This is a genomic window from Sphingobium sp. (assembly GCF_035511395.1).
Classification (GTDB): Bacteria; Pseudomonadota; Alphaproteobacteria; order Sphingomonadales; family Sphingomonadaceae; genus Sphingobium.
On record NZ_DATKFP010000155.1, the window covers coordinates 1 to 85,505 of the forward strand.

Annotated in this window: 83 protein-coding genes and 1 other RNA gene; 55 read left to right on the forward strand and 29 right to left on the reverse strand. The window is 63.9% G+C overall.

Going from position 1 to position 85,505, the window contains the following annotated elements:
• The first annotated feature begins 149 nt into the window (after positions 1-149).
• Together VMR39_RS09990 and VMR39_RS09995 are read left to right on the forward strand one after the other, a co-directional pair.
• Positions 150-458 carry a DUF1778 domain-containing protein gene (locus tag VMR39_RS09990; RefSeq protein ID WP_325415801.1) on the forward strand — a complete coding sequence of 103 codons (309 nt, stop codon included), beginning with the start codon at positions 150-152 and terminating at the stop codon, positions 456-458.
• On the forward strand, positions 455-1,003 hold the full coding sequence (locus VMR39_RS09995) for a GNAT family N-acetyltransferase (protein ID WP_325415803.1): 549 nt from the start codon (positions 455-457) through the stop codon (positions 1,001-1,003). The genes VMR39_RS09990 and VMR39_RS09995 overlap by 4 nt, the downstream gene beginning before the upstream one ends.
• Before the next feature lie 332 nt (positions 1,004-1,335).
• Here VMR39_RS09995 and VMR39_RS10000 read toward each other — a convergent pair whose 3' ends face one another.
• A complete protein-coding gene (locus VMR39_RS10000) occupies positions 1,336-2,895 on the reverse strand; it encodes a winged helix-turn-helix domain-containing protein (RefSeq protein WP_325415804.1) in 1,560 nt (519 codons plus the stop codon).
• Positions 2,896-3,028: 133 nt separating this feature from the next.
• On the opposite strand from VMR39_RS10000, the gene VMR39_RS10005 reads away from it, so the two are divergent.
• Together VMR39_RS10005 and VMR39_RS10010 are read left to right on the forward strand one after the other, a co-directional pair.
• Complete coding sequence (locus tag VMR39_RS10005) at positions 3,029-3,253, forward strand: tautomerase family protein (RefSeq protein ID WP_325415805.1); 225 nt, start codon at positions 3,029-3,031, stop codon at positions 3,251-3,253.
• Positions 3,254-3,322: 69 nt separating this feature from the next.
• Positions 3,323-3,595: a UrcA family protein gene (locus tag VMR39_RS10010; protein ID WP_325415806.1), complete on the forward strand. Its 273-nt coding sequence runs from the start codon at positions 3,323-3,325 to the stop codon at positions 3,593-3,595.
• A 50-nt stretch (positions 3,596-3,645) separates the two neighbouring features.
• Here VMR39_RS10010 and VMR39_RS10015 read toward each other — a convergent pair whose 3' ends face one another.
• Positions 3,646-3,909 (reverse strand): hypothetical protein, encoded by a 264-nt coding sequence (locus tag VMR39_RS10015; RefSeq protein WP_325415807.1) that lies wholly within the window; start codon positions 3,907-3,909, stop codon positions 3,646-3,648.
• A 21-nt stretch (positions 3,910-3,930) separates the two neighbouring features.
• Complete coding sequence (locus VMR39_RS10020) at positions 3,931-4,206, reverse strand: HU family DNA-binding protein (protein ID WP_325415808.1); 276 nt, start codon at positions 4,204-4,206, stop codon at positions 3,931-3,933.
• Positions 4,207-4,451: 245 nt separating this feature from the next.
• Between VMR39_RS10020 and VMR39_RS10025 the strand changes: the two genes are divergently transcribed.
• The 20 genes from VMR39_RS10025 to VMR39_RS10120 all read left to right on the forward strand — a co-directional run bounded on the left by VMR39_RS10025 (position 4,452) and on the right by VMR39_RS10120 (position 29,937).
• Positions 4,452-5,486 carry a LacI family DNA-binding transcriptional regulator gene (locus tag VMR39_RS10025; protein ID WP_325415809.1) on the forward strand — a complete coding sequence of 345 codons (1,035 nt, stop codon included), beginning with the start codon at positions 4,452-4,454 and terminating at the stop codon, positions 5,484-5,486.
• Positions 5,487-5,540: 54 nt separating this feature from the next.
• Positions 5,541-6,143, forward strand: coding sequence for a TetR/AcrR family transcriptional regulator (locus VMR39_RS10030; RefSeq protein ID WP_414712487.1), 603 nt, complete (start codon positions 5,541-5,543; stop codon positions 6,141-6,143).
• A 414-nt stretch (positions 6,144-6,557) separates the two neighbouring features.
• The gene (locus tag VMR39_RS10035; RefSeq protein ID WP_325415812.1) at positions 6,558-6,965 is read left to right on the forward strand and encodes a hypothetical protein; all 408 of its coding nucleotides are present in this window, start codon (positions 6,558-6,560) and stop codon (positions 6,963-6,965) included.
• A complete protein-coding gene (locus VMR39_RS10040; RefSeq protein WP_325415813.1) occupies positions 6,962-8,224 on the forward strand; it encodes an efflux RND transporter periplasmic adaptor subunit in 1,263 nt (420 codons plus the stop codon). Before VMR39_RS10035 ends, VMR39_RS10040 begins: the two co-directional genes overlap by 4 nt.
• A gap of 110 nt (positions 8,225-8,334) precedes the next feature.
• A complete protein-coding gene (locus VMR39_RS10045) occupies positions 8,335-11,520 on the forward strand; it encodes a multidrug efflux RND transporter permease subunit (protein ID WP_325415814.1) in 3,186 nt (1,061 codons plus the stop codon).
• Between the two features lie 11 nt (positions 11,521-11,531).
• The gene (locus VMR39_RS10050) at positions 11,532-12,938 is read left to right on the forward strand and encodes an efflux transporter outer membrane subunit (protein ID WP_325415815.1); all 1,407 of its coding nucleotides are present in this window, start codon (positions 11,532-11,534) and stop codon (positions 12,936-12,938) included.
• 335 nt (positions 12,939-13,273) lie between these two features.
• Positions 13,274-14,041, forward strand: coding sequence for a glucose-1-phosphate cytidylyltransferase (rfbF, locus tag VMR39_RS10055; protein WP_349255096.1), 768 nt, complete (start codon positions 13,274-13,276; stop codon positions 14,039-14,041).
• Positions 14,038-15,111 (forward strand): CDP-glucose 4,6-dehydratase, encoded by a 1,074-nt coding sequence (gene rfbG, locus VMR39_RS10060; protein WP_325415817.1) that lies wholly within the window; start codon positions 14,038-14,040, stop codon positions 15,109-15,111. The genes rfbF and rfbG overlap by 4 nt, the downstream gene beginning before the upstream one ends.
• Positions 15,112-16,473 carry a lipopolysaccharide biosynthesis protein RfbH gene (gene rfbH / locus VMR39_RS10065; RefSeq protein ID WP_325415818.1) on the forward strand — a complete coding sequence of 454 codons (1,362 nt, stop codon included), beginning with the start codon at positions 15,112-15,114 and terminating at the stop codon, positions 16,471-16,473.
• A 35-nt stretch (positions 16,474-16,508) separates the two neighbouring features.
• Positions 16,509-17,309, forward strand: a complete 801-nt coding sequence (locus VMR39_RS10070; protein WP_325415819.1) for an aldolase — start codon at positions 16,509-16,511, stop codon at positions 17,307-17,309.
• Positions 17,310-17,314: 5 nt separating this feature from the next.
• A complete protein-coding gene (locus VMR39_RS10075; RefSeq protein ID WP_325415820.1) occupies positions 17,315-19,171 on the forward strand; it encodes a thiamine pyrophosphate-binding protein in 1,857 nt (618 codons plus the stop codon).
• Positions 19,168-19,827: an HAD-IA family hydrolase gene (locus VMR39_RS10080; RefSeq protein WP_325415821.1), complete on the forward strand. Its 660-nt coding sequence runs from the start codon at positions 19,168-19,170 to the stop codon at positions 19,825-19,827. Before VMR39_RS10075 ends, VMR39_RS10080 begins: the two co-directional genes overlap by 4 nt.
• Complete coding sequence (locus tag VMR39_RS10085) at positions 19,820-20,764, forward strand: NAD(P)-dependent oxidoreductase (protein WP_325415822.1); 945 nt, start codon at positions 19,820-19,822, stop codon at positions 20,762-20,764. Before VMR39_RS10080 ends, VMR39_RS10085 begins: the two co-directional genes overlap by 8 nt.
• Before the next feature lie 90 nt (positions 20,765-20,854).
• Complete coding sequence (locus VMR39_RS10090; RefSeq protein ID WP_325415823.1) at positions 20,855-22,846, forward strand: SLBB domain-containing protein; 1,992 nt, start codon at positions 20,855-20,857, stop codon at positions 22,844-22,846.
• Positions 22,846-23,934, forward strand: coding sequence for a hypothetical protein (locus VMR39_RS10095; protein ID WP_325415825.1), 1,089 nt, complete (start codon positions 22,846-22,848; stop codon positions 23,932-23,934). Before VMR39_RS10090 ends, VMR39_RS10095 begins: the two co-directional genes overlap by 1 nt.
• Positions 23,931-24,887 carry a glycosyltransferase family 2 protein gene (locus VMR39_RS10100; RefSeq protein ID WP_325415826.1) on the forward strand — a complete coding sequence of 319 codons (957 nt, stop codon included), beginning with the start codon at positions 23,931-23,933 and terminating at the stop codon, positions 24,885-24,887. Before VMR39_RS10095 ends, VMR39_RS10100 begins: the two co-directional genes overlap by 4 nt.
• A gap of 1 nt (position 24,888) precedes the next feature.
• On the forward strand, positions 24,889-25,278 hold the full coding sequence (locus tag VMR39_RS10105; RefSeq protein WP_325415827.1) for a GtrA family protein: 390 nt from the start codon (positions 24,889-24,891) through the stop codon (positions 25,276-25,278).
• The gene (locus tag VMR39_RS10110; protein ID WP_325415828.1) at positions 25,275-26,654 is read left to right on the forward strand and encodes a hypothetical protein; all 1,380 of its coding nucleotides are present in this window, start codon (positions 25,275-25,277) and stop codon (positions 26,652-26,654) included. Before VMR39_RS10105 ends, VMR39_RS10110 begins: the two co-directional genes overlap by 4 nt.
• The gene (locus tag VMR39_RS10115) at positions 26,651-28,315 is read left to right on the forward strand and encodes a hypothetical protein (protein ID WP_325415829.1); all 1,665 of its coding nucleotides are present in this window, start codon (positions 26,651-26,653) and stop codon (positions 28,313-28,315) included. Before VMR39_RS10110 ends, VMR39_RS10115 begins: the two co-directional genes overlap by 4 nt.
• Complete coding sequence (locus tag VMR39_RS10120; protein WP_325415830.1) at positions 28,315-29,937, forward strand: ArnT family glycosyltransferase; 1,623 nt, start codon at positions 28,315-28,317, stop codon at positions 29,935-29,937. The genes VMR39_RS10115 and VMR39_RS10120 overlap by 1 nt, the downstream gene beginning before the upstream one ends.
• Positions 29,938-29,987: 50 nt before the next feature.
• Here the strand turns inward: VMR39_RS10120 and VMR39_RS10125 are convergent, their stop codons facing one another.
• The 3 genes from VMR39_RS10125 to VMR39_RS10135 form a co-directional block, all read right to left on the reverse strand.
• On the reverse strand, positions 29,988-30,581 hold the full coding sequence (locus VMR39_RS10125) for a nitroreductase family protein (protein WP_325415831.1): 594 nt from the start codon (positions 30,579-30,581) through the stop codon (positions 29,988-29,990).
• 636 nt (positions 30,582-31,217) lie between these two features.
• Entirely contained in the window at positions 31,218-32,075 is an 858-nt protein-coding gene (locus tag VMR39_RS10130) for an SMP-30/gluconolactonase/LRE family protein (protein ID WP_325415832.1), read from the reverse strand.
• A complete protein-coding gene (locus VMR39_RS10135; RefSeq protein ID WP_325415833.1) occupies positions 32,075-33,220 on the reverse strand; it encodes an aldose epimerase family protein in 1,146 nt (381 codons plus the stop codon). The genes VMR39_RS10130 and VMR39_RS10135 overlap by 1 nt, the downstream gene beginning before the upstream one ends.
• 123 nt (positions 33,221-33,343) lie before the next feature.
• Here VMR39_RS10135 and VMR39_RS10140 point away from each other — a divergent pair, with 123 nt between their 5' ends.
• The 3 genes from VMR39_RS10140 (at position 33,344) to VMR39_RS10150 (ending at position 36,011) form a co-directional block, all read left to right on the forward strand.
• A complete protein-coding gene (locus tag VMR39_RS10140) occupies positions 33,344-34,651 on the forward strand; it encodes a sugar MFS transporter (protein ID WP_325415834.1) in 1,308 nt (435 codons plus the stop codon).
• Positions 34,652-34,764: 113 nt separating this feature from the next.
• Entirely contained in the window at positions 34,765-35,118 is a 354-nt protein-coding gene (locus tag VMR39_RS10145) for a gamma-glutamylcyclotransferase family protein (protein WP_325415835.1), read from the forward strand.
• A complete protein-coding gene (locus tag VMR39_RS10150) occupies positions 35,115-36,011 on the forward strand; it encodes a bestrophin family protein (protein WP_325415836.1) in 897 nt (298 codons plus the stop codon). Before VMR39_RS10145 ends, VMR39_RS10150 begins: the two co-directional genes overlap by 4 nt.
• Before the next feature lie 2 nt (positions 36,012-36,013).
• Here VMR39_RS10150 and VMR39_RS10155 read toward each other — a convergent pair whose 3' ends face one another.
• Positions 36,014-36,778, reverse strand: coding sequence for a FadR/GntR family transcriptional regulator (locus VMR39_RS10155; RefSeq protein ID WP_325415837.1), 765 nt, complete (start codon positions 36,776-36,778; stop codon positions 36,014-36,016).
• A gap of 190 nt (positions 36,779-36,968) precedes the next feature.
• Here VMR39_RS10155 and araD1 point away from each other — a divergent pair, with 190 nt between their 5' ends.
• The 13 genes from araD1 (at position 36,969) to VMR39_RS10220 (ending at position 52,659) form a co-directional block, all read left to right on the forward strand.
• Positions 36,969-37,961 (forward strand): AraD1 family protein, encoded by a 993-nt coding sequence (araD1, locus tag VMR39_RS10160; RefSeq protein WP_325415838.1) that lies wholly within the window; start codon positions 36,969-36,971, stop codon positions 37,959-37,961.
• Between the two features lie 5 nt (positions 37,962-37,966).
• Positions 37,967-38,893, forward strand: coding sequence for a Gfo/Idh/MocA family oxidoreductase (locus VMR39_RS10165; RefSeq protein ID WP_325415839.1), 927 nt, complete (start codon positions 37,967-37,969; stop codon positions 38,891-38,893).
• A gap of 36 nt (positions 38,894-38,929) precedes the next feature.
• Positions 38,930-40,498, forward strand: a complete 1,569-nt coding sequence (locus tag VMR39_RS10170; RefSeq protein WP_325415840.1) for an alpha-N-arabinofuranosidase — start codon at positions 38,930-38,932, stop codon at positions 40,496-40,498.
• A 76-nt stretch (positions 40,499-40,574) separates the two neighbouring features.
• Complete coding sequence (locus VMR39_RS10175) at positions 40,575-41,609, forward strand: arabinan endo-1,5-alpha-L-arabinosidase (protein WP_325415841.1); 1,035 nt, start codon at positions 40,575-40,577, stop codon at positions 41,607-41,609.
• Positions 41,610-41,646: 37 nt separating this feature from the next.
• Positions 41,647-43,074 (forward strand): glycoside hydrolase family 43 protein, encoded by a 1,428-nt coding sequence (locus tag VMR39_RS10180; protein WP_325415842.1) that lies wholly within the window; start codon positions 41,647-41,649, stop codon positions 43,072-43,074.
• A 256-nt stretch (positions 43,075-43,330) separates the two neighbouring features.
• On the forward strand, positions 43,331-46,168 hold the full coding sequence (locus tag VMR39_RS10185) for a TonB-dependent receptor (protein ID WP_325415843.1): 2,838 nt from the start codon (positions 43,331-43,333) through the stop codon (positions 46,166-46,168).
• Between the two features lie 131 nt (positions 46,169-46,299).
• Positions 46,300-48,321, forward strand: a complete 2,022-nt coding sequence (locus VMR39_RS10190) for a discoidin domain-containing protein (RefSeq protein ID WP_325415844.1) — start codon at positions 46,300-46,302, stop codon at positions 48,319-48,321.
• 90 nt (positions 48,322-48,411) lie between these two features.
• Positions 48,412-49,083 (forward strand): TetR/AcrR family transcriptional regulator, encoded by a 672-nt coding sequence (locus VMR39_RS10195; protein ID WP_325415845.1) that lies wholly within the window; start codon positions 48,412-48,414, stop codon positions 49,081-49,083.
• 113 nt (positions 49,084-49,196) lie between these two features.
• Complete coding sequence (locus VMR39_RS10200) at positions 49,197-50,372, forward strand: amine dehydrogenase large subunit (RefSeq protein WP_325415847.1); 1,176 nt, start codon at positions 49,197-49,199, stop codon at positions 50,370-50,372.
• Between the two features lie 2 nt (positions 50,373-50,374).
• Positions 50,375-50,905 (forward strand): MauE/DoxX family redox-associated membrane protein, encoded by a 531-nt coding sequence (locus tag VMR39_RS10205; protein ID WP_325415848.1) that lies wholly within the window; start codon positions 50,375-50,377, stop codon positions 50,903-50,905.
• Between the two features lie 2 nt (positions 50,906-50,907).
• Entirely contained in the window at positions 50,908-51,510 is a 603-nt protein-coding gene (locus VMR39_RS10210) for a methylamine utilization protein MauD (RefSeq protein WP_325415850.1), read from the forward strand.
• Positions 51,511-51,532: 22 nt separating this feature from the next.
• Positions 51,533-52,078: a methylamine dehydrogenase light chain gene (locus VMR39_RS10215; RefSeq protein WP_325415851.1), complete on the forward strand. Its 546-nt coding sequence runs from the start codon at positions 51,533-51,535 to the stop codon at positions 52,076-52,078.
• An 11-nt stretch (positions 52,079-52,089) separates the two neighbouring features.
• The gene (locus VMR39_RS10220) at positions 52,090-52,659 is read left to right on the forward strand and encodes a cytochrome C (protein ID WP_325415853.1); all 570 of its coding nucleotides are present in this window, start codon (positions 52,090-52,092) and stop codon (positions 52,657-52,659) included.
• 164 nt (positions 52,660-52,823) lie between these two features.
• Here the strand turns inward: VMR39_RS10220 and VMR39_RS10225 are convergent, their stop codons facing one another.
• The 7 genes from VMR39_RS10225 to VMR39_RS10255 form a co-directional block, all read right to left on the reverse strand.
• Positions 52,824-54,107 carry a capsular biosynthesis protein gene (locus tag VMR39_RS10225; protein WP_325415854.1) on the reverse strand — a complete coding sequence of 428 codons (1,284 nt, stop codon included), beginning with the start codon at positions 54,105-54,107 and terminating at the stop codon, positions 52,824-52,826.
• On the reverse strand, positions 54,100-55,773 hold the full coding sequence (locus tag VMR39_RS10230; RefSeq protein WP_414712490.1) for a beta-3-deoxy-D-manno-oct-2-ulosonic acid transferase: 1,674 nt from the start codon (positions 55,771-55,773) through the stop codon (positions 54,100-54,102). Before VMR39_RS10230 ends, VMR39_RS10225 begins: the two co-directional genes overlap by 8 nt.
• 76 nt (positions 55,774-55,849) lie before the next feature.
• Positions 55,850-57,145, reverse strand: a complete 1,296-nt coding sequence (locus VMR39_RS10235) for a glycosyltransferase family 1 protein (protein ID WP_325415855.1) — start codon at positions 57,143-57,145, stop codon at positions 55,850-55,852.
• 42 nt (positions 57,146-57,187) lie between these two features.
• Complete coding sequence (locus VMR39_RS10240; protein ID WP_325415857.1) at positions 57,188-57,628, reverse strand: HIT family protein; 441 nt, start codon at positions 57,626-57,628, stop codon at positions 57,188-57,190.
• Positions 57,629-57,637: 9 nt separating this feature from the next.
• Positions 57,638-58,273, reverse strand: a complete 636-nt coding sequence (locus VMR39_RS10245; RefSeq protein WP_325415858.1) for a CoA transferase subunit B — start codon at positions 58,271-58,273, stop codon at positions 57,638-57,640.
• A gap of 1 nt (position 58,274) precedes the next feature.
• On the reverse strand, positions 58,275-59,156 hold the full coding sequence (locus tag VMR39_RS10250; protein ID WP_325415859.1) for an HAD family acid phosphatase: 882 nt from the start codon (positions 59,154-59,156) through the stop codon (positions 58,275-58,277).
• Positions 59,156-59,866 carry a CoA transferase subunit A gene (locus VMR39_RS10255; protein WP_325415892.1) on the reverse strand — a complete coding sequence of 237 codons (711 nt, stop codon included), beginning with the start codon at positions 59,864-59,866 and terminating at the stop codon, positions 59,156-59,158. Before VMR39_RS10255 ends, VMR39_RS10250 begins: the two co-directional genes overlap by 1 nt.
• 88 nt (positions 59,867-59,954) lie before the next feature.
• On the opposite strand from VMR39_RS10255, the gene VMR39_RS10260 reads away from it, so the two are divergent.
• Positions 59,955-60,818 (forward strand): LysR family transcriptional regulator, encoded by an 864-nt coding sequence (locus VMR39_RS10260; protein WP_325415860.1) that lies wholly within the window; start codon positions 59,955-59,957, stop codon positions 60,816-60,818.
• Here the strand turns inward: VMR39_RS10260 and thiS are convergent.
• Entirely contained in the window at positions 60,815-61,816 is a 1,002-nt protein-coding gene (gene thiS / locus VMR39_RS10265; protein WP_325415861.1) for a sulfur carrier protein ThiS, read from the reverse strand. The two genes, VMR39_RS10260 and thiS, sit on opposite strands and share 4 nt — an antisense overlap.
• A 114-nt stretch (positions 61,817-61,930) precedes the next feature.
• Between thiS and aroQ the strand changes: the two genes are divergently transcribed.
• The 6 genes from aroQ (at position 61,931) to VMR39_RS10295 (ending at position 67,882) form a co-directional block, all read left to right on the forward strand.
• Positions 61,931-62,371: a type II 3-dehydroquinate dehydratase gene (gene aroQ / locus VMR39_RS10270; protein WP_325415862.1), complete on the forward strand. Its 441-nt coding sequence runs from the start codon at positions 61,931-61,933 to the stop codon at positions 62,369-62,371.
• Between the two features lie 83 nt (positions 62,372-62,454).
• A complete protein-coding gene (gene accB / locus VMR39_RS10275) occupies positions 62,455-62,940 on the forward strand; it encodes an acetyl-CoA carboxylase biotin carboxyl carrier protein (RefSeq protein ID WP_325415863.1) in 486 nt (161 codons plus the stop codon).
• A gap of 14 nt (positions 62,941-62,954) precedes the next feature.
• Positions 62,955-64,307 (forward strand): acetyl-CoA carboxylase biotin carboxylase subunit, encoded by a 1,353-nt coding sequence (gene accC / locus VMR39_RS10280; protein ID WP_325415864.1) that lies wholly within the window; start codon positions 62,955-62,957, stop codon positions 64,305-64,307.
• Positions 64,304-64,648 (forward strand): arsenate reductase (glutaredoxin), encoded by a 345-nt coding sequence (gene arsC / locus VMR39_RS10285; RefSeq protein ID WP_325415865.1) that lies wholly within the window; start codon positions 64,304-64,306, stop codon positions 64,646-64,648. Before accC ends, arsC begins: the two co-directional genes overlap by 4 nt.
• Positions 64,649-64,747: 99 nt before the next feature.
• Positions 64,748-67,054, forward strand: a complete 2,307-nt coding sequence (locus VMR39_RS10290; protein ID WP_325415866.1) for an FdhF/YdeP family oxidoreductase — start codon at positions 64,748-64,750, stop codon at positions 67,052-67,054.
• A gap of 81 nt (positions 67,055-67,135) precedes the next feature.
• Positions 67,136-67,882 carry a ParA family protein gene (locus tag VMR39_RS10295; RefSeq protein ID WP_325415867.1) on the forward strand — a complete coding sequence of 249 codons (747 nt, stop codon included), beginning with the start codon at positions 67,136-67,138 and terminating at the stop codon, positions 67,880-67,882.
• A gap of 48 nt (positions 67,883-67,930) precedes the next feature.
• On the opposite strand, the gene VMR39_RS10300 is transcribed toward VMR39_RS10295, so the two are convergent.
• The gene (locus VMR39_RS10300; RefSeq protein ID WP_325415894.1) at positions 67,931-69,652 is read right to left on the reverse strand and encodes a fatty acyl-AMP ligase; all 1,722 of its coding nucleotides are present in this window, start codon (positions 69,650-69,652) and stop codon (positions 67,931-67,933) included.
• A 187-nt stretch (positions 69,653-69,839) separates the two neighbouring features.
• Here VMR39_RS10300 and VMR39_RS10305 point away from each other — a divergent pair, with 187 nt between their 5' ends.
• Positions 69,840-70,361, forward strand: a complete 522-nt coding sequence (locus VMR39_RS10305) for a regulatory protein RecX (protein WP_325415868.1) — start codon at positions 69,840-69,842, stop codon at positions 70,359-70,361.
• A 467-nt stretch (positions 70,362-70,828) separates the two neighbouring features.
• Positions 70,829-72,226, forward strand: a complete 1,398-nt coding sequence (locus VMR39_RS10310) for an amino acid permease (protein WP_325415869.1) — start codon at positions 70,829-70,831, stop codon at positions 72,224-72,226.
• Here the strand turns inward: VMR39_RS10310 and VMR39_RS10315 are convergent, their stop codons facing one another.
• Both VMR39_RS10315 and VMR39_RS10320 read right to left on the reverse strand, forming a co-directional pair.
• Positions 72,227-72,523: a HigA family addiction module antitoxin gene (locus tag VMR39_RS10315; RefSeq protein ID WP_325415870.1), complete on the reverse strand. Its 297-nt coding sequence runs from the start codon at positions 72,521-72,523 to the stop codon at positions 72,227-72,229.
• Positions 72,513-72,803, reverse strand: coding sequence for a type II toxin-antitoxin system RelE/ParE family toxin (locus VMR39_RS10320; protein WP_325415871.1), 291 nt, complete (start codon positions 72,801-72,803; stop codon positions 72,513-72,515). The genes VMR39_RS10315 and VMR39_RS10320 overlap by 11 nt, the downstream gene beginning before the upstream one ends.
• A gap of 95 nt (positions 72,804-72,898) precedes the next feature.
• On the opposite strand from VMR39_RS10320, the gene dapF reads away from it, so the two are divergent.
• Genes dapF through ispZ form a run of 4 tightly spaced genes read left to right on the forward strand, consistent with a single transcriptional unit; the run spans position 72,899 to position 76,536 of the window.
• The gene (dapF, locus tag VMR39_RS10325) at positions 72,899-73,699 is read left to right on the forward strand and encodes a diaminopimelate epimerase (RefSeq protein ID WP_325415872.1); all 801 of its coding nucleotides are present in this window, start codon (positions 72,899-72,901) and stop codon (positions 73,697-73,699) included.
• Between the two features lie 5 nt (positions 73,700-73,704).
• Positions 73,705-74,946 (forward strand): tRNA (N(6)-L-threonylcarbamoyladenosine(37)-C(2))-methylthiotransferase MtaB, encoded by a 1,242-nt coding sequence (gene mtaB, locus VMR39_RS10330; protein WP_325415873.1) that lies wholly within the window; start codon positions 73,705-73,707, stop codon positions 74,944-74,946.
• On the forward strand, positions 74,946-75,884 hold the full coding sequence (gene ftsY / locus VMR39_RS10335; protein WP_325415874.1) for a signal recognition particle-docking protein FtsY: 939 nt from the start codon (positions 74,946-74,948) through the stop codon (positions 75,882-75,884). The genes mtaB and ftsY overlap by 1 nt, the downstream gene beginning before the upstream one ends.
• Positions 75,874-76,536 carry a septation protein IspZ gene (gene ispZ, locus VMR39_RS10340; RefSeq protein ID WP_325415875.1) on the forward strand — a complete coding sequence of 221 codons (663 nt, stop codon included), beginning with the start codon at positions 75,874-75,876 and terminating at the stop codon, positions 76,534-76,536. Before ftsY ends, ispZ begins: the two co-directional genes overlap by 11 nt.
• Before the next feature lie 64 nt (positions 76,537-76,600).
• Here ispZ and rnk read toward each other — a convergent pair whose 3' ends face one another.
• On the reverse strand, positions 76,601-77,008 hold the full coding sequence (gene rnk / locus VMR39_RS10345; RefSeq protein WP_325415876.1) for a nucleoside diphosphate kinase regulator: 408 nt from the start codon (positions 77,006-77,008) through the stop codon (positions 76,601-76,603).
• 398 nt (positions 77,009-77,406) lie between these two features.
• Between rnk and VMR39_RS10350 the strand changes: the two genes are divergently transcribed.
• Both VMR39_RS10350 and VMR39_RS10355 read left to right on the forward strand, forming a co-directional pair.
• Positions 77,407-78,021 carry a superoxide dismutase gene (locus VMR39_RS10350; RefSeq protein WP_325415877.1) on the forward strand — a complete coding sequence of 205 codons (615 nt, stop codon included), beginning with the start codon at positions 77,407-77,409 and terminating at the stop codon, positions 78,019-78,021.
• Between the two features lie 151 nt (positions 78,022-78,172).
• Positions 78,173-78,601 (forward strand): hemerythrin domain-containing protein, encoded by a 429-nt coding sequence (locus tag VMR39_RS10355; protein WP_325415878.1) that lies wholly within the window; start codon positions 78,173-78,175, stop codon positions 78,599-78,601.
• Positions 78,602-78,606: 5 nt separating this feature from the next.
• Here VMR39_RS10355 and VMR39_RS10360 read toward each other — a convergent pair whose 3' ends face one another.
• From VMR39_RS10360 to VMR39_RS10405, 10 genes are all read right to left on the reverse strand, one after another.
• Positions 78,607-80,139 carry a methyl-accepting chemotaxis protein gene (locus VMR39_RS10360; RefSeq protein WP_325415879.1) on the reverse strand — a complete coding sequence of 511 codons (1,533 nt, stop codon included), beginning with the start codon at positions 80,137-80,139 and terminating at the stop codon, positions 78,607-78,609.
• On the reverse strand, positions 80,139-80,390 hold the full coding sequence (locus VMR39_RS10365) for a hypothetical protein (RefSeq protein ID WP_325415881.1): 252 nt from the start codon (positions 80,388-80,390) through the stop codon (positions 80,139-80,141). The genes VMR39_RS10360 and VMR39_RS10365 overlap by 1 nt, the downstream gene beginning before the upstream one ends.
• A gap of 95 nt (positions 80,391-80,485) precedes the next feature.
• Complete coding sequence (locus VMR39_RS10370; protein ID WP_414712491.1) at positions 80,486-80,854, reverse strand: (2Fe-2S) ferredoxin domain-containing protein; 369 nt, start codon at positions 80,852-80,854, stop codon at positions 80,486-80,488.
• A complete protein-coding gene (locus tag VMR39_RS10375; RefSeq protein ID WP_325415883.1) occupies positions 80,793-81,341 on the reverse strand; it encodes a J domain-containing protein in 549 nt (182 codons plus the stop codon). The genes VMR39_RS10370 and VMR39_RS10375 overlap by 62 nt, the downstream gene beginning before the upstream one ends.
• Positions 81,342-81,404: 63 nt before the next feature.
• Positions 81,405-81,806, reverse strand: an RNA gene (rnpB, locus tag VMR39_RS10380) — RNase P RNA component class A.
• A 52-nt stretch (positions 81,807-81,858) separates the two neighbouring features.
• Positions 81,859-82,557 carry an N-acetylmuramoyl-L-alanine amidase gene (locus tag VMR39_RS10385; RefSeq protein WP_325415885.1) on the reverse strand — a complete coding sequence of 233 codons (699 nt, stop codon included), beginning with the start codon at positions 82,555-82,557 and terminating at the stop codon, positions 81,859-81,861.
• A 137-nt stretch (positions 82,558-82,694) separates the two neighbouring features.
• Positions 82,695-83,579, reverse strand: a complete 885-nt coding sequence (locus VMR39_RS10390; RefSeq protein ID WP_325415887.1) for a protein-glutamate O-methyltransferase CheR — start codon at positions 83,577-83,579, stop codon at positions 82,695-82,697.
• The gene (locus VMR39_RS10395) at positions 83,576-84,655 is read right to left on the reverse strand and encodes a chemotaxis protein CheB (protein WP_325415898.1); all 1,080 of its coding nucleotides are present in this window, start codon (positions 84,653-84,655) and stop codon (positions 83,576-83,578) included. The genes VMR39_RS10390 and VMR39_RS10395 overlap by 4 nt, the downstream gene beginning before the upstream one ends.
• A 66-nt stretch (positions 84,656-84,721) precedes the next feature.
• Positions 84,722-85,087 (reverse strand): response regulator, encoded by a 366-nt coding sequence (locus VMR39_RS10400; RefSeq protein ID WP_325415888.1) that lies wholly within the window; start codon positions 85,085-85,087, stop codon positions 84,722-84,724.
• An 80-nt stretch (positions 85,088-85,167) separates the two neighbouring features.
• The coding region (locus tag VMR39_RS10405) for a chemotaxis protein CheW (protein ID WP_325415889.1) at positions 85,168-85,505 on the reverse strand (338 nt) is incomplete at its 5' end.

The following is an 85,505-nucleotide window of genomic DNA, read 5'->3' on the forward strand; positions in this document are numbered from 1 at the left end:
TCATGACTGCCTGGGCGGAATATTGTGGGCAGCGCAAGCCGTCACCTATGCCGAGAATGCCGGATGAGACTAATCCCGGTGCGGAGCAGCCGGAGTTGTTGACATGTACGCCCATATGACGTACATAATACCCAACGAGGAGCAGAGCCATGTTGGGCTTTCAGGACAAGATCGGTGACATCGAAGAGCGCAGCAGCGAACGGATGAATTTCCGGACGAAGCCGCGCATCAAGCGTGCCATCCAGCGCGCCGCGGCATTGGCGGGTGTCGATGATTCGGTGTTCGCGATCAACGCCGCCTATAAATCGGCGATGGAGACGATCGCAGCGCATGAGCGCACGACGCTCCAACCGGTGGACCATGAGGTGTTTTTCGCAGCGCTCGACAATCCGCCGGCTCCGACGGACAAATTGCGCGCAGCCTTTAAGCGTCACGGCGAAACGATCGCCAGCAAGTGACGGATACCGCCGCACCGCGTTTCACCATTGAGCCGCTTGATCCCGCCCGACATGATCGGGCGGGATTTTCCTGTGGGATCGAGCAGGTCGACAATTTCTTCAAGAAAACCGCGAACAAGCTGGCCAAGGCGGACAACCTGCGCGTGTTTGTCATGAGCGATCCCGAAGGAACCGTCGTCGGTTTCCACGCCCTCAATGCTCATGCGGTCGACTATACGGATCTTCCGGCCCCATATGCTCGTGCCAGGCCCGGGCATGGTCAGATACCGGCCGCCTATATATCGATGATCGGGGTCGATAAGCACCATCAGGGCCAAGGCTATGGCGGCGATTTGCTGGTCGACAGCCTCACGCGGATCGCCCGCGCCGCAGATGCAATCGGCATCGCCGTGGCAATACTCGACGTTCTCGATTGCGGTGACCCCGACCAGGTGGAGCGCCGCAAGCGCCTCTATCAGGGATATGGGTTCATCCCGCTGCCATCTAATCCGCTGCGGCTGTTCATCCCGGTAGCGACGATCCGCCAGCTGCTAGCGGGCACGTGATGGCCAAGCCGTGCGGAAAGAGGACTGGCCTGAGCCATATGCGTGCGGTATTATGGTGATACAAGTCCTTGGTCACCTTGCATAAATACCGAGGAATTATATCGGTACGTATGGAGGCTTTTGATCAGAATTGGCCGCAGTGGTTCGCCGGAAACCGCCGCTGAAATTGGGTATAGATTTGGGAATAGAGCTGGACGACAGGAAAATGGCAATGATTTCAACTATGAAATTCGGACTCCCGCTCCGCCAAAAACCTTCCCGGATATCGGTTTTCCCGCCCGATCCTTGCCCCGCTTCGAAGTGACGGCCACACCCGAGTGGCACCGGTGCGATCAGAATCCGAGATCCCGCAAGCCCCGCTCGATCATTTCCCGCACCATCGTCGGCGCGAACGGGAAGGAGCGAAGAAAGTCCCGACCGCTGAAGTCGGGAGCGATCTGCCGAACAAAGCCACGCCATCGCTGCGCGCTTTCGGCCTGACCGGCCATGTGGGTCGACAGGGCGGCGATGACGGCTATATGCTTGTGAGCGCCCGGCGATCGCGCCGCACGCTCGGCGAGGAGCGCGGCGTTTTCATGGTCGCCCAGCATCAGCCGGCTGAGTGCGCAGGTCGCGATCATCGCATAGCGGAGCGGATCCAGCGGACTGAGCGCAAGTGCAAGCGAGGCATTCTCCTCGCCGGCGACGGCATCGCCCGCCAGCGTCCTGGCCCATGCCTTGCTGTAGACGCCCTGAGCATAACTGGGGCTGATCGTCGTGGCCTGCTCCAGCCAGTCGATGCTGCCGGTCAGATCGCCCTCCAGCCATAACGACCGACCCATGTTGAAATGGCAGAAAGGATCGAGGCGATCTAGCTGCACTGCCCTTTCCGCCAGCCTATACGCGGCGGCGGCTTCCGCGGAATGATCGGCGCGATAGCCGAGAAAGGCGTTCTGGAAATGAGTGAAGGACTTGCCGGCACAGGCCCGCGCAAAATCGGGCGCCGTCTCTACCGCACGGTCGAACAGGCGGCCAGCCACCTCATTATCTGCCCGGTTGAAGCGGAACATATGATCTAGACCAATATGATAGGCCGACCATGCACTCATCTGCCCGATATCCTGGCAGCGGACTCGCTGGGCCTCGTTCTGGGCGATGCTGATTTCCAGCGTGGCGACCATGTTGGCGACGATGTCGCGCCGGATAGCATGGATATTGGCCATATCCTCTTCGTGGCGGCCTGCCCAGACGATGCCTCCGCTCTCGGTTTCGACCAGATCGGTAACGCATGAGATGCGATTGCCCGAAAATGTGATGGCGCCAGTCAGGCAATAGCGCACGCCCAGCGTTCGCCCCAGTTGCGGAAAGTCCAACTGATCGTGGCGGAAGCGGAAGGATGATCCGCGCGCGATGACGAACAGCCAGCGGAGCCTGGCGAGGTCAGCGATGAGTTCATCGGCAAGGGCGTCGGCCACGAAAGCCGCATCGTCCGACGCGCCGACCAGACGGAACGGCAGGACCGCGATGGAGGGGCGATCCCGCAGCCCATCGGTTGGGGCCGCCGCGCGCTCGGTCAGGATCGGTGCGATCGCGGCCGGGGCATCCGCGAAACCGATCTGTCCGGCAAATCGGAACCCCTTGCCATGGATGGTGCGGATCAGATGCTGTCGCTGGCCGTCGTCGCCGATCGCCTTGCGCGCGGACTTGATGCGGGCGGCGATGGCGGCTTCGGAGACGATGCGGTTGTTCCATATCTTCTCCACGATCTCGTCCTTGCTCACCATCCGGTCGGCATTGGCGACCAGCAGCGAAAGCAGAGACAGAACCTGTGGCTCCAGATGGATGGTGGCACCGCCCCTCCGAAGCTCGAAGCGCGCCGTATCTAGTTCGAAGCAGTCGAACCGGAAGATCATGATGCTTCAGCCGAGGAAATCCGAGGAATCTTCATGATTTCTCCATGCGCCCTTCAAGCATCGCTGCGCCACGCGGCCTATCGTGCCTGCATCGGGCCGACATGGCCCTTTTCATAGCATGAAGGAGAGAGAAATGCCCCTGGTTACCATCGATATCATCCGCGATGTCTTCACCCCCGAGGAAAAGCGCCAGCTGATTTCGGGCGTCACCGAAGCGGTGGTCGCGGTGGAAGGCGAAGCGATGCGCCAAGTCACCTGGGTGCGCATCCATGAAGTCGAGCAGGGAGACTGGGGCATTGGCGGCCAGTTGCTCCATGCTGCGGACGTCCATGCGCTGTCTGGAAAGATAGCGGCCTGAGCAAGTCGTTGACGGGGCCTTCGCGCCTGCCTGTGCCGCGCGGAGCCCCTCATAGAGAAGGAGAGAGAGATGAACGCAGCGAAACTGTTTCTGTCGCTGGCGATCGGTATGGCGACGCCAGCGGTCGGCAGCGCGGAAGCCATTCCCGGCGTGGTCGTGCCGTCGAGCGACCTCGACCTGTCGCGTACGGAGGATATCCGACGGTTGAAGGCGCGCATCAGCGTGACGATCCGCAAGATTTGCGCGCAACCGGACAATTCTGCGCTCGCGCTCCATTCGGAACGTCTGTGCCGTCGATCCGCCACAGTCGGCATGACGCCGCCCTCCTATCCGAGAATGTAACTCTCGAAACGGACGATAATATTGGGGTACGGGAAACGGGCGAGGCGGGATCAGTCGCCCGCGGTCCCCTTCTCCATCATCTCCATGAAGTCGCGCGCAGCATTGCGATCGGCGGCTTCTTCGAACGTCGTGTCGATATCCGGCGCCGCGTCGAGGAGAAAGAGGAAGGACCAGAGCGCGAAGCGTCGACCTTGGCCCGTTTCCAGGCCAAGGTCGACGCGCATCCGCTCAATGCCAGCGGCCATCGCTTCGGGCATCACCGCATCAAGGTCGGTGGTGCCGAAATAGCGATGCATCTGATCATCGAAATTCATGGAAGCGATAGCTCCCCAGGATCAGCCGTTCAGCCGATCCTTGACCGCCTTGGCAGGCGTGAAGGTCAGCTTCTTCGACGCGGCGATCTCGATCACGGCGCCGGTGGCGGGGTTGCGACCCTGACGCGCCGGGCTGTCCTTGACCTTAAACTTGCCAAAGCCGTTGAGCGACACTTCGTCACCCTTGGCGGCAGCGTCGGCGATGGCGCCGATCACGCTGTCGACCAGCTTGCGCGCGTCGGCCTTGCTGATGTCGTGGGATGCGGCAACCGCTTCGGCAAGATCGGTGTTGTTCATGAGGATATAAGCTCCTGATTATGGAACGGCTGGAAATAGCGGCCAGTTGGCGGCTCGTCCACGGTCTAATGATATGGAGGCCGTCGAATGAAATCAGCCGGGTCGCGAACCGGTGACCGGATTAAAATGGGGATTCGTCGGATCGAGCGGCCATAACCACGGCACTGTCATGAGGTTGACTCGCATTTGTATTGCCGGGCGAGCCTGCCTAAGAAGAGCGTCCACAGCAGGAATGACGACGCCGCATGGACGATCCACAGAGTGATTTTGGCGGGAGCGAACCAACGATCGCCGATGTCGCGACCGTCGCGGGCGTCTCCATTCGCACCGTCTCGCGCGTCCTCAACAAGAGTCCGAAGGTCAACAAGGATACGCGCGAGCGCATCCAGGCCGCGATCGACAAGCTGAATTTCAAGCCCAGCCTGCGAGCGCGCGCACTCGCCATGGGGCGTTCGCTGCTGATCGGGATGGTGCATCATGACCGCAACGCGCTGGTACTCGACACAGTCCAGCGCGGCGTCGGGCAGGAAGCGACGGGGCGCGGCTATGAAGTGATCAGCCATGCCGTGCCGCTGACCGAGGAAAGCGGCATCGACCATATACTCGATTTCGCGCGCCGCTCGCGGGTCGATGGCCTGATCGTCCTGCCCCCCGTGTCCGGCATCGCCGGCCTGCCCGAAGCGCTGAAGGCCGAACGCGTGCATGCCGTTGCGCTCTCCTCCGTGCCGATCGCGGGCTATGGCGCCGTCCTTCTCTCTCCGGAGCGCGAGGCAGCAGGTGATGTCGCCCGTTATCTCCTGTCGCTTGGCCATCGCCACATCGCGATGATCACCGGCCCGCAGGCGATGATGTCCGCCTGCGAACGCCGGCAGGGCTTCATTGCGGCGCTGGAGGAAGCGGACACGCCGCTGCTGGGCGAGATCGAGGGCGACTATAGCCTGGCCGCCGGGATCGCGGCCGCCCGTGCGCTGCTGTCGCTGCCCACCCCGCCGACCGCCATCTTCGCCGCCAATGACATCATGGCCGCCGGCGTGCTGAAGGTCGCGGCGGAACGCGGTATCGCCGTGCCAGCTACCCTGTCGGTGGTCGGCTTCGACGGTAGCCTGCTAGCGGAGATGCTGACCCCCTCGCTCACCACCGTCGTGCGTCCTTTCGGCGAGATGGCGCATATCGCGACCCGCCACCTGATCGACCTGATCGAAGGCGAACCACCGGTTGAACTGGCGGTCCCGCCGCTCGCCTTGCGGGAATCCCAATCCAGCGCGCCGCCGCCCGCCTGATATGCCGCCACTGGACTCTGCATCCACCTTCACTATATACCGCTCGGTATGGAAATGGCTACACATAGCGGACGCGGGCGTCCTCGGGAGTTCGATCCCGAAGAAGCGCTCACGGCTGCGCTCGAGGTTTTCTGGCGCCGTGGCTACGAAGCTGCGTCGCTGGCCGAACTCACCGAAGCGATGGGCATCACCAAGCCCAGCCTTTACGCCTGCTTCGGCAACAAGGAAGCCCTGTTCCGCAAAGCGCTCGACCTCTATGAGCGCGACAAGCTCTGCTATGTGAAATCCGCGCTCGAAGCGCCTACGTCCAAAGCGGTGGCGGAACGGTTGCTACGGGGGGGCCTGGCGATCCAGACCAACAGCACCGACCCCAAGGGCTGCATGGGCGTCATCAGTTCGGTGGGCGGTACTGCCCATTCGGAATGTATCCGCGACGAGGTGATCGCCCGCCGCGCTTCGTCTGACCGCGCGCTCCTCGAACGGTTCGAGCGCGCGCGTGAGGAAGGCGACCTGCCCGACCATGTCGAACCGCAGGCGCTGGCCTGCTATTTGTCGACCGTCATGCAGGGCATGGCCGTGCAGGCCAGCGCGGGCGTGCCGGCCGAACGGCTGGAAACGCTGATCGAAACCACGCTTTCCATGTGGCCCGGCCGCTGACGCGGCCCGACTTCTTTCGTTTCAAGCCTGCCTGAAATTATTTTCGCCCTCGTAGCATCCACCCCCTTGAAAATGCTGCACCGCGAATAAAATACCTGCCGGTACAAAATAAAGGTTGACCAGCAAGGTCACGTTAATATATACCGATCAGTATAGAACTGGCTGGGTACAGGCCCAGGGAGGTCATCATGCGGTACAATCTCAAACACAGGCGCTGTTGCTGACGGCGGCGTAAGGGGCAGCTTCCCGGCGACGGGAGCATCCTGATCCACATCTCTCGATCTTTCCACTGACGCGCCAACCGGCGCGCGCAGACAGGATCGTTCGCGCAAATTTCGGGCGCAAGGCACGGGACGCGACGGCGCGGTTCCGGTCGTAGACACGCGTCCTCATCCTATCGGGAAGGAAATCGCCATGGCATTTCTGGATTTCGCACAGCCGCTCGCCGGCCCGCAGATGGCCATGGGCGCCAGCATCGCCCAGACCGTCGTTCGGGCGACGGAACCGGCCGGATTTTCGACGGAGGAATGGCAGATCGTTTCGCTCGCTCGCTCGGACGGGCTGCGCTCGCTCCAGGGACCGGGCCGGTTCGCGCGCCTGCGCCGCTGGATTTTTGGCGAGGAAATCAATCTGACCCTTGCCAGCGAACGGCTGGAAGCGCTGCGTCGCCTGGCCGTCGAGGCCTGGCACAAGGGCTATGCCGTTTCGCTGTCCGGCCTTGCCGCCTTCCGCGCAGCCGGCTTCTCCACCGCACAATTAGAGCTTCTGCTCGCCACCATCAGCGCGGGCCGTTCGGCTCGCGGACGCCGGAGTTTTGCATGAACCAGCACACGAAAATCACTGCCGACGCCGAATATTCGGACGCCGGCGCGCAGCCCAAACGCCGATGGTCCCGTCGTCATGGCGGGATCGCCGCCATCGCTGCAATTGCCATCCTGGGCGCCGGCTGGAAGCTGCTCGACCAGCCGCAGGCACAGGCATCGGCCGCCCCGCTGGCGGCGGTCGGCGTTTCCGCGCCGCTCGCCCGCAGCGTGACGCAATGGGATGATTATGTCGGCCGCTTCGCCCCCAGCCAGACGGTGGAAATCCGCCCGCGCGTATCGGGCGCAGTGACCGCCATCCATTTCCGCGACGGCGATGTCGTCCGGCAGGGGCAATTGCTCTTCACTATCGACCAGCGCCCCTTCCTCGCCGCTCTCGCAGAAGCGCGGGCCAGCAGCGCATCGGCCCGCAGCGCCCTGCTGCTGGCGCAGAATGACTTTGCCCGCGTCCAGCGCCTCAGCGGCGACGAAGCGGTGTCGGCCAGCGAAGTCGACTCGCTCCGCTCACGGCTTCAGGCCGCGCAGGCCGCCCTCGCCGGGGCACAGGCGCGCGAACGCAGCCGCGCGCTCGACGTCGAATTCACGCAGGTGCGCGCGCCCATTTCCGGCCGCGTCTCCGATCGCCGCGTCGACATCGGCAATCTGGTGGCCGGGGCGGAAGGTACCGGCGCGACCCTGCTGACTACGGTCAACAAGCTCGACCCCATCTATTTCAACTTCGATGCCTCCGAAGCGCTCTACCTCAAGTCGCAGCGCGACAAAGGCGTGGAAGGCGCGGTCGAGGTGCGTTTGCAGGATGAAGCCGAATATCGCCACAAGGGCCGGCTCGACTTCACCGATAATGGCCTCGATCCGCGTTCTGGCACGATCCGCATCCGCGCCGTGTTCGACAATCCGGGCAATTTCCTGACCCCCGGCCTCTTCGGCAACATGCGCCTTGCCAATGGGGGCAGGGCCAATGCCCTGTTGGTCCCGGACGAGGCGATCCAGTCCGATCAGGCGCGCAAGACCGTGCTGGTCGTGGGCAAGGATGACAGCGTCACGGCAAAGCCGGTGGAGCTTGGTCCGATCGTCGACGGGCTGCGGATCATCCGTTCGGGCCTTGATCCCAAGGACCGCGTGATCGTCTCCAACATCCAGGCCGCCATGCCCGGCGCGAAGGTGGCGGCGAAGGCGGCCGCGATCCGGCCGACCCCCGCCCCGGTCACGCCGGTCGACAGCATCGCGCCGGTGGCGGCGCAGGCGACCTTCGCACGGTAACTAGAACCCTCCCTTCACACGGGAGGGGCCAGCTCAAATTTCTCTGCCCGTGATCCGGCACCCGCCGGATCGCGCGGCATCCCTTTCGCTCGTTCGCAAAGGATGATCCGATGCGCTTCTCCCGTTTCTTCATCGACCGGCCGATCTTCGCCGCCGTCATAGCGGTGGTCATCACCGTGGTCGGCGCGCTCGCCTTCATCGGCCTGCCGGTGTCCCAATATCCCGACATCGTGCCCCCCACGGTCACGGTTTCCGCTCAATATCCCGGCGCATCGGCGGAAACGGTCGCATCGACCGTCGCCGCGCCGATCGAGCAGGAAATCAACGGCGTCGACGACATGCTCTACCAGAGCAGCCAGTCGACCGGCGACGGCAAGGTCGTCGTCACCGTCACCTTCAAGATCGGCACCGACCTCGATGCCGCGCAGGTGCTGGTGCAGAACCGCGTCGCCGTCGCCATCCCGCGCCTGCCCGAAGAAGTGCAGCGCCTTGGCGTCGTGACCCGCAAGACCACGCCCGAATTCCTGATGGTCGTGAACCTGCAATCGCCCGACGGCACGTTCGACCGCAATTACCTGTCCAACTATGCGCTGACGCAGGTGCGCGACCGCCTCGCCCGTCTCGACGGCGTGGGCGACGTGCAACTGTTCGGCTCGCGCGATTATGCGATGCGCATCTGGATCGATCCCGACCGCGCCGCCGCGCTGGACCTGACGGCGGGCGAGATCGTCTCGGCGCTGCGCGCCCAGAACGTGCAGGTATCGGCCGGCTCGATCGGCCAGCCCCCCTATGATCGCGGCGAAGCCTTCCAGCTTGGCGTCGAGATGCAGGGCCGCCTGACCGAACCGCAGCAATTCTCCAACATCGTCATCCGCACCGACGCCACCGGGCATCAGGTGCGCGTCAGCGATGTCGCGCGCGTGGAACTGGGCGCGCAGGATTATGGCATCAACACCTATCTGTCGAACAAGCCCACCGTCGTCATCGCGGTGATGCAGCGCCCCGGCTCCAACGCGCTCGACGCAGCGGAAAAGGTGAAGGCGGAAATGGACGGCCTGTCCAAGCGCTTCCCCAAGGGGCTTGAATATAGCGTCATCTACAACCCCACCGAATTCATCAGCCAGTCGATCGACGCCGTCTATCACACGCTGATCGAAGCCGTGCTGCTGGTGGTTCTGGTCATCCTCGTCTTCCTCCAGAACTGGCGCGCGGCGATCATCCCGATCATCGCCATCCCCGTGTCGCTGATCGGCACGGCCACGATCCTTGCGGGTCTAGGCTACAGCCTCAACAACCTGTCGCTCTTCGGCCTTGTCCTCGCCATCGGCATCGTCGTCGACGACGCCATCGTCGTGGTCGAGAATGTCGAGCGCAACATAGAAAACGGCATGTCCCCGCTGGAGGCTGCCCGCACCTCCATGGACGAAGTGTCGACCGCGCTCGTCGCGATCGTGCTGGTGCTCTGCGCGGTGTTCGTGCCGACGCTCTTCATCACCGGCATTTCCGGCGCCTTCTACCAGCAGTTCGCCGTCACCATCTCGACCGCGACGATCATCTCGCTGATCCTCTCGCTCACCCTGTCGCCCGCTGCCGCCGCCCTCCTGCTAAAGGAAAAGCACGGCCCGCGCGACCGCAGCGGCGATCCGGTCTGGCGGCAGAAGCTGGGCGTGGCCGTCGATGCATTCAACACCGGTTTCGACCGGATGAGCGCGGGCTATGGTCGCCTCACCCGCTTCCTCGTCGCCCGTCCCAAGAAGATGCTGCTGACCTATTCCGGCCTGATTGCCGCTACCATCGCCCTGTTCTGGGTGACGCCCGGCGGCTTCATCCCGGCGCAGGACCAGGGCTATTTCCTGGCGGTCGTGCAGTTGCCCTCCGGCGCCTCGCTCGAACGCACCGACAAGGTGACGCGCGAAGTGGCGGAGAAGATCCTGCCGGTGAAGGGCCTGCGCGGCGCGGTCATGTTCGCCGGTTTCCATGGCCCCTCGCAGACGCAGGCGCCCAACAGCGCGGCGATCTACTTTCCCTTCAAGAGCTTTGCCGAGCGCAAGGCGGAAGGCGTCACCTATGCCGGCATCATGGAACAGGCGAACAAGGCCGTCGCCGGCTATGACAAGGCGCGCATCCTGCTCGTTCCCCCGCCGCTCATTCAGGGCATCGGTTCGGCCGGTGGCTATCGGATGATGCTGGAGGATCGCGAGGATCGCGGCTACGCCGAACTCAACAAGGTCGCGCAGGACATGATCGCCAAGGCGAACCAGTCCCCCAGCCTCGCCATGGTCTACACCCTGTTCGACGTCGGCACGCCGCGCGTCTACGCAGACGTCGACCGGCGTAAGGCAGACCTGCTGGGCGTGCCCCCCGAACGCATCTTCGAAGCGATGCAGGTCTATCTGGGGTCGGCGTTCGTCAACGACTTCAACCTGCTGGGCCGCACCTATCGCGTGACCGCGCAGGCCGATGCCGATCATCGCGGCACCGTGGCCGACATCGCCAACCTCAAGACCCGGTCGAACAGCGGCCAGATGGTGCCGATCGGTTCCGTCTCGACCTTCAAGGACAAAACCGGCCCCTATCGCGTGGTCCGCTACAACCTGCTGCCAGCGGTGGAAATCGACGGCGACACGGCGCCGGGCTATTCGTCGGGCCAGTCGCTGACCACCATGGAGAAGCTCGCAGAAGCCGCGCCTGCTGGTTATGGCAGCGAATGGACGGGCGTCGCCTATCAGCAGGTCATCGCGGGCAATACCGCAGGGCTGGTGTTCGGCATGGCGGTCTTCTTCGTCTTCCTCGTGCTGGCGGCGCAATATGAAAGCCTGACGCTGCCGCTGTCGATCATCCTGATCGTGCCGATGTGTCTGTTCGCGGCCATGCTGGGCGTGAACCTGCGGGGAATGGACAACAACATCCTGACGCAGATCGGTCTGGTCGTGCTGATCGCCCTTGCCGCGAAGAACGCCATCCTGGTGGTCGAATTCGCCAAGCAGGCTGAGGACGAACAGGGCTTGTCGCCGGTCGAAGCCGCGGTTCAGGCGGCCCAGACCCGCCTGCGCCCGATCCTGATGACCAGCTTCGCCTTCATCCTCGGCGCTGTGCCGCTGGTGATCGCGAGCGGGGCCGGTGCGGAGCTACGGCAGGCGCTGGGCACTGCGGTCTTCTTCGGCATGGCCGGTGTCACCGCCTTCGGCCTGCTCTTCACCCCCACCTTCTATGTCGTGTGCCGCGCGCTGGGCGATCGCTTCGCCCGCCGCCGGCGCGGGCAAGCTGATGCTGCGGCATTGCAGCCGGCCGAATAAGGACAAAAGCCATGACAAGGAACTTCATCGCCTTGCTGCTCGGCGCCAGCGCCCTCACGGCCTGCGCCGCCGGGCCGGACTATAAGGCACCCGCCACCCCGACCACGGCCGCCGCCCCCTTCATCGGGGCAGCGAACCCGGCGGTCGCCCAGGCACCCGCCGACGATCATTGGTGGCGGCTCTACAACGACCCGCTGCTCGACGGGCTGGTCAAGGATGCACTGTCGGCCAATACCGACATCCGCGTCGCCGTCGCCCGCCTGGAACGCGCCCGCGCCCAGTTGCGCGGTGCCCGCTCCGACCGGCTGCCCAGCACCACGCTCAGCGGATCGCCGACCTACGGCCGCGCCTCGCAGGCCCAGACCCTGCCCGGCATGGACCGGGAAAACTGGACCGTCGATATGGGGCTGGACGTCGCTTATGAGGTCGACCTGTTCGGCCGGGTGAAGCGCAGCATAGAGGCCGCGCGCGGCGACGCCGGTGCGGCGCAGGCCGACGCTGACGCAGTCAAGGTCGCGGTCGTCGCCGACACAGTCCGCGCCTATGTCGACGCCACCGCCTCGGCCCAGCGCATCGCGGTCGCGCAACGGACGGTCGACCTGCTCGACCAGTCGCTCCGCATCGCGCAGGCCCGCTTCGATGTCGGCCGGTCCGACCGGCTCGACGTGATCCGTATCACCTCGCTGCGCGACCAGCAAAGGGCGCTTATCCCCTCGCTGGTGGCGGATCGCAATGCGGCGCTCTTCCGCCTCGCGACGCTGACCGGCCGCACCCCGCAGGATCTGCCCGCGACCGTCCGCGACGCCAAGGTCACGCCCGACCTCAGCCAACCCATCCCGGTGGGTGACGGTCAGGCGCTGCTCGCCCGTCGCCCCGACGTGCGCGCAGCCGAACAACGGCTGGCGGGAGACACGGCGCGGATCGGCGTGGCGACCGCCGCCCTATACCCCCGCATCACGCTGGGCGGATCGATCAGCACCACGGCGATCGGGGGCGGCGACATCTTCGGCGGCGGCCCGCTCAACTGGCTGCTGGGACCGCTCATCAGCTGGGCTTTCCCCAATCAGGAGGCCAACCGCGCCCGCATCGCGGCGGCGCGGGCCGATGGCGACGCGGCGCTCGCGACCTTCGACGGCACGGTGCTGCGTGCGCTGGAGGAAACGGAAACCGCCCTCTCCACCTACGCCAACGCCCTGCAACGCCGCGCCGCGCTCCAGACCGCACGCGATGAAGCCGCCCGCGCCGCCCGCATCAGCACCGCCCGCCAGCGGGAGGGGCAGATCGACTTCCTGACCGTCCTCGACGCGCTGCGCACCCAGGCAGCCGCCGACGCCGATCTCGCCGCCGCCAACCGTGCGGTCGCCTTCGCGCAGGTCGACCTGTTCCGCGCGCTCGGCGGCGGCTGGACCATAATCTAGATCAAGTCATGGCGGGGACGTTTCTTGCGCCCCCGCCATGAGATGGTCACCTGTTCTTACTGTTATTTGCGCCGGTCCGATTAGGCGTGAATGGGGCAACTGGCAGAAAGGGACAACATGTGGTGGCCTAGCCATGTCAAATTGCAGCAAAATTTCAGCCGACGACGCTAACCGCAAAATTCCGTATTCACCGTATCGAATTGTCTAAGGTACTGATTTTGGGCCAGTTAATTTTTCGCTATTGATTTTCACCGCCGTTGACACCGGCCCGCCGACCCGCCAAAGGAAATATTCGCGCTACAAAGGGGCGCCCAGAGAAACGGGGCAAAGTGTCTATCAAAGCTGTAATCCTTGCAGGCGGACTTGGAACGCGCCTGGGGGAAGAGACCTCCGTCCGGCCCAAGCCGATGGTAGAGGTCGGGGGAATGCCCATCCTGTGGCATATCATGAAAATCTATTCGAGCCATGGCGTCAATGATTTCGTGATCTGCCTTGGCTACAAAGGCTATATGATCAAGGAGTATTTCGCGAATTACTTCTTGCACATGGCCGACGTTACCATCGACCTCTCCAAGAACAACATGGAAGTCCATGAAAATTGGAGCGAGCCATGGCGGATCACCCTTGTGGAAACCGGGATGGATGCGATGACCGGTGGCCGCCTGAAGGCCGTGCGCCGTTATCTCGATCCCGACCAGCCTTTCTGCTTCACCTATGGCGACGGCGTGGCCGATGTCGACGTGTCGGCGCAACTGGCATTCCACAAGGAGCATGGACGGAAGGCGACGATCACCGCCGTCTCTCCTCCGGGGCGCTTCGGTGCGTTGGAGTTCGAGGGCAATCTCGTCCGCAGCTTCAAGGAAAAGCCTGCCGGTGACGGAGGCCTGATCAATGGCGGCTTCTTCGTGCTCGATCCGTCCGTCGTGGATCTGATTGACGCGCATGATACGATCTGGGAGCGTGAGCCGCTGGAAAAGCTCGCGACCTCGGGTGAATTGGTCGCCTACCATCATGAAGGCTTTTGGCAGCCGATGGACACGCTGCGCGACAAGCAGCACCTGGAGGAATTGTGGCAGAAGGGAGCGCCCTGGAAATCATGGTGAGCGAGACTTTCTGGCGGGGGCGCAGGGTCTTTCTCACAGGGCATACCGGCTTCAAGGGAAGCTGGCTTGCCATGTGGCTGGCGCAGATGGGTGCGGAAGTTACCGGCTTCTCCCTTCCCGCGGACGAGATCAGCCTGTTCCGTCAGGCGCGCGTCCAGGACGGGCTGACCCATATCGAAGGCGACATCCGCGACATGGCCGCGGTGGACAACGCAGTGGCGCGGGCGCGCCCGGAAGTCCTGTTCCACCTCGCGGCACAGCCGCTGGTGCGCCTGTCCTACGACTGTCCCACCGAAACCTTCGCGACCAATGTGCAGGGGACTGCGCATGTGCTCGATGCGTGCCGCCGTGTCGCCGATCTGAAAGCGATCGTCTGCGTCACCAGCGACAAATGCTATGAGAACCGCGAATGGGTCTGGCCCTATCGCGAAAGCGATCCGATGGGCGGTCATGACCCCTACAGCGCCAGCAAGGGCGCGGCAGAACTGGTGATCGCCTCCTATCGCCGCAGCTTCTTCAGCCAGGGGCCGCTGCTTGCATCGGTGCGCGCAGGCAATGTGATCGGCGGCGGTGACTGGGCGGCCGACCGGCTGATCCCGGACATCGTCCGCGCGCTGATCGACGGCAAGGCGCCCTTCATCCGCTCGCCCGGTTCCATTCGCCCATGGCAGCATGTGCTGGAGGCGCTGGGGGGGTATCTGATGATCGCGCAGCATCTCGCGCAAGACGGGGCTTGGGCGGCAACCGGCTGGAATTTCGGCCCGGCCGACGACGACACCCAGCCGGTGAGTTGGATCGCCGACCGCATGTGTACGGCCTGGGGCGGGCCGTCCTGGTACACCGAGGAACAGGCGCAGCCGCATGAGGCGAAGATCCTGAAGCTCGACTGTTCCAAGGCGCGCACCGAATTGGGATGGCGCCCCGCGCTCCGATTGCAGGAAGCGCTGGACTATATCGTTGCGTGGCATCGCTCCGTCGCAGAAGGCGGTGATGCGGCGCAAGTTTCCTTTGCACAACTTGATGCTTATCGTAAGCAACTCGACCGTGCCCTGTCCGGGGAGAATAGGTAAATGACTGTTGAACAGCTGGCGGCCAATCCGGCTGCGCTGGCCGAAGATTGTGACGAGGCGCAGCTTCGCGCCCTCATACTCGACCTTACGGGCGAATATGCACGTCGCTTCCACGCCACCAAACCCTTCGTACCGGGCGAAAGCGCCGTTCCTGTGTCGGGCAAGGTCTATGACGAGACCGACATGCGGAACCTCGTGGACTCCTCGCTCGACTTCTGGCTGACGACCGGCCGGTTCAACGATGCGTTCGAGGCGAAGCTGGCGCAGCGCCTCGGCGTCGCCCATGCGCTGACGACCAATTCCGGCTCGTCGGCCAATCTGCTGGCGCTTTCGACGCTGACGTCGCATTATTTCCGCAGCGAGGCGCTCAAGCCGGGCGACGAAGTCATCACCGTCGCCACCGGCTTCCCGACCACGGTCAATCCGTCGCTGCAATATGGGCTGGTGCCTGTGTTCGTCGACGTCGACATTCCGACCTACAACGTCAAGCCCGACATGATCGAGGCGGCGGTCAGCGACAAGACGCGCGCGATCATGATCGCGCACACGCTGGGCAACCCGTTTGACCTGGCCGAAGTGATGCGCGTGGCCGAGAAATATAATCTCTGGGTCGTCGAGGATTGCTGCGACGCGTTGGGCGCCACCTATAATGGCCAGGGCGTCGGTACGTTCGGCCATATCGGCACGCTGAGCTTCTACCCCGCCCACCATATCACCATGGGTGAAGGCGGTGCGGTGTTCACCGACAAGCCGCGCCTGAAGCGCGTGATCGAATCCATGCGCGACTGGGGCCGCGACTGCTGGTGTGCGCCAGGCATGGACGACACCTGCGGCAAGCGCTTCGCTCGCAAGCTCGGCAGCCTGCCGATGGGCTATGATCATAAATATACTTATGGTCACGCCGGCTACAATCTCAAGATCACCGACATGCAGGCAGCCGTGGGCCTGTCGCAGCTCGGCCATCTGGACGGCTTCATCGCTGCCCGCGCGCACAATTTCGCTGGCCTGACCGAGCGCCTGCGCCAGTTCGAGGATGTGCTGATCCTGCCGGAAGCCACGCCCAACAGCGAGCCGTCCTGGTTCGGCTTCCCGATCACCATCCGTCCGGAAAGCGGCATCAACCGCGAAGCGCTGGTCCAGTATCTCAACACCCGCAAGATCGGCACCCGTCTGCTGTTCGGCGGCAACCTGCTGCGCCAGCCTTATATGAAGGGCCGCAACTACCGCGTCGTCGGAGAGTTGAGCAATGCAGACCTGGTAACAACCAACACTTTCTGGATCGGGTTGTTCCCGGGCCTGACCGACAGCCATCTGGATTATATGGCCGAAGAACTTGGCAATTTTCTGCGCAAAGGTGCCTGACAAGGCAGCGCAAAAGGGTTTTCAGGAGAAAATACGTGAACAAGCATGAAAAGCGGATGCTGGCCATCCTGGAGGAAGCCAAGGCCAATTATGGCGTCGTGGCGATCAAGGCTGAATTCGAAGCGGAAGGGACGCGCGTCGACGAACTGCTGCGCCTGCTCGAAATCACGCGCCGCGCTGGCCTGAAGGTCGCGATCAAGATCGGCGGCTGCGAAGCGATCCGCGACCTGCTGGAATGCCGCCTCTACGGTGTCGACTATATCATCGCGCCGATGGTCGAGACCCCCTACGCGCTCAAGAAGTTCATCGACGCCAAGAACAAGGTGTTCCCGGTCGATGAGCAGCAGGACATCAGCTTCCTGTTCAACGTCGAAACCCGCCAGACCTATGACCAGCTCGCCGAGATGGGCGAAGTGGCCGAAAAGGGCGGCGTGGGCATGGTCTTCGGCCGCGTCGACTTTGCCGGCTCGATGGGCCACACCCGCGATTTCGTGAACACCGATGAAATGGCTGGCTATGTGAACACCGTGGCCGACCTGTGCCGCGAACGCGGTCTGGAACTGGTGATCGGCGGCGGCGTCAGCCCCGCATCGGTCCCGCTGCTGAGCGACGCACGCGCCCGTCGCCTGGACCGCTTCGAAACCCGCAAGGTCATCTTCGACGGCTCGGTTCTGGAAAATGGCGACGCGGCCGCCGGCATGGAACTGGCGATCGAGTTCGAACTGCTGTGGCTCAAGAACAAGCGTGACTATTACAAGAGCATTTCGGCCGAAGACGAAGCGCGCATCGGAATGATGGAAGCCCGTCAGGTCGCAGCGGTCAAGGAACCGGCCTGATCCCCATGGCAAAGATTCGCGTAGCAGACCTGATCGCCCGCCTTCTGGTCGAGCATGGCATCACTGATTGCTTCATGCTCACCGGCGGCGGCGCCATGCATCTCAACGATGCATTCGGTCGTGAAAAGGGCCTGAACAAGGTCTTCACCCATCACGAACAGGCTGCCGCGATCGCCGCCGAAAGCTATTGTCGTCTGTCCGGCAACCCGGCGGTGGTGAACGTCACCACCGGGCCGGGCGGCGTTAACGCCCTGAACGGTGTCTATGGCGCCTATGTCGATTCCATCGGCATGGTCGTCGTGTCGGGCCAGGTGAAGCGCGAAACCTGCGCGCCCAACTACCCCCTGCCCCTGCGCCAGCTCGGCGACCAGGAAGTCGACATCGTGTCGATGGTCCGTGGCATCACCAAATATGCGGTCGTGCTGAACGACCCGCTCGAAGCGCGCAAGGTAGTCGAAAAGGCCATATATCTCTGCCGCCGTGGCCGCCCCGGCCCGGTCTGGATCGACGTGCCGATCGACGTGCAGGCCGCCCCGGTCGATTTCGACACGCTGGAGCCGTTCGATCCCGCCAGCCTCGATCGCACCGACGAAGCCGCCAATAACGAGGCGGAACTGAACCTGCTCGAAGGCGACGCGCTCAAGGCCGAAACCGAAACGCTGCTTGCCGAGCTGTGCGCCGCCGAGCGCCCGGTCATACTCGCCGGTGCCGGCGTCCGCATTTCAGGCCAGCATGCCGAGTTCCTGAATTTCGCCGAGCGTTTCGGCATTCCGGTCGTCACCGGCTGGAACGCGCATGACGCCATTCCCAATAGCCACCCACTCTATGTCGGTCGCCCCGGCACGGTCGGCGATCGTGGCGGTAATTTCGCGGTGCAGACTGCGGATTATGTGCTGGTGCTGGGTTCGCGCCTCAACATCCGCCAGGTCAGCTACAACTGGAAGAGCTTCGCCCGCAACGCGAAGGTCGCCATGGTCGAGATCGACAAGACCGAACTCGACAAGCCGACGCTGAGCCTGCATCGCCCGGTCCACGCCGACCTGCGCGCCTTCTTCGCGACGGCCGCCGCTTTGCCCACGCCCGCCGGCGACCAAGCCGAAGCGCGCGCTGCCTTCCTGGCGCGCAGCCGCGACCGGGCCGCGCGTTATCCGGTGGTGCTGCCCGAATATTGGACCAATGAAGGGCTTATCAACCCTTATGTCTTCGGCGAACTGCTGTTCCAGGAACTGGAGGAAGGCGACATCGTCGTGTCCGGCGACGGCACGGCCTGCGTCACCATGTTCCAGGCCGCGAACCTGAAGCCGGGCCAGCGCCTCTTCACCAATTCGGGCTGCGCCTCGATGGGTTATGATCTGCCCGCCGCGATCGGTGCCTATCATGCCGCCGGCGGCCGACGCATCATCTGCCTCGCCGGCGACGGCAGCATCATGATGAACCTGCAGGAGTTGCAGACCATCGCCGGCCAGAAGCTGCCGGTGAAGATCTTCGTGCTGAACAATGACGGCTATCATTCGATCCGCCAGTCGCAACAGAACCATTTCCCCGACAATATCGTGGGCTGCGGTCCCGACAGCGGCCTCAGCTTCCCCGATTTCGCGAAGCTGGCAGCCGGTTTCGGCCTGCCCTCCTCTAATGTCGCGACGCATGGCGAACTGTCCGCTGCGATCCGCGCGACGCTGGACGGCGATGGTCCGCAGCTGTGCGAAGTGATGATCGACAAGCGCCAGGAATTCGCGCCCAAGCTCAGTTCGCGCCGCCTGGAAGACGGCACCATGGTGTCGCCGACGCTGGAAGACCTTTCGCCCTTCCTGCCGCGTGAGGAACTGGCCGAAGCGATGGAACCCTGCGGGATCGACGCTTGATCCGCTATGTGATCTTCGACCTGGACGGGACGCTTGTCGACAGTTGCGGCATCTGCGTCTCGATCCTCTCCGCGATGATCACGGACCGCGGGGTCGATCATGTGATCGACCCTGTCGGCGCGCGCCAATATATGAGCCGCGGCGGGCGCGACATGGTTGCCGCCCTGCTGGGGCCGGCCTGCATCGACCCGGACGAGGATCTGGTCGACTTCCGCGCGCGCTATTCCAGCCATGTAACGCCCATCGACAGCCTGTTTCCCGGGGTCGCGGAAAGCCTGAAGCAGCTTCATGGAATGGGCCTGGAACTGGCGATCTGCTCCAACAAGCCGCAGGGCCTGTGCGACAGGGTGCTGGAAGATACGGGTCTGGCCCCCTATTTCCGCGTGGTCGTGGGCGGCCAGCCCGGCCTCCAGCCCAAGCCCGCGCCCGATCTGCTGATCGCCGTGTCCGAGGCGCTCGGCTGCGCACCGCATGAATGCGTCTATGTCGGCGACAGCGAACTGGATCATGATGTCGCCAAGACGGCGGGCATGGCATTCTGCTTCCTGACCTATGGTTATGCCGAACCGCTGTGGGTACCGGAAGTCGGGGACAGCTTCGATTGTTTCCCTTCACTGACCACGGCCATCGCCGCACGAGCACTGCAAGATGCTTGAACCCGCCATTGCCGCCGCATTGGCGGCGGACGACCAGCATATCGCGGTCGCGGGGGCCGGCGGCTGGATCGGCCTCGCCACGCTCGACCTGTTGGAACAGGCGCTGGGTGACCGGATCGCCGATCGTGTCTCCTGCTATGGCAGCGCGACACGGACACTGACGCTGCGCAGCGGACGAGAATTGCAGCAGGCGCCGCTCGGCGCGCTGAAGATGCTCGACGCCAGGCGCATCTGGCTGCTCCACTTCGCCTTCCAGACGAAGGATCGCGCCGAGGCGATGAGCGAACAGGCTTATCGCGCCGTCAACGACGCGATCAGCGCGACGGTGCTGGAGGCGGCAACCACGCTGCCCGTCGAGGCGATGTTCGTTGCCTCGTCCGGTGCCGCGACCAAGGCAAACGATCCGCTCGCCAGTCCCGCGATGCGCCTGTACGGCCAGATGAAGCTGGATGATGAAGATCGGTTTGCCGATTGGGCGCGAGTTCATGGCCGCAGGACGGTCATCGGGCGCATCTTCAACATCACCGGGCCATACATCAATAAGCATCAGGCCTATGCCATCGCCAATTTCATCATGGATGCGCTGGCCGATCGGCCGATCGCCGTCCGCGCCCCGCGCGAGGTATATCGCGCCTATGTCGCGATCCGCGAACTCATGTCGCTGATCTTCGCCCTGATGGCGGGTCGCAGCACGCCGGTGGCCCGCTTCGATTCAGGTGGCGAGGCAATGGAATTGGGGGGCGTCGCGCAAGTCGTGGCACGGACTCTGGATGGTGGCTCTGTCGAACGGGCGCCGATCACCGATCCAGTGCCGGATCGCTATATCGGCGACGACACGGTCTATGCCGCTCTGCGACGTTCTCATGGCATCAAAGCAGTGACGCTCGACCGGCAGATCATAGAGACAGCCGACTATATGCGGGGATTGGCCGCCTGAACAGCCAGGGGCTGGCCTCACCGCAGGCTGCATGATAGGTGCGCGCCGTTCGCTGGCGCGAGACAGAATGACGAAGGAAAGCGGGATTTCATGATTTTGACGACCCATACCGGCCGCCATCGCCTGAGCGCCGGTCTGCGCCAAAGTGCCGCTTCCCTGGCCGTTACGGCAATGATCCTGGCCGGAGCGCCCGTTTCAGCGCAGCTATCGAACGATAACAGCAATGTCCCGAGCGGTTCGCCCATCGACCCTTATGCTGCGGCGCGCGCCTCGGCCGGGCAGAACAACGGCAACAACAGCGATAACAGCTCGAATTCGTCGCAGACCACGACCTCAACACCCTATGAGCCGGTGGCGATCGGCGGCAATGGTTCGGCGGATCGCGACGGCACCGGCCTTACTGCGACCGGTTATGGTCCGCGCCAGAATGACAATGGCCTGCTCGACGTCGAGAGCCTCCGTCTCAAGAAGCCTGCGGCTCCTGGCGAATTCGAAACCTGGGTCCAGGATGTCACCGGCCGTAAGCTCAAGCGCTATGGGTCCGACCTGCTCGTCGCGAGCGCGCGCGATTTCGCCGTGCCCGCGCAGACGACCATCCCGCCGGATTATGCGCTGAACGTCGGTGATACCGTCTCCATCTCGCTCACGGGTTCGGTCGAAGGCAGCGTCGACATCGAAATCGATCGCGACGGCCGCATCTTCATGCCCAATGTCGGCTCGGTCAGCCTGGTCGGTGTGCGTTATCGCGACCTCAAGGATCGCATCGCCGCCGCCATTGGCCGCCAGTATCGCGGCTATGACGTGTCGGTCAGCATCAAGAAGCTGCGCGGCGTTCGCGTCTATGTGACCGGCTTCGCCAATAATCCGGGCGCCTATTCGGTGACCAGTCTGTCTACCCTGGTCAATGCCGTGCTCGCAGCTGGCGGACCGTCGGCGGGCGGCAGCTTCCGTTCGGTCAAGCTGTATCGCAACGGCGCGGAAGTCGCCGACTTCGATCTCTATCAGTTGCTGCGCAAGGGCGACCGGTCGCTCGATCCGCTGATCCAGAATGAGGATGTGCTCTTCATCCCGCCGGTCGGCAAGCAGGTCGCGGTGATCGGCAGCGTCAATGAGGAAGCGATCTACGAAACCCGTTCGGGCGAGAGTCTCGCGGACCTGTTGGCGCTGGCGGGCGGCCCGACAAGCCTTGCCGATCCCTCGCGGCTCATCCTCTATCGCCTGAGCGACCAGGATACGGTCGGCAGCCGCCAGATCGATCGCGCCATGGCGACCGGCGAGCAGGCCCAGTCCGGCGACATCGTCCAGATCCTGCCCCAGGGGTCGCTGACCCGGCCGCTGGAACGGCAGCAGGCCGTCGTCCGGATCGAAGGCGAGGTCAATCGCCCCGGCAACTATTATGTCCCGCCCAACACGCCGCTGGAGCAGGTGATCGAGATGGCCGGCGGCCTGACGCCGCGCGCCTATGTCTATGGTACCCGCTTCTTCCGGGAATCGGTCCGCGCGCAGCAGCGCCGCAGCTTCCTGGAGGCGGTCGACCAGATGGAGGTTTCGCTGGCGGCGGCTCCGCTTAACGGCGACCGGCTGATGGATGCCGGCGAACGGCAGACGCAGATCACGGCCGCCCGCGCCTTTGTAACGAAATTGCGCGAAAAAGAACCGGACGGCCGACTGGTCATGGACATGGCGCCCGGCGCAAGCAGCCTGCCCGTCAATCTGCCGCTGGAAAATAACGATCGGATCGTTATTCCGCCCCGCATCGAGACGGTAGGCGTGTTCGGCGCAGTCTATCGCCCAGCCTCCTTCCTGCTGGGCAACAGCAAGCCGTTGCGGGTCAAGGATTATGTCCAGCAGGCCGGCGGCCCCATTCGCGGCGCGGACAAGGGCAATATCTTCCTGGTGCGCGCCAATGGTGCGGTGGTGACGCGCGCGCGTGGCGCGCTCAATGCGCAGGTGATGCCGGGCGATACGGTGTTCGTGCCGATCAAGACCCAGTCGTCCTCGACCTGGGCGAAGATCCGCGACATTTCGACCATCCTGTTCCAGTTCGGCCTGACCGCGGCCGCCATCGCGGCGATCAACTGATGACGCCCCGCCGATCCATCATAGGCAGCATCGCCAACGCGCCCGTGCTGCGCAAGCCCGGCTTGCGCCGCGCCATCCTGCTCGGGCTGATCGTGGTTTTCGCGCTGCTGGCCTTCTTCCCGGAAAAATATCGAGCCGCGTCCAGCCTGACGCCGACCGATCCCGCCAGCCTTGGCCTCAGCGGTACGCTGGGGCAATTGGGCGCCGTCGGCAGCGTGTTCGGCAACCAGGCCGCAGTCGAGGTCAGCCTGAAAGTCGCGCGCGGCGAATATGTCCGCTCGATCGTCGCCAAGCGGCTCAATCTTGCCAGGACGCTGGGCAAGTCGCAAACCGATACCCATCGCTGGCTCGATCGCAAGATCGACGTCCGCGCCTTGCGCGGCGGCATCATCCAGTTCGAGGTGAAGGATCGCGATCCCGAATTCGCGCGGAATCTCGTATCCGCCTATGGCGACGCGGTGCGCGAGCAGCTTTCGATCATTGCTCGCAACCAGACCGCGCTCAAGCGCAAGATCCTTGTCGAACTGGTCGAGAAGGCCAGCGACCAATTGGCCAAGGCCCAGAGCAATTACGACAGCTTCCGCTTGCAGACCCGCTACAGCAGCCCGCAGGCGGCCATCTATGCCGCAGGCGATCGCATTCCAGAACTGGAAGCGATCATTCGTTCAAAGCAGGTGCAACTGGCCCAGATGCGTCAGTTCGCCACCGACGACAATATGCGCGTGCGCCAGGTGATCGCCGAGATCGATGCGCTTCAGGCCCAGTTGGCGGCTGCCCGCTCGACCTCCCCAGGCGAGAAGAGCTCGGTCGGTGACGTGGTTCGCCAGTCGACCCGCGTCGACAAGCTGCGCCGCGAACTCGATCTCGCCCAGGGCCTCTACGACAATTACAAACGCTTCCTCCAGGGCACCTCGGTCGAGGATCTGACGTCGAGCGCCAATATCCGTATGCTGGAGCCCGCCTATGTCGACACCAGCCGCCAGGTGAATGTCCTGCCCGCAGCGATGGCGGTCATGCTGCTGCTGATCGGGCTGGCGATCGAATTCTACAGCGCCCGGCCGCCGGTCGGCGAGAGGAGCCTTGCATGACCGCGCTTGCCGCCACCGGCGACCGGCCCGACATATCGGTGGTCATCCCCTGCTATAATGAGGAAGACAATGCCGCCGCCATATGCGCGGCGACCATCAAGGAACTGGAGCCGCTTGGCGTCAGCTTCGATCTGATCTTCATCGACAATGATTCGACCGATCGCACCGTCGAGATCATCCGTGATATCTGCGACCGCGATCCCCGCGTGAAGCTGATCGTCAACAGCCGCAACTATGGCCAGATGCGCTCGCCCACCTACGGCATCTATCAGGCGCGCGGTCGCGCGGTGATCGGCATGTGCGCCGATTTCCAGGATCCGCCAACGCTCATCCCGTATTTCGTCGAACGCTGGCGCGCTGGCGTCGACATCATTCTGGGCGTCCGGGAAACCGAAAAGACCGGGCCGGTTCTGACCGTCATGCGGCGGCTGTCCTATTGGCTGGCGCGCAATTTCGGTGACTATCCCGTCGTGCCCAATGCGACCGGCTTTGGTCTTTATGCCGCGCGCGTTGTCGATGCGACCCGCCGGCTGGAGGAACCGGAACCCTTCTTCCGCGCGATGCTGGTCGAAACCGGCTATCGCCTCGAAACCATCAGCTATCCACGCGCGCCCCGTGCGGCCGGCAAGTCGAAGAATAATTTTTTCGCCCTGTTCGACTTCGCCATGTCGGCGCTCGCAGGCTCGTCAAAGAAGCTGCTGCGCATGCCCCTCTATCTGGGCGCCATCGGCGCGCTGCTGACGCTCGTCATGCTGATCGGCGGCACGATCGCCTTCTTCCTTGGCAAGCCGATCGCCGGCTGGCTCATCGCATCGGTCGTTCAGGCGGAGTTTGCCTTGCTGTTCGGCTTCATAGGCCTGCTGGGCGACAATGTGCGCATTATTTCCGAACGCACCCGGCGCACGCCGCTGGTGCTGGAGCGCGAGCGCGTCAACTTTCCGGCGGATTATTGACATGCCCCTGCCCGTCTCGCGCGCACGCCTGATCGAACTGTGGCGCTATTACCAGATGGGCGTGCTCAACACTGCTTTCGGCCTCGGCGCCTATGCGCTGCTGGTGTGGCTAGGCCTCAACATGTTCGTGGCCCAGCTTGTCGCGCATCTCATGGGCATGGCGTTCAACTATGTCAGCTATAGCCGCCATGTGTTCCGCGGCGCAGCGCCAGCAAAGCTGCGCTTCATCCTGTCCTATGGCGTCAACTATCTGCTCGGCCTGGGCGCGCTGGCGGCAATATCGCGTGTGATCGAATCCCCCTATATGGCCGGATTCCTGGCGGCCTTCCTCGTGTCGATCGTCAATTATTTCGCGCTCAAATATCTCGTCTTCCGTACCAAGGCGGCATGACCGGTCCGGCACCATCCCGCCGCCGCTGGCTGTGGCTGGAATATCTGTTCGCGGCCGGGGTTCTGGCGCTGATCGCGAAGGCCATGTGGAGCGTGTGGTTCGACGGCTATCTGCCCCAGCCATTTTTCTATGAACCCAGCGACACCTTCATGGACTGGTTCAACACCGCCTATTGGGCGCGTGACGATGGCGTCTATGACAGCTGGCGCACCATTTATCCGCCGCTGTCCTTCGTCGTGCTGCGCCTGCTGGGCAAAGGAAGCTGCTACGCCGGCGCGGAAGGCCTGATGGTGCGCGATTGCGACTGGGTCGGGCTGGTCGTCATCCATGCGATCTTCGTCCTGAACATCGTGCTGGTCGCGATGACCTTCTTCAAGCTCGACCGGCGAACCGCCCTCCCCCGCGCGGTCGCCCTCTCCACCGGCCTGCCGATGCTCTATGCACTGGAGCGTGGCAACATCCTGCTGCTGTGCTTTACAGCGATGCTGCTCGCCTTCGGCCCCCTGCTCAAGTCCGCGCGGCTACGCTGGCTGTTCGCGGGCATCGCCGTCAATTTCAAAATCTATCTTATCGCCACTGTTGCCGCGCAACTGCTGCGCCGCCGCTGGCTCTGGTGCGAAGGTGCGCTCATCGCCACGCTGCTCGTCTATCTGCTGAGCTATGGGGTGCTGGGCGTGGGGACGCCCAAGGAAATCGTTACCAACATCACCGACTATTCGTCCGGCTTTATTGCCGCCCAGGTGCTCGATATCTGGTATTCGGTCACATATCAGCCGCTCATCTCCCTGCTGGAGGGGCAGAGCTTTCCAGTCACCAATATCGTCGGATCGCAAGTTTCCGAAATCGGCCTGATCGTCCTGCCGATCCTGACGCGTCTGGGTCAGGCGTCGATCCTCGCGGCGGCGGCCGCGACCTGGATGCGACCCGAGGTCGTCCCGCCCCATCGCGTCGCCTTCTTCGGCACGGCGCTCGCCCTGATCAGTTCGGAGGCGGGCGGCTACACCCAGATGATGGTGATGTTGTTCGTCTTCATGGAATCCTGGCGCGGCGTTGCGCGGCCATCAGCGATCATCATCTGCTATATCCTCTGTCTCCCCGGCGAGATCGTGATCGGCTATATCCCGCCCATCATCCGCGAAAGCTATTTCGCCGGCCGTCAGGTCGAGGTGGAGTTCGGCGTGGGCCTCGGGATGTTCCTGCGCCCCGGTCTGCTGATCACGGTCGCGCTCTGCCTTTCGGCCGCCACCATCCGCGACGTGTGGGTGGACATACGCCATCAGGGCTGGAAAGATCGCTGGCGCTACCGCCGCGACTGGCCGCTGCTGCCCGGCATTCTTCATCCGCGTCCTCATCGGCTTCAGGGGCGGGCGCAATGACCGCGCCGTTCAGTCGCCGGGCGATCTTCCCGATAGCAGCAGCGATGACTGGCGCCGGCTTCCTGTCGGCCGGGAAAGCCGCCACAGCCGATGACCGGGTATTGACGACGGTTTTGGAAGCGGGCGCATATCGCATCACCGCCAATGTCACGATCAAGACCGATCTGGTCGTGCATCCCGGCGCGACGATCGAGGTAACGCCAGGCGCCACCCTCACAGTTCTTGGCTGCCTCCATGCGCCGGTCGCGCCTGTCTTTACCGGCGGCGGCACGATCGATCTCAATCGCAGCCGGACACCGCATGCCCATCCCGAATGGTGGGGCGCCGCGCCGGGTGACGGCAACCGGGACAGCCTGCCCGCCTTTAAGGCCTGCCTTGCCGCCCATCCGGTGATGCAACTGCTGCCGGCGGACTATTATCTGTCCGACACTTTTGTCGTGGAGCGTCCCTTCTGCCGGATAGCCGGCGCTGGGTTCCGCGGGACCGAGGGGTGGCGCGGTACACGCCTGATCCTGACCAATGGGGCGGGCGACGTCCTGCGGGTCGGCCCCGCCAGCCGCCCTGCGACGGTCAACGACTATCCGCAGAATATCGACATACGCAGTCTCGCCCTATGCCGCTTGGCCCCGGTAGATGGACGCGGCGGTCGCCTGCCCGCAGGCATGACCGCGCAGTTCCTGCTCTACGCCAATTTCGAACAGATCAGCGCTGCCGAACATGGCGTCGGCTTCGTCGCGCGCGGCCTGGTGCGCACACGCATGATCGATTGCATTGCGTTCCGGTCGCTACCGGGTGCGGGCGCGGGCCAGCCATGGCGCGGCTTCCTGTTGGACGGCATGGGCGATATCGGTCTTGCCGGCGGCAATGCATCCCTGTTCCTGATCGATTGCAATGCGACGATCGGCGGCAATCCACAGATAATCGACGGCGTCGGTCTGCTGTTTGAAGGGGCATTTGCCGACAGCTTCATCATCAATTTCGAAGCGACGGCCATCGCCACCGGCATTCGCATCGATGGCAAGGCTGGCCAGATTGGCGGTCGCGCCCGCAACGGCCATGTCAACCTGCACCTGCGCATGCCGATCGTCGACCAGTGCGGTGAAACCGGTATCATGATCCGTGATACCGGACCGCATATGATGATCGACATCAGCGAAGCCTATGTCGCTGTCGGCCCGCGCGCCACGGCCGCGATCCACTGCGCAGCGATGCGCGGCTCCGTCAGCATCACTGGCGGACAGCTTGTCGGCATGACCAACAGCGACGCAAACGGCCAGGCGGCTGGATTGCTGGCGCGGGACAGCGAGGGGCTCCAGATGCAAGGCCTCAAGATACTGGACCACCCGCGCCCGGTGGAACTGTCGGGCTGCCGCGGCTTCGCGTTGCAAGGCTGGATCGCCAATCCCGGCCACGCCACGGGCCGCGCGGCCGCGCAGTTGCGGGATTGCGCGCTGGGACAGGTGTCTCTGCTGATCGGCGGGCGCGACCGGGCTTTCGCCAGCGGCGTCCGGCTCGACGGCAATTGCCAGCGCCTGCGTATCGATGTCACCGGGCATGACGACGGGGCGCTTCAAGACGGCGCGAATGGGCGCGCACATATCGGCGATAAGCCAGCGACGCTGCCCTGGCGGCGTGACGGTATCCTCATCGACGGGGCGTGATGCAGGCGACACGCTCCCCCTGGTTCTGGACATTTACCGCGATACTGGCTGCAGCGCTGTATCTGCGCCTCGCCTCGATTCACTTCGGTCTGCCGGCCCTCAACGATCCCGACGAACTGATGTTTGAACTGGGCGCGGTAAAGATGCTGCGCGGCCCGACGCTCAATCCGGGCTGGTTCGGCCACCCGGCGACGACCACCATGTATGTGCTGGCGCTGGTCGACATCTTGGTATTCGGCACCGGCTATCTGGCGGGCTGGTGGCCTTCGGTCGGGCAGTTTGGCGAGGTCATCTATGCCGATCCGACATGGGTGATCCTGCCAGGACGCATTGCGATGACGCTGTTCGCGATCGCGACGATCGTCCTGGCCTGGCGTCTTGCTATCCGGCTGTTCGATCGCCGTGCAGCGCTGATCGCGGCTGCCATTCTTGCCGCGAGCCCGGTGCATATCACCTGGTCGCAGATCATCCGATCCGACATGATGGCCTGCGTTTTTCTGCTGCTGTGCCTTCATGCTGCGCTTGACATAGCCGAACGCAACAGGTGGCGGGACCATGTTCTCGCCAGCCTCTGGATCGGTGCGGCGATCGCCACCAAATGGCCTTTCGCTCTGTCTGCGCTGGCAGTCGGAGGCGCGACCGCGATGTTGCTGATCGAAAGGCGAACGACGCTGCGCCAAGCGCTTTTGCGGCTCGTTGCGGTAGGTGCGATGAGCCTTGCCTTTCTCTTTTTGATCTCCCCCTATCTGCTGCTCGACTATCCGACCGTGGTGCGCAATCTGACCGGGGAGGGTCAGGCCCAGCATCTTGGTTCCACGGGCGGTACGGCATGGCAAAATGCAGGCTGGTATATCTGCGGTCCATTGTCGAGCGGATTGGGCATCGTCGGGCTCGCCTTGCTTCCGGTCGGCTTCATCGCCCTCTTCAGGCATCGGCGCGCACTGCTGCTGATCGCACCGATCGCCGTCAGCTTCTTCCTGCTCTTGTGTCTTCAATCGATGGTATGGGAACGCTGGGCCTTGCCGCTGCTGTTGCTTTGCGCGATTATCGCTGGCGCCGGGGTCTGCTGGCTGGTCGACCGGACACCTCCGCGCCAGAGGTTCATCGCTCTCCTGCTTTCGCTGGCAGTCCTGTTGCCCCCACTCCTGCTGCGGACGCAAGCCGATGCCAGGGAGCGGATGAACGACACCCGCCAGATCGCGGCGCAATGGGCACGCCGCCACATCCCTGCCGGCAGTACGGTGCTGGTCGAACATTTCGCCTTCGATCTGCTGCCCCAACCCTGGCATTTCATCTTCCCGATCGGCGATGCGGGCTGCATTGATGCGGTGGGCCTCCTGCACGGCAAGACCAGTTATGCGCCAATCGATCAGGCACGCGGCACGCGCGCGAATGTGGATTATGGCACGATGGCGCCGGCACGTCGCGCCAATTGCCGGCCAGACTATGCGATACTGACCCAATATGACCGTTATCGGCGTGAGGCCCGCGCTTTCCCCGCCGAATATGCCGCCTATCGCGAATTGATCGCGCGTGGCCGGATCGTCGCGAGCATTGCGCCGCAGCGGGGGGCAGTCGGCGGACGTATGGTCACGATCGTTGCCTTCCCCAAGACAAAATAGCGAAGCAAAAAGAGAAGCGCCCCGACCAACCGGCAGGGGCGCTTTTTCCGTCAGTCCGCGAAATTTCCGGCGAAGGCGAATTCCTCGACCGGCTTGCGGCCGCTGGGGGCTTCGCGCGCCTGAAGCATTTCGGGCAGGATCGCCTTGTCCGCCTGTCGACCGATGGCGATGGCCGCCTCGATCCGGAAACGATCGGGCACGCCCAGTTCCTTGCGCGCAGCATCGAAATCGACGCCGGTCATGCCGTGGGTGTGATAACCGAGCCGCGTCGCCTGCAACGCCAGCAGCGCCCATGCCGCGCCTGCGTCGAAACTATGGCTGTGCGATGGCTTGAAATCGTCGGAGCCGGGCGCAGCCATCAGCGTATCCGACAGAATATAGACGATCACCGATGCATTTTGCACCCAGCCCTGATTGAATGGCAGCAGCGTGCCGAGGAAGCGATCCCAGTCGGCCGTATCGCGATGCGCGTAGAGGAAGCGCCAGGGCTGATAGTTGAAGGCCGAGGGCGCCCAGCGCGCGGCATCGAAGATGGTGTCGAGATCGGACTGCGGCAACGCCGAGGAATCGAAGGCGCGGGGCGACCAGCGCTCCAGGAACAGGGGATCGACGGCACGTTCGACGGTGCGGGGATCGGTAGCCATGATGTCTCCTTGTGGATGATCCGTTCGAGCGGCTTATGCAGGACGGACAGGCCCGCAGCGAAGACCAAAGATAGCAACGCTCCGTTTAGCGGACAGCCTCACACGAGCGAGCAGATGCCTCGCGCTCGGACGAAGGACGCGACAAATCCGCCTCCTTCTCTAGCAGAACCACGGTCGGTTCGCGCAGGATGGCTTGCGTCAGGCGGCTCCACCAGCTCCCGGCGGGCGCCTCATCCAGATGAGACTCTATCATGGCTCTCCTTCTCGCCGACTCACGCAGCTTTCTATCAATATGATAGACAATCGGCTGCCAAGCAATGCTGGAGCGACTGACAGAAAAGCTTTCGCGCTGATGGAGGAGCCGGACGCCACCAACGCCGCTTCGGGCGCGGCAACGGGTGATTGGTCCAAGGAGATGTTCGAAGAAAAATCGACCCGGACAGCCAATGACGCGTGCAGTTCGCCACCACACTGTCCGGGATCGCAACATTGCCGAGCTTGGAGAGGCATGACAACGTTGTCCCGACTTATTAGGAGATTCTGCCGATCGACGCAACAGCCTTTATGCTTTGTGCAAACAGAAAGGGCGCGGCCATCACGCGATGGCCACGCCCCTTTACTTGTCCTGCGAGGGGATCAGCCAGCGTAAAGGTTCGTCGGCAAGCCGCGCACGCCACACTCCACCTCGAAAAAGCCGCCATCATATTCGGTCGCATCCTCCAGCCCCACCGTCGCGGAGCTGACGAACATGCGGTCGAAATCCGGGCCGGCGAAGCTGATATTGGTCACCTGCCGCGCTGGCATTTCGATGGCGCGATCCAGCTTGCCTTCGGGCGTGAAGCGGCTGATCCGGCTACCGCCCCAATGCGCAACCCAGATATGGCCTTCGGCATCCACGGTCATGCCGTCGGGATAGCCATCGCCTTCGCCGAAGCGGATGAACGGCTCCCGCTCGGTCGCGCCCGTCTCCGTACGGCGGAAGCGATACATCTGCTTCTTCGCGGTATCGCTATGATAGAGCCACTGGCCGCAGGGCGAAAAAGCGGGGCCGTTGGGCACGCGATAGTCGCTGTCGATCACGCTCCAGCTGCGATCCGGCGCCAGACGATAGAGGACGCCGCGATCATGCTCCTCGGCCATGTCCATCGTGCCGCACCAGATATGGCCCTGCGCGTCCGCCTTGCCGTCATTCATGCGGCTGCCGGGAAAATGCGGCTCCGGATCGCCGAAGGGCGTGATGGTCAGCGGATCGAGGCTGATCTCGGCAAAGCCGCTCTGAAAGCCGCCGATGAAGCCACCAGCCTCCCGCTCCGCCACCCAGCCGAGCGGTTCGGGCATCGCCCAGCGATCGACCGTGCCGCTCTCCAGCGACAGCCGGTTGAGCGCAGGCGCGAGGATGTCGACCCAATAGACCGCATTGTCGCGCACGGACCAGAGCGTGCCCTCGCCCAGCGTATCCGCGACCTCGCGGTCGATCTTGCGCCATGCGACCATCAGCGCTTCACCGACAGGCGATAGACCATGGCATGGTGGTAAGGCTTGCCCGGATCGACGCGCGCCGACAGGAAATTGGGCTTGTTGGGCGAATCCGGGAATTTCTGCGGCTCCAGCGCGATGCCGTCGCCCATGCGATAGACATGGCTGCTCTTGCCGATGAAGGTGCCGTCGAGGAAATTGCCGGTATAGAATTGCACGCCCGGCTCGGTCGTCAGCACTTCGAGCACGCGGCCCGACGCGGGATCTTCCAGACGCGCGGCCAATTCGGGCTGCTTCGTCAGCCCTTTGTCCAGCGCCCAATTATGATCGTAGCCGCGACCGGCGATGATCTGCGGGTCGCGACCGTCGCGAATGCCGTCCGCCACGCGGCGAGCGCTGCGGAAATCGAACACGCTGCCATCGACGGGCTTCAGTTCGCCCGTGGGGATGAGATTGGCGTCCACCGGCGTATAGGCCTTGGCCGGCATGGTCAGCAGATGCCCCAGCGCGCCATCGGGTGATCCTTCGCCAGACAAGTTGAAGATCGCGTGGTTCGTCATGTTGACGATGGTCGGCTTGTCGGTCTTCGCGTCGAAGGCGATGCCCAGATTACCCTGCTCGTCCAGCGTATAGGTGACGGTCACGTCCAACTTGCCGGGATAGCCCGACTCACCGTCGGGGCTGGTCAGCGACAATATGGCTGTCGCGGTCGGGCCGCTCTTGATCGACACGACTTTCCACACCTGCTTGTCGAAGCCCTTGCCGCCGCCATGCAGCGAATTGACCTTGTCGTTCAGGGGAAGCTGATAGGCCTGGCCGTCGATGCTGAACTTGCCGCCCGCGATGCGGTTCGCATAGCGTCCCACGGTAACGCCGAAGAAATTGGGATGGTCGACATAATCCTTGAGGTCGTCATAGCCGAGCAGCACGTCGGCGACCTGACCGTCCTTGCCGGGGCCGGACAGCGACTGGAGCGTCGCGCCGTAGGTCAGGATTTTCGCAGACACGCCTGCGCCATTCTTCAGCGTGATCGTCTCGATCGCCGCGCCATCGGCGGTGCCGGCGGGCGCGCGGCTGGCTTCGGCCGCATGGGTGGTTCCGCTTGCCATGGCGAGAGCCAGAGCGCATGACAGCGCTGTTTTCAAATCGACGACCTTTCGCATGGACTTCCTCCCGAAAACGCACGCCCATTGACGGGCGGTTGAGGGGGATATACTCCGACAAAATAAGCAGGCGCAACCCTTGATCGGGCGGCCTGCTACTGGAACTGCACTGGAGAAGGATGAATGGCAGGACCGATTTCGTCAGGCGCTGCGCCCGTCGCAACGCATAATCCCGGCACGCGCTACGGCCCTGCGCTCGCGTTGCTTGCCAGCCTCTTCTTCATGTGGGGCTTCATCACCGTCATCAACAATACGCTGCTGCCCCATCTACGCAGCGTGTTCGACCTCAGCTACACCCAGACGACACTGATCGAATCGGTCTGGTTCATCGCCTATTTCTTCGCCTCCATCCCTTCGGCCAAGCTGATCGAGCGGGTCGGCTACCAGAAGTCGATGGTGATCGGCCTGCTGGTCATGGCGGCTGGTGCGCTGGGCATGACGATCGCGGCGTCGATCCCCTCCTATGGCGTGACGCTGGTCATGCTGTTCGTGATCGCCAGCGGCATCACCCTGCTCCAGGTCGCCGCCAACCCCTATGTCGCGGTCGTCGGCAAGCCCGAAACCGCTTCTTCGCGCCTCAACCTCGTTCAGGCGATGAACTCGGCCGGTACCATGCTGGCGCCGATGTTCGGCGCCTATCTGATACTCGGCCGGTCGAAGGGCGGCACGGCGCAGGGCGAAGTCGTCCTGACCCAGGCCGAACGGCTTGCCGACGCCCAGTCGGTGGTCCTGCCCTATGTGCTGGTCGCCGTCGTGCTGGTCGTGCTGGCGGTGGTCATCGCCCGCTTCCCGCTGCCTGCCATGGGCAATGCGACCCAGCGTCACAACAAGGAAGAGCGCAAGAAATATTCGCTCTGGGCGCACCGCAACCTGGTGTTCGGCATCCCGGCGATCTTCATCTACCTGATCGCGGAAATCGGCGTCGCCAACCTGTTCATCAACTTTGTCAGCCAGCCGCAGATTGCCAACCTGACCCATGAACAGGCGGGCAATTACCTGACCCTGTTGTGGGGCGGCATGATGGTCGGCCGCTTCGCGGGTTCGGCGATCATGCAGAAGTTCGATGCAGGGCATGTCCTCGCCGCCTTCTCGATCGGCGCCTTCCTGGTGATGCTGGTCACGGTCTTCACCACCGGCCCGGTTGCCATGTGGTCGCTGATCCTGGTCGGCCTGTTCCACTCGATCATGTTCCCGACCATCTTCACCCTCGGCATCAAGGGCCTCGGCCCGCTGACCGAGGAAGGTTCGGGCCTGCTGATAATGGCGATCGCCGGCGGTGCGCTGGTGGTGGTGCAGGGCTGGCTGGCGGACCATTATGGCCTCCAGACCAGCTTCCTGCTGACCGCGGCCTGCGAACTCTATGTCCTCTTCTATGCGCTCTGGGGGTCGAAGCCGACCCACGCGCTGCCCGATCAGCAGATCGGGGAATAAGGGACCGGAAGCGTCAACGAAAAGGCCGGAGCGGGCATAGCGCTCCGGCCTTTTTGCTTTGCGGCGTCCGCGCATTGGCTTATCCGGCATCCATCTTCGCTTGAGGAGTGCTAATGGCCGACATCCTGCTTTTCTCCTATGGCACGTTGCGCCAGCCCGAGGTGCAGAAGGCGTTGTTCGGCCGCCATGTCGAAGGCACACCGGACGCGTTGCCCGGCTTCCGTCAGCGGATGATCGAGATCAGCGATCCCGACGTCATCGCCAAGAGCGGCACGCGCTGGCACCCGATGGTGGAGCCGAGCGACGATCCCGCCGATGCGGTCGGCGGCCTCGTCTTCCGCCTCACGTCGCAGGATATTGCCAGCGCGGACGCCTATGAGGTCGATTATGTCCGGCGAGAAGTGCGGCTGCGGTCTGGCCTTGTCGCCCATATCTATAGCGACGCCAATGAGACGGGCGACGCATGATCGTCCGTCCGCGCCCCGGACTGGTCGATGTCGCCTTCGCCCTGCGCGGATCGATCCTGCCCCGGATCAAGGGCCGGTTGCTGCTGATCGCGTTGCTGAGCGTCGCCGCCGTCCTCGTCGCGCAGCGCCATCCGGGCATCTTCGCGCAGATCAGCGCCATCCCTTTCACGCTGATCGGCATCGCCCTGTCGGTGTTCATGAGCTTCCGCAACAATGCCTGCTATGACCGCTGGTGGGAGGGGCGCAAGCTCTGGGGATCGCTGATCATCGCCTGCCGCTCTTTCGCCCGCCGCGCCGCGATCCTCGAAGACACCGACCGGCGACTGCTGCTCACGGGATTGTCCGCTTTCACCGCCGGCCTTGCCGCCCGCCTGCGGCGCGGCGACGAGCGAGGCGTATTGGCAGGCCATGCCGGCGAAGGACCTTGGCTCGATGCTGTCAATCCGACCGACGCGCTACTCCAGCATTTGGGGCATCATTGCCTGCTATTGATGCAGAAGGAGCGTGTCGGCGCGATCCACCACGGCCTGCTGGAGGAACAGTTGCACCTGTTGGCGCAGGTTCAGGCCGGGTGCGAACGCATCCTGCTCACCCCCCTGCCCTTCAGCTATTCGCTGCTGCTGCATCGCACGGCGACGATCTTCTGCCTCGCCTTACCCTTCGCCCTCGCCGGGATGCTCGGCTGGTGGACGCTGCTGCCGGTGCTGCTGGTCAGTTATACCTTCTTCGGACTGGATGCATTGGGCGACCAGCTGGAAGATCCGTTCGGCCTTGAGCCCAACGACCTGCCGATCGACGCCATGGCTCGCACGGTGGAACGAGAGATGCTGTCAGCACTGGGCGAAACCACGCTGCCCCCGCCGATCGAGCCGCAGCGTCATATCTTGACCTGATTTCAGCGCTCCATCGCGCTCGCCGTATCCTCCAGCGCCAGGTCGACCAGCACGCCCATCGCTTCGGCCGCCGCCGCCGGATCGCCCGCCGCGATCGCGTCATAGACGCGGACATGATCGGGGATCGGGTTGCGCGGCAGAGCACGGGCGCGCTGCTTGAACTGGGTGGTCCAGTTCACCGCCGCGCCAATGCTGGCGGTGAGGGTCAGCAGCGCGTCGTTGCGCGTCGCGTTCAGGATCGCATTGTGGAAATCGCGGTCCGCCGCCCGCCCCGCCTCGGTCGCCAGCGTATGGCGGCGCATCGCGGCCAGCGCATCCTTCATGATCCGCAGGTCATCCTTGTCGCGCCGCTGCGCTGCAAGCCGCGCCGCCGCCGGCTCGACGATGGCGCGCAGCTCGAACAGGTCGCGCACGAACTGGATGTCCGGCTCCCCGGCAAAGGCCCAGGCCAGCACATCGGGATCGAGCAGGTTCCAGCGATTGCGCGGCAACACCCGCGTCCCCGCCTTGGGCCGGCTTTCCACCAGCCCCTTGGCGGTCAGCACCTGGATCGCCTCGCGATAGGCGCTGCGCGACACTTCCAGTTCCTCGGCAAAGGCCACTTCGCCCGACAGCGTATCGCCAGGCTGATATTGCCCCGACAAGATGGCTGTGCCCAGCTTATGCGCGATCGCGCCGTGCAGCCGTCGTCCCGGCCCCCGCGCGGCCCGGCCATTCCCGCCCTTTTCCGTCTCATCCCTGTGCAAAGACGGATTTTCCTTCACCATTCGGATCCCTCCCACCTCGATCCACTGAGGCACAGTTTAGCCTAGAATACAATCATTGCCTTTACCATCGCCGTGTAATATGTCGGAGTAATTGAGAGATTCACCGCTGCATCGGCCCTGCGTCGATGCAGCGTTTTGCCTATCATCAATGAACCAGCGCCACAGGTCGGCGTGCGGGAGGAGAGTTTTCATGACATTGCGTCTGTTGCAGCACCGTTCGGACTCTGGCGAACGGACGGTCATCGCCGCGCAGGGCGATGCCGCCCATTTCGTGCCGGGCTTTGCCACCATCCGCGCGCTGGCGCTGCACGCAATCGCACAGGGCGTCAGCCTTGCTGCCGCCGTCGAGTCCGCCGGCAAGGGCGATGCCGTGGATATCGCCGCGGAATATGAAGCGAACCGCCTGCTCGCCCCGATCGACCATGAAGATGGCGCGCATGTCCAACTGACCGGCACTGGCCTGACCCATCTCGGTTCCGCCGAGGGCCGCGACAAGATGCACCGCGAAGCCGCTGCCGCCGAAAAGCAGACCGATTCGATGCGCATGTTCCTGGAAGGCCTGGAGGGCGGCAAGCCCGCCGCGGGCGAAGTCGGCCAGCAACCCGAATGGTTCTACAAGGGCGACGGCTCGCAGCTGGTCGGTCCAACCGATCCGCTCGTGATGCCCGCCTTCGCCAAGGATGGCGGCGAAGAACCCGAACTGGCCGGCATCTACCTGATCGGCGAGGACGGCACCCCCTATCGCCTCGGCCTCGCGCTCGCCAACGAGTTCAGCGACCATGTGACCGAACGCCACAACTATCTGTGGCTCGCCCACTCCAAGCTGCGTCAGGCCTCGCTCGGCCCGGAACTGCTGGTCGGCACCCCGCCCGAACATATCGAAGGTGCCAGCCGCATCATCCGCGATGGCGAAACCATCTGGGAAAAGCCGTTCCTGTCGGGCGAAGGCAATATGTCGCACAGCTTCGCGAACCTGGAACATCATCATTTCAAATATGATCTGTTCCGTCGCCCCGGCGACGTTCATGTCCACTTCTTCGGCACCGCCACCCTGTCGTTCAGCGACGGCGTGCAGACGCAGGAAGGCGACGTGTTCGAAATCATCGCCGCGCCCTTCACCCTGCCGGTGCGCAATCCGCTCAAGCGCGCCGCAGCTGTCCAGGTCGCCGTCAAGCAGCTCTGACCTCCATGGATCCGATCCGTATCGCGATCGTCGGCATCGGCAAGATCGCGCGTGACCAGCATGTCCCGGCCATCCGGGGCAATGCGGCGTTCAGCCTGGCAGCCACCGTCAGCCCGCATGATGCGGGCCTTGACGGTGTGCCCCACCATGCCAGCCTGGACGATCTGCTCGCGCAGGGACCGGCGGTGGACGCCATCGCGCTCTGCACCCCGCCGCAGGTCCGCTACGATCTCGCGTCGCAGGCGCTGGCCAGGGGCATTCACCTCTTCCTGGAAAAGCCGCCCGGCGCGACTTTGGCTGAGGTAGAAGCGCTGAAGGCGCAGGCCGACAAGGTCGGCGTCAGCCTGTTCGCCGCCTGGCACAGCCGCTTCGCCGCTGGCGTCGCGCCGGCGCGCGCCTGGCTGGCCGAGCGCAGGATCGAGAAGGTCTCGATCGTCTGGCGGGAGGATGTCCGCGTCTGGCATCCGGGCCAGGCCTGGATCTGGCAACCAGGCGGCCTTGGCGTATTCGATCCGGGTATCAACGCCCTGTCGATCGTCACCCATATCCTGCCGCGCCCCTTCTTCCTGAAGGACGCGACGCTGGTGCTGCCGGAAAACCGCGCTGCGCCGATCGCCGCCGACCTCGCTTTCCGCGACACGACTGGTGCGCCGATCCACATGGATCTCGACTGGCGCCAGACCGGCCCGCAAAGCTGGGACATCATGGTCGAAACCGATGCCGGCACGCTGAAGCTCAGCCATGGCGGCGCGGTGCTGACCCTGCCCAGCGGCACCGAGCATGGCGAGGATATCGAATATGCCGGTCTCTACGCCCGTTTCGCCACCTTGATCCGGGGCGGCCGGTCGGATGTCGATACCAGCCCGCTGCGACTGGTCGCCGACGCCTTCCTGCGCGGCACGCGCGAAAGCACCGACGCCTTTCACGACTGACTTATCCACAATTTCATCCACAGGGAGAGGACGGACATGACGAAAACCTTGCGCCGCACCGCTATTGCGCTGCTGCTCTGCGCCAGCGCACTGGCCTGGCAGCCGGCCAGTGCCGACACCGACGGCAAGCCGACCACCGCCACCATCCACGCCGACAAGCCCGGTGCGGTCTATGACAAGGCGATCTTCACCCAGTTCGCCGAGCATCTGGGCAACGGCATCTATGGCGGCCTGTGGGTCGGCAATGACAAGTCAATCCCCAACACCAACGGCTTCCGCAACGATGTGATTTCGGCGCTGCGCAACCTGTCGGTGCCGATCATCCGCTGGCCCGGCGGCTGCTTCGCCGACGAATATCACTGGCGCGAAGGCATCGGCCCCAAGAAGGACCGCCCAGTCAAGATCAACACTCATTGGGGTGGCGTGACCGAGCCGAATACCGTCGGCACGCATGAATTTTTCGAACTGATCCGTCAGGTCGGGGCGCAAGCCTATGTCGCGGGCAATGTCGGCAACGGCACGCCGCAGGAAATGGCGGAGTGGGTCGAATATATGACCTCGCCCGCCGGTACGCTGGCCGATCAGCGCGCAAAAAACGGCCACAAGGAACCCTGGTCGGTGCCCTATTTCGGCGTCGGTAACGAGCTGTGGGGCTGCGGCGGCAATATGCGTCCGGAATTTGCGGCCGATGAAACCCGTCGCTACGCCACCTTCGTCAAGGCGCCCGCCGGCACCAAGATCATGAAGATCGCAGCTGGCGCCAACGTCGACGATTACAACTGGACCGAAACCATGATGCGGGTGGCGGGCGACAAGCTCGACGGCCTGTCGCTGCATTACTACGTCCACCCCGCCGGCGGCTGGCCGCCGCGTGCGCCCGCCGTGAATTTCGATGAAAATGGCTGGGCCGATGCACTGAACGGCGCGCTCCACATGGACGAGCTGATCACCAAGCACAGCGCCATCATGGACAAGTACGATCCCAAGAAGCGCGTCTTTCTGGCGGTCGACGAATGGGGCAGCTGGTATGCGCAGGACGAAGGCACCCATCCGGGCTTCCTGCGCCAGCAGAACACGCTGCGCGACGCGCTGATCGCGTCGATCCACCTCGACATCTTCGCCAAACATGCCGACCGCGTCCGCATGACCGCGATCGCGCAGATGGTGAACGTGTTGCAGGCGATGATCCTGACCGAAGGCAAGAAGATGGTGCTGACGCCCACCTATCATGTCTTCGAAATGTACAAGCCCTGGCAGGATGCGACGGTGCTGCCGATCGACATCCAGACCCCTTGGTATGCCAAGGATCAATATACCATGCCGGCCGTCAGCGGATCGGCGGTGAAGGGCAAGGATGGCAAGGTCCATGTCGGCCTGTCCAACCTCGACCCGAACCAGTCGAACACCGTGACCGTGAAGCTGGACGGCCTCAACGCCGCCACTGTCACCGGCCGCGTCCTGACCGCTTCGGCGATCAATTCGCACAACAATTTCGACGCGCCCGAAACCGTCAAGCCCGTCGCCTTCACCGGCGCGCAGGTCAGCGGCGGCACGCTGACCGTGACGCTGCCGGCCAAGTCGGTGGTCGTGCTCGAACTGCAATAACGGCTTTCGCCACCTGGGCGGGCGGCCTTCCGGGTCGCCCGCCCTTTTTCATATATTTCCCGCAGGAGAGGACCGCATGGCGCGGCATTGTATCGCAACAATATTGGGCCTTGCCCTGCTTGCAGCCACCGGCCCGGCCTGCGCCCAGCAACCGGCAGCGCCTGCTCCCGCGACGCTCAACAGTCGCCTCAGCGGCGACCTCGTCCCGACCCATGATCCCGTCATCGCCCGCGAAGGCGACACCTATCATGTGTTCAGCACCGGCCATGGCAAGCGGCTGATCGAGACGCGTACGTCAAAGGATCTGATGCACTGGACGGCGGGCGATCCGGTCTTCACCGCGCTGCCCGAATGGGCGAAGCAGGCGATCCCCGGCAGCGACGGCATGTGGGCGCCCGACATCAGCTATGTAAACGGCCGCTACCGCCTCTATTATTCCGTCTCGACCTTCGGCTCGAACCGCTCCGCCATCGGCCTTGCCACCAGCCCGACGCTGGACCCCAAGGCGAAAAATTATGGCTGGCGCGACGAGGGCCTCGTCGTCATGTCCACGAAAGACGACGACTATAACGCCATCGACCCCAACTTCATCACCGACCGTGCCGGCCGTCACTGGCTGTCGCTCGGCAGCTTCTGGACCGGCATCAAGCTGTTCGAGCTCGACCCGAAAACCGGCAAGCCCAAGAATGCGAAGACACCCGTCTCCATCGCCCGCCGTCCCGCCCCGACCGGCGGCCCGGCTCCGGTGGAAGCGCCGTTCATCGTCGACCATGGCGACTATTATTGGCTGATGGTCAGCTATGACTATTGCTGCAAGGGCGTGAACAGCACCTATTATACCGTCATGGGCCGATCGAAGGCGATCACCGGTCCCTATCTCGGCAAGGACGGCAGCCCGCTGATGGAAGGAGGCGGCACCATCTTCCTGCGCGCCGACCTTCAGGAGCAGCAGCGCTTCCGCGGCCCCGGCCATGCCGGCTGGCTCCACGACAAGGACGGCAAAGATTATGTCGTCTACCACGCCTATGACAAGCAGGCGAACGGCGCCCCCACCCTGCGCATCGCTCCGGTGCGCTGGGGGGCTGACGGCTGGCCCGTCGCTGAGTATTGACCCTTTTTAGTCCGACTATCTCCTGGAGAGACTCCTGATGCCTTTCAACCTGTCCCGACGCGGTTTTATCGGCAGCGCCGCCGCGCTTTCCGCCGTGCCCGCCCTGGCTCGCGCCGCCTCGGACAAAGCCGCCGCCCCCGTCCCCGTCAACCCGCTGGTCAAGCAGCGCGCGGATGCGCAGGTCTTCCGTCATGACGATGGCTATTATTATCTGACCGGCTCCGTCCCCGAATATGACCGGCTGGTGCTGCGCCGCTCAAAGACGATCGCAGGCCTTTCGACCGCGAAGGAAGCCGTGCTGTGGCGGCATGAGGCCAGCGGTCCGCGTTCGGGCTATATCTGGGCGCCTGAACTGCATCAGATCGACGGTAAATGGTATATGTATTTCGCGGCCGGTCCCGCCGGTGGTGGCGACGACGTGTTCCGCATCCGCACCTATGCGATCGTCTGCGAGGGTCCCGATCCGATGAGCGGCAAGTGGAGCGTGGCCGGTGAACTGCAAACGCCCTGGGACAGTTTCAACCTCGATTCGACCAGCTTCGTCCACAAGGGCGTCCGTTATTTCGCCTGGGCGCAGCGTGAACCGGGCATCGAAACCAACAGCAACCTCTACATAGCCAGGCTGGAATCGCCGCTGAAGCCGGGCGAGAAGGTCACGCGCCTGACCGTTCCCACGCTCGACTGGGAAGTGCGCGGCTACAAGGTCGCCGAAGCCCCCGCCGTCCTGCACCGCAACGGCCGCCTGTTCATGAGCTATTCGGCCAGCGCCACCGACGCGCGCTACTGCCTGGGCCTGCTGACCGCGGACGAGAATGCCGACCTGCTGGACGCCAAGAGCTGGACCAAGTCGCCCCGGCCCGTGTTCGTCAGCAACGAACAGACCAGCGTCTATGGCCCCGGCCACAACAGCTTCACCGTGGACGAACAGGGCCGCGACATCCTCGTCTATCATGGCCGCGACTATAAGGAGATTCAGGGCGATCCGCTCCTGAACCCCGATCGCCACACCCGCGTCCAGCGCCTCTATTATGCCGCAGACGGCACCCCCGATTTCGGCGTGCCGGTCGGCAATGGCCCAATGCCCGAGCGCTTCATTTCGGCCGCCAGCCCGCAGTCGCTGCTGGCCCATGACGGGATCCGGTTGCTCGGCGGCAATCCGACGCTGGCCCAGACCCAGTTCCGCCAGACGCCCGGCCGCGCCGGCAAGCAGAGCGTCATGCTCTCCCCCATCCTGATGCCCGAATATTATCTGGTCGCGAAGAAGGACGGATCGATCACGCTGGAAAAGGACAGCAAGAGCGCCGACTTCGCGCTGCGCAGCCAGTTCGTGCGGTTGCAGGACAAGGGCAGCGACCTGGTGCGCTTCGCCGCCATCTCGGCCGCCGGCAAGGCGCTCGGCCTGGCCGATGGCGAGATTCGTCTGGTCGGCAGCCGCGACACGACCGCCTATTGGCGCGCGGACTGACGCGTCCAAGTCTGACAATATGATAGGACGGGAGGGGGCCGTTCGCCAGCGCGCGGATGGCCCCTTTTCAATAGTGCGAGAAGATTCCCCTTACGGAAATCCTCATTTTCCCGACATGCAGCATAAATGTCACAAGCATCCCATTTCGTGGGATCGGACCCCAACTTTCCGCTTGCGATTCATTTGTCGGAGCAATAATTAGTCCGAGTAATTCACGCATGGCGTAACCGCGCCAGCTTTAGGGGAGGATATCCAAATGGCTTTCAAGCCGGTCGCACTCGCTTCCGCTTCCATGTTCGCACTGATGCTGTCGGGCGCTGCCCACGCGCAGGACGCGACCACCGCCACGCCACAGGGCGCACAGGGTGAGGAAGAAGCCGCAGACATCGTCGTCACCGGCGTCCGCGCGTCGATCGTCGGCGCGCTCAACGTCCGCAAAAATTCCACCCAGATCGTCGATTCGATCGTGTCGGAAGACGTCGGCAAGCTGCCCGACAACAATGTCGTCGAAGCGCTCCAGCGCGTCACCGGCATCCAGGTCACCGACCGTGCTGGCGGCGAAGCCGCGACGATCACCATCCGTGGCCTGACCGACCCGCTGACCACGCTCAACGGCCGCAACATCTTCACCGCGGCCGGCACCTCCTTCGCATTGCAGGATATCTCGGCGAACCTCGTCAGCCGCGTCGATGTCTACAAGACGCGCTCGGCCGACCAGCTCGAAACCGGCCTCGCTGGCCAGATCGACGTGCAGACCCGTCGCCCGCTCGATTTCGACGGCTTCACCATTTCGGGCCTGGCGCGCGGCGTCTATTCGGAACTGGCGGACAAGTTCAATCCGAACGTCGCCCTGCTGGTCAGCGACCGCTGGGAAACCGGCATCGGCGACATCGGCTTCCTGGTGAACGCCAGCTACACCAAGGCACAATATCGCAACCAGAATCTCCAGGCCGGCGCCATGGTGCCATTCGCCACGGAAAATCCAACTGCCGGTTCGGGCCTGACCCCTTTGCAGCGCATCTTTCCTGGTGCCCAGAATGAAAACTGGACGCCTGGCCTCGACGCCGGTCTGCCGACCGCACCGGGATCGACGTTGAATATCAACGGTGTCGAAACCCCCTATTATTTGTCGCGGGACGCCGTCATAGCCTCCGATCTCTATGGCAAACGCGAGCGTCCTTCGATCAACGCGGCGCTCCAGTGGGCGCCAAATGACAGCTCGGTCTACACCGCCGAAGTCTTCTACACCGGTTTCCGTGGCCAAACCTTCAACAGCCTGCATTTCAGCTTCGCCGACTGGTGGGGCGATCTGCCTGCCGATGTGGCCAACAGCTTCGAACTGTATGAAGGCACGAACATCATCAAGTCGCGCCAGCTGGGTTCGGTCGCGGGCTTCAACAGCGGCGACATGGCGACCAACAAGACCGACAGCTACGTTTACGCGTTGAACGCCAAATGGGACGTAGGTGAAAACGGCAAGATCGTCGCCGATGTGGCCTATCAGGACAGCAAGAACGAAACCTCCTTCTTCGCCATCCGTACCGATCGCGGCCCGCTCGACCTGAATGTCGATTTCAACGGTGGCGGCGGCCTGCCTTCCTACAGCTTCGCCAATCAGGAAGTCCTGACCGACGCCAGCAAGTGGACGGTCGGCAACCTGTTCGACAGCGGCACGAAGAATACCGGCAACGCGCTGACCATGATGCTGGACGGCGAATATAAGTGGGACGAAGGTTTCCTGCGCCGGATCAAGGCCGGCTTCCGCTATGACAACCGCAATGCGGATAGCTATGTGCGCGATCAGGGCGCTGGTGGTCTTGGCATCACGCTCGACGCGCTCAACCAGGGCAAGCCCTTCACCAACAGCGGCTTCTTCGACGGTCGCGCCGACATTCCGACCAGCTGGGTGCTGGCAGACCCGCGCAGCATGGACAAGGATGCCGTCCGCGCCCTGTATCGCGCGGCAAATCCGAATGCCAATTTGCTGCTGTCGGATGAAATGAGCTTCGGCCATGTGTTCGGCATCAACGAAAGCAACCTCGCTGCCTATATCATGGCCGATGGTGAGCTCGAAATCTTCGGCCGTCCGCTACAGCTGCAAGGCGGCGTGCGCTTCGTCGCGATCGACACCCTTTACGACTATTTCGACCGCGGCAACAATTTCGCCCGGACCACCGTGTCCACCGGGTCGGAAAAGTTCCTGCCGTCCTTCACCGCCCGTTACAACATCACCGACAATCTGCGTATCCGTTTCAACTATGGTGAAACGCTGCGTCGTCCGGCCTTCGGCGATCTCAATCCCAATCTGTCGCTGACGGGCGACCTGTCGCGCATCGGTTTCGGTTCGGGTTCAGCCGGTAATGCCAATCTGGGCGCGACCCATTCGAAAAATATGGACCTTGCGCTGGAATGGTATTTCGAACGCAACAGCGCCGTCTACGTGACGGCATTCCAGCGCAAGATCAACGGCTTGGTCGTCCCACTGGTCGCGCGTGAATTTGTTCCGAACAATTATCTGCCGCGCAACGAAACCTATACCGAATATTTCAACATCACCCGCCCGGAAAATGCCTCCAACGGCACGCTCAAGGGTGTGGAACTGGGCCTGACCTACTTCCCCTCCTATCTGCCCAGCGTGCTTGACGGCCTCGGCTTCACCGGCAGCGCGACGATCCTGGATTCTGAACAGACCATCCCCGTGGTGAACACTGAGGGCGAGATCACCGGCTCCGCCAAGTCGGCTTTCTTCGGTGTGTCGAAGCTGTCCTACAATGCCACGCTGGCCTATGATAAGGGTCCGGTCGGCGCGCGCCTCTCCTACATCTGGCGCAAGGGCTTCCTCCAGAGCAATGAGGGCCGCTCTTTCGCAAACCCGATCGGCTTCTGGCGCGCCCCGGAAAAGAGCTTGGACTTCCAGCTGACCCTGAACGTGAATGACGATATCGGCATCACCTTCGACGCGGTGAACATCACCAAGGCGAAGCAGCAGAATTATTACAAGTTCGGCGATGTCGGCAATCCGACGCAGTTCAACAGCAGCACACTGTTGATCGACCGCACCTTCGCTGTCGGTGTCCGCTTCAAGTTCGACTGAGTGCCCGATGGCGCGCGGTGTCTCCTCACTGCGCGCCATTTCCATGGCGGCCGTTCCGGGATGTCTCTCCAAGTCCCGGATCGGCCGCCATATTTGTTTGTAAATGACAGGGAGGACGATGGATGCGCGCGATGAGGATGCTTCTGCTGGCCGGGGCCGCTCTGGCCGGGATCGGTGCCGCCTCTCCCCCGCCTCCTACAGCGATGGACACCCGCGCCATCGCCGCCCAGCACTTCGGCAATGACGCGCCCTGGTATCAGGACCGCATCCCCTTCTTCGAATCCGCCGACCCGAAGATCGACGCCGTTTATTATTATCGCTGGCAGGTCTTTCGCGGGCATCAGCGCGACCTGGGCGAAGAAGGCTATATCACCACCGAATTTTTCGACGATGTCGACTGGCAACGGCACCCCTATGCCAGCCTGAACGACGCCAGCGGATTTCACATCGGCGAGGGGCGCTGGCTGAACGATCGTCGCTTCGCCGACGACTATATAAATTTCATGTATCGCAGCGGCGGCAACGACCGCCACTTCACCGATCATATGGCGGATTCGGTATGGGGCCGCTTCCTTGTCGACGGCGACCGGGCGGACGCGATCGAGCATCTGCCGGTCATGAACCATATCTATCGCCTGTGGGACGACAAATATGACTTCGACAAGGGGCTGTATTTCGTCGAACCCCTGCTCGACGCAACCGAATATACCGTTTCCTCGATCGATGCGTCGGGCGGCAAGGACGGGTTCCGCGGCGGCGAAGCCTTCCGCCCCTCGGTCAACAGTTATATGTTCGCCAATGCCCGCGCCCTGTCCAAAATGGCGGCAATGGCGGGGAACAAGGCGATGGCCGCCGACTATGCCGCCCGCGCCGACGCCCTGCAAAAGCGCGTCCTCCAGGATTTGTGGAGCGACAAGCTCACCCATTTCATCGACCGCCACCAGTCGCGGAAGAATGCATTCGTCAATTATTGGGATCCGATCCGCAACCGCGAACTGGTCGGCTACCTGCCATGGATGTTCGACCTCGTCCCCGACGACGCGAAATATACGCAGGCCTGGGCGCATCTGCTCGACCCCGCCTCGCTCGCCGGCAAGGCGGGGATGCGCACGGTCGAGGCCAATTACGAATATTATATGCGGCAATATCGCTATCTGGGCAAAGACCCGGAATGCCAGTGGAACGGCCCGATCTGGCCCTATCAGACGACGCAGGTGCTGCATGGCATGGCGAACCTGCTCGACCATGCGAAGGCTACCGGCTCGGTTACGCGCAGCGCGTATATGCGCCTCCTGCGCCAATATGCCGCGCTTCACTATCAGGGGGATCGCCTCGACATCGAGGAGGATTATCACCCCGAAACCGGCAAGCCGATCGTCGGCCTCGACCGCAGCCACCATTATTTCCATTCGGGCTTTAACGATCTGATCCTGACCGGCCTGGTCGGCATTCGTCCGCGCGCCGACGATGTGCTGGAAGTGAACCCGCTCCTCCCCGAAAGCGGCGATCCACAGGCGCTCGCCTGGTTCCGGGTGCAGGACGTTCCCTATCATGGCCATAAGGTCGCCGTGACATGGGACGTGGACGGCAGCCGCTATAAGCGCGGCAAGGGCCTCTTCATCGAAGTGGACGGCAGGGAAGTCGCGCGCCGCGAGACGCTCGGCCGGGTCGAGGTGCCGGCGACGCGCGCCGACACCCCCGCGATCCAGCGCCCGATCAACCGGGCCGTGCAACTGGTGCGCGGCCAGTTCCCGATCGGATCAGCCTCCAGCAACGCCGACGTCGAAAATGTCCATGACGCGATCGACGGCCGCGTCTGGTTCTTCCCAGAACTGCCCAATGGCTGGTCCTCCGCACCATTACCCGTCCAGCAATGGTATGCGATCGACCTTGGCAAGCCGGTCGACCTCGCCCGTGCCGAACTGGCTTTCTTCGCTGACGGCAAGGGCTTCGCCGTGCCGAAAAGCTATCGCCTCCAGGCGTGGGTCGACGGCGACTGGCGCGACATTGCCGCGCCCAGGGAGCGCCCGGTCGCCAATGGCGTTACCGATGTCCGCTGGCCAAGGCTCCAGACCACCAAAGTCCGCCTGCTCTTCACCCAGCCGACCGGCAAGGCCATCCGTCTGGCCGAATTTAAATTATTCGAAGAATAGACGACGAAGGACCGGTCCAAACCCGCCATTCCCCGGTCCATCTTTGCTGGCCAGCGCATCAAAGGAGTGATACACCCCGAAATAAGTCAAATGACGCAGATACTCGCCCCTTCCCGTCCCGGCATCTATGCCAAGGGCACCGAAACCGTCGACGCCATATTGAAGGCGGCGCTGGACGTGCTCATCGACGAAGGGGCGGATGCCTTCACCATCCGCCGCATCGCCGCACGATGCGATATGAAGGTGGGCAATGTCAGCTATCATTTTCCGCGCAAGGAAATGTTGATCCAGGTGCTTCTGGACGAGCTGGTCGACAGCTATGGCAAGCTGCTCGACGATGTCGTGCGCAAGCCTGGCCTCAATGCCGAGGAACGGCTGAAGCTGGTCATCATTCTGTGCCTGGAGGATATCGGGTCGAAGCGGACCACCCATCTCTTCACCGAACTGTGGGCGCTGGCCAATCATAACGCATTCGTCGCCGACCGGGTGAAGGCCTTTTACGAGCGCATCCACGGCGTGATCGGCGACTATGTCGTGGCGATCAATCCGGCTCTGTCGCAGGAGGATGTCGGCACCGTCGCCCTGTTCATCAGTGCGACGATGGAGGGCGCCACGCCTTTTCTGGGCCATGGCAAGCCCTGGGCCGACCGGATGCCCGCCTTCACGGCGTTGGCGGTCCAGTCGCTGGTCAATCTGGCCCGAACGGCCACCTCAGCCGAGATTGCCGCCCTCGCCCCCGCACGCGAGCCGGAAATGGCCTGACCGATCTGCGCAGCAACATTTTTTGTTGCTACGTCATTTCTCCCCCTTGACCGAATCTGGACAGGTGTCAAACCTTGTCCCGACGCCGCAGGCACCAAGGGGGACCAGCCAGCATGTCGACCGCCAGACGCAGGATTTTCACCGCCGCCTTTTCCACCATGCTGCTGGGCAGCGCCGCAATGGCGCAGGCTGCGCCCGCCGACACCAGCGCCGCGCTGGAGCCGGAGGAATCGGACGTCCTGACCATCGATCCGCCCAAGCCCACATGGTTCTATGTCGACGGCGGCTGGGACATGCCGGGCACCAGCATCTTCGACGGCGAAAGCGGCAAGATGAAGGGCATGGTCGAAACCCGCCGCCTAGCCGACATGGCGATCGATCCGGCCGGCAAATATTATTATGTCGCCGAAACCCTCTGGTCGAAGGTCGATCGCGGCACGCGGCAAGACATGGTCACCGTCTATGACAGCAAGACGCTGAACCTCGTCGCCGAAATCGCGCTTCCCGGCCGCATCCTGATCGGATCGCGCAAGAACAACTTCATCGTCAGTGACGACGGCAAGACCGCCTATATCTATGATTTCAGTCCGACATCCGGCGTGAATATCGTCGATCTGGCGAAGAAGAAGTTCGTGGCGGCCGTCGAACTGCCGGGCTGCGCCAGCCTGATGCCCAATCCGGGTGTCGGCTTTTCCGCGCTCTGCTCCGACGGCTCGATCGCGACCGTCGCGGTCAAGGGGACGAAGGGGGACATCACCCACACCGCGCCCTTCTTCGACGCCACCAACGACCCGATCTTCGACAATTTCGCCTATGACCGGAAGAAGAAGGCCAGCACCTTCCTCACCTATACCGGCCAGATCTTCACCGCGCAGATCGGCGCAACGCCCACCGTCGCCGCGCCTTTCTCGATCCAGACGGCAGCAGGCATCCGTCCCGGCGAAACCAGACCACTCGAACTCAACTGGTATCCGGGCGGCCGCCAGCCCATGGCACTGCATCGCCCGACCGGCATGCTCTTCGTGCTGATGCACATGGGCGAATATTGGACCCACAAACAGTCCGGCTCCGAAGTCTGGCAGGTGGACGTCGCCGCGAAGAAGGTGGTGAAGCGCTTCTCGCTCAAGGAGCCGATGAACAATATCGAAGTGTCCCAGACCGAAAAGCCGCTCCTCTACATGAATGGGGAAAAGGGCGAGGCGCTGGTCCTCGACGTCGCCACCGGCGAGGAAAAGCACAAGATCGAGAAGGCCGGCAACGGCATCATCACCGTTGCGGAGCCGAACTGACGATGGCTGTGCAGGCGCTGGCTCTATTCGGCCTGACCGCCTCGATCGCCGTCGGCCTGCTTTTCCTGGCTGCCGGCATCGCCCAATGGCGCCATCGCGCCTTGCTGCCGGGCGTGATCGCCAATTATCGGCTGCTGCCCGCTGCGCTGATCGGTCCGGCTTCCGGCGCCCTTCCGCTGGCCGAGGTCGCAACCGGCGCCGCGCTGCTGATCGGCCTGCATCCGCTGTCGGTTCTGGCCGCGATGACGCTGCTGCTGCTCTTTGCCGGCGCGATGGCGATCAACATACTGCGCGGTCGCGGCCATATCGATTGCGGCTGCGGCCATGGCGCGTTGCGCCACCCGATCGGCTGGCCGCTGGTGGCGCGCAACATCGCACTCGCCGCGCTGCTCAGCCTGCGCCTGCTGCCTGTCCCGCTTTTTACCGCGATGGATGTCGCCACGGCAGTGGCCGGCGGCATCGCCATCGCGCTCCTCTGCCTGCTGTTCCAGTCGCTGGCGGCGCTTGCCGTCTCGCCCGCGCATCGGAGATAACCATGCTGACCTCGCTCATCATCTCTCAGATCGTCTCCTGGATCGTCATCATCGGCCTCGTCATCGCATTGCTGGCGCTGGCGCGGCAGGTGGGCGTCCTCCACATTCGCGTCGCCCCCGCCGGTGCCCTCGCGACCAGCGGTGGGCCGTCCGTGGGCAGCACGACCGGTCCGATCGCAACCCGCGACCTCGACGGCAAACCGGTGACGATCGGCGGCCATGCCCATGGCATCAAGCTGCGCCTGCTGCTTTTCGTCTCGGCCCAATGCCCGCTCTGCAAGGCGGTGATCCCGATGGCGACCAGCTTCGCCAAGGCAGAGCGTGTCGCCCTGACCTTCATCGGCGACGATGACGCCAGCGCTCAGCGCGCGATGATCGCCCAGCATGGGCTGGAAGGCCATGCCTTCATCAACGGTCCCGAGGTCGGTCAAGCCTATGAAGTCGCCAAACTGCCCTTCGCCCTGCTGCTGGATGAGGAAGGCGCGATCCTGTCCAAGGGGCTGGTCAACAGCCGCGAGCATCTGGAGAGTCTGATCGTCGCGCATGAAATGGGCATCCGCACGGTGCAGGATTATATTGGCGGCCTGAAGGCGCAGGCGGCGTAACAAGCTGAAGGGGGCAAGACAGATGAAAAGACTCAACGCCGACGCCTTTGGGGAAAGGCTACTGCGCCGGTTCGCAGGTGGCTCTTCGCGCCGATCGATGCTGACGCGCCTGGGCGCCGCGCTGGTCGCCGCGCCCGCCTTCCCGCTCCTGCCCGTCAGCCGCGCCGAAGCCGCCAAGCCCGACCGCTCGCCCGAAGCCAAGACGCTCTTCGCCCGCACCGCGCAGACGAAGGATGACACCAAATGCGACTATTGGCGCTATTGCGCGATCGACGGGGCGCTCTGCACCTGCTGCGGCGGCGGCATCCATAGTTGCCCGCCGGGCGCTGAACCGTCCCCCGTCAGCTGGGTCGGCACCTGCATCAACCCGGACGACGGCAAGGCCTATCTGATCGCCTATCGCGACTGTTGCGGTAAGCCCGCCTGCGGCCAGTGCGGCTGCGACAATACCGATCGCGAAACGCAGCTCTACATGCCGCAGCTCAACAATGACGTGATCTGGTGCTTCGGCACCAGCAGCATGGACTATCATTGCTCCACCGCCGTGATGGTTGGCACGGCAAGCTAGAAGTCACTCAAATGCGTGCGTTTCTCTTCACACTCCGTTCGCTTCGAGCGAGGTCGGGAAGGTCATCCGCACCCCATCCCCTTTTCTGGATTGCCCTGCTTCTGCTCGGCGGCACCGTCACCCTGCACGCCGCGCTGCCGCCGATGGGACTGCTGCCTGCCGCCATCATCGATCCCGACATGGCGCGCGCCGACTATGTTGAACAATGCGCCGGCTGCCATGGCATTCAGGGCAGCACCGCGCCCGCCAAGCTGCCCGAACTGCGCGGCCGGGTCGGCTGGTTCCTCTGCACGCCGCAGGCTCGCGCCTATCTCATCCGCCTGCCCAATGTCGCGCACAGCCGCATCAAGGATAATCAGCAGCTGGCCGACATGATGAACTATGTCGTCTTCGGGCTGGGGGGGGCGAGCGCGCCCCCGGACGCAGCGCCCTTCACAGCCGAGGAAATCGCGCGCGAACGGCAGTTCGCCCTGTCTACCACCACGCTCAGCGCCGAACGCGCGCGCCAGGTCGAAAGCGCGATCCGCCAGTGCGGCGCGCCCGCCTCGCTCCGCCTTCTCTATCCGGGCCAGAAGGGCTGACCGGCCGGCAAGCAAAAAGCCCGACACGCAAAAGCGTGCCGGGCCAGTAAGAAGTGTCGCCTTCAAGACGATCCTTCGGGTCGCACCTTGTTTCTACCAGTGCGCGCGCCTGCTTAAAATACCCCGGCCGGGGTATGTCCCATTTCCGGAAAAGCCGGTGACGATCAGGCAGCGTCGCCGCTTACGACGCCCATGGGGAGCCGCCGACGCCCGGCCGGCCTCGACAGGGGCAGGACTTCCGAAGGTTCTTTTTCCAGTCGCTCGACGGCGTTGGCAACGAGCATCTGCAATCCCTCTTCGCTGAGCAGGCCGCCTCGGATAAGACAGCGATCGACCAGCACCCGGCGGAAGGCCGAATAGAGCGTCATGTCGGGCTGTCGCGGCGCCGCCCAGAAATCGTCCAGTCCCGTCCGGTGGACGACGCCGGGCACCTTGTAGACGGCATGGCCCAGCACGACCACAGGCTTGCCGCTGTTGAGCGCCAGCGTGCCGACCGTACTGTTGACCGTCACGACGCCCAGCGACTTGCCCACGACCTCTGCTATGTCCCAGTCGGGCAGATAGTGGACGCGATCGGCCACGCCATAATGAGTCGCCAGTCGCTGGGTCAGGCGCCCCCAGGCTACCAGCCCCGGATCGAGCGGGTGCCGCTTGATCAGCAGAGAGACATCATCGGGCGCGTGCTGAGCAAAGCTCTTGATCACGAACCGCAAGGCAGCGCGCATATTGCCGAAGGGCGAATGGACACGGATCTGATAGTCGGAATTGAGTTGCAGCGGCAAGGTGAAATAGGGCCGGTCCTTGACCGCATCCCATACCGCCAGCGACCGACGTGCCTCGCTCTTGCGCATCAGCAATTTGCAGCACCATGCAACCGATTCCAGCAGGAAGCTGTGCGGCCGATGGGTTCGGTAGAAGGGGAAAAGGGGGCGCATCAGTGCGGAAGACAGGCCATTGCGCATCGTGTTGCGCGCCCGCGCCTGGAACGTCGAGGGAACAGGCGGAAGCGCCGTTTCATATTCGGGCAACTCTTTCGCCCGATCGATATACCATTGCGGGTCTAGCGGCAGGGTGGAATTGCCGTTCACGCCATCATCCTGCAACGTCAGGAAGTCCGGCCTGATATAGCCTTCTTCCATGCAATGGACGCGTAGCCCGCGCAGCCGGGCCATGCCGTGCGCGGACGTGTGATAGGGGCGGCAATCGCCATAGAGGATCAGGTCGGTGACGCCATGATTTACGATGAAATCATCGAAGAAGAGCGGCCAGTTACGGAAAGTGCCGCGATAATCGGTCGCCTCACCAGGCCAGTCGATCTTGTCACCGCCATTGATGTTGATGCGCAAGGCGCGGTGTCCGCGTTCCTGCAGGGCGTCGGCCAACATCGCGAAATAGGGTCCATGCGGCCCCTGGAGAAACAGGAAAGTCTTCATCGGCGCCTCAGCCATGAAGATACTCCGCGGACAAGGTCATAAATCGCCGTAACTTTCCCTGGAGTTCCCGCAATCTGATAAGAGACGTCACAGGTGCGGCAGTCCCGTTCGCCAAACGCTCAACCATCACTTCAGGTCCACACGGCAATCGCGTCACCATATCAAGATAGCGAGGATAGAGAATGAGGGCGGCAGCCACAAGCTGATCCAGGGTCAGCTGTCGTCCCCGCCGGATGCAGGGCTGGGCCAGATCACGCGTCAAACCCCAGCCCGCATAGAAGGGCATGCCGTGGACGGTAACGGATCGCCCGCGCATCAGCGCCTCGAACCCCGTCAGCGACGACAGCACATGCAGATCATCCACCGCCTGCACCAGTTCCATCAGCGGCGCACCGCTGTCGATCGCATCGGCATAGGCCAATATGGCGGCATCGGACAGATGCCCCTTGCGATGGCCTGCCTGCACGTCGGGATGGGGGCGATAGATGATCCAGGCATCCGGCTCCGCAAGGCGGACCCGCGCCAGAAAATCGAGATTGCCGGTCACGCCTGCCCCACCCAGGCTGACAGACAGATCGTCATCGACCTGTCCGATCACCAGTACCGTGCGCCGCTGCGGCGGCAATGCCGGCATCTGCCCGGCGTCCTGTCCATATTTGGTGACGCCGGTCGCACAGATGCTGGCGCGCAGCCGTGCAGCCCGCTCCACCAGCGGTGGAGGAAAATCATGGGTGGCGAGCAATGTCTCCAGGTCATTGGCGGCACGCGCATTATAATAGATGCCGGTGCGATCGACGACCACCGATCCGGGCGGATGCAGCGCCGCACCCAGCCCGCGCGAACGGATGAAACCATCCTCCACGCGCACCAGCGGCACCTGTTCGGCAGCCGCATCCTGCGCGGTGGCGGGCGGTACGCGGGAAGGCCAGACGGCCAGTACTCCCTTTTCCCGTCGCGCCCGGCTCAAGCCGCGCGACGCCGACACGAATGGTGGCGATGCGGTCCCATCCCACAGGAACCGGCGAATCGCGTCGCGCTTCCAGAAGGCCATGCCGCTGGCCGCAACGATACCGCGATTGCCCTCCAGATGGCGCCGCCAGTCGGCGAGTTGATCAACGGCCGTGGCAGCATCGACCGGCTTGCCGGTAAAGGGATCGCGGTAGCGCGCCATTGCGATGTGCCGCCGAGCAGCCTCGCGCAATTGCACGGGGGCGATCACTTCGCCGTCCGGACCGATCACCTCCACGCCAAGCAGCCCGGCTACCAACGCCCATTCGTCCCGGTCGGTCGTGTGGATAGCTTTCGCACGCTCGATCGTCGCCCAAGGATCGCAATCGTCCGGCAAAACCCTGCCCGCGACCGTTGCCCGTGCCGATCCCGGCAGCAGGCCGATCTGGTCGGGCTGCAATCCTGACAACAGCGCGGGATCGACCGCGACACCGGTGCGCACCAGCAGCCGGACCGGGTCCGGGCGGCAACCCCAGAATGATCCGCCCACGCGCGCCGCCGCAATCGCGTCGAGCACTTCGTCGGACCCCGATTTTCCGCTCTGCACATCGTCTGTCGGCATGCTGATCGCGGCGCACGAGGGCGCGACGTCGGGAAATGGCGGCGATCTGAGAAAGGGGAGCATCGGCGTCAAACGGTCAACGCCTTGCGCTCCATCACGAACCTGTCGCATTCAATCCGTGAGCGCACCGCGCATCGCATTACCATGTCCCCTTGCCCGCCATATCTGAGCGGCGGAACCGCTCAGGTCAAGGAACAGAAGCCGTCACTTCCTCGATCAGCTCGGCGATGATGTCAAAATAGTCACGCCAGGTCGGTGCGCTCCAGGTCGCGATGCGTGCCAGTTGTGCCGCACGCTCGGGCGAACCGGCGCAGGCATAGGCGCAGATGGACCGCATCCAGCCCAGCCCGTCCAGCGGATCGAGATAGTCGGGCGCTGCGCCGCCTACCTCCCGATGGGCAATGATGTCGCTGCAAATCACCGGAACGCCCGCCGCCAGCGCCTCGACCACCGGCATGCCGAAACCTTCGATGAAGGACGGCATTAGCATCGCGCGGGCGTTGGCGACCAGCGCCTGCATCCGGTTGTCGGACACTTCACCCGCCTCGATCACATGGCCGCGCAGTGCCTCGGCACGCTCCAATATGTCGACGACATTCTCATTTTCCCAGCCGCGCCGCCCGACGAGTACCAGCACCGGCGCGGCATCGCCCTGCTCCTCCACCAGCCGCCGCCAGATGTTGAGCAGCAGCAGATGGTTCTTCCGAGGTTCGATGGTCGAGATATAGACGAAATAGGGCCGCGTCGGCAGGTCTTCGTCCGGCGCGCCGAAAATGTCGGGCGCATCGGCACCGAAATGGGCGACCCGCACCGCGCGGCCGTCCAGCCCCCTCTTCAGATGCGGTTCCAGCGCATCGATCGTCGCCTGGCTGTTGCCGATGATCCCGGTTGCGTAACTGTCGATCGTGCGCACGCGCTTGCGGTGCTCGTCCGCGCCCTGCGGCCGGGCATATTCGGGATGGCTGAGCGGAATGACATCGTGGACCAGCGTCACCAGCTTCGCGCCCTCGGCCCGCAGGATGGCGCCTACCTGGTCATGATTGTCCAGATGGTGCGGCGACACCTGAAGATAGATGCGTGGCCCCGTGGCGCGCGGCACCGGCCGGGGTCGGGTCGCGAACATGTGACGAACCACTGCCGCTCGACTTTCTCCCGCATCGGCGGAACGGGCATTGCGCCATTTCGCTGCCGTAAAGGCCAGGAACTGGCGGACCGCTGCGCTGCTCAAACGGCCATAGTAGCCGCCGGCGGGATGTACCGCGGCGAAGGACAGCCGATCGGGTATCCGCTCCAGCAATTCGCGGGCATAGACATATTCGACCCGGTCGATCCCGGTCGGCGCGGGGTGAAACGCGCGCGACAATAGCCGCGAAAGGTCGAGGACAACCTCGCTTTCGCCACGCTTGCCCATGAACCGTTCGCTCGCGCGCTTGGTCCGCAGCGCCAGCCGCGCGCCGGGTGCATTGAAGGGACGCAAGGCCATGTCAGCGCCTGTCCCGCAAGCCGATCACAAGGAAAAGAGGCATCAGAACTGCGCGCGAATCTCTTCGGCCAGCGCCTGCAATTGCGCTCCATCCGCCTGCGCGCCATGGCCGTGTACAGCAAAGCCCTTGGGATCGCCCTCCCAACGCGGCAGAATATGGACGTGCAGGTGGAAGATGGTCTGCCCCGCCGGCGCGCCGTTGAACTGGGCGATCTGGATGCCGTCGGGATCGATCGCCTTGCGAATGGCGGTGGCGACCTTCTTCGTGGTCGCCATCACCTGCGCCAGCGCCTCATCCTCGATCTCCAGAAGGTTGCGCGCCTTCGACCATTTGGAAATCACCAGCGCATGCCCCCTGGTCTGCGGCATGATGTCGAGGAAGGCGAAGGTGGTGTCATCCTCGTACAGCTTGGTCGACGGGATCTTGCCCTGAAGGATCAGGGCAAAGACATTGGCGTCGTCATAGGTGCCGTCGAGGCTCATGGGCTGCCCTTAGCTGGTGTAATGGGCGGTCGTCTTAGCAGCGACTTCCTCCGCCGTCACGCCCGGCGCCAGTTCGACCAGCCGGAACGGGCTGTCATGGTCGGAACGCTGGAAGACGCAGAGGTCGGTGACGATCATGTCGACCACATTCTTGCCGGTCAGCGGCAGGGTGCAGGCCGGGATGAACTTGGCGTCGCCATTCTTGGACGTGTGCTCCATGACGACGATGATCTTCTTGACGCCGGCGACCAGATCCATGGCGCCGCCCATCCCCTTGATCATCTTGCCGGGGATCATCCAATTGGCGATGTCGCCATTTTCCGCGACTTCCATCGCACCCAGGACGGTCAGGTCGATATGCCCGCCACGGATCATCGCGAAGCTGTCGGCGCTGGAGAAATAGGCCGATTGCGGCAATTCGCTGATCGTCTGCTTGCCCGCGTTGATCAGGTCGGCATCCTCCTCGCCCTCATAGGGGAAAGGCCCGATGCCCAGCATCCCGTTCTCGGACTGGAGCGTCACTTCCACGCCATCGGGAATATGGTTCGCCACCAGCGTCGGAATGCCGATGCCCAGGTTCACATAGAAGCCGTCCTTGAGCTCCTTCGCCGCGCGCGCGGCCATCTCGTCACGAGTCCAGGGCATATTATTTCTCCCCTATGGCGGGCGGTGCCCACCTCTTGTCCATCGGAAATATGTCGTCAAACCCGCCCTTGAGGCCGCTGCCATAGACGGGGTTGGGCAGCACGAACCAGCCATTGCCCCACAGACCCGCGATCGGCAGTTGCATGGTCGCGGCGCGGCGGGCCGGCACCGGCTGATCGGCGTTGAACAGGTCGGAAAAATCGCCGAGTTGGTCGCCGCCCATGGCGATGACGCAATATTTGCCGGATATCGTCCAGCGGCGCCCGTCCTTGCGCGATCCCATGGCATCGTCACCGCTGAGATAGAGCGTCTGGCCATGCACCGCATCGCCAAGCCCTGCCGCCTTGATCGCGCGGGCAGTCGCATCGGCATTCGCGGCCGACCGGTTGGTATTGAAGATCACCGTCACGCCCAGATTGCGCAGCGCTTCCAGCACATGGTCCGCGCCCGGCACCGGCCCGACCGCGCCCTCGCCGGTCTTCTCCCACGCGTCCCACGCGGCAGCGTCGAAGCCCTTGCCGGTCCTTGCATCATGATATTCATAGCCGGTGTTGAGCATCACCGTCTCGTCCACGTCGAACACCGCCGCAAAGGGCTTGTCGCCGCAGGGCAGGAATTTCGGCGCAGCAAGCGTCGAACCTTTCGCCAGCACCACACTGTCAGCCGGTCGCGCCTTCACCTTTGTCGCCACATAGGCCAGCAGCCCATGCCAGGCTTGTACCGAGATCGCGGCGCCCTCGCCCGATCCGTAAAGATATTGCATCCCGGCGGGCGGATTGCCGGCGGACGGTGCTGCCACTGTCGCCGCCGGAGGTGTCGTGGTCGCACAAGCGGCGAGCGGCACCAACAGCAGCGCCGAAAACCCGCGCATCCTAATGGACATCAGGCCGCTTCCCGCGCCCGCGTCGTCCGGAACTCGATTTTCTTGTCGTAAGGTGCGCCCACGATCATGCGCTTGACGTAGATGCCCGGCAGATGGATCGCATCGGGATCGAGGCTGCCGGTCGGGACCACTTCCTCGATTTCGGCGATGCAAACCTTCGCGGCGGTCGCCATCGGCTGGTTGAAATTGCGGGCGGTCTTGCGGAAGATCAGGTTGCCACTCTCGTCGGCCTTCCAGCCCTTGATGATCGCGATATCGGCGAAGATGCCGCGCTCCAGGATGTAATCCTGGCCGTCGAAGCTCTTCACTTCCTTGCCCTCGGCCACCTGCGTGCCGACGCCGGTCTTGGTGTAGAAGCCGGGGATACCGGCGCCGCCGGCGCGGCAGCGTTCGGCCAGCGTCCCCTGCGGACAGAATTCCACCTCCAACTCACCGGCCAGATATTGCCGCTCGAACTCCTTGTTCTCGCCGACATAGGAGGAGATCATCTTCTTGACCTGACGCGTGCGCAGCAGCTTGCCCAGCCCTTCGCCGTCGATGCCGGCATTATTGGAGGCGATCGTCAGATCCTTCACGCCCGAATCGCGAATCGCGTCGATCAGCCGCTCGGGAATGCCGCACAGGCCGAAACCGCCCGCGCAAATCTGCATCCCGTCGAAGAGAAGTCCCTCCAGAGCGGCCGCGGCATCGGGGTAGAGCTTCTTGACCATCGGCATCCATCCTTTTGAAAGTTCACACCGTTCTATGCAGCTGGACCGATCAATACCAATGATTTGTTTTTTCGGTTAAACCCAAACAATGTCTATCAATCGCATCGCCTTCTACCATCTGGAAACGCTGCTCTGGATCGCCCGGCTGGGCACTTTCGCGGCGGCAGCGGCGCGTCTGAACACCACCCAGCCCGCCATTTCCGCGCGTGTGCGCGAACTCGAAAACCATCTCGGCACCGCGCTGTTCCGGCGCGAGGGACGGACGATGGCGCTCACCCCGGCGGGCCGCGAACTGGTGCGGGAGAGCGAGCCGCTCTGGGCGCGATTCCAGGGGGTGCTGATGGGATGCAGCGACATATCGGGCGCGACCGGCATCATCCGCATCGGCGCGGGCGAGATTGCGGCGGCCAGTTGCCTGCCCGGCTTCGTCGCAGCGCTGGGCCGCGACCTGCCGCAGGTCAGCCTGGAGGTCGACATCGCCCTGACCGCCGACCTGATCCAGCAACTCGCGTCGGGCCATGCCGACCTTGCTTTCGCTGCCGGGCAGATCGCCCATCCGATGCTGCGCACCGCCCCCATCGGCAGCGTCGACCTGCTCTGGCTGTCCTGCCCGTCGACCGTCGCCGCGCCCAGGACGCCGATCTGGTCGCTCTCGAATCTCTCGCCACTCTATCGCATCATGAAGGAGGCGATCGCTGCGTCGGACCTGGCCGACTGCCCGCTCAACCTCTGCAACAATGTCCGCACCATGATCGACATCGTGCTGGAGGGCGGCGGGATCGGCATCTTCCCCCAGCCTATGGTGCGGCAGCAGATGACGGACGGACGGCTGGTGCCGGTGCCCGGCGCCCCGGCGATGCCGCCGGTCGACTTCCACGTCGCCGTCCGCGCCGCCGAAGCCGACCCGCTGGTACTCGCCATCTTCGACCGGGCAAGCAGGCTCGACCTTTAGATCAGCCCGGCGAGCGGGCTGGACGGGTCGGCATACATGCGCTTGCCCATGCGCCCGGCGCGATAGGCCATACGGCCCGCTTCCACGCCCGCCTTCATCGCGGCGGCCATCAGGATTGGATCCTTCGCTTCGGCAATGGCCGTGTTCATCAGCACGCCAGCGCAGCCCAGTTCCATCGCCACCGTCGCCTCCGATGCCGTGCCCACGCCCGCGTCGACCAGCACGGGCAGCTTCGTACCTTCCACGATCAGGCGGATCGTGACCTTGTTCTGGATGCCGAGGCCCGATCCGATCGGCGCGCCCAGCGGCATGATCGCGACCGCGCCCGCATCCTCCAGCCGCTTGGCCGCGATCGGATCGTCGACGCAATAGACCATCGGCTTGAAGCCTTCCTTCGCCAGCACTTCGGTTGCGCGCAGCGTTTCCACCATGTCGGGATAAAGGGTACGCGCCTCGCCCAGCACCTCCAGTTTCACCAGTTCCCATCCGCCCGCTTCCCGCGCCAGCCGCAAGGTGCGGATCGCATCCTCGCCGGTGAAGCAGCCTGCGGTGTTGGGCAGATAGGTGATCTTCTTGGGATCGATATAGTCGGTCAGCATCGGCGCCTTGGGATCGCTGACATTGACGCGGCGCACCGCCACCGTGACGATCTCCGCCCCCGACGCCTCGACCGCTGCGGCATTCTGCTCGAAACTCTTATATTTCCCGGTGCCGACGATCAGGCGCGAGCGGAAGGTCTTGCCCGCCACGCTCCAACTGTCCTCATCGATCGCGGACACGTCGCCGCCGCCGACAAAATGCACGATTTCCAGTTCGTCGCCATCCTCGACCTTGACTTGCGCCAGGATCGAACGCGGCACGACTTCCAGATTGCGCTCCACCGCCACCTTTTCCGGCACGAAGCCCAGTTCGCTCGCCAGTTCGGCCAGCGTCAGACCGTCACGGATGCGGCGATGCTCGCCATTGATGTGGATGGAGATGGTGCCGTCTGTGCTCACTGCGCTGTCCCGAACTTGAGAAGATGTCTCGACTAGGCGAGACCGGAAGGGCTAAGGATCGTGGCGCATATAGGGGCGGCCCTGCCCCGGTCGCAACAGCATTAGGGGGTGGCCTTGACCGACGCGCGCAAAATCTATGTCCTTAACGGTCCCAACCTCAACATGCTCGGTACCCGCGAGCCGGAAATTTACGGCTATGACACACTGGACGATATTGCCGAACGCATGGAGGATGTCGCCAGCCGCGCCCATGTGGAGATCGTCTTCCGCCAGTCCAACCATGAAGGCTATCTGGTCGACTGGTTGCAGGAAGCGCATGCGCAGGGCGCGCACGCCGTCATCATCAACCCCGGCGCCTATACCCACACGTCGATCGCACTGCATGACGCGATCAAGGGCATCAGCGTGCCGGTGATCGAGATTCACCTGTCGAACCCGCACGCACGCGAGCCTTTCCGCCACAAAAGCTATGTCGGCATGGCGGCCAAGGGCACCATCGCGGGTTTCGGCCCGATGTCCTACATGCTGGCGCTGGAAGCCGCGCTGGAACTGTAACTCGACGCACGAAAGTTGCGCTTTGCCGTAAATACGCATAGGCGCGGGCACAAGAAACGACATTCACCGGCCAGGGACTTCACATGACCGACAAACAAGAAAAGGGCGCAATGCAGGTGGACGTGCAGCTGGTGCGCGATCTCGCAGCGCTTCTGGACGACACCAATCTCACCGAAATCGAGGTCGAGGACGGCGATCGCAAGATCCGCGTCGCGCGCAAGGCCGCTTCGGCCGCCGCGCCCGTCTATGCCGCTGCGCCGACCGCTGCACCCGTCGCCGCGCCGGTGGCCGCCGCAGCGCCTGCCGCGCCCGCTGCCGACGCCGCCCTGCCTTCGGGCAATGTGGTCAAGTCGCCGATCGTCGGCACCGCCTATCTGTCGGCCGAACCGGGCGCCGCGCCCTTCGCCCGCGTGGGCGCGCAGGTCGCCGCCGGCGAAACCATCCTGATCGTCGAAGCGATGAAGGTCATGAACGCGATCACCGCGCCGACCGCCGGCACGGTCAAGGCGGTACTGGTCGATAACGGCCAGCCGGTCGAATATGACCAGCCGCTGATCGTGATCGAATAAGGCCCGGACCGCTTATGGCCATCGAGAAACTGCTGATCGCCAATCGCGGCGAGATCGCGCTCCGCATCCACCGCGCCTGCCATGAAATGGGCATCAAGACCGTTGCGGTACACTCCACCGCCGACGCCGACGCCATGCATGTGCGCCTCGCCGACGAGGCGATCTGCATCGGGCCGCCCGCGGCCAAGGACAGCTATCTGAACATCGCTGCGATCATTTCGGCGGCGGAAATCAGCGGCGCGGACGCTATCCATCCCGGTTACGGCTTCCTGTCGGAAAACGCCAAGTTCGCCGAAATCGTGGAAGCGCATGGGCTGGCCTTCGTCGGTCCCAAGCCTGAACATATCCGCACCATGGGCGACAAGATCGAGGCGAAGCGCACCGCCGGCGCGCTCGGCCTGCCGCTCGTTCCGGGGTCAGACGGCGCAGTCAGCGATGTCGAGGAAGCCAAGGCGATTGCCGAGGCGGCGGGTTATCCCGTCATCATCAAGGCGGCATCAGGCGGCGGTGGTCGTGGCATGAAGGTCTGTACCTCGCCCGACAGCCTCGAAACGCTGATGCAGCAGGCAGGTTCGGAAGCGAAGGCCGCGTTCGGCGACGCCACCGTCTATATCGAGAAATATCTCGGCAATCCGCGCCACATCGAAATCCAGGTGTTCGGCGACGGCAATGGCAACGCCATTCACCTGGGCGAACGCGACTGTTCGCTACAGCGCCGTCACCAGAAGGTGCTGGAAGAAGCCCCCTCGCCCGTCCTGTCGCAGGCCGAGCGTGAGCGGATCGGCAGCATCTGCGCCAAGGCGATGGCCGACATGGGCTATCGCGGCGCCGGCACGATCGAATTCCTGTGGGAAAATGGCGAATTCTACTTCATCGAGATGAACACCCGCCTTCAGGTGGAACATCCGGTGACGGAGATGATCACCGGCCTCGACCTGGTGCGCGAACAGATCCGCGTCGCCGAAGGCAAGCCGCTCTCGGTCGCGCAGGAAGACATCCGCTTCACCGGCCATGCGATCGAATGCCGCATCAACGCCGAAGATCCCCGGACCTTCGCGCCGTCGCCGGGCACCGTCACCAGCTATCATGTTCCGGGCGGCATGCACGTCCGCGTCGATAGCGGCCTGTATCAGGGCTATAAGGTGCCGCCCTATTACGATTCCATGATCGGCAAGCTGATCGTCTATGGCCGCACCCGCGAGGGCGCGATCATGCGCCTGCGCCGCGCGCTGGAGGAATATGTGATCGAGGGGATGAAGACCACCATCCCGCTGCATCAGGCATTGTTGCGCGATCCGGAATTCCTCGATGGCAACTATACCATCAAGTGGCTGGAAGAGTGGTTAGCCAAGCAGGACGGCCAGTGAAAGCCATCATCTGGCATAATCCCCGCTGCTCCAAGTCGCGGCAGGCGCTGGCGATCCTAGAGGAAACGCCGGGCGTCGAGGTGGAGGTCTTCGAATATCTGAAGACCCCGCCTGCCCGCGCGGAGATCGAGGCGGTGCTGGCCAGGGCGGGCGTCCGCCCGTCCGAAGCGGTGCGCAAGGGCGAAACCGTGGTCAAGGAAATCGGCCTCGACACCAGCGACGACACGGCGGTGCTGGACGCGATGGCGCAGCATGCCATCCTGATCGAACGTCCGATCGTCATCACCGGCAAGGGCGCCGTCATCGCCCGCCCGCCGGAAAAGGCGCGGGACATTCTGTAACCGCGATGTCGCGTCTTTAAGCGAAACGAAGGGACGGTTCCAGCTCGCGCTTGCCGATGACCGTCCCTATATCTCCTTGCACATATAGGGAGATTGCCCATGGCCACCGACCAGTCCGACGAGCAGACCGAAGCCAGGGTCGAAGGCGTCGCGCCCTATGACGGGCCGGCCGGCGGCTGGGGTGCGCTTCGGGCGGTGGCGATCGCCATCCGCGACCAGATGGGCGCCAGCACGGACACGCGCGCGCTGCTCCAGATGAACCAGCCGGACGGCTTCGACTGCCCCGGCTGCGCCTGGCCGGACCCGCGCCATACATCCTCCTTCGAATTTTGCGAGAATGGCGCCAAGGCGGTGACATGGGAGGCGACCGTCAAACGCGTCGATCCCGATTTCTTCGCCGCGCACAGCGTATCGCAGCTCTGGGAGTGGACCGACCACGACCTGGAAGATGCCGGCCGGCTGACCCAGCCGCTGCGCTACGACCCCGACAGCGACCATTATGTGCCGATCGCATGGGACGACGCCTTCGCCCGCATCGGTGCCGGGCTTCGGGCGCTCGATCATGCCGATCAGGCGGAATTCTACTGTTCGGGCCGGGCATCGAACGAGGCCGCCTTCCTCTACCAGTTGCTGGCCCGCGCATATGGCACCAACAATTTCCCCGACTGCTCAAACATGTGCCACGAGGCCACCAGCGTCGGCCTGCCCAAGTCGATCGGCATCGGCAAGGGCACGGTGACGCTGGAGGATTTCGACCATGCCGACGCGATCTTCTGCATCGGCCACAATCCCGGCACCAACCATCCGCGCATGTTGTCGACGCTGGCGACGGCCGCCCGGCGCGGCGTGCCGATCATCGTCGCCAATCCGCTGCGCGAGCGCGGGCTGGAACGCTTCAAGTCGCCCCAGCACCCCACCGAAATGCTTTCGACCGGTGCGACGCAACTGGCCTCCGCCTATCATCAGGTGAAGGTCGGCGGCGATATGGCGATGCTGAAGGGCATGATGAAGGCGCTGTTCGCCACCGACGCGCTCGATCTGGCGGCGGGCGGCGGCGGCCTGCTCGATCGGGGATTCATCGCAGAGCATACGGTCGGCATCGACGCGCTGCGAGCTGATGTCGAGGCGATGACGTGGGACGAAATCGAACGGCCATCGGGCCTGTCCCGCGCCGCGATCGAGAGCATGACCGATATCTACGCCCGGTCGGAGCGGGTCATCATCTGCTATGGCATGGGCATCACGCAACATCGCCATGGCACGCAGAATGTGCAGCAACTGGCCAACCTCCTGCTGTTGCGCGGCAATATGGGCAAGCGCGGCGCGGGCATCTGCCCCCTGCGCGGCCACAGCAATGTGCAGGGCGACCGGACGGTCGGGATTACCGAAATACCGGGCGAGGCGATGCTGGCCCGGCTCGACGCCCGGTTCGGCATCGCCAGCCCGCGCAAGCATGGCCATAATGCGGTCGAGGCGGTGAAGGCGATGCAGGCGGGCGAATCCCGTGCCCTGATCGCGCTGGGCGGCAATCTGGCCGTGGCGATGCCCGATCCGCAGGCCTGCTTTGCTGCCTTCCGGCAGCTGGACATGGCCGTCCATGTGCTGACCAAGTTCAACCGATCCTGCCTGGCGCCCGGCAGGGAGACGATCATCCTGCCCTGCCTCGGCCGGACCGAACTCGATATGCAGGCCGGTGGACCGCAGTGGGTCACGGTCGAGGATAGCATGTCGATGGTGCATGCCTCGCGCGGTCGGCTGAAGCCCGCGGCCGCCGACCTTCGCTCCGAACCGGCGATCATCGCCGGCATCGCCAAGGCGACACTGGACGCGGACAATATCGACTGGGACGGGCTGGTAGCGAATTACGACCATATCCGTGACGCGATCGAGGCGGTCTATCCCGATTTCCGCGACTATAACCGACGCGTCCGGGTGCCGGGCGGCTTTCGCCTGACCATCGGCCCATCGGAACGGGTCTGGAACACGCCGGACGGCAAGGCCCATTTCCTGGTCGCGACCGGCATGGATGAGGATGACGGCAAGACGGACGGATTGCTGACGCTGACGACGCTGCGCAGCCACGACCAGTATAACACCACCATCTATGGCCTAAACGATCGCTATCGCGGCATTACGGGCCGGCGCGACGTGCTGTTCATGCATGAAGCCGACATGGCGGCGATTGGCATCGCCCATGGCGACCGGGTCGATGTGGTCGCCGGCCCCGGCCGCGTCATGCCCGGCGTGGTGGCGATCCGCCACGACATCGCGCGCGGCTCCATCGCGGCCTATTATCCCGAAGCCAACTGTCTGGTGGCGCTCGACGCGCATGACGAGGCCAGCGGGACGCCCGCCTACAAGGCGATCGCCGTGACGGTCCGGCCTTCGCAATCGATCGCCGCCTAAACGGTTTTTTGTCACACTCATGTAACGACGGGGTGATTTGAGCGCTTGCTTTGGCGGGAGGAAAAACTAGCCTCCTCCTTCATGGCAAAGGAACCGGCATTGGCGACCATCGCCGTCTACAGCCTCAAGGGCGGCGTGGGTAAGACCACCTTCGCGATCAACCTCGCATGGGCATCGGCCTGCATCTCGAAGCGGCGAACGCTGCTCTGGGATCTCGATCCGCAGGCGGCGTCGAGCTGGCTGATCTCCACCGACATGACCAGCCGGGACGCGGCGCAGGCGATCTTCAGCAAGGATGTGGAGGTGCGGAAACTCATCCAGCCATCCACCGTGCCGGGGCTGGACCTGATCGCCGCCGACACCTCGCTGCGCGGCCTCGACCATCTGTTCCGCGAGATGGACAAGAAGAAGCGGCTGGCCAAACTGATCGAGAGTCTGGGCCGCGATTATGACCGGATCATCCTCGATTGCCCGCCGGGCCTGACCGAAACCAGCGAACAGGTGCTGCGCGCCGCCGACCTGATCGTCATCCCGGTCATCCCCTCCCCGCTGTCGCAGCGCGCCATGGGGGAAGTCGCCCGCTATCTGGTCCAACGTGGCGGCAATCATGCGCCGATCCTGCCGGTCTATTCGATGGTCGACCGCCGCCGCAGCCTCCACCGCACGGCGCTGGAAAACCAGTCGAACTGGCACGCGATTCCGATGGCCAGCACGATCGAGCAGATGACGGTGCGCCGCAAGCCGCTGGGCGCCTTCGCCCCCACCTCGCCCCCGGCGCAGGCCTTCGCCTCGCTTTGGACGCAGGTGGAGCGGCAATTGCAGGCATGAAAAAGCGCCCGAGCATCGCTGCCGGGCGCTTCATCGATTTACAAGCCGTCAGGCGGCGATGTCGTAGGGACGGATCTCGCCGGTCAGATAGAGGTTGCGCGCCTTCGACCGGCTGAGCTTGCCCGAACTGGTGCGCGGCAGGGTACGCGGCGGCACCAGCTCGACGACGCAGTTCATGCCGGTGATGGCGCGGACTCGCTCGCGAATCTGGTCGCGCAGGCGCGAACGCTCCTCATTGTCCGAGGTGCGGCAATGGACCAGCACCGCAGGCGCTTCCTCGCCACCCGGCGTGGTGATCGCGAAGGCGGCGATATCGCCCTGCTTGAAGCCGGGCAGCTGCTCCACCGCCCATTCGATATCCTGCGGCCAGTGGTTCTTGCCGTTGATGATGATCATGTCCTTGGCGCGGCCGACAATGTAGAGATAGCCGTCGCTGAGATAGCCCATGTCGCCCGTGTCCAGCCAGCCGTCTGCCATGCAGGCGTCGGTCGCTTCCTGATCGCGGAAATAGCCGACCATCAGGCTCGGCCCGGTGGTCCACACCTTGCCGATCTGACGCTCGTTCATCAGGCCACCATCCTCGTCGCGGATTTCCACGATCATGTCCTTGGCGGGCTTGCCGCAATTGACGATCGATCGGAAACGCTGCGGACGGCCTTCGGGCGCATCGCCGCCCGACAGGTCGGTTTCCTCGACCAGTTCGACGATGATGCCTTCGCCCGGCGGCATGATGGTGACGGCCAGCGTCGCTTCGGCCAGACCGTAGCTCGGCAGGAACGCCTTGGGACTGAAGCCGGCGTCGGCAAAGGCGTCGACGAAGCTCTGCATCACGTCGGGGCGGATCATGTCCGCGCCATTGCCCGCAAGCCGCCAGCGCGACAGGTCGAAGCGATCCTGCGCCTTGGTCTGGCTCGACATGCGGCGGGCGCAGATATCGTAGCCGAAGGTCGGCGAATAGCTGATCGAGGTGCCGGTGTTGCGGCTGATCAGGTCCAGCCAGGCCAGCGGACGGCGGGCAAAATCCTCGGTCTTCATATAATCGGTCGACACCTGATTGGCGACGACCGACAGGAAGCAGCCGACCAGGCCCATGTCATGATACCAGGGCAGCCAGCTGATGCAGCGATCGCTGTCCTGTACCTGCATCCCATGGCTGTGCGCCGACAGATTGCTGAGCAGTGCATGGTGCGTGACCGCGACGCCATGCGGGAAGCGGGTCGAACCGCTGGAATATTGCAGATAGGCGATTTCCTCGCCCCTGGCCTGCGGCAGGTCGGCGGGGATCACGTCGCGGGCGATGAAATCTTCGAACGCGATGCTTTCGACATTCTTCTGGCGACCGGATTCGCCCGCCATTTCCTCCAGCTCCTTGGGGAAGAGGAAAAGCATCGGGTCGCAGCTCGACAGCTGGACGTTCAGCTGGTCGATATAGCTTTCCTTGCCGCCGAAGCTGGTCGGCAGCGGCAGCGGCACCGGCCAGGCGCCGGCATAGACGATGCCGAAGAAGAGCTGGGCGAAATCCATGCCGGTTTCGGCGACCAGCGCCACACGGTCTTCGGGCTTGACGCCATGGGCGATCAGACGATGAGCGCAGGCAATCGCGTCGGCGCGCAGCTCGCTGAACGGATAGGGCCGCGCCAGATTGCCACGCGCATCGTGGAAATTCAGGCCGCGCTTGCCGCGCGCCGCATAGTCCAGCGCCTCGCCCAGCGTCTCGAAATCGGAGAAGCGGCGCGGCAGATCATCATTGGTCGGCGTCGGTGCCATCATCTCTTGCGAACCCGTCATATTGGTTTCACCCAATGTCTTAAAACTTGTGAAAGCGGGGCCGCTAGCAGCTTTGACCGCCAGATGCACCGCCTATTCCATTCCAGCGTCGCTTAATAGCCGACAAGGCGCGGTAAAATTCCGGCCCGACTGTGGCATAAACATGGCGTATCGGGCATTGAGGCACGATATGACCGGGAAACGCCTCCCTCCGCCGCTTGACGAGGAATCGCTGCGCGACCTGGCGCTGCGCCATGTCACGCGCTTCGCCACCAGCCGGGGCAAGTTGCTGACCTATCTGAACCGCAAGCTGCGCGAGCGCGGCTGGGGCGGTGAACAGCCCGCCGATCCGGAAGCGCTGGCCGACCGCTTCGTCGAACTCAACTATATCGACGATGCCGGCTATGCGGTGATGAAGAGCGCTTCGCTCGGTCGGCGCGGCTATGGCGCACGGCGGGTCGAGGAGGAATTGCGCGCCGCCGGGATCGCGGAGGGCGACCGCGAGCAGGCCGACGCCCAGACCCGCAAGGACGCCTGGAGCGCCGCCGACCGCTTCGCCCGGCGCAAGCGCGTCGGCCCCTATGCGACCGCGCCGCTCGACCAGAAACAGCGGGAAAAGGCCATCGCCGCCTTCCTGCGCGCCGGCCATGACTATGCCGTCGCGCGGCGATGGGTGGATGCAGCGCCTGGAGCGGACATGGCGGAGGAGTGACACGCGGCGGCTCTAAAAATAGGAGAGCGGCACCTTAACTTCCCACATTTCCCGCAGATTTCGACATTATATGACAAATGTCGGAAATTTAATATCGTGCGAGTGGACAGCGTCCACGATGCGAACAGCTGTGGGCGGGATAGCAGATTGAAGCATTGTAGGACAGCAGGGGATCTGGGTGAAGGACGGCCATATTTGGCCCGCAAAGACCGTACTTCCATTCACCGCCACGCGACATGACCGGCACCAGAATGAACTTCGGCGGCATGACGGCCGCGACTCGTTTATGCAGGGTTTCCACCCCCTCTCTCCACCGTCATTGCTCCGTCTGCCGGCACCAAGCAAGATTCGCACAGCATCCCCGCCCAATCCTGCAACAAGCCGTCTCGCCACCGCCCGACGCTTGCGCAGCTTTCCACTTTGCGCCAGCACACGCCGTCGACAGAGCAAAAGGGGAGCCGAAAATCATGAGCTGGACACGCCGGAAGCCGATGGAGGCAATGATGCCCAAGGAGGCAGGCCATCAGATGGCACGCACCCTGTCCTGGCCGCATCTGCTGGCGCTGGGCGTCGGCGCGATCGTCGGCACCGGCATCCTCACGCTGATCGGCGTCGGCGCGGACCGCGCCGGCCCCGCCGTCCTGCTTTCCTTCGCCATTGCCGGCGCGATCTGCGCCTGCGCCGCGCTTGCTTATGCGGAATTGTCCACCATGATGCCGGCGGCGGGCAGCGCCTACAGCTATTCCTATGTCGTGCTCGGCGAAGGCATCGCCTGGATCGTCGGCTGGTCGCTGATCCTGGAATATAGCCTGGTCGTGTCGACCGTCGCGGTCGGCTGGTCGGGCTATGCGGCGCCGCTGCTGACGCCGCTGGGCTTCCCGGAACTGTTGACGAAGGGGCCGGAACTGGGCGGCGCGATCAACCTGCCCGCCATCTTCATCATCGCCGTGGTCGCAGGCCTGCTGATGTTCGGCACACGCGAAAGCGCCCGCCTCAACACCATCCTCGTCCTTATCAAGATCGTGACGCTCAGCCTGTTCGTCGCATATGCTCTGCCGGCCTTCGACGCGCAGAATCTCGAACCCTTCATGCCCTTTGGCTTTGCCAAGCATATGGGGCCGGACGGGGTAGAGCGCGGCGTCATGGCCGCCGCCGCGATCATCTTCTTCGCCTTTTACGGCTTCGACGCCATCTCGACGGCCGCAGAAGAGGCCAAGAATCCCGACCGCGATCTGGCTATCGGGATCGTCGGATCGCTGATCGTCTGCACGATCATCTACGTCCTCGTCGCCGCCGCCGCGATCGGCGCCCTGCCCTTCACCCGCTTCGCCGACAGCCCGGAACCGCTGGCGCTGATCTTGCGGGAAATGGGACAGGGCGGCATCGCCCGCATCGTCGCCATCGCCGCCGTGATCGCTTTGCCCACCGTGCTACTCGGCTTCCTCTATGGCCAGAGCCGCATCTTTCTGGTGATGGCGCGCGACGGCTTCCTGCCGCAATCGCTGGCCCGCATTTCAAAGCGCGGCACCCCCGCCCGCATCACGCTGGTCACCGCCGCACTGGTGTCGATCATCGCCGGCGTCCTGCCCATCGACGAGATCGCCGCGCTGGCGAATGCCGGTACGCTGATCGCCTTCACCGCCGTGGGCCTCTGCCTCCTCGTCCTGCGCAAGCGTGCGCCGGACCTCAAGCGTCCCTTCCGCACCCCGGCCGCCTGGTTCGTGGGGATCGGCGCGGTCGCGGGTTGCGCCTATCTGTTCATGAGCCTGCCGATGAAGACCATCATCGCCTGCGCAATCTGGAATGCGATTGGGTTGGCGGTGTACTTCCTCTATGGGCAGAGGCGGGCGGCTGTCGCTCGGTGATCAGGCCGCCAGCGGCTTGACCGCCAACTCGTCGGCATGTTGGCGCGCCACAGAAAGGGCATGGCGCGCCTGCATCCGCATCAGCGTATCGGCGTCGATACCGAATAGCTTCTCGAAACGGATCGCCATGTCCGCCGTCAAATCCTGGCGTTGGTTGAGCAGGCGGCTGACCGTCTGGCGCGTGACGCCCAGATGATTGGCCACATCGCCCACCTTCAGGCCATGCGCCTCGACAATCTCCGTCCTGAGCCAGTCGCCGGGATGAACCGCCAGCGATGCGTGCATCTTAAGCACCATGGTAATCCTCCAAATCCATATCGATCAGTGCGCCCGCTTCATTGAAACGAAATGTCAGCCGCCAGTTGCGCGTCACCGTCATCGCCCATGTCCCGGCCCGATCACCAGTGAGAGGGTGTAGCCCATGATTGGGCGGTTGTGACAATATCTCCAGAGATGTGGCCGCATCGATGAAAGCCAGCATTTTTCGCAGCCTCGCAACGTCGCCGACCAAGCCCTTGGCATTGCCCGTCTCGAAAAAGCGGCGCAGCCCTTTGTGCGCGATGCTTTCGATCTCCATATGTAACGCTATAGGTTACGCAGTGCAAAACGTCAACCAAGACGTTACACGCACCCCCCTAGCGCTCTTGTCGCTTTCCCACTACATGCCCGCCCATGGGACGTTTCTCGAAGATGCATGGCCTGGGCAACGACTTCGTCGTGATCGACGCGCGTGACAGCGCCATCGAGATGACGGAGGCACGCGCACGCGCCATAGCCGATCGCCATGCCGGGATCGGCTGCGACCAGTTGATCCTGATCGGCGAAAGCGACGACGCCGACGTGTCGATGCAGATTTTCAACGCCGACGGCAGCGAAGTGGAAGCGTGCGGCAACGCGACCCGCTGCGTCCCCCTGTTCGTCGGCCGCGACGTACTGATCCGCACGAAGGCGGGCCTGCTCGATGCGAAGGGCGTCGATGGCGGGGCCAGCGTCGACATGGGCGCCCCGCGCTTCGACTGGGACGCGATCCCGCTCGCCTACCCCATGGACACGCTGAGCATGAGCGCCAGTTGGGAAGATCTGCCCGCGCCTGCCGCAGTCAATGTCGGCAACCCGCATGTCATCTTCTTCGTGGACGATCTGGACGGTGTGAACTTCGACCGTCTCGGCCCGCTGATCGAGCATGATCCGCTGTTCCCGGCACGCGTGAACGTCAATTTCGCGCAGGTCGTGGGCGACAATCATATCCGCCTCGTCGTGTGGGAACGCGGCGCGGGCCTGACGCGCGCTTGCGGCACGGGCGCCTGCGCCACCGCCGTCGCCGCCATCCGCCGCAAGCTGATGAGCGGTCCCGTCACCGTCAGCCTGCCGGGCGGCGACCTCGTCATCGACTGGGCGCCGGGCGGCACAATCCAGATGACCGGCCCCGCCACCCATGTCTTCGACGGCGAGGCCGACTGGTCCCGTTTCTGACCGCCATGGCCGGCCCCGACATCATCACCATGGGCTGCCGCCTCAACATCGCGGAGAGCGAGGCGATCCGGGATATGGCGCGCGGTCAGGACGACCTGATCGTCGTCAACAGCTGCGCCGTGACCGCCGAAGCGGTTCGCCAGACGCGTCAGGCGATCCGCCGGGCGAAGCGGGAGCGCCCTGACGCCCGCATCCTCGTCACCGGCTGCGCCGCCCAGACCGAACCCCAGACCTTCGCCGCCATGGCGGAAGTGGATGGCGTGATCGGCAACCGGGAGAAGATGGAGGCCACGTCCTTTGCCCCCGTGGTGGAGAAAGTCCGCGTCTCCGACATCATGGCCGTGCGCGACACCGCGCCGCATATGGCGTCCGCCTTCGCCGACCATGCCCGCGCCTTTCTGGAAGTGCAGAATGGCTGCGATCATCGCTGCACCTTCTGCATCATCCCCTATGGCCGGGGGAACAGCCGCTCCGTTCCCGCCGGCGCCGTGGTGGACAGGGCCAAGCAACTGGTAGACGCCGGCTACCGGGAAATCGTGCTGACCGGCGTTGATGTCACCAGCTACGGTCCCGATCTGCCCGGCAGCCCGTCGCTCGGCCTGCTGATCGAGCGCATCCTGAAAGGGGTGCCCGACCTCCCCCGCCTGCGCCTCTCCTCCATCGACAGCGTAGAGATAGACGAGCGCCTGTTCGACCTGATCGCGCACGATCCGCGCATGATGCCGCACCTGCATCTGTCGCTTCAAGCGGGCGACGACATGATCCTCAAGCGCATGAAGCGCCGCCACGCCCGCGCGGACGCGATCCGCATCGTGGAGCGCATGAAGGCCGCCCGGCCCGACATCAGCATCGGCGCCGACATCATCGCCGGTTTCCCGACCGAGGACGATGCCATGTTCGCCAACAGCCTGGCGCTGATCGATGAATGCGATATCGTCCACGGCCATATCTTTCCCTACTCGCCCCGCACCGGCACGCCCGCCGCGCGCATGCCGCAGGTGGATCGCGCGACGATCAAGGCCCGCGCCGCCCGCCTGCGCGACGCCTGCGCCGCCCGCCGCGACACATGGCTGCGCCGCCTGATAGGCACCACCCAATCGGTGCTGGTCGAGCGCAGCGGCCTCACCGGTCATGCCGAAAATTTCGCCCCGGTGCGCTTCGTATCGGCGCAAGCTCCTTCCTCCATCGTCCGCGCAAGCATCACGGGCCTTGAGAATGGCGCCCTGATCGCGCAAGAGGCAGCATAATGACTGATACCGGCACCAGCTGGCGCGACCGTCTCTTCGGCGGCCTGAAGCGCACGTCCGACAGGCTCGGCGACAATCTCACCGGCCTTTTCACCAAGGCCGCGCTCGACGAGCAGACCCTTGATGAGATCGAGGAGGCGCTGATCGTCAGCGACCTTGGCCCCGCCATGGCCGCGCGCGTGCGCGATCGCCTGGCCGAAGGGCGCTACAACAAGGAACTGACCGAGGAATATCTGCGCGAGATCATCGCGGAGGAGATCGAGAAGACCCTCGCCCCGGTTGCGCGCCCGCTGGAGATCGAGGCTTTCCCCCGTCCGCAGGTTATACTGGTGATCGGCGTCAACGGATCTGGCAAGACCACGACCATCGCCAAGCTCGCCAATAATTTCCTAGAGCAGGATTATGGCGTGATGCTGGCGGCGGGCGACACGTTCCGCGCGGCGGCCATCGGCCAATTGAAGGTCTGGGCCGAGCGATTGGGTGTCCCCATCGTCGCGGGCAAGGAAGGCGGCGACGCCGCCGGCATCGTGTTCGACGCGGTGAAGCAGGCCACGGAAACGGGCATAGACGTGCTGATCGTCGATACTGCCGGGCGCCTCCACAACAAGACCGAACTGATGGACGAACTGGCCAAGGTGCGCAGGGTGCTGGGTCGATTGAACCCCGCCGCCCCGCACGACGTTGTCCTGGTTCTGGATGCCACCACGGGACAGAATGCATTGAACCAGATCGAAGTCTTCAAGGAAACCGCGCAGGTGACGGGGCTGGTCATGACCAAGCTGGACGGCACGGCGCGCGGAGGCGTGCTGGTCGCGGCGGCGGAGAAATATCGCCTGCCGATCCACGCCATCGGCGTGGGCGAGAAGATCGAGGATCTACGCCCCTTCGATCCGGGCGACATGGCCAGGGCGATTGCGGGGACAGCCTATGCCCGCTGACACCAAGCCCGCCGCAAAGCCCGCGCATAATGGCACCCTCTCGCTGGCGCTCGACTTCGGGCCGCTGCTGGTCTTCTTCCTGACCTACAAGGGCGCTGGCTGGATCTGGGGACCGGGCAATCCGATCACCGCCATGACCTTCGGCACCGCCGCCTTCATGATCTCGATCGTGGTCGCGGTCATCGTCTCCAAGGTGAAGCTGGGCCGGGTGTCGCCCATGCTCTGGCTGTCGGCGCTGCTGATCCTCTTCTTCGGCGGCCTCACCATCTATTTCCACGACCAGAGCTTCATCCAGCTCAAGCCGACCATCATCTATGCCTTCTTCGCGATGATGCTGTTCGCCGGGCTGCTGCGCGGCAAGCCGCTGCTCAAATATCTGCTCCAGGCGGCCTATGACGGCCTGACCGAAACCGGCTGGCTGAAATTGTCGCGCAACTGGGCCTTCTTCTTCGTCGCCATGGCAGTCGCGAACGAGGTGATGCGCCGGACGATGACGTTCGACACCTGGCTCGCAGTCAAGGTGTGGGGCGTGACCATCGTGTCGGTCGTCTTCGCCGCCGCGAACATCCCGATGCTGATGCGCCATGGCCTGACATTGGGCGATGGCCTCGACAGCGACGAGGTGGGCGAAACCACCCCGCCGCAGGGTTAAGTGATTTCCAGTGAAATGGAACATTTCACGGCTCGGAGATCACGGAAAACGAAGATAATTGATTTCAGGCGGCCTGCACCACGTCATCGATGATGATGTCGCGCAGATGACCGTCGCGGTCGGGCCAGAGGATCGAGGCGCCCACCCGCATCCCGATCAGCGCCGCGCCGATCGGCGTCAGGATGGAAATGCGTCCCAGCGCCACGTCGGCATGGCTGGGATAGACCAGCCGCACCCGCCGTGCCGTGCCGTCCCTCGCGTCGCGATAGGTGACGCCCGATCCCATGGCGACGACATCGTCGGGCAGTCCGCCCGGCGCGCAGAGGCTTGCGCGGCCGACCTCCTCCAGCAGCAGCTGGCACACGTCCGGAAAACGGTCGCGCGCCGCCCAGGCGAGGTCGGAGATCATGTCGGCTTCGGATTCGACGAGATGGATGGGCGGCACCGCCGCCCAGCTATGATGCAGGGTCATGGAAAGGCTTCCTGATAGAGAGGCGTGGCCCGCGCTGCGGGCGTCAGACATCAGCTAAGGTGCCCCGGACCCTGCCGGCGGCGCGCCTGTCAGGTCCGGGGCGGATTGCCCGCGAGAAGCTGGCCTCCGTGATGACGGAAGCGCGGAAAGGCTGTGCCGCTCTGCATGGCGCGATCCTGTTCGAGCGAAGCTACCCTGTCAAGCAAGCCACCCTTCAAGGTCAGTTCTGCGCACCAATTTCTGCGATCGTTTCGCAATAGGCACATATCTGTTTTCTTGGGCGTTGGGGCAGCATATGGGAAGCGGCGGAGGCGACCACGCCCCGCCCGGACCATAGAATCAAACGGTCGCGCCAGCCTGCGCACGGCCGTCCCATAACGAACCCGAGGAGTTCCGCCATGGCCTTTGTTCTGCCCGACCTGCCCTATGCCAAGGATGCCTTCGGCGACATCCTGTCGGTCGAAACCTTCGATTTCCACCACGGCAAGCATCACAACGCCTATGTCGTGAAGGCCAATGAACTGGTCGCCGCCGACGCCTCGCTCCAGGGCAAGTCGCTGGTCGAGTTGATCAAGTCGTCCAAGGGTGGCCTGTTCAACCAGGTCGGCCAGATCTGGAACCACAGCTTCTACTGGCAGTCGCTGTCGCCGACCAAGACCGAGCCGACCGGCGACCTGCTGACCAAGATCAACGAAGCCTTCGGTTCGGTCGATGCGCTGATCGAAAAGCTGAAGGCGGAAGCCGTCGGCCATTTCGCCAGCGGCTGGGCCGCGCTGATCCTGAAGGATGGCAAGCTGGAAGTGACCAGCTATCATGACGCCGACACCCCCGTCGCGCATGAAGGCCATGCGCCGCTGCTGATCGTCGATGTGTGGGAACATGCCTATTATATCGACTATCGCAACCTGCGCCCCAGCTATGCCGACCGCATCCTCAAGGAAGCGATCAACTGGGACTTCGCTGCGCTGAACCTCGACGGCGAAGGCGCCAGCCGCGCCGACCAGCCGGCCTGATCACGGAACCGCCCCTGCGCTCACCGCGCGGGGGCGGGACGCCGACCTGCCGTGAAACGACATATGCCGCTCCGAATCGGCTGCGATGCAACAGTCCGTTAATCCTGTCAGCACATGATCGGCCTGCCATGGGAAAGGGTCGCACATGGACATGAGCACACTGCGCCGGCAGCATGACGAAATCAGCCTGACGGCACGCCTGCTGAGGCAGGCCATATCCGATGATCGCCTGCCACGCGGCGTCGCGGGCCTGCGCTGGCAACTCGCGCGACAGCTGATGGCCCATCTCGCGCTTGAGGATGGCATTCTCTATCCTTCGCTGGAACGGTCGCCCAATCGGGAGACCCGCGAACAGGCCATCGTGCTGCGCAAGGAGACCGGCGCATTGGCGGATCGTTTCGCTATCTATCTGGCAACCTGGAGCGACGATCGCATCGTGGACGAATGGCTCGCCTTCTGTATTGAGACGCGCCAGATCCTCGATGCCCTGGATGCCCGGATAGAACGGGAGAACCGCCTTCTCTATCCGCTGGCCGACGCCGTGCAGCGTATATCGTCCCAGACCGCTCGCCGCGCCTGACCGATTCAGGCCGCTTCCAGTTGCGCCACGAACTGGTCGGTCGCGCGTTGCAACGCCTGCGCCGTGCGCGACAGGCCCGAAGCGGCACTCGAGACCCGATCGGACAGGCTTTCCGTGCTGCGGGCCATATCGGCCACCTGCTCCATCCGATCCGCCATCAGAGTGGCATCGCGCGCGGTGTCCCGTGCGGACTGGCCGATAGCCGTCGTCGTATCGCGTTGCAGGCCCACCGCCCGCTGGATTTCCTGAGCGGTATCCGCGAGCTGTTCGACTGCACCTGCGACGTCGGACAAGGCGTCCTGCGCCTGCCCTGCCCCTTGCTGCGCCGACAGGGCAAGCGACTGGATTTCGCCGGTCGCACTGGCGGCCTGCCCGGCAAGCTGCTTTACCTCCTGCGCAACGACGGCAAAGCCGCGACCGACATCACCGGCGCGCGCCGCTTCGATCGTCGCATTGAGCGCCAGCAGATTGGTCCGCCCGGCGATCTGCGTGATTGAATCGGCAAAGCTGGTGATCGATGCGGTGCGACTCTGCATATCGCGCATCGCCCGATGTCCCGCGCTCGACACGCGCTGCGCCTCTCCGCCAAGCATTGCCTGCTGGGTCGCTGCGGTGGCGATCGCCGTGATCGATTCGGACAGTTGCTCGATCCGGCGCGCCAATTGTCCGGCGCGGCTGGACGATTGTTCGGCAGCCATGACGGTCTCGTCCGTTCCCGCACTCGCCCGCCGCGCCACATCGTTCAGCGCCCGCGCTGATTCTTCCAGTTCACCGGTCGCGGTGCTGACGGCCAGAACGACATCGGCGATCGATTGACGAAAGGCCTGAACCAGTCCCAATGTTTCGGCGCGTCGATCCGCAGCGAGGCGCGCCCTCTCCTGCTCGCGCTCGGTTCGAAACGCGGCTTCGCGTTCGCCCGCCTCGCGACTCGATGTCATTGCCGCTTCGGCCGCGGCACGTCCCGCCTCCGCATCCTGCGCGAGCCGGGCAGCACCACTTGCATGCCGGTCCAGCACCAGCAACAACCCACGCAACTGGGTCGTCAAATAGCAGAGCACGGTCGACTCAATGACTACGGCCACGGCATGGATGGCGACGCGCTGTACGTCGCCACCACCAGGGAAAACCCAGGACGGCACCAGAAAGCTCAGCACCAGATGGTGCAGCGCCACCATGACACCTGCCAACAGGATCGGCCGCCAATCGTACAGCAAAGCCAGACCGGCGAGCGCGACGAAGAAAAACATATGGCCGTCCATCTGCCAGCGATGGCCGGACATCAGGAACAGGCCCAGCGCAGGCTGCACCGCCGCCAGCGTACCGACGGCCAGTCGCACGTCCAGATCCTGCCGCTGCCGCATGACCATGATCGTGGGCAGGGCATTGGCCAGGGCCGACATCAGGAGAACCCGCCCGACATTGTCGAGTTGAAGCCCCAGCCCCATCAGTCCGAGCGTCGCGGTCCACAGCCAATTGGCCAGCATCAGGATACGCAGCCCATGCAATCGCAGGCTGCCGAGGCCATTCATCGCGCTCATCAGACAATCTCACCACAACCGCCGGCACGAGCGGAAATCGCAAGGACGCCGGCATGGAGCAATGGTGCGGCCAACCGCTCCCGCTCTCCTTCAACCAGCAGCGAACCAGCCCAGGGTCCAGCCGCCACGAGAAGCGCACCATGCGTGATCGCCACCGACGCCAGACCGGCGCGGCCCTGCTCCGTCATCGGAACGAGCAGCATGCGACCGCTCGCTGGCGGCACGGCATATAGCGCAACCAGGCCAAGCATCGACAACCCGCAATGCGCGAACAGGGGCAAATGCCCTTGCAAGGAGGAAAGCCATCTCATCCCCTCCATTATGGGGAAAGATGGTAAGAATAGGGTTAATGATCCCCCGCCGCCAATCCCAAGATCGTCGCCAGTTCATCCAGATCGGCATCTGGCCGCACGAGCAGCCAGTCGCGACTGGCAGCACCGTTCACAACCGTGACTGCACCCTTGGGACAAACGCCCAGACAGGCAACCTCGATGATGCCCGCCGTTGCCTTGCGCCCCTTCTTGAGCGATAGATGCCTGCGCAGCGCCTTGACCAACCGCTCGTCGCCGCGCGGTCCGAAGCCACCATCCAGCTTCTTGGAACATTTGCGGCAGACCAGCACGGCGTTCTGCCAGTTGGAGCGGACATGATCCTTAATCGTCTGCGCCCCTCGGCTTCCAGGTGCGACGCTCTTCGGCCGCGCGCAGCACTTCATAGGCGGCCTGAATGGTCTGGAACTGCACGGCCGCTTCGGCATCGCCAGGCTTCACGTCGGGATGATATTCCTTGGCGAGGCGCCGCCAGCTTTTCTTCACGGCCTCGAAACTGGCGTCATCCTCCAGTTCCAGCGCCTTGAGCGCATGAAGCTCGTCGCGCGAGCGGCTACCGTCGCCCGGACCACCCCAGCCATGATAGGCGCTCGACTGGAAACCTCCGGCATCGCGGCGCTCGGCATGTTCGCGCTGCGCCCGCTCTTCGGCGTCAAGTCCCTGAAAATAGTCCCAATTCTTGTTATATTCGGCCGCATGGTCGCTGCAAAAATACCAGCGATCGCGGCTGTTGGGCGATTTGGGCGCGGGGCAGTCGCCCGGCCTGTCGCAGCCATAACGGTCGCACAGGCGCACCTGCTGCGCCTCGCGCGCTGAACCATAGCTGCGCCAGCGGGGGAAACCCCAGTCATTGGATCGGCTCTGTCTTGCCATCGGACCAGAGTAGGGATTTGGTCGGCGAAACGCCACCCTGCCGCAGTGCAAAAACAGCGCAAAAATGCCAGAGGGCCTGTAAGCCGGGTTCTGTCCACTCCGCCAACCCGAAGATGGGCGGAGATAGGCGACCATTCCTCTAGGGAACGGATTGCTCCGTTCCTCCAGCAACCAACCCGGGCGGTCTCGGCCGAAACATGCCTAGCAGCCTTGCGACTGCGCGCCGCCCCTATTCGGTCTTGCTTCCGGTGGGGTTTACCGTGCCGCCGCCCGTTGCCGGGGGCGCGGTGCGCTCTTACCGCACCCTTTCAATTTCGCGGGGTCGAAACCTTCGCGACCTGCTTTCTGTTGCACTGTCCCTTGGATCACTCCAGCCGGCCGTTAACCGGCACCGTCATTTCGTGAAGCCCGGACTTTCCTCGCCGTGGAAGTTACCCGCCACGCCGCGGCCGCCCGGCCCTCTGGCGACGCGGGCCTTAGACCGATTCTTGCGGCCAGTCACCCCCGTTCAGTCCGCTTATTCGTCGCCCTGGGGCTTGGGCAGCAACAGGGCGAGCAGGATGGCGCGACATTCGCCGTCGATCACGCCGTCGATCAATTCCGGGCGGAAGCGCCGCTGAAAGGCGACGACCGCCGCATCCGGCTCCGCTATGTCATAACCGAACCGTTCCAGCGCCAGCATGAAAGCGCTGTCGGTCCAGAGCGGGTCCATCAGATTCTTGGTCGGCCTTGGCAGGGCGAGGCGCAGCCGCGCCAGTTGGCCCCAGGGAAACAGTTCACCGGGATCCTGCTTGCGCGCCGGCGCGACGTCGCTGTGCCCGACGATGTTGCCGCGCGTTATGCGATGGCGCTGGACGATATCGTGGATCAGCGGAATCAGCGCACTCATCTGCGCGTCGGGAAACGGGCGATAGCCCCATTCATGGCCCGGATTGACGATCTCTATGCCGATGCTGGCCGAATTGATGTCGTCGGTGCCACGCCAGTGCGACCGGCCGGCATGCCAGGCCCGCTTGGCCTCGTCGACCATGTGGACGATCTGTCCTTCCTCGGTCACGACATAATGAGCCGACACCTTCGATTCCGGGTTGGCGAGCCAATCGATCGCGCTCTGCGCGTCGGGCATGCCGGTATAATGCAGCACCAGCATCGATATCGGCGATTTGCGCTCGTCATAATTGGGCGAGGGCGTTTGGGTCATGGGAATATCGGTCATCGGGAAAGGCCAGTCACTTCCAGCAGCTCGGTCATCGCGCCCTTCCGGCCGCCTGTCCTCGCAGCGGCCTTGGGCAACCATGGCCGAGACTCGCCCTGCAATCAAGCTATGGTTAAAGGCCTGGGATGACCCGATGATCAGCCGGCGCGACGCACCGGCCCCAATGCATGGGCAGGCAGCGGCGCCTGCCGTGCATAGCCGCCGCGAAATTCCGGATGGGCGGTGAAGTCGTCGCCCTGCCCGATCACCGTCTCCCCCGCGCCCAGCAGCAATACCGATCGGGCGTGACTATGCCGCGCGAGCAGACGAAGCACGGTCTGGCGCCGCTCCGGCGTGAAATAGAGAAGCACGTTGCGGCAGAGCAGCAGGTCATAGTCGCCCGACGGCACCGTCGGATCGAACAGATTGTCCTGCCGGAAATCGATCATCCGGCGCAGTTCAGGACTCGCCCGCCAGTCGTCGCCATGCGGCTCGAACCATTTGATGAGGTCGCCGATGGCCAGCCCGCGCTGCGCGTCCATCTGGGAAAAGACACCGGCGCGCGCCTGATTGATCGCGGCGCCCGACACATCCGTCGCCAATATCTCGATCCGCCAGCCATTCCAGCGCGCCCAGTCGTTGCGCAGCTGGATCGCCAGCGAATAGGCTTCCTGTCCGGTCGAGCAGCCCGCGCTCCAGATGCGAATGGTGCGATCCTGACGCTCGAAATGGATGTGCGGCAGGATCTGGCGGGACAGCATGTCGAAGATCTGGAGGTCGCGGAAGAAGCTGCTCTCATTGTTGAGAAGCGCGTCGATCACCGACTGTTCCAGTCCGGCATCAGTCTTGCGCAACAGCCGCGCGGCCAGCGCGTCGATATCGGCCAGACCGTGATCGCGCAGCACGGGCCGCAAGGCCGTTTCCATGCGCCAGGCGCGCCCCTCGGACAGGGTCTGTCCGGTTCGCGCTTCCAGCAGGCCGGACAGAAGACGGGCGGCGCCCTGATTCAGCCGCCCCGTGGGTGCGGAAGGTTCCATCATCATGCGCACACCTTCCCGCGCCGGGCGATGAAGGCCATCATCGCCGCCGGCTCCAGCAAGGCGCAGCTGAGACCCGCACTGGCGATCGAACCGGGCATACCCCAGACCACGCTGCTCGCTTCGTTCTGCGCGACGATCCAGCCACCCGCCGCCACGATGTCGCGCGCGCCCATGGTGCCGTCACGGCCCATGCCGGTCAGCACGACCCCGGCCGCGCCGGCGCCGTAGACATCCGCCATGCTGGCGAACATCGGATCGACCCCCGGAAGATTGCCCGCAGGTGTGCGATCGGGATTGAGCTGGATGGTGACGCGTCCGTGCAGCCCCTTGCGCAGTTGCAGATTGGCGTCGCCGGGGGCGACATAGACGGTATCAGGCGTCAGAAGATCCCCCGTTTCCGCGACCTTCACCCGCAGGCTGGTCATGCGCGAAAGCTGTTGCGCGAAATAGACGGTGAAGCTGAGCGGCAGATGCTGGGTCAACAGGATCGGCACGCCCAAGGGCATGGAAAGACCCTGAAACAGCTGGCCCAGCGCATGGATGCCGCCGGTGGATGCCCCGATGCCGACGCAAGCCAGCGGCTGCGCCACCGATTGCGGAGCCGATTGCGGGACGTGACGCGGCATTGGAACGGTCGATCCACCATCGAACAGCCGGTTGAGCCGCTCGATCAGCGCCTGCGGAAATTGCTCGCCGAAGCTGCCGCTGCCCGGCTTCGACACGATATCGCTTGCACCCAGCGCCAGCGCCTCGACAGCGGCGGCGCTGCCTTCCTCGCACTTGCCCGACAGGATCGCGACCTTCACGCCCGCGCTGGCTTGCAGGATCGAGGGCAGCGCGGCCAGGCCGCTCTGGCCCGGCAACTCGATATCGAGCAGCACCAGATCGACCGCATTGTCCGCCAGATAGCTCAGCGCATGTTCGGCGCTGTTGGTCTTGTGGACGACGGCATAGCGCGGATCGGCGTTCAGGATGCGTTCGATGACGGTGCGCACCACGACCGAGTCGTCTACGACCAGCGTGCGAACCGGCCCGCTTCCGCTAATGGGACTGGTCATGATCGGCACGATGGCGGTCATCACGGCGCTTTCTGCACGAACGATGGTAGGAAGGCGGAACGCCCCTGATCGGGGCCGGTCGGATCGTTAGATGACCCCCACGATCGCCAGCTTGCTTTCCAGCGTTTCGCGATCGAACGGCTTCATCACATATTCGTCGGCGCCAGCCTCGACCGCCGCCTTGATATGGCTGATGCCGTTTTCGGTAGTGCAGAAGATGATCTTCGGGCGCGCCTCCATCCGGGCGCCCGACAGCGCCTGAAGAAATTCCATGCCGCTCATCACCGGCATGTTCCAGTCGAGCAGCACGACATCGGGCGGAGACGCTTCGCACTGGGTCAGGGCATCCTGCCCGTCCACTGCCTCGCTCACTGTCAGATCGAGCGATTCGAGGATGTGACGGGCCACCTTGCGGATGACCTTCGAATCGTCGACGACCAGGCAATTCTTCATGAAACGTCCTTTGGATTATGCGCCCCGAATGCACGAAGGTTAACCGGCAAAACGAAGGATTTGGTAAACGCGGAGAAAAATCACGCGGCCTGTGCGACCGCGCAGCCCTCGATAAAACCAGCCAGCGACACGAGCAGCCAGGGATGCCCCTCATGCTCCACAATCGCACGGGCGTAAGGCGCCCAGGCGGAGTCCAACTGTCCCCGCAGCGGCACTTCGCCTTCGGGCACATGGCAGATGTCGGTCACGCTATCGACCATCAGGCCGTAGCTGTGACCGCTGATGTCGGCGATGATCGCCAGCCCGCGCTGATCGGCGGGCGTGGCCCGGCCATGCACGATGGCGACGACATCGATGATCGTCAGCACCCGGCTGCGCAGCGCGGAAAGCCCCGCCACATGCGCGCCCATGCCCGGCA

What these genes read in the sequence shown, in the direction of transcription:
- VMR39_RS10355 (WP_325415878.1), top strand. Translation starts at nt 78,173, where the DNA reads ATGAGCACACTGCGCCGGCAGCATGACGAAATCAGCCTGACGGCACGC.
- VMR39_RS10200 (WP_325415847.1), top strand. Translation starts at nt 49,197, where the DNA reads ATGTCGACCGCCAGACGCAGGATTTTCACCGCCGCCTTTTCCACCATG.
- VMR39_RS10170 (WP_325415840.1), top strand. Translation starts at nt 38,930, where the DNA reads ATGACGAAAACCTTGCGCCGCACCGCTATTGCGCTGCTGCTCTGCGCC.
- VMR39_RS10255 (WP_325415892.1), bottom strand. Translation starts at nt 59,866, where the DNA reads ATGGTCAAGAAGCTCTACCCCGATGCCGCGGCCGCTCTGGAGGGACTT.
- VMR39_RS10150 (WP_325415836.1), top strand. Translation starts at nt 35,115, where the DNA reads ATGATCGTCCGTCCGCGCCCCGGACTGGTCGATGTCGCCTTCGCCCTG.
- VMR39_RS10225 (WP_325415854.1), bottom strand. Translation starts at nt 54,107, where the DNA reads ATGGCTGAGGCGCCGATGAAGACTTTCCTGTTTCTCCAGGGGCCGCAT.
- VMR39_RS10290 (WP_325415866.1), top strand. Translation starts at nt 64,748, where the DNA reads ATGGCCACCGACCAGTCCGACGAGCAGACCGAAGCCAGGGTCGAAGGC.
- VMR39_RS10040 (WP_325415813.1), top strand. Translation starts at nt 6,962, where the DNA reads ATGAACCAGCACACGAAAATCACTGCCGACGCCGAATATTCGGACGCC.
- VMR39_RS10110 (WP_325415828.1), top strand. Translation starts at nt 25,275, where the DNA reads ATGACCGGTCCGGCACCATCCCGCCGCCGCTGGCTGTGGCTGGAATAT.
- VMR39_RS10395 (WP_325415898.1), bottom strand. Translation starts at nt 84,655, where the DNA reads ATGACCGCCATCGTGCCGATCATGACCAGTCCCATTAGCGGAAGCGGG.
- VMR39_RS10140 (WP_325415834.1), top strand. Translation starts at nt 33,344, where the DNA reads ATGGCAGGACCGATTTCGTCAGGCGCTGCGCCCGTCGCAACGCATAAT.
- VMR39_RS10365 (WP_325415881.1), bottom strand. Translation starts at nt 80,390, where the DNA reads ATGCTTGGCCTGGTTGCGCTATATGCCGTGCCGCCAGCGAGCGGTCGC.
- VMR39_RS10105 (WP_325415827.1), top strand. Translation starts at nt 24,889, where the DNA reads ATGCCCCTGCCCGTCTCGCGCGCACGCCTGATCGAACTGTGGCGCTAT.
- VMR39_RS10030 (WP_414712487.1), top strand. Translation starts at nt 5,541, where the DNA reads ATGGCTACACATAGCGGACGCGGGCGTCCTCGGGAGTTCGATCCCGAA.
- VMR39_RS10125 (WP_325415831.1), bottom strand. Translation starts at nt 30,581, where the DNA reads ATGGCTACCGATCCCCGCACCGTCGAACGTGCCGTCGATCCCCTGTTC.
- VMR39_RS10075 (WP_325415820.1), top strand. Translation starts at nt 17,315, where the DNA reads ATGGCAAAGATTCGCGTAGCAGACCTGATCGCCCGCCTTCTGGTCGAG.
- VMR39_RS10235 (WP_325415855.1), bottom strand. Translation starts at nt 57,145, where the DNA reads ATGGCCTTGCGTCCCTTCAATGCACCCGGCGCGCGGCTGGCGCTGCGG.
- VMR39_RS10385 (WP_325415885.1), bottom strand. Translation starts at nt 82,557, where the DNA reads ATGACCGATATTCCCATGACCCAAACGCCCTCGCCCAATTATGACGAG.
- VMR39_RS10320 (WP_325415871.1), bottom strand. Translation starts at nt 72,803, where the DNA reads ATGGAGATCGAAAGCATCGCGCACAAAGGGCTGCGCCGCTTTTTCGAG.
- accC (WP_325415864.1), top strand. Translation starts at nt 62,955, where the DNA reads ATGGCCATCGAGAAACTGCTGATCGCCAATCGCGGCGAGATCGCGCTC.
- VMR39_RS10370 (WP_414712491.1), bottom strand. Translation starts at nt 80,854, where the DNA reads ATGAAGTGCTGCGCGCGGCCGAAGAGCGTCGCACCTGGAAGCCGAGGG.
- VMR39_RS10130 (WP_325415832.1), bottom strand. Translation starts at nt 32,075, where the DNA reads ATGGTCGCATGGCGCAAGATCGACCGCGAGGTCGCGGATACGCTGGGC.
- ftsY (WP_325415874.1), top strand. Translation starts at nt 74,946, where the DNA reads ATGACTGATACCGGCACCAGCTGGCGCGACCGTCTCTTCGGCGGCCTG.
- ispZ (WP_325415875.1), top strand. Translation starts at nt 75,874, where the DNA reads ATGCCCGCTGACACCAAGCCCGCCGCAAAGCCCGCGCATAATGGCACC.
- VMR39_RS10350 (WP_325415877.1), top strand. Translation starts at nt 77,407, where the DNA reads ATGGCCTTTGTTCTGCCCGACCTGCCCTATGCCAAGGATGCCTTCGGC.
- VMR39_RS10185 (WP_325415843.1), top strand. Translation starts at nt 43,331, where the DNA reads ATGGCTTTCAAGCCGGTCGCACTCGCTTCCGCTTCCATGTTCGCACTG.
- VMR39_RS10315 (WP_325415870.1), bottom strand. Translation starts at nt 72,523, where the DNA reads ATGGTGCTTAAGATGCACGCATCGCTGGCGGTTCATCCCGGCGACTGG.
- VMR39_RS10025 (WP_325415809.1), top strand. Translation starts at nt 4,452, where the DNA reads ATGGACGATCCACAGAGTGATTTTGGCGGGAGCGAACCAACGATCGCC.
- accB (WP_325415863.1), top strand. Translation starts at nt 62,455, where the DNA reads ATGACCGACAAACAAGAAAAGGGCGCAATGCAGGTGGACGTGCAGCTG.
- VMR39_RS10210 (WP_325415850.1), top strand. Translation starts at nt 50,908, where the DNA reads ATGCTGACCTCGCTCATCATCTCTCAGATCGTCTCCTGGATCGTCATC.
- mtaB (WP_325415873.1), top strand. Translation starts at nt 73,705, where the DNA reads ATGGCCGGCCCCGACATCATCACCATGGGCTGCCGCCTCAACATCGCG.
- VMR39_RS10155 (WP_325415837.1), bottom strand. Translation starts at nt 36,778, where the DNA reads ATGGTGAAGGAAAATCCGTCTTTGCACAGGGATGAGACGGAAAAGGGC.
- VMR39_RS10015 (WP_325415807.1), bottom strand. Translation starts at nt 3,909, where the DNA reads ATGAATTTCGATGATCAGATGCATCGCTATTTCGGCACCACCGACCTT.
- VMR39_RS10250 (WP_325415859.1), bottom strand. Translation starts at nt 59,156, where the DNA reads ATGTCCATTAGGATGCGCGGGTTTTCGGCGCTGCTGTTGGTGCCGCTC.
- VMR39_RS10000 (WP_325415804.1), bottom strand. Translation starts at nt 2,895, where the DNA reads ATGATCTTCCGGTTCGACTGCTTCGAACTAGATACGGCGCGCTTCGAG.
- VMR39_RS10145 (WP_325415835.1), top strand. Translation starts at nt 34,765, where the DNA reads ATGGCCGACATCCTGCTTTTCTCCTATGGCACGTTGCGCCAGCCCGAG.
- VMR39_RS10190 (WP_325415844.1), top strand. Translation starts at nt 46,300, where the DNA reads ATGAGGATGCTTCTGCTGGCCGGGGCCGCTCTGGCCGGGATCGGTGCC.
- VMR39_RS10300 (WP_325415894.1), bottom strand. Translation starts at nt 69,652, where the DNA reads ATGATGGCACCGACGCCGACCAATGATGATCTGCCGCGCCGCTTCTCC.
- VMR39_RS10295 (WP_325415867.1), top strand. Translation starts at nt 67,136, where the DNA reads ATGGCAAAGGAACCGGCATTGGCGACCATCGCCGTCTACAGCCTCAAG.
- VMR39_RS10175 (WP_325415841.1), top strand. Translation starts at nt 40,575, where the DNA reads ATGGCGCGGCATTGTATCGCAACAATATTGGGCCTTGCCCTGCTTGCA.
- VMR39_RS10220 (WP_325415853.1), top strand. Translation starts at nt 52,090, where the DNA reads ATGCGTGCGTTTCTCTTCACACTCCGTTCGCTTCGAGCGAGGTCGGGA.
- VMR39_RS10100 (WP_325415826.1), top strand. Translation starts at nt 23,931, where the DNA reads ATGACCGCGCTTGCCGCCACCGGCGACCGGCCCGACATATCGGTGGTC.
- VMR39_RS10165 (WP_325415839.1), top strand. Translation starts at nt 37,967, where the DNA reads ATGGATCCGATCCGTATCGCGATCGTCGGCATCGGCAAGATCGCGCGT.
- VMR39_RS10360 (WP_325415879.1), bottom strand. Translation starts at nt 80,139, where the DNA reads ATGAGCGCGATGAATGGCCTCGGCAGCCTGCGATTGCATGGGCTGCGT.
- VMR39_RS10260 (WP_325415860.1), top strand. Translation starts at nt 59,955, where the DNA reads ATGTCTATCAATCGCATCGCCTTCTACCATCTGGAAACGCTGCTCTGG.
- VMR39_RS10245 (WP_325415858.1), bottom strand. Translation starts at nt 58,273, where the DNA reads ATGCCCTGGACTCGTGACGAGATGGCCGCGCGCGCGGCGAAGGAGCTC.
- VMR39_RS10310 (WP_325415869.1), top strand. Translation starts at nt 70,829, where the DNA reads ATGAGCTGGACACGCCGGAAGCCGATGGAGGCAATGATGCCCAAGGAG.
- VMR39_RS10005 (WP_325415805.1), top strand. Translation starts at nt 3,029, where the DNA reads ATGCCCCTGGTTACCATCGATATCATCCGCGATGTCTTCACCCCCGAG.
- VMR39_RS10305 (WP_325415868.1), top strand. Translation starts at nt 69,840, where the DNA reads ATGACCGGGAAACGCCTCCCTCCGCCGCTTGACGAGGAATCGCTGCGC.
- VMR39_RS10095 (WP_325415825.1), top strand. Translation starts at nt 22,846, where the DNA reads ATGACGCCCCGCCGATCCATCATAGGCAGCATCGCCAACGCGCCCGTG.
- VMR39_RS10090 (WP_325415823.1), top strand. Translation starts at nt 20,855, where the DNA reads ATGATTTTGACGACCCATACCGGCCGCCATCGCCTGAGCGCCGGTCTG.
- VMR39_RS09990 (WP_325415801.1), top strand. Translation starts at nt 150, where the DNA reads ATGTTGGGCTTTCAGGACAAGATCGGTGACATCGAAGAGCGCAGCAGC.
- VMR39_RS10120 (WP_325415830.1), top strand. Translation starts at nt 28,315, where the DNA reads ATGCAGGCGACACGCTCCCCCTGGTTCTGGACATTTACCGCGATACTG.
- VMR39_RS10240 (WP_325415857.1), bottom strand. Translation starts at nt 57,628, where the DNA reads ATGAGCCTCGACGGCACCTATGACGACGCCAATGTCTTTGCCCTGATC.
- VMR39_RS10195 (WP_325415845.1), top strand. Translation starts at nt 48,412, where the DNA reads ATGACGCAGATACTCGCCCCTTCCCGTCCCGGCATCTATGCCAAGGGC.
- VMR39_RS10390 (WP_325415887.1), bottom strand. Translation starts at nt 83,579, where the DNA reads ATGATGATGGAACCTTCCGCACCCACGGGGCGGCTGAATCAGGGCGCC.
- VMR39_RS10010 (WP_325415806.1), top strand. Translation starts at nt 3,323, where the DNA reads ATGAACGCAGCGAAACTGTTTCTGTCGCTGGCGATCGGTATGGCGACG.
- araD1 (WP_325415838.1), top strand. Translation starts at nt 36,969, where the DNA reads ATGACATTGCGTCTGTTGCAGCACCGTTCGGACTCTGGCGAACGGACG.
- VMR39_RS10050 (WP_325415815.1), top strand. Translation starts at nt 11,532, where the DNA reads ATGACAAGGAACTTCATCGCCTTGCTGCTCGGCGCCAGCGCCCTCACG.
- VMR39_RS10400 (WP_325415888.1), bottom strand. Translation starts at nt 85,087, where the DNA reads ATGAAGAATTGCCTGGTCGTCGACGATTCGAAGGTCATCCGCAAGGTG.
- rfbH (WP_325415818.1), top strand. Translation starts at nt 15,112, where the DNA reads ATGACTGTTGAACAGCTGGCGGCCAATCCGGCTGCGCTGGCCGAAGAT.
- VMR39_RS10085 (WP_325415822.1), top strand. Translation starts at nt 19,820, where the DNA reads ATGCTTGAACCCGCCATTGCCGCCGCATTGGCGGCGGACGACCAGCAT.
- VMR39_RS10035 (WP_325415812.1), top strand. Translation starts at nt 6,558, where the DNA reads ATGGCATTTCTGGATTTCGCACAGCCGCTCGCCGGCCCGCAGATGGCC.
- VMR39_RS10045 (WP_325415814.1), top strand. Translation starts at nt 8,335, where the DNA reads ATGCGCTTCTCCCGTTTCTTCATCGACCGGCCGATCTTCGCCGCCGTC.
- VMR39_RS10375 (WP_325415883.1), bottom strand. Translation starts at nt 81,341, where the DNA reads ATGGCAAGACAGAGCCGATCCAATGACTGGGGTTTCCCCCGCTGGCGC.
- VMR39_RS10020 (WP_325415808.1), bottom strand. Translation starts at nt 4,206, where the DNA reads ATGAACAACACCGATCTTGCCGAAGCGGTTGCCGCATCCCACGACATC.
- VMR39_RS10230 (WP_414712490.1), bottom strand. Translation starts at nt 55,773, where the DNA reads ATGCGACAGGTTCGTGATGGAGCGCAAGGCGTTGACCGTTTGACGCCG.
- VMR39_RS10215 (WP_325415851.1), top strand. Translation starts at nt 51,533, where the DNA reads ATGAAAAGACTCAACGCCGACGCCTTTGGGGAAAGGCTACTGCGCCGG.
- VMR39_RS10205 (WP_325415848.1), top strand. Translation starts at nt 50,375, where the DNA reads ATGGCTGTGCAGGCGCTGGCTCTATTCGGCCTGACCGCCTCGATCGCC.
- dapF (WP_325415872.1), top strand. Translation starts at nt 72,899, where the DNA reads ATGGGACGTTTCTCGAAGATGCATGGCCTGGGCAACGACTTCGTCGTG.
- VMR39_RS10135 (WP_325415833.1), bottom strand. Translation starts at nt 33,220, where the DNA reads ATGCGAAAGGTCGTCGATTTGAAAACAGCGCTGTCATGCGCTCTGGCT.
- VMR39_RS10115 (WP_325415829.1), top strand. Translation starts at nt 26,651, where the DNA reads ATGACCGCGCCGTTCAGTCGCCGGGCGATCTTCCCGATAGCAGCAGCG.
- VMR39_RS10180 (WP_325415842.1), top strand. Translation starts at nt 41,647, where the DNA reads ATGCCTTTCAACCTGTCCCGACGCGGTTTTATCGGCAGCGCCGCCGCG.
- rnk (WP_325415876.1), bottom strand. Translation starts at nt 77,008, where the DNA reads ATGACCCTGCATCATAGCTGGGCGGCGGTGCCGCCCATCCATCTCGTC.